The following is a 115,343-nucleotide window of genomic DNA, read 5'->3' as shown; positions in this document are numbered from 1 at the left end:
CATACGGTCGCCCTCGATGCTGTGGGTGCCGACCAGGATGGCGTCCTGGCGCTCGCCGGCGAGCGAACTCGCCGGATAGCGCCACAACTGGGTGACGGTGCCCAATGCCGCGTCTTCCCGCATCAGCCCTTCTTGTTCTGCCGGTTGGCGATGAGATCGTCGACCACGGCCGGATCGGCAAGCGTCGAGGTGTCGCCGAGTGCGGAAAAATCGTCCTCGGCGATCTTGCGCAGGATGCGGCGCATGATCTTGCCCGAACGCGTCTTGGGCAGGCCGGGCGCGAACTGGATCTTGTCGGGCGTCGCGATGGCGCCGATCTCCTTGCGGACATGGGCGACGAGTTCCTTGCGCAACTCTTCGCTCGGCTGCTCGCCGGCCATCAGCGTGACATAGCAATAGATGCCCTGGCCCTTGATGTCATGGGGATAGCCGACCACGGCGGCCTCGGAAACCTTGTCATGGCTGACCAGAGCCGATTCGACCTCGGCCGTGCCCATGCGGTGGCCGGAGACATTGATGACGTCGTCGACGCGGCCGGTGATCCAGTAGTAGCCGTCCGCATCGCGGCGGCAGCCGTCACCCGTGAAATATTTTCCCTTGTAGGCGGAAAAATAGGTCTGCACGAAACGGTCGTGATCGCCATAGACGGTGCGCATCTGGCCCGGCCAGGAATCGGTGATGCAGAGGTTGCCATCGGCCGCACCGTCCACCACCTTGCCCTCGCTGTCGACCAGTTGCGGCTGGACGCCGAAGAAGGGCCGTGTCGCCGAACCTGCCTTGAGGTCGGTAGCGCCCGGCAGCGGCGTAATCAGGATGCCGCCGGTCTCGGTCTGCCACCATGTGTCGACGATCGGCACCTTGCCGTCGCCGACGACGTTGAAATACCACTCCCAGGCTTCCGGGTTGATCGGCTCGCCGACCGAGCCCAGCACGCGCAGCGATTTTCGCGATGTCTTGGTGACATGCGCGTCGCCGGCGCCCATCAGCGCGCGCAGCGCTGTCGGGGCGGTGTAGAAGATGTTGACCTTGTGCTTGTCGATGACTTCCCAGAAGCGCGACTGCGAGGGGTAGTTCGGCACCCCCTCGAACATCAGCGTGGTGGCGCCGTTGGCGAGCGGTCCATAGACGATGTAGCTGTGGCCGGTCACCCAGCCGACATCGGCGGTGCACCAGTAGATGTCGCCGTCATGATAGTCGAAAACATATTGGTGCGTCATCGACACATAGACGAGATAGCCGGCGGTGGTGTGCAGCACGCCTTTGGGCTTGCCGGTCGAGCCCGACGTGTAGAGGATGAACAGCGGATCCTCGGCCTTCATCTTCTCCGGCTTGCACTCAGGCTTCACCGTCGCGACTTCGTCGTGATACCAGACATCGCGCCCCGGCGCCCAGCCGATCTTGCCGCCCGTGCGGCGCACGACCACGACGGTCTTGACCTTGACATGGTGCTTGGCGGCAACGTCGATCGCCTTGTCGGTGTTCTCCTTCAGAGGAATGGGTTTTCCTCCACGCAGACCCTCGTCGGCAGTGATGACGAAGGTCGATTCGCAGTCGACGATGCGGCCGGCCAAGGCATCCGGCGAAAAGCCGCCGAAGACGACCGAATGAATGGCGCCGATACGCGTGCAGGCCAGCATCGCGTAAGCCGCCTCCGGGATCATCGGCATATAGATGGTGACGCGGTCCCCTTTCTTGACGCCGTGCTTCTTCATCACATTGGCAAGCCGGCAGACATGCTCGTAGAGCTCGTTGTAGGTGACCTTCCTGTCGTCGTAGGGGTTGTCGCCTTCCCAGATGATGGCGGTCTGGTCGCCGCGCTTCTTCAGGTGGCGGTCGATGCAATTATACGAGACGTTGGTCTGGCCATCCTCGAACCACTTGATCGAGACCTTGCCGTCGAAGGAGGTGTTCTTGACCTTGGAGAAGGGCTTGAACCAGTCGATCCGCTTGCCGTGCTTGCCCCAGAACTTGTCCGGGTTCTTCACGCTGTCGGCATACCATTTGAGGTAAGTGTCATTGTCGATCAGCGCGTTCTTCTTCCACGCCGGCTGGACGCGATGGACATGAACCTCGGACATTTCTTGGCTTTCCTCCCGAACCAGTTCCGCGGGCTTGAAACGCCCGCGGGATCGCGGCCACGCAGCCGCGAATTCGGCGGCATTATTACCAGTTCCGCCGCGACGGCAACATTAGACGTTGGATTCGCGTGGCGGGATGCCGCAGGAGCGCTTTCCGAGGCTGTCAGCACTCGACGCGGTTCGCTGCTAACTGCATGTTTTTGTGGGAAAAGTTCGTTCTGCGATCAAGAAAAATCAATAGACAGTTAAGTAACGGCGCGCACAATTGGTGCTTGGGAGGACAGGAGAATCAACCTTGGGGACCGCAATGCGCGACCATCTGGAAATGGACCTGATGCTCAAAGGCTACGGCCTGACCACGGCCAAGATTCTCTATCATTTTCCCGACCACCCGCATCTCCTGCAGAGCTTCGTCTGGCAGGACTACGACATCGCTCCGACATTTCCGGTGCTGATCAGGTTCATCGAATTCTGGAAGGCCAAGCTCGACGGGCCCCTGCATTCGGTCAGCTACACGCACCAGAAGCTGATCGCGCCGAACGAATGGCGCAAGGTGGATGGCGAGTTCGTGCTGCACTGAGGGTCCGGCGCAGAAGCTTTGAGGCTCGCTTGCGTTGACGGGCCGATATGCATGGCGATTGACGGAACGCCTATCGCTTCGTCATCCTAGGGCGCAGCGAGGAGCGGAGCGACGAGAGCAGACCCTAGGATCCATGCCGCGACCTCTCGACGTTGCAGCGGTCCAGAATTCTGATCCGCCGCATTGCTCAACAGCCGTCACGGCATGGATCCTCGGGTCTCCGCGACGGAGCTTCGCTCCTGCTTCGCCCGTGGATGACGAAACTGAGAGGCGTCGGCCAATCCCGAACGTTGCCGCCCAAATGAACGATCGCGAGTTTAAACCGCCGGCGGGTTCAGCCGGGCAAAGCCTTCCTGACGCCGATAGGGGAAATAGGGGTAGGGCGCGGTGACCTCGCTTGCGGCGTCGAGCTTTTTCATGTGCTCCGGCGTCAGCGCCCAGCCGACGGCGCCGAGGTTCTGTCGCAGTTGCTCCTCGTTGCGGGCGCCGATAATGACGGAGGAAACGGTCGGGCGCCGCAGCAGCCAGTTGATCGCGATCTGCGGAACCGTCTTGCCGGTTTCCTCAGCCACGGCGTCGAGCGCATCCATGACCCGATAGAGATGCTCATCCTCGACCGGCGGGCCGAAGCTCGCGGTCTCGTGCAGCCGGCTCTTTTCCGGCAAGGGCTGGCCGCGGCGGATCTTGCCGGTCAGGCGGCCCCAGCCGAGCGGGCTCCACACCAGTGCGCCGAGGCCCTGGTCGAGGCCGAGCGGCATCAGCTCCCATTCATAGTCGCGGCCGAGCAGCGAATAGTAGACCTGATGCGCGACATAGCGTGGGTAGCCGTGCATCTCCGCGAGGCCGAGCGACTTCATCACTTGCCAGCCGGAGAAGTTGGAGACGCCGATATAGCGCAGCTTGCCGGAGCGAACGAGGCCGTCCAGCGTCGACAGAACTTCCTCGATCGGCGTGCCGGCATCGAAAGCGTGCAGCTGCAGCAGGTCGATGTAGTCGGTGCCGAGGCGCTTCAGCGCGGCGTCGACCGACTTGATCAGCCGCGAGCGCGATGAGCCAAAGTCGGCCGGCCCGTCGCCCATGGGCAGCGCGGTCTTGGTCGAGATCAGCACCGCGTCGCGCCGGCCCTTGATCGCTTCGCCGAGCACCTCCTCCGAGGCGCCGTTCGAATAGACGTCGGCGGTGTCGAACAAATTGACGCCGGCCTCGAGGCAGATGTCGATGAGGCGCCGCGCTTCGCTGGCGTCACTGTTGCCCCAGGCACCGAACAGCGGGCCGGAACCGCCAAAAGTTCCGGCGCCGAATGAGAGCGCCGGCACATTCAGGCCCGATGCGCCGAGACGTCGATAGTCCATTTTCTTGCTCCTGGTGGTTTGTGAAGAGGAGAGGCGATTCGGGTGTCGGCTGATGTCACGACCGGACGGTGGCAGGCGCGCCTGATGTGGTGCCACGATCGAGGCGAAGCGCCAGTCCGGCCACGGCGAGTGCCGCCAGCGGCAGCAGGGCGGCGACCCAGGTGAGCGAACCCAGCCCAAGGCCATGGGCGATGACCGTGCCGCCAAGCCAGGCGCCGGCCGCATTGCCGAGATTGAAGGCGGCGATGTTGAACGATGAGGCCAGGCTTTGGGCGGCGCCTTGCGCCTTCTCCAGCACCCACATCTGCAGCGGCGCCACGGTGGCGAAGGCGGCCGCGCCGAGCAGGCCGACATAGATCACGGCCATGACCTGGCTGTGGATGGCGAAGCTCATCGTGGCAAGCACCAGCGCCAGCACCACGAGGCTGCCGAGCACCGCCGGCACCAGCCAGCGATCGGCGACCTTGCCGCCGGCGAGATTGCCGGCGATGAGACCGCCGCCGAAGACGAGCAGGATCGGCGACACGGCCGCTTCCCTGAAGCCGCTGATCTCGGTGAGCAACGGGGCGATGTAGGTAAAGACGGCGAAGACGCCGGCATAGCCGAGCACCGTCGTGGCGAGGCCGAGCAGGACGGGCGTGCGGCGCAGCACGGCGAGATCGGTGCGCAAATCGCTCTTCTCGAGCGCTGCGTGGCCGCGCGGCACCAGGGCCAGGATGACGGCGAAGGCGGCGAGGCCGACGGCGGTCACCGCCCAAAAGGTCGCGCGCCAGCCAAAGGCCTGGCCGAGCCAGGTGCCGAAGGGTACGCCGAGGATGTTGGCGATGGTGAGCCCAGTGAACATCAGCGCGATCGCCGAAGCTTTCCTGTTGGGCGCGACCAGGCCAGTGGCGACCACCGAGCCGACGCCGAAGAAAGTGCCATGGGCAAAGGCGGTGATGATACGGGCACCCATCAGGGTCCAGTAATCTGGCGCCAGCGCACAGGCGAGGTTGCCAATCGTGAAGATTGCCATCAACGCCAGCAGCACGGTTTTGCGCGGCCAGTTGCCGGTGGCGATGGTCAACAGGGGCGCACCGATGACAACACCGAGCGCGTAACCCGAGATCAGTTGGCCAGCGGCCGAGATCGACACACCAAGATCCTTACTGACATCCATGAGCAGGCCCATGATGACGAATTCGGTGACACCGATGCCAAAGGCACCGGCAGCGAGGGCATAGAGAGCAAGAGGCATGGCGGTCCCATCTGTCAGCAAAGGACGCCCAGTCCGCGCCCCGGCCCGGAAGATCGTGATCCGCCATGTTGTGAACCAGACTTGCCCAAGGCATATTTCCTGTGAAATAGATTCACAGATGGCCAGGCCCGATATCAACCGCTCCGGCGAGATCGAAGTCTTCGTATGCGTCGTCGAAGCGGGGAGCTTCTCGGCCGCGGCGCGGCGGCTGCGCATGACACCGTCGGCGGTGAGCAAGCTGATCGCGCGGCTCGAAACACGGCTTGGCGCGCGGCTTGTCAGCCGCTCGACGCGCAAGCTCCAGCTCACGCCGGAAGGGACGTCCTTCTACGACAGCGGCGTGCGCGTCCTGGCTGACCTCGATGCCGCCGAGCGGGAAGCGGCGGCGGGTGCGGCGCCGCGCGGGCGGCTGAGGGTCAATGCCTATGTGCCGTTTGGCCAACACCGGCTAATGGCACTGCTGCCGCGCTTTCTGGCACGGTATCCGGAGATTTTCGTCGAGGCTGTGCTGACCGACAGCGTGATCGATCTGTTGGAAGAGCGCGCCGATGTCGCGATCCGCGCCGGGCCGCTTCGCGAGTCACGGCTGGTGGCGCGCAAGCTCGGCCAGAGCCGGATGGTGGTGGTTGCCGCGCCTGCCTATCTCGAAGCGCGCGGCACGCCGCTGACGCCCGGCGATCTCGGCCGTCACAACATGCTTGCCTTCGGTTTCGTCCGATACATCGACGGCTGGCCGTTCATCGACGCGGCCGGCGCACCGGTCATGGTCCCGATCGCAGGCTCTGCCACGGTGAGCGACGGCGAGGCGATGCGGCTGTCCGCCCTATCAGGGGCGGGCATTGCGCGGCTGGCGCGCTGGCATGTCGAGCCCGACATCGCCGCCGGCCGGCTGGTGCCGCTGCTGGAAGACTTCAACCCCGGCGACGAAGAGCCGACGCATGCCGTCTATGTCGGTCAGGGCAAACACCTGCCTGCACGTGTGCGGGCCTTTCTCGACTTTCTCGCAGAGACCGTCCGGCTGTAGTCGAAGCCGCGCGTCCATGGGACACGCGGCGTCGAAAAGACTGGCTTGCCAGCGGTAGGGCTATGCCTTCGGGACGAAAGGCGCCGGACGACGGCCGGCGCCCTGGCGTTCGACCATCCAGCCGGGATATTCGGCCGGCAAGGCGCTCACTTCGTCCAGCCTGGCGAGGTCGTCGGCATCGAGCTTGAGGCTGGTGGCGGCGAGGTTCTGCTCGAGTTGCTCCATGCGGCTGGCGCCGATGATCACACTCATGACGAAAGGCTTGGCCAGGACATAGCCGAGCGCCACGGTGGCGACGCTGACATCATGTTTCTTGGCGACCTCGCGCATGACGGCGACCGCTGCCCAGGCGCGGTCCTCGTTGACCGGCGGGAAGTTGAAGGACGCGCGGCGGCCCTCGCCGTTGCCCGGCGCGCCGGGGCCATATTTGCCGGACAGCAGCCCGCCGGCCATCGGCGACCATACCATCAGGCCGAGCTTCTCCTCGTTGATCAGCGGCACGATCTCGCGCTCGAGGTCGCGGCCGGCGATCGAATAATAGGACTGGATGGTCTCGAAACGGGCAAAACCCTTGCGGTCGGCGATGCCGAGCGCCTTGGCGATGCGCCAGGCCTGCCAGTTGGACACGCCGATATAGCGGACCTTGCCACTAGTGACGAGATCATCGAGTGCCCGCAGCGTCTCGTCGATCGGCGTCACCGCGTCGGTGCCGTGCAACTGATAGAGATCGATGTGGTCGAGCTGCAGCCGTTCGAGGCTGGCATCGACCGAATCCATGATGTGGCCGCGCGACGAGCCGCGCTGGTTCGGCCCGTCGCCCATGGCGGCATGGACCTTGGTGGCGATGACCACGTTCGACCTGGCAACACCGAGTTCCCTAAGCGACTGGCCGAGAAGGCGTTCGGACTCGCCGACGGAATAGACGTCGGCCGTGTCGAAGAAGTTGACGCCGGCGGCGATCGAGCGGCCGACGATTTCGTTGACGCCCTTCTGGTCGAGGCTGGCGATCAGGCCCCATTGGGCGTTCTGGCCGGCGGCGCCGAAGGTCATGGTGCCGAGGCAAAGTTCGGAGACGAAAAGCCCGGTATTTCCAAGCTGATTATAACGCATCGTGATGCTCCAGGAGGATGTGGTGACATCCGGATAAATAGGAACGGTACGTTTCGTTTCAAGGCGCTGGGGTAATGAACTAGCCGGGCTGGCCTAAGCGACTACCGGTTGCCGAAGATCGCCGAACCCACGCGGACGCTGGTAGCACCGAAGGCGATCGCGATCTCGTAATCGCCGGACATGCCCATCGACAGTTTGGCGACGCCGGCCTCTCTCGCCATTTTTTCCAGCAGTGCGAAATGCGGTCCGGGATTCTCGTCCGCCGGCGGAATACACATAAGGCCTTCGATGGCGAGGCCATGAACTTCCCGGCAGCGCTTGACGAAGGCGACCGCCTCGCGCGGTTCGATGCCGGCTTTCTGCGGTTCGGAACCGGTATTCACCTGGACATAGAGCTTTGGCGCACGGCCTTGCCTGGCAATTTCCTTGGCGAGCTCGGCGGCGATCTTGTCGCGGTCGATGATCTCGATGACGTCGAACAGCGCCACCGCCTCCCTCGCCTTGTTCGACTGCAGCGGGCCGATCAGGTGTAGTTCGATATCGGGAAAAGCCTTCTTCAGCGCTGGCCATTTGCCTTGTGCTTCCTGGATGCGGTTCTCGCCGAAGACGCGTTGGCCGGCCTCGATCACCGGCTGGATATCGAAGGCGTCGAAGGTCTTGGAGACCGCCACCAGCGTCACCGCGCCGGCTTCACGGCCGGCCTCCTGCTCGGCGGCGGCGATCTTCGCCTTGACCGCGAAAAACTGCTGAACGGTGTCGCCCATATGCAAATCCCGCTGTTTGACTCGCGTTTTTGTCAGCCGCGACGCCCATATGGTTGACGGGTTTGCCAAACCATGGTGAACACCCGGACCACATTTCGTGAACTGCCGGGCTCTTGCCCGCAGTTCGCATGCTTTTAAGTGAAAAACGTCCCATGGCAACCGAACGATACAATCCGCGCGCGTCAGAACCCAAATGGCAGAAGGTCTGGGCCGAAAAGAAGCTTTTCGAAGCGCACAATGACGATCCGCGCCCGAAATACTACGTGCTGGAGATGTTCCCCTATCCGTCGGGGCGCATCCATATCGGCCATACCCGCAATTATACGATGGGCGACGTGGTGGCGCGCTACAAGCGGGCCAAGGGCTTCAACGTGCTGCATCCGATGGGCTGGGACGCCTTCGGCATGCCGGCCGAGAACGCGGCCATGCAGAACAAGGTCCATCCCAAGGAGTGGACCTACCAGAACATCGCCACCATGCGCGAGCAGCTCAAGGTGATGGGCCTGTCGCTGGACTGGGCGCGCGAATTCGCCACCTGCGACGTCGATTATTACCACCGCCAGCAGATGCTGTTCCTCGACTTCGTCGCGAAGGGGCTGGTGACGCGCAAATCTTCCAAGGTCAACTGGGACCCGGAGGACATGACGGTGCTCGCCAACGAGCAGGTCATCGACGGGCGCGGCTGGCGCTCCGGCGCGCTGGTCGAACAGCGCGAGCTGACGCAATGGTTCTTCAAGATCACCGACTTCGCGCAGGACCTGCTGGATTCATTGGACGGCCTCGACGAATGGCCCGAAAAAGTGAAGCTGATGCAGCAGAACTGGATCGGCCGTTCGGAAGGCTTGCTGATCCGCTGGCCGCTGGCCTCGGAAATTGCCGGCGAGCATGAGTTGGAGGTCTACACGACGCGGCCCGACACCATTTTCGGCGCCTCGTTCATGGCGATCGCCGCTGATCACCCGCTGGCCAAGAAGGCCGCGGCGACCAATCCGGCGCTGGCGAAGTTCATCGATGAAGTGCGCCATATGGGCACTTCGGTGGCGGCTCTCGAGACGGCCGAGAAGAAGGGCTTCGACACCGGCATCCGCGTCGTCCATCCCTTCGACGATACCTGGACGCTGCCGGTCTATGTCGCCAATTTCGTGCTGATGGAATACGGCACCGGCGCCATCTTCGGCTGCCCGGCGCATGACCAGCGCGACCTCGACTTCGCCAACAAATACGGCCTGCCGGTGGTGCCGGTGGTGATGCCGGACGGCGAGAACCCGTCGGCTTTCCAGATCATCGACGAGGCCTATGTCGACGATGGCGCGATGATCAATTCGCGCTTCCTCGACGGCATGAAGCCGGACCGGGCTTTCGACAAGGTCGCGAACCTGCTGGAACAGAAGACGATCGGCAACCGGCCGATGGCCGAGCGCAAGGTGAATTTCCGCCTGCGCGACTGGGGCATTTCGCGCCAGCGCTACTGGGGCTGCCCGATCCCGATGATCCATTGCGAGGATTGCGGCGTGGTGCCGGTGCCGAAGGCCGACCTACCGGTCAAGCTGCCGGACGACGTCGATTTCGACCGGCCAGGCAATCCGCTCGACCGTCACCCGACATGGCGGCATGTGAAGTGCCCGCAATGCGGCAAGGACGCGCGGCGCGAAACCGACACGATGGACACGTTCGTCGATTCGTCCTGGTACTTCGCCCGCTTCACGGCGCCCTGGGCCCATGAGCCGACCGATCCCAGGGCAGCGAACGAGTGGCTGGCCGTCGATCAGTATATTGGCGGTATCGAGCATGCGATCCTGCATCTGCTCTATTCGCGCTTCTTCACCCGCGCCATGCGCGAGACCGGCCATGTCGACCTGGCCGAGCCGTTCAAGGGCCTGTTCACGCAAGGCATGGTGGTGCACGAAACCTACCGTGTCGGCTCGGCATCGAATGGCCGCTGGCTGGCGCCGACCGAAGTGCGTCTGGAGGAAGTCGACGGCAAGCGCCGCGCCATCGACATCGCCACGGGCGAGGCGGTCACCATCGGCCCGCTCGAGAAGATGTCGAAGTCGAAAAAGAACACGGTGAGCCCGGAAGACATCACCGATGGCTACGGCGCCGACACGGCGCGCTGGTTCATGCTGTCGGATTCACCGCCCGAACGCGATGTCGAGTGGACCGACGAAGGTGCCGCCGGCGCACATCGTTTCATGCAGCGCATCTGGCGGCTGGTGTCGACGGCGGCCGAGACGCTGGCAGGGGTCACACCCAAGGCGGTCAATGACGGCGAGGCCGGAGCGGTTTCCAAGGCCGCGCACAAGATCCTGAAGGCGGTCGGCGAAGACATCGAGAAGCTCGCCTTCAACCGTGCCATCGCCCGCATCTATGAACTGGCCAACGCGCTGACCACCCCGCTCAACGAGGTGGCGGAAGCCAAGGCCGATCCGGCGCTGAAAAACGCCTGCCGCGAGGCCGTCGAGATCATGGTGCACCTGATCGCGCCTGTCATGCCGCACCTTGCCGAAGAGTGCTGGGAGACGCTGGGCGGCAGCGATCTGGTGGCCGAACGGCCGTGGCCGGTCTTCGATCCGGCGCTGGTCGTCGACAATGAAGTCACCTATCCGGTACAGGTCAACGGTAAGAAGCGGGGGGATTTGACAATTGCCCGCGACGCGGACCAAGGTGCGGTCGAAAAAGCGGTCTTGGCTCTCGACTTCGTGCAGAAGGCACTTGAAGGCAAGGCTCCGCGCAAGGTGATCATCGTGCCGCAGAGGATCGTCAATGTCGTTGCCTGATCGGGAAAAGACAGAGTTGAGCCGTTTGCTGCGCCGCATCGCGCTTGCCGGTCTTGTCGGCTCGCTTGCGCTCGTCTCGGCCTGTCAGGTGCGGCCGCTCTATTCGAGCGCGCCGCTGTCGACCGGCTCCACAGCCAATGCCGAGCTGGCGTCGATCGCCGTCAAGCCGGTCCGGACGCGTTATGCCCAGCAGGTGCGCAACAATCTGATCTTTGGGTTCGGGCGCGGTGCCGGCGAACCGGCTTCGGCGCTTTATTCGCTCGATCTCGGCGTGACCGAAGCCGTTGAATCCTCGGCACTCGTCCAGGTTGGAACCGATCAAGACGAGCCGACCGCCGGTTCGGTGACGCTGACCGCCGGCTACACGCTGACCGATGCGAAAACCGGCGCGGTGATCGCGGTCGGCAGGCGGGCGATCACCTCGTCCTTCGACAGGCCGCGTCAGGAATTTGCCTCCTACCGGGCGCAGATCGACGCCGAGAACCGTGCCGCGCGCGAACTGGCCGAGGCCCTGCAACTGTCAATCGCGCAGGATCTGGCCCGACACGGCAAGGCAGCCAGCTAGCGCCACTCTTCGTTCACGAAAGACGTCCTCTCGATCCTGGTGCCCCCGGCTGTTTCCCGATGGCCAAGGGCCGGCGCTTGCACATGCTCGGCCCGCATATGTGGATGATCGTCGAATACGATCCAGCGCTCTAATCCGTATCGTTCGGCATCGCCGCGAAAGATATTTTTCGCTCGCTCCAACGGCACTGACGGAAGCAACTGTTAACCACTCGCTCCCTATTGCTCAGCAGACGTTCCACAGTGAGTCTTGAGCATGGAAGCCAGGCGTTTTTCTCGGGTCAATTCGTTGCACACAGCTTCGCCCGATGACCCCGAAAGGGAGCGCTCCGGCGGCCCGCGCGGCAAGGTGGATGCCCGCCAATCCGGTGCTTCCCATGCGGGCCAGTCCGGACGGGTAGCCGATCCCGGCGACGACCGCAGACCCTCCGTCGGGCCGAATGGGAAACCCGCGGCGGACAATGCTTTCCCGCAGGGCGACACCGAAAGCCCCGCCTGGCAAGAGTATTTTTTCCTTGCGCCCAATGTGCGTTTTACACGCACGCCGGACTATGAACCCAAGCATCGCCAACCGCATGACGAGGTTGCCGCGCAGGGCGATCCGCAGGCGCCCCCGACGCAGCAGGTCGGGCCTGGCGCCGTCATGCGTCGCGGACCGTCACCGGCCGCGTCCGCTCAGCCGGCGAGCGGCGGCGAGACGTCGCAAGGTGTTCAGCCGACGGCTCCGAAGATGCCCGCAACGGCACGAGCGGCCACGCGCCCGGCGCCCGTTGTCGTGAATGGCGCGCCGGTCAGAACAGCCACCGCTGAAAAAGCCCGGCGGCCCTATCTTTCGGATCACGCCTTCTTCGAGGGCTTGGCTCCGCTTCTGGTTGACGTGACGTCGCCGCCCCGCTCAGTCAGCCCGGTTTCGCGTGTACCGGTCGCGGCAGCGCCGGTCGCTGCGGCGCGGGCCGACATCTCCGCGTCCGCCGTGGCCGATGTCACCACCTTGTTCCGTGTCATCGAATGCCTTCCGGGCCAGGCCTCGTCCGCACTGCCGGACGTCTTTCCGGCCAACTCCAACAAGGCCTTGGTCGAGCCGCCCGTTCCGGCGGGCAGGGCTGTCCGGCAGGGCCGGACGACGGCAGTGGTGGCATCTGCCGCAAGCAGCGCCGCCCCACTTGTGCAGCGCGTGGAGGAAACCGTTGCCACCGTGCGCGGGCCGTCGCTGCCCATGGCTGGCAAGGTTGCGCGGCCGGTGACGGGCGAAAGCTACGAGCTTCCCTCGGAGGAACTGCTGCAGCAGCCGCCGGAAGGGCAGGGCTTCTACATGTCGCAGGAGCGGCTCGAGCAGAATGCCGATCTCCTGGAAAGCGTGCTGGAGGATTTCGGTGTTCGCGGCGAGATCATCCACGTTCGCCCTGGCCCGGTCGTTACCCTCTACGAGTTCGAGCCGGCGCCGGGTGTCAAGTCGTCGCGCGTCATTGGCCTCGCCGACGATATCGCCCGCTCCATGTCGGCGGTCTCGGCGCGCGTCGCCGTCGTGCCCGGCCGCAATGTCATCGGTATCGAGCTGCCGAACGAGACCCGCGAAACCGTCTATTTCCGCGAACTGATCGAATCGCAGGGCTTCCGCAAGACCAGCTGCAAGCTGGCGCTTTGCCTTGGCAAGACGATCGGCGGCGAACCTGTCATTGCCGAGCTGGCGAAAATGCCGCACCTGCTCGTCGCCGGCACCACCGGCTCCGGCAAGTCGGTCGCCATCAACACCATGATCCTGTCGCTGCTCTACCGGCTGAAGCCGGAAGAATGCCGGCTGATCATGGTCGACCCGAAAATGCTTGAGCTCTCCGTCTATGACGGTATCCCGCACCTTCTGACCCCCGTCGTCACGGATCCCAAGAAGGCCGTTACCGCGCTCAAATGGGCGGTGCGCGAGATGGAGGATCGCTATCGCAAGATGGCGCGGCTCGGCGTGCGCAACATCGACGGCTACAATGAGCGCGCCGCCCAAGTCCGCGACAAGGGCGAGACGGTCGTCATGACCGTGCAGGCCGGCTTCGAGAAGGGCACCGGCGAGCCGCTGTTCGAACAGCAGGAAATCGATCTCGCGCCGATGCCCTACATCGTCGTCATCGTCGACGAGATGGCCGACCTCATGATGGTTGCCGGCAAGGAGATCGAAGGCGCCATCCAGCGCCTGGCGCAGATGGCGCGCGCCGCCGGCATCCACCTGATCATGGCAACGCAGCGGCCTTCGGTCGATGTCATCACCGGCACGATCAAGGCCAATTTCCCGACCCGCATCTCCTTTCAGGTCACCTCCAAGATCGACAGCCGCACCATCCTGGGCGAGCAGGGCGCCGAGCAGCTGCTCGGCCAGGGCGACATGCTGCACATGATGGGCGGCGGGCGCATTGCCCGTGTGCACGGCCCCTTTGTTTCCGACGCCGAGGTCGAGCATGTCGTGGCGCATCTGAAGGCGCAGGGCCGTCCCGAATATCTGGAGACCGTGACGGCCGACGAGGATGAAGAGGAAGAGGAGGGCGACCAGGGTCCGGTCTTCGACAAGGGAGCCGTTGCCGCCGAGGATGGCGATCCCAGCTATGACGAGGCGGTCAAGGTGGTGTTGCGCGACAAGAAATGTTCGACGTCCTACATCCAGCGCCGCCTCGGCATCGGCTACAACCGCGCGGCTTCACTGGTCGAACGCATGGAGAAGGAGGGTCTGGTCGGCGCACCCAACCATGTCGGCAAGCGCGAGATCATGGCGGGCAAGCGCCCGTCGCCTATCGCGCCATCCGACGACGGCACGGACTGATCGGGCGGTCAGCTCTTGATCCGCAGCGTATGAAAAAGGCCGGTTGCCCGGCCTTTCTTCGTATCTGGTGTGGGACCGCTCAGCCGATCTTCTGGCCGGTCTTGGCCCAATCGGCGAGGAAGGCGGCCAGGCCCTTGTCGGTCAGCGGATGGTTGACCAGCGCCTTCAGCGTCGCCGGCGGCGCGGTGATGACGTCGGCGCCGATCAGAGCCGCCTGCTTGACGTGGTTCACCGTGCGCACGGAGGCGGTCAGGATCTCGGTCTGGAAATCGTAATTGTCGTAGATCTGACGGATCTCCTGGATCAGCTCCATGCCGTCCGAGCCGGTGTCGTCGATGCGGCCGACGAAGGGCGAGATGAAGGACGCGCCGGCCTTGGCCGCGAGCAGCGCCTGGGTGGCCGAGAAGCACAGCGTGACGTTGACCATGCGGTTCATCTCGGTGCGGATCGTCTTGCAGGCCTTCAGGCCGTCCAGCGTCAGCGGCACCTTGATGGCAATATTGGGCGCGATCTTGGCCAGCACCTCGGCCTCGGCCATCATCTGCTTGAACTCGGTCGCCACGACCTCGGCCGAGACCGGGCCTTCGACGATGTCGCAGATCTGCTTGGTGACCTCGATGATCTTGCCGCCCGATTTCAGGATCAGCGAGGGATTGGTGGTGACGCCATCGAGCAGTCCCAGATCGTTCAGTTCCTTGATCTCTTTGATATCGGCGGTGTCGGCAAAAAATTTCATGGCGGGTCTCCTGACGATTTCGTCGTGCTTGGGAAGGCACGTTCAGCGTTGCTCTTTGATCTAGACCAAAGTCAGGGCAAGGTCACGCCTCATGATCGAAGATTCGCCCTTTGTCGCGGCCGCGCCGGTGCTGGTGCCGATGCCGGCCGAACGCCCCTACACCTATGCCGTGCCGGCCGGCATGCGCGTGGTGCCGGGTTCGATCGTGCGCGTGCCGCTCGGGCCGCGCCAGGTCGCCGGCATTGTCTGGGACGGCGTTGTCGAGCAGGTCGATGCCAGGAAATTGCGCCTGATCGAGCAGGTTTTCGACTGTCCGCCAATCGACCGCGCCATGCGCCGCTTCGTTGACTGGGTGGCGCAGTACACGCTGTCGCCGCCGGGCATGGTGGCGCGCATGCTGCTCAGGGCGCCGGAGGCCTTTGATCCCGAACCCTGGATCGAAGGGCTTCAGCGCACCCTGCTCGTGCCCGACCGGATGACCGATGCCAGGGCCCGCGTGCTGGAGACGGCCGAAGGCGGGCTGGCCTGGACGCGCTCCGGGCTCGCGCACGCCGCGGGCGTATCGTCGACGGTGATCGAGGGGCTGAAAGCGCAAGGCGTGTTCGAGACGGTGATGATCCCGCCGCGCCCGGTGGTGGCCGCGCCTGATCCCAGCTATGCCGTTCCCGAACTGATGCCGGACCAGAACGAGGCCGCGTCGATGCTGCGCGCCAATGTCGCGGCCGGCGAGTTCAATGTCGCGTTGCTCGACGGCGTCACCGGTTCGGGCAAGACGGAGGTTTATTTCGAGGCGGTGGCGGCCGCGCTCGAGCATGGCAAGCAGGTGCTTATCCTGCTGCCGGAAATCGCCTTGACGCACACCTTTCTCGAACGCTTCCAGCAACGTTTCGGCGCCAAACCGGGCGAATGGCATTCGGATTTGCCACCGCGAATGCGTGAAAAAGTCTGGCGGCAAGTGGCGGAAGGCGGCGTGCGCGTCGTTGCCGGCGCGCGCTCGGCGCTGTTCCTGCCGTTCCGCGAGCTTGGCCTGATCGTCGTCGACGAGGAGCACGACCCCGCCTACAAGCAGGAAGACCGCGTCTTCTACAATGCGCGAGACATGGCTGTCGTGCGCGGCCATATAGGCGGCTTCCCCGTGGTCCTGGCATCGGCGACGCCGTCGGTCGAGAGCCGGGTCAATGCCAGCCAGGGCCGTTATGCCAGGGCTGTGCTTTCCGCCCGCTTCGCCGAGGCGGCACTTCCCGATCTCAAGTCGATCGACATGCGCCGCGCCCCGCCCGCCCGTGGCGGCTTCCTGTCGCCGGTGCTGATCGACCATATGCGCCGGACGCTGGAGAAGAAGGAGCAGTCGCTGCTGTTTCTCAATCGGCGTGGCTATGCGCCGCTGACGCTGTGCCGGGTCTGCGGCCATCGCTTCGGCTGTCCGGTGTGCTCGGCCTGGCTGGTCGAACACCGCTTTCGCGGCCAGTTGGTGTGTCATCACTGCGGTCACAATGAGCGCCGTCCCGAAGCCTGCCCGGAATGCGGCACGCTCGACCATCTGGTGGCTTGCGGGCCGGGGGTCGAACGCATCGCCGAGGAGGTCGTGACGCATTTCCCGGACGCGCGCACCATCGTGCTGTCCTCGGACATAATGGGCGGTGTACGACGATTGCGGCTGGAGCTGGAGGCAATCGCCAATGGCGAGGCCGATATCGTCATCGGCACGCAACTGGTCGCCAAGGGCCACAATTTCCCGAACATGACGCTGGTCGGTGTCGTCGACGCCGATCTCGGCCTTGCCAATGGCGATCCGCGGGCCGCCGAGCGCACGTTTCAGCTGCTCAGCCAGGTGACCGGCCGTGCCGGCCGCACCGGCAAGAAGAGCCTTGGCCTGCTGCAGACCTTCCAGCCCGACCATCCGGTGATGCGGGCGATCGTCTCAGGCGATGCCGAGTCTTTCTACCAGCGCGAGATTTCGGAGCGCGAACGCGCTGCCTTGCCGCCCTTCGGCCGGTTGGCCGGCGTCATCGTCAGCGCGGTGACGCGGGCGGAAGCGGAAGGCCATGCACGCGGCCTGCGCCGCGCGGCACCGGAAGCGTCGGACCTGTTCGTGCTCGGGCCGGCGGAAGCCCCGCTGTCGCTGCTCGGCGGCCGCCACCGCTTCCGCCTGCTGATCCAGGGCGAACGGCGCGCCGACATGCAAGGTTTTATCAGAGCCATGCTCGCCAACGGACCGAAGCAGCGCGGCTCGGTCCGGGTGCAGGTTGACATCGACCCCCAGAGTTTTTTGTAGGGCGCAATTTCAGCTACAGTTGTCTCGGCGAGAGAAACGGAAAGACCACATGAAAACCCTTGGCTTGCTCGGTGGCATGAGCTGGGAATCGACCGCGATCTACTACCGCCTGCTCAACGAGATCGTGCGCGAGCGCCTTGGCGGCTTGCATTCGGCGAAGCTGCTGCTCTGGTCGTTCGATTTTTCCGAGATTGCCGAGCGGCAGCATCATGGCGACTGGGACGGCGCCGGCGCGCTGCTGACCGATGCCGCGCGCAAGCTCGAGGCCGGCGGTGCGGAAGGTCTGCTCTTGTGCACCAACACCATGCATAAGCTGGCCGACCAGGTGCAGACGTCAGTGTCGATCCCGCTGATCCATATCGCTGATGCCACGGCGGCCGCGATCAGGCAGGCCGGTTTGCAGCGCCCGGCGCTGCTGGCGACGCGGTTCACCATGGAGCAGGACTTCTACAAGGGCCGGCTTGCCGACAAATACGGCCTCTCGCCAGTGGTGCCCGATGACGCCGGGCGCGACATGGTCCATCGCGTCATCTACGAGGAACTCTGCCAGGGTGTTGTCTCCGAAGCTTCGAAGGCCGCCTATGTCGCCGAGGCAAACCGCCTTCGCCGCGAAGAGGCCGCCGACAGCCTGATCATGGGGTGCACCGAGATCACCATGCTGATCGGCCAGGGCGATTTCGACATTCCGGTTTTCGACACGACGCGCATCCATGCCGAGGCGGCGGTGGAATTCGCGCTCGGTTGATGCGCGTCTCCTAAAGTGCCTGGAGCCATCTGGCGCGGCATTTTTCCTTCGCTAGAATGCCCGCGATTTCAAAGCAGACTTTTCGAGGGGACACGATGGACTTTGCGCTTCCATGGCCGACGAGCCAGGGCGAATGGCTGGCCTGGTCGAGCGCGGTCTTCACCGTGCTGCTCGGCCTTCTGTTCTTCCTGGCGCCGGGCCTGGCGTTCCGCATCCTGCGCCTGCAGGCCAAACCCGAGAAGGCGGCGGCGATCGCCGAAGGCCGAGGCCGCATGTCGGGCTTCTATCTAGGGGTCGGCTTGTGCTGCATCCTGCTCGCGCAGCCGCTGGTCTACATGGCGCTCGGCTTCTCCTGGCTGTTCACCGCCTTCGGCCGGCTGCTGTCGATGATGTCGGATGGCGCCAATACACCTTTCAATTGGGTTTCCATCGTGGTGGAACTGGCGCTCGCGGCCTTGCCGCTCGCCTTTGCCTTCGGCTTTGTGCCCTGAATCCAAGGGTATTCCGGCGCGCAGGACCCGAGTCTTTCGCCGGATGCGACAATAGTGCCTGAAAACCATGCGGAACGACGCATTGCGGTCTTAAAATGCCTGTGCTAGACGGCAATCGACTTTCGGCCGGGGATAGCGGAAGCCGCGCCTCCGTGCTTGGAAAAATGCAGTAAGGTCAAAGATTTAGCCAGAGTTTTTGCTCGCGCCAACAATCTGCGGCCTGTCAGACAAGAGAAAAGACGGTCCGTGGCCCAATCGTCATCGCCAATCTCAGGTGTCGCAGAGCGCTATGCCGGTTCGCTGTTCGAACTGGCATCGCAGTCAAATTCCGTGGCCAAGGTCGAGGCCGACCTGAACGGTTTCGAGGCCATGCTGGCGGGCAGCGCGGACCTCACCCGGCTGATCAACAGCCCGGTATTCTCCAGCGAGGACCAGGCCAAGGCCATCGCGGCGATCGCCGACAAGGCCGGCATCACCGGCCTGACTGGCAATTTCCTGCGCGTCGTCGCCAAGAACCGCCGCCTGTTCGCGGTGCCCGGCATGATCAAGGCATTCCGCCAGATCGCCGCTGAGCACCGTGGCGAGGCTGCTGCTGAAGTGACGTCGGCGCATGAGCTGACCGCAGCCCAGCAGACCGAACTCAAGGCGGCGCTGAAGAGCGTTGCCGGCAAGGACGTGGCCATTTCCGTCACCGTCGACCCGTCGCTGCTCGGCGGACTGGTGGTCAAGATGGGCTCGCGCCAGATCGATACGTCGCTCAAAACCAAACTCAATTCGCTCAAGCTTGCACTGAAAGAGGTCGGCTGATGGACATCCGCGCCGCGGAAATTTCCGCAATTCTGAAAGACCAGATTAAGAATTTCGGCAAGGAGGCCGAGGTCTCCGAAGTCGGACAGGTGCTGTCCGTCGGTGACGGTATCGCCCGCGTTTACGGTCTCGACAATGTCCAGGCCGGCGAAATGGTCGAATTCCCCGGCGGCATCCGCGGCATGGCGCTCAATCTCGAAGCCGACAATGTCGGCGTCGTCATCTTCGGCGCCGACCGCGACATCAAGGAAGGCGACACCGTCAAGCGCACCGGCGCCATCGTCGATGCGCCTGTCGGCCCCGGCCTGCTCGGCCGCGTCGTCGACGCGCTCGGCAACCCGATCGACGGCAAAGGCCCGATCAAGGCGATCGAGCGCAAGCGCGTCGACGTCAAGGCGCCCGGCATCATCCCGCGCAAGTCGGTGAACGAGCCGATGTCGACCGGCCTCAAGGCCATCGATGCGCTGATCCCGGTCGGCCGCGGTCAGCGCGAGCTGGTCATCGGCGATCGCCAGACCGGCAAGACCGCCATCATCCTCGACACGATGCTCAACCAGAAGTCGGTGCACGACAACGGTCCTGAGAAGGAAAAGCTCTACTGCGTCTACGTCGCCGTCGGCCAGAAGCGCTCGACCGTCGCGCAGTTCGTCAAGGTGCTGGAAGAGCGCGGCGCGCTCGAATATTCGATCATCGTCGCCGCCACCGCGTCCGATCCGGCGCCGATGCAGTTCCTGGCGCCGTTCACGGCCTGCACCATGGGCGAATATTTCCGCGACAACGGCATGCATGCGCTGATCAGCTATGACGATCTGTCGAAGCAGGCCGTGGCCTATCGCCAGATGTCGCTGTTGCTGCGCCGTCCGCCGGGCCGCGAAGCCTATCCGGGCGACGTCTTCTACCTGCACTCGCGCCTGCTCGAGCGCGCTGCCAAACTCAACGACGACCTGGGTGGCGGCTCGCTGACCGCGCTGCCGGTCATCGAAACGCAGGCCAACGACGTGTCGGCCTACATTCCGACCAACGTGATCTCGATCACCGACGGCCAGATCTTCCTCGAAACCAACCTGTTCTTCCAGGGCATCCGTCCGGCCGTCAACGTCGGCCTGTCGGTGTCGCGCGTCGGTTCCTCGGCGCAGATCAAGGCGATGAAGCAGGTTGCCGGCTCGATCAAGGGCGAGCTCGCGCAGTACCGCGAAATGGCGGCTTTCGCGCAGTTCGGCTCGGATCTCGATGCCGCCACGCAGCGCCTGCTCAACCGCGGCTCGCGCCTGACCGAACTGTTGAAGCAGCCGCAGTTCTCGCCGCTGAAGACGGAAGAGCAGGTCGCGGTGATCTTCGCCGGCGTCAACGGCTATCTCGACAAGCTGCCGGTCAACCAGGTCGGCAAGTTCGAGCACGGCCTGCTCAGCCACATGCGTTCGGCCGGCAAGGACGTCCTCGAGGCCATCCGCAAGGAAAAGGCGCTGTCGGACGATCTGCGCGCCAAGCTGAAGGCCGAGATCGACGCCTTCGCCAAGACCTTCGCCTGAGCGAAGTGCAAGTCGGGATCAGGTTTGAAGCATGCCTTCATTAAAAGACCTTCGTAACCGTATCGCCTCGGTCAAGGCGACGCAGAAGATCACCAAGGCGATGCAGATGGTCGCCGCGGCGAAGCTGCGCCGTGCGCAAGAGGCGGCGGAAGCGGCGCGTCCCTATTCGGAGCGCATGGGTTCCGTCCTGGCCAACATCACCCAGGCTGTCGGTGGCGGCGGCGATGCCCCGGCGCTGATGGCGGGAACCGGCAAGGATGATGTGCATCTGCTCGTCGTCTGCACAGCCGAGCGCGGCCTGTGCGGCGGCTTCAATTCGCAGATCGCCCGTCATGCCCGCGACCATATCCGCCGACTTCTGGCCGATGGCAAGCAGGTCAAGATCATCTGCGTCGGCAAGAAGGGTTTCGACATACTGCGCCGCGACTATGCCGCGATGATCATCGAGCGCGTCGATCTGCGCGAGGTAAAGACGCTCGGCTTCGTCAATGCCGATGCGATCGCCCGCAAGGTTATCCACCTGTTCAACGAGGGCGCCTTCGACGTCTGCACGCTGTTCTATTCGCAGTTCAAGTCGGTGATCAGCCAGGTTCCGACCGCGCAGCAGATCATTCCGGCAGCGTCCGCCTCTTCGGCTCGGCCCGAGTTGACGGATGGCGCCAGCGCCGTCTACGAGTATGAGCCGGAGCCGGGCGAAATCCTGTCCGACCTCATCCCGCGCAACATCGCGGTGCAGGTTTTCCGCGCGCTGCTCGAAAACGCGGCGGGCGAAATGGGCGCCAAGATGAGCGCCATGGACAATGCGACGCGCAACGCCGGTGAGATGATCAACAAACTGTCGATCACCTACAACCGCCAGCGGCAGGCACAGATCACCAAGGAACTGATCGAAATCATTTCGGGCGCCGAGGCGCTCTAGGCGCGGTCCGCGGGTCATGGCCCGCGAACCGGACCGCGTGAGAAACAAAGGACGAAAAGGGTAAAGACGATGGCGAAAGCAGCGACCCCGCAGAAGGCAATCCCGAAGGCAGCAGCCCCGGCGAAGGCGGCCAAGGCTCCGGCAGCGGCGGCAAAGGCGGCCCCGGCCAAGGCAGCAGCAGCGCCGGCCAAGGCCGCCGCTGCCAGGACCCAGGCCGTGGCCACCAGGGCCACCGGCGTTGTCGGCAAGGTCCGTCAGGTCATCGGCGCGGTCGTCGACGTGCAGTTCGGCGAGCATCTGCCGCCGATCCTGAACGCGCTCGAGACCGACAATGTCGGCAACCGCCTGGTGCTCGAAGTTGCCCAGCATCTCGGTGAAAACACCGTGCGCTGCATCGCCATGGACTCCACCGAAGGTCTGGTGCGCGGCCAGGAAGTGCGCGACACCGGCGGCCCGATCGCCGTGCCGGTCGGCCCGGGCATGCTCGGCCGCATCATCAACGTCATCGGCGAGCCGGTCGACGAAGCAGGCCCGGTCGACGCGGTCGAATTGCGCTCGATCCATCAGCCGGCTCCGGCCTATATCGAACAATCGACGGAAGCGCAGATCCTGATCACCGGCATCAAGGTGCTCGACCTGTTGGCTCCCTACGCCAAGGGCGGCAAGATCGGCCTGTTCGGCGGCGCCGGCGTCGGCAAGACCGTGCTGATCCAGGAATTGATCAACAACATTGCCAAGGCGCATGGTGGTTACTCGGTGTTCGCCGGCGTCGGCGAGCGCACCCGCGAAGGCAACGACCTCTATCACGAGTTCATCGAATCCGGCGTCAACAAGAAGGGCGGCGGCGAAGGCTCGAAGGCGGCGCTGGTGTACGGCCAGATGAACGAGCCGCCGGGCGCGCGCGCCCGCGTCGGCCTGACCGGCCTGACGGTTGCCGAATATTTCCGCGACCAGGGCCAGGACGTGCTGTTCTTCGTCGACAACATCTTCCGCTTCACGCAGGCGGGTTCTGAAGTGTCGGCGCTGCTCGGCCGTATCCCGTCGGCCGTGGGCTATCAGCCGACGCTCGCCACCGACATGGGCGCGCTGCAGGAACGCATCACCACCACCACCAAGGGCTCGATCACCTCGGTGCAGGCGATCTACGTGCCGGCCGATGACTTGACCGACCCGGCGCCGGCGACCTCATTCGCTCACCTTGACGCGACGACGACGCTGAACCGTTCGATAGCCGAAAAGGGCATTTATCCGGCCGTCGATCCGCTGGACTCGACCTCGCGCATGCTCGACCCGCTGGTCGTCGGCGACGAGCACTATGGCGTCGCCCGCCAGGTGCAGTCGATCCTCCAGCGCTACAAGTCGCTGCAGGACATCATCGCCATCCTGGGCATGGACGAACTCTCGGAAGAGGACAAGCAGACGGTGGCCCGCGCCCGCAAGATCGAGCGCTTCCTGTCGCAGCCCTTCTTCGTCGCCGAAGTGTTCACCGGCGCGCCGGGCAAGCTGGTCGACCTCGCCGACACCATCAAGGGCTTCAAGGGCCTCTGCAACGGCGATTATGACCACCTGCCGGAAGCCGCCTTCTACATGGTCGGCGGCATCGACGAAGCGGTCGAGAAGGCACAGCGCCTCGCGGCTGAAGCGGCGTAATTCAAGCGAATAGGGAGTAGTGAGTAGTGAGTAGAGAATAGCAGATGTGACCAAGGGGCCTTTGCACCCCTTCACTACTGACTACTCACTATTCCCTACCTGCTAAGTTGATATGGCTGAAGCTTTCAAGTTCGAACTGGTCTCTCCGGAGCGCCTGCTGGTTTCCGCCGAGGTCGAATCCGTCGTTATTCCAGGCGCCGAAGGCGAGATGACCGTCATGGCCCATCATGCGCCGGTCATGACCACGATCAAGCCGGGCGTCGTCACGGTGAAGAACGCCTCGGGCGGCGAAGAACGCTATGTCGTGTTCGGTGGCTTTGCCGACATCGTTCCGGCCGGCTGCACGCTGCTGGCGGAATCGGCCGTCGCGGTGAAGGATGTCGACCGCGCCGATCTCGCCCGCCGCATCCAGGAAGCCAGGGAAGACGCCGTGGACGCCAAGGACGACCAGGCGCGCAGCAAGGCGGAGCAGTTCCTTGGCCAGCTCACCACGCTGGAAGGCGCCATCCTGCCGGCCTGAACTTCAATTCAGAAGCGAAGTGAAAAGCGGGGCACTTGCCTCGCTTTTTTGTTTTGTTCGAGCGGCGAGAATTCAGCTATGGCGGCGATGCTGTAGCGCCGGCATCAAAGTCCTCTATCGCCTGCTGATCCGTGCCAGCTTCGCCTTACGGCCCTTCGCCCTCTATGCCGAGCGCAGCAAAGGCCAAAGTCGTGCCGTCCCGCCGCAGGTGGACGAGGTGGACGGCCACGAGTTCGATCAGCGTCTGGCGTTCGGCGTGATCCCGGGCGAAGCCGGTCAGATCGAACACCGCCGTCACGGTTTCGTTCGCCGGCAGCTGCTGGTCCAAAAGCGCCGTCAGCGGAGCATCGAGCGGATCGGTGAAATGGCCCTCCGGCAAGCTCTTTCCGCGCGCCGCGCAGGCCGCGATCCAGGCTGCCACCACCAGCGTGAGATGGACCAGCTCGGTGCCGGCTTCGAGGCACTCGATAGCTGAAGCGATGATGCGCTGCGGCAGTTTCTGGCTGCCGTCATTGGCGATCTGCGCCGTGCGGTGGGCAAGTGCCGTGTTCGAAAAACGCTCGGCGAGCTCGGTCGTATAGGCTGATGTGTCGAGGCCGGCGTCATCCGGCAATGTCGATACCGCCTCCTCCCACAGCGCATCGACGAACTGCCTTATCGCCGGATCGGCGAAGGCGCGATCGACCGTGGCGTGGCCGCTGAGCAGGCCGAGATAGGCGATGCCCGAATGCGCGCCGTTGAGCAGCCTCAGCTTCATGTCCTCGAAAGGGGCGACATCGCCGACCATGGTGACGCCGAATTTTTCCCAGGCCGGACGGCCGGCCGGGAAATCGTCCTTGATCACCCATTGGCTGAAGGGTTCCGTCATCACGGGCCAGGCGTCCTCGATACCAAGTTCGCCCGATATCCGCGACCTGTCGGCATCGGTCGTGGCCGGCACGATGCGGTCGACCATGCTCGAGGGAAATGCGACATGACCTGCGATGTGGCCGGCGACCCCAGCATCGCCCGCCGAACCAGGACTGGCATCGCGCAATTTGGCGAATTCGATCAGCAGCCTGTGCAAGGTGGCGCCGTTGGCCGGCAGGTTGTCGCAACAAAGCACGGTAAAAGGCGGGGTGCCGGCGGCCAGCCTGCGGGCCAGCGCTTCGGTCAGAAAACCATGCGCCGTCTTCGGCTTTTGCGGATTGGCCAAGTCGTGGACGATGTCGGGATGCGTCGCGTCCAGCCCACCGCCCGCCGCCCGCAGATAGGCTTTCTCGGTGATCGTCAGCGTCACGATGCGGGTGCGCGCATCGGTCAGCACCGCCAGCACCGCGCCCGGATCTTCCGGCGCCACCAGCATCGAACCGATCGAGCCGATGACATGCAGCTTCTCGCCGCCGCTGCCGCGGACCGCCAGTGTGTAAAGCCCATCCTGCGGCGCCAGCGCGTCGCGCGTGTCGGCGCTGCGCAATGACACGCCTGTTATGCCCCAGCCCGTCTCACCGGCCGCCAGGCATTCATCGATATAGGCGGCCTGGTGGGCGCGGTGAAAGGCGCCGACGCCCAGATGCACGATGCCCGGTGTAACCGCACCGCGATCATATCGAGGCGCGGCGACCTTGGCCGGTAATGCGGGCGCCGTGCGGTTGGAAAGGCGGCGGTCTGTCATCGGTTCGCGCACTCATCTCGTGAAACGGGGTCATGGAACGGCTGGTATCCGGAGGCGGATCGCAAGCCGCAGAACACTGGCGGCGTAACACCGGCGGCGTTCGCCGACAATGCTCAGCTTTGCTCAAAAGTCATCATACAACAATCCAATTTTTGTATGTTGACATTATTTCTGGTCAACCCTACCGATAGGGCTGGGAGGATGGCCGTGGCACTGATCAATGCGGATTTGCTGTTTCCAGCCGAGGCGCGTCCGCTCTCGATCGCCCGCGATCTCTATGCCGGCATCAAGGACCTGCCCATCATCAGCCCGCATGGGCATACCGATCCGCGCTGGTATGCGCTGAACGAGCCGTTCCCCGATCCCGCGCAGCTGCTCATCGTGCCGGACCACTATATTTTTCGCATGCTGTTCAGCCAGGGCGTGCGGCTGGAGGCTCTCGGCGTGCCGACCCTCGATGGTGCGCCCGTCGAGACCGACGGCCGGGCGATCTGGCGGCTGTTCGCGGAACATTATTACCTCTTCCGTGGCACGCCGACCCGGCTGTGGTTCGACCATGTGCTTGCGCATCTGTTCGCCATCGAAGAGCCGTTGAGCGCCGCAACCGCCGATCGCCATTACGACACGATCGCGACGGTACTGCAGTGGGAGAACTTCCGCCCTCGCGCCCTGTTCGAGCGCTTCAACATCGAGGTCATCGCGACGACCGAAGGCGCGCTCGACGACCTCAGATGGCACCAGATGATCCGCGACAGCGGCTGGGAGGGCCGCGTCGTCACCGCCTATCGGCCGGACGCCGTCGTCGATCCCGATTTCGAAGGCTTCTTGGCCAATCTCGACCGGCTCGGCGAGATCACTGGCTGCGACACCGGGACCTGGGCCGGCTATCTCGACGCGCACCGCCAGCGGCGCGCTTTCTTCAAGAGCTTCGGCGCGACTTCGTCGGACCACGGCCATCCGACGGCGGAAACCGCCAATCTTTCCGACGCGGCGGCGCAGGAGCTGTTCAACCGGGTCCGCGCCGGCTCGGAAGACGAGCGCGAACGGAAGCTGTTTCGCGCCCAGATGCTGACCGAGATGGCCAAGATGAGCCGGGATGACGGGCTGGTGCTGCAGATCCATCCGGGCTCCTGGCGCAACCATTCGCCTGGCATTTTCCAGAAATTCGGCAGGGACAAGGGCTTCGACATCCCGACGCGTACCGACTATGTGACTGCGCTGAAGCCGCTGCTCGACTGTGTCGGGCTGGAGCGTGATCTCACCGTCATCCTGTTCACGCTGGATGAGGCCGGCTATACGCGCGAACTGGCGCCGCTGGCCGGCGTCTATCCGGCGCTGAAGCTCGGGCCGGCCTGGTGGTTCCACGACAGCCCGGAAGGCATGCGCCGCTTCCGCGAGATGACCACCGAGACCGCCGGCTTCTACAACACGGTCGGCTTCAACGACGACACCCGCGCCTTTCCGTCGATCCCGGCCCGCCACGACGTGGCGCGCCGCGTCGACTGCGCGTTCCTGGCGCGCCTCGTCGCCGAGCACCGGCTGCGCGAGGACGAGGCGCATGAACTCGCGAAGGAGCTCGCCTACACGCTTGCCAAGACGGCGTACCGGCTTTGAGCCGGACGTTTCGATTTTCAAAGGGAGGAAGTCATGGTGCATTTTTCGAAATTGACGGCGGCGACATTCGCCATCGGTTCGCTGCTGATCGGCGCTGCCAACGCCGAAACCGTGCTGCGATCCTCGGATACCCATCCGGACGGTTACCCGACCGTCGAGGCGGTCAAGTACATGGGCGACCTGATCAAGCAGCGCACCGCCGGCCGCTATTCGATCGAGGTCTATCACTCGGCGCAGCTCGGCGAGGAAAAGGACACGATCGAGCAGACGCAGGCAGGCGTCATCGACCTCGATCGTGTCTCGATGGGACCGTTCAACGGTATCGTGCCGGAGACCGCGGTGCCGTCGCTGCCCTACATATTCCGCTCCGTCGAGCACATGCGCCACGTCATGGACGGCGCTGTCGGCGACCAAATCCTGAAGGCGTTCGAGGCGCATGACCTCGTCGGCCTCGCCTTCTACGATTCCGGTGCTCGGTCTTTCTACAACACCAAGAAGGACATTACCTCGATGGCGGACATGAAAGGCATGAAGTTCCGCGTCATCCAGTCCGATGTGTTCGTCGACATGGTCAACGCGCTTGGCGCCAACGCCACGCCGATGGCCTATGGGGAAGTCTATTCGGCGCTGCAGACCGGCGTCATCGACGGCGCTGAAAACAACTGGCCGAGCTTCGAATCCGCCAAGCACTACGAAGTGGCCAAGCATTACACGATGGACGAACACCAGATCGTGCCGGAAGTGCTGGTCATGTCGAAGGCAAGCTGGGACAAGCTCTCGCCGGAAGACCAGGCGATCGTGCGCCAGGCGGCCAAGGACAGCGTCGTCAAGATGCGCGAACTGTGGGACGCGCAGGAGAAGAAGTCGCGCGGCATCGTCGAGGCCGCGGGCGTCAAGGTCAGCGATATCGACAAGCAGCCGCTGATCGACGCGATGAAGCCCGTCTACGACAAGTACCTGTCGACGCCCGAACTGAAGGACCTGGCCGCCCGCATACAGGCCGAGAAATGAACGGCAGGCTCAATGGATCGAGCAGCGCGGAGACCTCCGCGCTGCGTTCGGACGCGTCGGCCATGCGAGGATTCTGGCTGGGTGCGGAGCGGGTCCTGTCAGGACTTGCCAGGCTGGCGCTTTGGATCAGCGGCGCCGGCCTGACGCTGATGACAATCATCATCTTCTGGCAGGTCTTCTCGCGCTACGTGCTGAACCGTTCGCCGAGCTGGACGGAATCCTTCTCGGTTCTGCTGATGGGCTGGTTCATTTTTCTTGGCGCCGCCGTCGGCGTGCGGGAACGCACGCATCTGGGCTTCGACGTGCTGCTCTATGTCTTGCCTGCCTCGGCCAAGGCGGTGCTGCGCAGCATTTCCGATCTTGTCGTGCTGGCCTTCGGCGCCGGCATGATCGTCTATGGCGTACAACTGGCGAGGCTGACCTGGAACACGGTGATGCCTTCGCTCGCTTTGCCGGGCGGCGTCAGCTTCCTGCCGGTCATCCTGGGTGGCGCGCTGGTCTGCCTGTTTTCCTTGGAACGGCTGGCCGGGCGTTTTGCCGGCCTGCCCGTCGACGCCGACATCCATGCAACCGGCGAGGAGCCCTGAACCATGGCACTTATGGTCCTCTTCGGCACCTTCGTGTTCCTGCTGGTCATCGGCACGCCGATCGCGTTCTGCCTCGGCGTCGCCAGCTTCGCGACGATCCTCACGCTCGGGCTGCCGCCGGTCGTGGTGTTCCAGCGGCTCAATTCCGGCGTCAGCGTCTTTTCGCTGATGGCCATCCCCTTCTTCATCTTCGCCGGCGACCTGATGGTGCGCGGCGGCATCGCCGCGCGGCTGGTCGCACTGGCAGGCTCCCTGGTCGGCCATTTGCGGGGCGGTCTGGGGCAGGTCAACATCGCTGCGTCGACCATGTTCGGCGGCATTTCCGGCTCGGCGGTGGCGGATGCGTCGGCGGTCGGCGGGCTGATGATCCCGCAGATGAAGGCGCGCGGCTATGGCATCGACTACGCCGTCAACATCACGTCGGTCGGCGCCATCATCGCGCTTCTCATTCCACCGTCCCACAACATGATCATCTATTCGATTTCGGCCGGCGGCCGTATCTCGATCGCCGACCTGTTCACGGCCGGCGTGCTGCCGGGTCTGCTGCTGGCGTTGTCGTTGATGATAACGGCCTATTGGGTTGCCAGCCGCCGCGGCTATCCGACGGAGCCCTTCGCCGGCTTCGGCCGGGCCATGCAGCTGCTTGTCGCCGCCATTCCCGGCCTCATCCTGATCGCCATCATCTTCGGCGGCGTCAGGTCCGGCATCTTCACCGCGACCGAGAGCTCCTGCATCGCCATCGTCTATGCCTTCCTGGTGACGCTGATCATCTACCGCTCGATGAGCTGGGGCGACTTCGTCGCGGCGACGACGGCGTCGGTGCGCACCACCGCCATGGTGCTGATGATCATAGGCTGCGCGGCGGCCTTCGGCTGGCTGCTCGCCTATCTCAGGGTGCCGGCGGCGCTGGTCGCCTTTCTGCAGTCGGTATCCGACAACAAGCTGGTCATCCTGCTGTTGATCAACATCGTGCTGCTCATCCTCGGCACCTTCATGGACATGTCGCCGCTGATCATCATCACGACGCCGATCTTCCTGCCGGTGGTCATGGCCTATGGCGTCGATCCCGTGCATTTCGGCGTGATCCTCATCCTCAATCTCGGCATCGGGCTTTGCACGCCACCGGTCGGCGCGGTCCTGTTTGTCAGCTGCGCCATCGGCCGCATTCCGATCTGGACCGCGATGCGCTCGATCTGGCCATTCTACGGCGCCGCCTTCGCCGTGCTGATGCTTGTCACCTACGTACCGGAAATCTCATTGTGGCTGCCGGGCCTGTTCCATTAGGAGATCGCCACGTGTCCGTCAGTCCCGATCTCAAGGTCGAACGAAAACCCAAGCTTTCTGAAAGCGTGATCACGGCGATCCGCAAGCAATTGCTGGCGGGCGAGATTCTGCCCGGCCAAAAATTGCCGACCGAGGGCCAGCTGACCGAAACCTTCGGGGTCAGCCGCACCGTCATCCGCGAGGCGCTGGCCAAGCTTGCCGCCGACGGCCTTGTCGAGCCGCGGCAGGGCGCCGGCGTCTTCGTCACCGAGCACATTTCGACCATGTTCGGCGCGCTTGCAGCCGACATGGGAGCCAAGGATTCCATCGCGCTCAACGTGCTCGAGGTGCGCCTGGCGATCGAAATCGAATCGGCCGGCCTCGCCGCCATCCGTCGCAACGCAGCGCAGGAAGCGGCGATCCAGGAAGCCTTCTTCGAGTTCGAGCGGATGCTGCTCGACAGCCAGCCGACCGGACCCGCCGACCTTGCCTTCCATCGCGCCATCGCCAGCGCCACCAACAATCCGTTCTATGTCGAAATGCTCGACGTGCTCGGCCGGCGCGCCATTCCGTGCGACGTGACCTCGCCCTGGTCGACCGAACTGGTGCAGTCCGACAGCTACCAGCGCGGGCTGCAGCGCGAGCATCTGATGATCCTGAACGCGATCACGGCGGGCCATGCCGAAGCCGCGCGCGAGGCGATGCGCACCCATCTCGGCGCCAGCCAGCAGCGCTACCGCGAGCGCCTGCAGGCGCGGCAGGCCTTTTACGCCAGTTCGGTCAAGGCGGCCGCCGGGGAATGATCCACCAGAAGTCAGGACAGAGATGAGCCAGAACCACACCGACTACACATCGCGCTTCGCCATCGACCCGGCTGCCGCCGCCGCCATGGGAACGGACGAACTGCGCCATAATTTCCACATCGAAGACCTCTTCGAGCCCGGCCGCGTCAGCCTGACCTATACCCACTACGACCGCATGATCGTCGGCGGCGCCATGCCGGTGGCGACGGCATTGCCGTTGGAAGCGATCAAGCCGACCGGCACCAAAGGTTTTCTCGACCGGCGCGAAATGATCGCCGTCAACATCGGCGGCGCCGGCTCGATCGAAGCCGGCGGCCAGTCCTTCGACCTGCGGGCGCGCGACATGCTCTATCTCGGCATGGGCTCCAGCGATGTGTCATTCGCTTCGTCCGACAAGGCCGCGCCGGCTAAATTCTACCTGCTCAGCGCGCCGGCGCATCAGGCTCATCCCAGCCGGCTGATCCGCCTCGGCGACGCCAAGCGCCTCGATCTCGGCAGCAAGGAGGCCTGCAACGAGCGCTCGATCTTCCAGTTCATCCATGACGGAGGGACAAAAACCTGCCAGCTCGTGGTCGGCATGACGCAGCTGGCGCCAGGCTCGATCTGGAACACCATGCCGTGCCATGTGCATGACCGGCGCATGGAGGCCTATCTCTATTTCGATTTGCCCGAGGCGGCGCGCGTCTTCCATTTCATGGGCGAGCCGGACGAGACACGCCACATCGTCATGCGCAACGAAGAGGCGGTGCTGTCGCCGGGCTGGTCGATCCACTCTGGCGCCGGTACGTCCAATTACGCCTTCATCTGGGCGATGGCCGGCGACAATGTCGACTACACCGATGTCGACGCGGTGGCGATGGACGTGCTGCGGTGAGCGATCTCACAGCCTTCAGCCTGGCCGGCAAGCGCATCCTGGTCACCGGCGCCAACACCGGCATCGGCCGGGGCATCGCGGTCTCGATCGCGCGCGCCGGCGGCGCGGTGATCGGCGTCGGCCGCTCGTCGATGGAGGAGACGGCGAGCAAGGTCGCGGCTCTGGGCAGCGAATTCGAGACGGTTGCCGCCGACCTTGCCGACACGGGCGCGGCTGGACCGATGCTCGATCGTGTCTGGGACGAAAGCGGGCCGCTCGACGGGTTGGTCAACAATGCCGGCATCATCCGCCGCGCAGATGCCGTCGACCTGACGGAGACCGATTGGGACGATGTCATCGACGTCAATTTGAAGACAGCCTTCCTGCTCTGCCAGGCCTTTGCGCGGCGCGTCCTTGCCGAGGGACGCCAGGGCAAGATCGTCAATATCGCCTCGGTGCTGAGTTTCCAGGGCGGCATCCGCGTTGCGTCCTACACGGCGTCAAAGCACGGCCTGCTCGGCATCACCCGTCTGCTCGCGTGCGAGTGGGCGGCGAAAGGCATCAGCGTCAACGGCATAGCGCCGGGCTATATCGAGACCAACAACACGCAGGCGCTGCGCGCCGATCGCGACCGCAGCGCGGCCATCCTGGGGCGCATTCCCGCCGGCCGCTGGGGCGAGCCCGGAGACATTGGCGATGCCGCCGTCTTCCTGCTGGCGCCGGCCTCGAACTACATGCATGGCGCCGTGGTGCCGGTGGACGGCGGCTGGCTGGCGCGGTGAGGAGATGACGATGACCGAGCTGAAAGTTTTCGCGCAAGCCGGCGAGGCTGCCTGGACTCCGACCCCGGACGGCAATCGCCGGCGCGTGCTCCTATCCACCGACGAGCTGATGATGGTCGAGTTCGGCTTCGACAAGGGCGGCGTCGGTGCGCTGCATTCGCACCCGCATGTCCAGGCAAGCTATGTCGCCGAAGGCCGTTTCGAGGTGACCATCGACGGACGGACCGAAATCCTGGAGACCGGCGGCAGCTTCATCGTTCCCTCCGGGCTGGTGCACGGCGTCAGGGCGCTTGAGGCCGGGCGTCTGGTCGACAGTTTTGCGCCGCACCGCGCCGATTTTCTCGCCTGACCGGGCCGCCAACGGTTCCTCGGCCAATGAAAAACCCGCGCCTCTAGGGAAGCGCGGGTTTGTTGCCTGGGCGCCAGAGCGTGTCACCGTTTCACAGAAACGGCGAAACGTTCTGCCTCTGTCTGAGGCAATTCCGGACGGAAAACCGTTTCACACTTTTCCTGGAATTGCTCCAATGCGCCGCGGTACTCAAAACATCACCGCAGGACCGGAAACCTGCCGGATCATGGTGAATATAAACTTAATGCGCGCGACCTTGGTCAGGTGATGCGCTTGAGCAGCCCGAAAAGCCGTTCGAACGTCTTGCCATAGGGCGGCCGCAGAAGGGCTCCCGCGCTCAAGCGCGACTGCAGGAAGACCGGCTTCTCCTTGCTGAAAGTGCGGAACCCCCATTCGCCGTGATAGGCACCGATGCCGCTCGCGCCGACGCCGCCGAAGGGCTGGTTCTCCTGCACCAGATGAAGCATGCAGTCGTTGATGGTGACGCCGCCGGCGACGGTCTCGCGCAGGATGCGTTGGCGGTTGGTGCTGTCGTTGCCGAACCAGTAGAGCGCCAGCGGCCGGTCGGCCCGGTTCACATAGTCGATCGCGTCGTCGACCGTGGCGTATTCGACGATCGGCAGCACCGGGCCGAAAATCTCCTCGCACATCAGCCGCAGGTCGGGGCCGGCGTTGCTGACCAGGGTCGGCAAAAGCTTCCGGCCCGCGGTGCCGAGGTCTTCGCCGGCCGGGTTGATCTCGGCGACATCTGCGCCGGCCTCGCGGGCTTCCGCGATTATGGCGCGCAGGCGCTGGTAATGCCGGTCGCTGACGATGGCGGTGTAGTCTGGGTTGTCGCGCAGAGTGGGGTAGAGTCGCGCCACGGCGACTGCGAGCTTCGCGGCGACCGTGCCTGCCTGTCCCTTGGGCACCAGCAGGTAGTCCGGCGCGATGCAGGTCTGCCCGGCATTCAACAGCTTGCCATAGGCGACGCTGGCTGTTGCCGTGTCGAGATCGCAGGAGGCGTCGAGGATCGCCGGCGACTTGCCGCCGAGTTCGAGCGTGACCGGGGTCAGGTTGGCGGCGGCGGCGATCGCGACCTGGCGACCGACCGCGGTCGAACCGGTGAACAGAAGGTGGTCGAACGGCATCGAGACGAAGGCCTTGCCCATCTCGGCATCGCCGGTGATGACGCTGAGTTCGTCCGGGGCGAAGTGGTCGCCGGCCAGTCTGGCCAGCAGTTCCGAGAAGGCAGGCGTCAGTTCGGAGGGCTTTACCAGGACGCGGTTGCCGGCGGCGAGCGCTGCCGTGACCGGCGCGACGGCAAGCTGAAAGGGGTAGTTCCAGGGCGATACGATGCCGACCACTCCGAGCGGCTGCGGCAGGAGGCGGTTTTTGCCCGGCAGGAAGGGCAAGGTGGTGGCGACACGACGCTCCCGCATCCAGCCGCCAACATGCGCAAGGGCATGGCGAATGCCGGCGCGCACGACAAACAGTTCCGCAAGCCGCGTCTCGTGCGCCGAGCGACCGCCGAAGTGGCGCCGATCGCGGCGCAGATTTCAGTCTCGTGCCGCTCGGTCAGCGCCAGCAGGCGCTTGAGGCGGTCTTTACGAAGGCCAAGGTCGGCAAAGGGCTGCTTCTCGAAGGCGGCACGCTGCAACCGGAACCGTTCGCCGAGGACATCCTGTCTGGTCTGCAGCATCGCACCCTCCTTGGCATGTCGGGTCGAGCTTACATCGTGGCGCCGAGGAATCCAGCAGGGCGCAGATACCGCAGGGGCAGAGAACGAGCCGGCCCTGTTGCGGCCCGGTGACGGCTGCGCTACTCCAGGGGATCACGCGGAGAGTCTCTTGATCGGTTTCCACATCCTCTCCAATCCCCGAAAAATCGCTCCCAGCCAGGCGGCAGCCTGATGCAGGCACAGACGGCGAGTGTTCGGGCCGAGGATCCCAAGCGGCGCGTCCTGAAGGACGTGTTCGGCTTCGATGATTTTCGCCTCGGCCAGGCCGACGTCATGGACGCACTGCTCGGCGGGCGCCATGTGCTGGCCGTCATGCCGACGGGGGCCGGAAAATCGCTCTGCTACCAGGTTCCTGCGCTGGTCCTGGGCGGGCTCACTCTCGTCGTCTCGCCGTTGGTGGCGCTGATGCAGGACCAGGTCGCGGCGCTGCGGCTTGCCGGCGTCGCCGCCGATACGATCAATTCCTCGCTCGACCGCGAGGCCAATGTCGCGGCGTGGCGCCGCGTGGCATCGGGCCAGACGCGGCTGCTCTATCTGGCGCCGGAGCGGCTGATGACCGAGCGCATGCTCGAGGCGCTTTCCAGGCTCGACATCAGCCTGATCGCCATCGACGAGGCGCATTGCATCTCGCAATGGGGCCCGGCATTCCGGCCCGAATATGAAGACCTGTCGCGGTTGCGCGGCATCTTCGCCAACGTGCCGATCATCGCGGTGACGGCGACGGCCGACGAGAGCACGCGCAGCGACATCGCCGCCCGGCTGTTCGCCGAGCGGGTCGAAACGCTGGTGCTGGGTTTCGACCGGCCCAACATCAAGCTGGCCATCGCGCCCAAGCAGGACAGCAAGCGCCAGCTGCTCGGCTTCATAGAGCGCCATGCGGGCAAGAGCGGCATCATCTATTGCCTGTCGCGCAAGAAGACCGAGGAGATGGCAGCCTTCCTCGAGAAGAACGGCGTCAGAGCGCTTGCCTATCACGCCGGCATGAGCAAGGAGGCGCGTGAGGCCAATCAAAACGCCTTCATGACCTTGTCCGGCGTCGTCATGGTGGCGACCATCGCCTTCGGCATGGGCATCGACAAACCCGACGTCGCCTATGTCTTCCACACCGATATGCCGGGCAGCCTAGAGGCTTATTACCAGGAAATCGGGCGCGCCGGCCGCGACGGACGCGAGGCCGAGGCGCATATGCTTTACGGTCTTGGCGACATCCGCATGCGACGGCTGTTCATCGACGACGAGGACGCCTCACCCGAGCACAAGAGACGGTCGCACCGCCGGCTCGACACGCTGATCGGCTATTGCGAAACGGCGCAGTGCCGGCGCCAGGTGCTGCTCGGCTATTTCGGCGAAGAGGCTCAAGCCTGCGGCAATTGCGACAACTGCCTCGATCAGGCGCCGCGCGCCGATGGCAGTGCCGAGGCGCGGAAAATCCTTGCGGCGGTCGCGCAGAGTGGCGAGCGCTTCGGCGCGGCCCATGTCATCGACATCCTGCTTGGCCACGAGACCGAGAAGGTGCTGGCGAGAGGCCATCAGACGCTAAGCAGCTTTGGCACCGGCGCCGCGCACAGGAAGACAGTGTGGCTGTCGCTGATCCGGCAACTGGTTGCGGGCGGGTTCCTGATGCCGGATCCCGAGGGTCATGGCGGTCTCGCCATCTCCGAAAGCGGCCGCGCGCTCGGCCGCGGCGAGATTGCATTCCAGTATCGCGTCGAGACGCAGGATCCTCTCGCGCGCGGCAGGAAGCGTTCCGGGGAAGGCTCCGCCGCCGGCGCCGAGGGCGTGGACGCCTCGCTGCTGGCAGCGCTCAAGGCGTTGCGGCTGCGGCTGGCCAAGGAGCGCCAGGTGCCGGCCTATGTGGTGTTTTCCGACCGCACGCTGATCGACATGGCCGACCGCCGCCCGCGCGACCTCGACGCCTTCGCCGAGGTGAACGGCGTGGGAGGGGCGAAGCTCAAGGAGTTCGGCGAGATTTTTCTCGCCGAGATTGCGGGGCATCAGGCTGGCTGAAGACCGCGAGGGCCCGACTCCAGACTGTAGTGCTGATCCGGCTGCTCCCAATGAGCAATGACAGCCGCGGCCTCAAAGTTGGGAGCGCAGCCTGCTGGCCAGCCATCCGAAGTTGTTTCGCGCAGGGACGCGCTCCCATTCGGCCCGGCCGATCTGCCGGGATCGCCCAAGATCCTGGTTGAACAAGTCAATCTGCGTTCTTGCGAAATCCCCGCCGTGCGCTGTCAGTCGCCCTGCTGCTTGCGATTGCAATGTTTTTCACGCCGCTCAAGCCCGCCGCTCCTCGGCGATGGCCCTTGCCCGCAGCTCAGATGCCTGCAAATCTCAGCCGAAGACCTTCGCCGAAATATTGTGTGTGAGATGTCCGGGTTAGTCCTTTAGGGGATTTGTGCCGACAGTTTTGAGAAGATTCGGAAGTCCCCTACCCTGATTCGGTAACTGACGACCCCGACCTGCCTTTGGTAGGTTGATGATCTGCCTAAGGTTTGCCTGGCGTGTTAGCGCGGGGCGCTCGGGTTTCGCCGACTGACGCCACAGCGTTTCACCAGCGCGGTCGACGCCATGGAGGATCCGCAATGAATTACGAGCGGAGATCCAACTCGGCTTCCGCGCCCCTCGGCGACTGTCCTGACCGGGTATACACGATCGCTGCCTTGTTTCATGACGGCCTTAAACAGTATGACGACCGCAAACAATCGAGAGCCGCCCCGCTGCGCCTCATTCCGTTTTGTCTCATGATGTTGCTTGGATTTGCAGCAGTCGGGCTCGCTCCGCCAGTAACGAAACCTCCTGTCGCTCCCACCCAAATCGTGCCGCCGGATGGCGGATCGTCGGAATCTGCTGCGGCGGAACAGAGGCAAGCCCTGGGGTGGGAGCGGTCTTGGGTCGACGCGTTGAGGCGTGGTCTGACCGCCGCTCGGAGGGAAAGCGAGGCAACTCGCGCCGAAGCGCTTGCCTCGCAAGTCCGGGTTAAGGGGGAGCATGACCAGGCTGAACGCGAACGCGCAGCCAGTGAACAGAGCTTCCTCACGCTGCACAAGGATATCGATGATATCGATGCACTCAAGACCGGCAGTGCGCATGGGGAAAATCTGCCCCGCGAACCGGCGGCGGCTCGCCAAGAACTGGCTGCCACGCGGCGCGTCATAGAAAACGCAAGCGCGCCGTCGCGCGCGGTCGCCGACCCGATGAACCAGCCGCAACCTGCCCTTGAAGCGCAGCGGCAAAAAGCCGACGGGCTTCCGCGCGACCTGGCGCAGCCGCGCCTGAGTGCCGAGGCCGTTGCACGCGATACCGCGGAAAGGTCTCTGGCCGAGGCCAGGCAGACGCTTGAAGAGGAGCGGCGGAAAGTCGGGCTCCTGGAGCGTGATATCGCCGGGGCCCGTCAGTCCATCGAAGCGCTGGAGGCGAGCGCGAAGCTGGCAGCAACAACGCGGGCCGGCGCCATCCAGGGCAGGCAGCTTGCTGAAGTTGCTGCAAGGCAGGCTGGCGACGCGCTCGCACAGGAACGCGAGAGAGCAAACGCGCCGGCGAGTGATCTTGAAACTGCTCGGCGGGAAGGCGACGCCGCAACGGAGGAATTGACCCGGATATCGACGGCGTTCAACAAGGCGGCGGAGCAGGAGCGCAAAAAAGCCATTGACCTGGCACGCGACCTCGCGTCGGCCCGCAAGGACATCGAGGCTCTCAAGCGCTCGGCTGAGCGCTGCACCTCGCATATCGAAAACGCGGCAAAGGCACTCCCCACCGATCGCGCAAGCGCACATGCGCCCCGGCGCAGATCGCTCAACCGAGGGCAGCACGAGGTCGGCAACGCGGGAGTGCCCAAGTCGCGGGTCGTTCGCCTGACGACGATCACGCTGCCAGACGCGCTGCTTCCCACGCGACCCCCGGCTGAGGGGTTCAGTCAATGACAGCCGGGGATGGAGGATTGCGATGAGCAGATACGTCGCGGCCGTTTTCTCGATTGTAATCGCGACTCAACCTGCCATGGCTATTGAGGCAGGAGTTGGTGCCAAGGCCGGCAATGTCGGGGTTGGCACCAGTGTGGGCGTCGGCCAGAACGGGGCGTCAATCGGTATTGGCGCGAGCGTCGGTAGCGTAGGAGCCGACGCCGGAGTTTCGGTCGGGACAGGCGACGGCTCAGTAGGCGCAAGTGTCGGAGCCAGCGGCCAACTCAGTGGGCAAGGCGCCTCGTCCGAAAGTACCCCAGCAGGCGCTCCGCCAGGCAATACCCCTGGTCATCCCGCCGCCACGACCGCCCCGGACGCAGGCGTGCCACACATCTCCCTGCCACGCATCCTGCGGCCTTACGGAGAGGGTGATCGCTCATCGGCCGTGACGGCAATCGAAGCAATACCGGGCACGCCGGGTGCAACTGTTCGCGCCTGCCGTGACGCGATTGCGTCGGCCGCCTCCCCGTTTGGCGTCGTGAGTATACATGCGACGAGCGCAGGTTCCTTACGCCGTCTAAGCCGAGGCGCGGTCTCGGCCCCGATAGCAGTTCGCATCCATTATAAAAGGCAAGGTGGCGCCGAGATCCGGCAGGCGCGGATCAGATGCGACCTCGACGCGACGGGCAAAGTGATCAGGCTGACATAGGTGCACCCTAGGTGTTTGATCCCAGGCTTTGATGGGGCACTCTTGTCTCCCGAATCAAAGGAGGCACTATGGGCCAGGTTCTCCATGGGAGCGCCACGACGACAGAGGCGGTCCGTCGAGCGATACAACATAGTCAAGAGAGCTTGAGGGCGCTGGCCAAGCGCTAGGGATCAACCAGAAGACCGTCGCCAAGGGGGGAGCGGACCTCAACAACCGACCTTCCGACCAGGCCGAAAGAGCTGCGGTCGACGGTGCTCTCGCTCGGCGAGGAGGCCGTCATCGTCGCCTTCCGGCACTACACGCTGCTGCCGCTCGGCCATGTCGATCAGCGTGCGGTCGGAGAACACCACATAGGCCGGCCCTGGCGTTCCTTGGCGAGCCGCAGCGCAGCGTCTTGAGCGTGGCCAGCAAGGAAGCGTCCACGCCCTCGCCGCCCGCGGCGGAGCCCTGCGGCACGCGCGGTAAGTTGCAGCGAGCTAGCCCGGATATCTCACACGTATTTATATGGCGGAGAGGGAGGGACTCTAACCCGCAATCGGGCAAAACATCAATTTCCCGCCTGTCTCCCGACGGCCCTTCCTTCCAGCGATACAACCAACGCTACATAGCACGATACATTACCCTGAGAGCCCCTCGCCGCGGACATTCTCACAGGCACAGCGGAGACCTGTCGACCCATGCTGGCACAGCTGCCGCGAACTCCCGCGAGTGCATGAGCAATGACGGGGAAACGGCAACAGTCTGATTGTAGGAAAAGTTTTCCCGGCCTTCGCGTTGCAGGCATCAACGAACCTGCAGCGCCTCGCCCCTGACGTCGCTTGAGACTTATCGCCTGCCCGGGTCATTGGCATCGGAGCGACGACAACTCCGACCAAGGCGAGGCGCCGTCTCAAGTATTAGCTATCAAGCCGACGTAACAAGAGCCCCGATCTGACGTCGGAAGATTGCCATGAAAATATGATGGTCCTCAAAGGGCCATCTCGATCGCATCCCCAGCACTGGGACGAACTGCCTCCCAAAGAGTGCGCGTTCGCCATGTAGCCGGAGACCGGGGGCACATCTCATCGCGGATTCAGCCCGCATCAAATTCTCTACTTGAGATTCAGGGGCAGTGCACGTCAGCTGGCTACGGAACCTGGACCCCCAGCCAGCACAAATTCACGCTTTCACAAGCCGTAGAAGCCGTGCTGGATTTCAGGCCTCGCCCGCGTCTGGGCATCATCACTGGTGCCCGGATCTGGGGTCCGGCGTCAACCACATTTGCGTCGGTACTTTACTCTGTTGGGGCGGGGGGTATTGGCGGGCAATGTTTGCCAGGTCGTAAGATTGCCGAGGCCGGCCCCTGTCAGAGGATCGATTGCGGATGTTTGGTTCGGAGTTAGGCGAACGTCGAACCCTTGATCCACAACCGGTTCGCCGGGGTTCGAGTCCCTCCGGGTTCACAGTTGAATGTTATATCAATGAGTTACGTTTAATTAGTCGAAATTGAATTGAGCGTTATCCAATGAGTCACCGAGGTTTGAAGGAAATGATCGCGGGCCTGTTCGCCAATTTTCTCCTTCTCGGTGATAACACCTGCCACACGTAACTCAGGCTGCCGGTCTCGAAAGACCTTGCAACGATGCGTGCGGTAATCGGCGGCAACGACGTGCGAAAGGGATGGTTTTTCGGCTAGTCAGGCGCGTTCAAGCCCCGATCCAACATCTAAAAAGGCTCGCGATTCGGCATTCAGTCAGCCGACCATCCGACCTTCTGTCCTTGTGAGAACAGACGGAACGTGCGTCCCGAGATCAGCGCTCGGCTAACCTGCCAAGGTTGCGCCAAGCCGCTTGGAAATTGAAACAATCCAGGTTCGCAGCTCTGGCGCAAAAGGTTTTTCCAGCATCGCCCGGTCCCAGGCCAGGAAATAGGGCTCTGGCAGCCTGACGCGCTTGTCGAACGGCGCCACCAGCCTGCCCGAGGCAATGTCGTCGGCGGCCATCGACAGTTGTGCCAGCACGAAGCCCCTGCCGTTGGCTGCAGCATCGATCGCGGCGCTCGACAGCGAAAAGGCGACTTCACCCGATGTCTTGCGGTGCACCGCGCCGATGCTTGCCGCCCATTCCGCCCATGTGGGCGGCGAACGATGGTCGCGTGCCCATTCGATACTGAGAAGCGGCAGATCGAGGATATCGGCGGGCTTGCGGACCGGATGTTTCGCCAGCAGCGCGGGCGAGCAGGCCGGCACCACCCAGTCGGTGAACAACTCGGTGTAGTGCTCGAAATCACGGTATTTGGTGCCGTAGGAAATGCGGAAGTCGACCTGTTCAGCGCTCAGCCTTGGCTCTATCTCGGCGCCGACCAGTCGCACGGTGGCGCCGGGATGGCCGATCTGCCAATCCAGAAGCTGCGGACCGATCCATTTGCTGGCGAGCGACGGCAGGCAGGAGATGGTCAAAGTGTCGGCGAAACGGGCCCGTTCGATGACATCCTGGGCCTCGCGTATCTTTTCGAAGCCGATGGAAACCGCCGCGTGGTAGACGCGGCCCAGTGCTGTAAGGGCGATGCTCCTGCCGCGACGTTCCAGAAGCCGTGCGTCCAATGCATCCTCGGCCTTGCGTATCTGCTGGCTGACAGCGCCGACGGATACACCGAGCTCGTTTGCCGCGGCCGTCACGCTGCCACGCCTGCCAAACGCCTCAAAGGCCTGTATCGCACGCAGAGGGGGCGTCTTGTTCACCTGGGCAACGATCCTGGGGTCAGCTTGATCTAGTTTTTCTAAAATAGAACGCAGATGCAAGTCCTATGTCGTCCCGAACTCGCAAGATATTCATTTGGGCTCACAAGCTGGGGAGGACGCCATGTTTCTTCGAAACTGCTGGTACGTTGCCGCATGGGATCATGAGATTGCCGGCCAGCTGGTGCCGATCCGGATCCTTGGCGAGGACATTGTTCTTTACCGCCGTACCGACGGCGTGGTGGCGGCGCTCGAAGACGCCTGTCCGCATCGCAAGCTGCCGCTGTCCATGGGCCGCATCAAGGGCGATACGGTCGAATGCGGTTACCACGGCCTGACCTTCGACAGCACGGGAACCTGCACGCGGGTACCGGGCGCGGAAAAGATACCGCATGTCGCGTGCGTCCGCTCCTATCCGATCGCCGAACGCTACGGACTGCTCTGGATATGGATGGGTGAGGCGGCAAAGGCCGATCCCGACCTGATTTTCGCGGTCGATCACTGGGGCGATCCGGCGTGGGGTGTCAATCGCGGCGAGTCGATGGCGCTGGATTGCAACTACCTCTACATGACCGATAACCTGCTCGACCCCTCGCATGTGTCTTGGGTCCACCAGTCCTCCTTTGGCGGTGTTCAGGCCATGGAGGATGCGCCGCTCGAAACCACCGTCGGCGAGGACGGCGTGACGGTGTGGCGCTGGGTGATCGATGCCGCGCCAGCGCCGTTCTATGCGCCCTTCCTCAAATTCTCCGGCAATTGCGACCGCAAGCAGCACTACGAAGTGCGTTACCCCTCCAACGCGATCGTCAAGGCGATTTTCGTGCCGGCCCGCACCGGGGGCGAGGGGAAGCCGCTGCACGAGGACGTGTTCCTTATGGACAGCTACAATTTCATGACGCCGGTCGACGAGAACCAGACCAAATACTACTGGTTCCAGATGCGCAATTTCGCCCCGGACGACCTGGAGGTTTCGCGCCAGTTCGCCACCTCCGTACGCGGCGCCTTCGATGAGGACCGCACAGTGCTCAATGCGGTGCACAAGGGCATGGCCAACAAGCGCACACCTAATCTCGATCTCAAGATCGATGTCGGGCCGCTGCGTTTTCGCCGCAACCTGGCCAAGCTGATCGCCAGCGAAAGCCAGCAATTGGTGGCCGCCGAATGAACGCATTCACCGCTCGCGACACCATCGCAAGAAGCGGATTTCGCGACCTGAGGGTGGTTGCGAAGGTGCGCGAAAGCGCCATCATCACGTCGTTCCACATGAAGCCGGTCAATCCAGGGGATTGGCGCGATTTCGAACCGGGCCAGTTCCTAGTATTCAAGATACCCGTGCCGCAGGCGGCCGGCGAAAAGGGATATGTGCTGCGCAACTACAGCGTCTCCTGTTCCCCGGCCGCCAAGGGTCGCTACCGGATCAGCGTAAAGCGTGAAGCAGCACCCGCGCCCGGTCTGCCTGACGGGATAAGCTCATGCTTCCTGCATGACCGGATCGAAGTCGGCGACATACTTCAGGCCGAAGGGCCGCGCGGCGATTTCGTGCTCGACAATTCGAGCAGCCGTCCAGTCGTGCTGCTCAGCGGCGGCGTCGGGCTGACGCCGATGGTGTCGATGCTGCATGCGCTGGCTTCGACGCCGTGCCGCCGTGCCGTGTTCATTCACGCCTGCGAGAACGGCGACGTGCATGCCTTGCGCGACGAGGTGACCGGCCTTGTGGCGACACGGCCAGGCCTGACCGCGCACTACTGCTACCGATCCCCGTCCGAACGCGACAATGCCGAGCAACACTTCCACAGCGAAGGCATGATTTCGCGGTCCGTGCTACAGCGCCTGTTACCATTAGACGATTACGATTTCTACCTCTGTGGTCCGCCGCCGTTCATGAAAGCGATCTACGCCATGTTGCGCGAGCTTGGCGTGCCGAAGCACCGCATCGCCTACGAATTCTTCGGCCCGGCGACGGTGCTTGAGCCTGATGCCGTACGAACCCCAGCGGTTGTTGCGCAGACGGCAAGAATCGCGCCGGCAGCCGAGGAGACAATCGTCGAGTTCCGAAAATCTGGCCTCAAAGCTGTCTGGGACGGGTCCGCCGCATCGCTGCTCGACTTTGCCGAGGATCAGGGTCTGGAACCGGAGTTCAGCTGCCGGTCCGGCATCTGTGGCACATGCAAGTCGCGGCTGGTCTCGGGCGACGTCGTCTATTTCGAAGAACCGCTGGACGAGCTTGGGGCAGGCGAAGTGCTGCTGTGCTGCTCAAAGCCGAGCGGATCAATCGTCCTGGATATTTGACAAGATCGCGATGCCGCGTATGCGCGCGGGGAAACGGAAGTCGGAATTTGGAACAGTCGGTCAAACCAGTGTCGAGCCTGCCGCTCAATCCGCATATCGCGGCGTTGCCGCCCTACAATGCCGGCATGAACATTGCGATGGCGCGGGCGCTGAGTGGCCGCCACGACATTGCCCGGCTGGCCAGCAATGAGAACCCCCACGGCTGTTCACCCGCCGTCATGGCCGCATTGGCCTCCTCATCGTTCGAACCTTGGCGCTATGCCGATCCGGCCTGCATGGCGCTGCGGGCAGCGCTTGGCGAGTGGCTGGCGATCGATCTCGGCCTGATCGTTGCCGGCAACGGCTCCGAGGAGATGATCGCCGCCATCTCGCGCGCCGTTCTGGTGCCGGGCGCCTCTGTCGTTACCACAGTGCCGAGCTTCGGCCTGCATGAGATAGAGCCGCTGGCGGCGGGTGCCGCTGTCATCAAGATCGCGATGACACCCGAAATGGGGTTCGATCTTGCTGCGCTCGAAACGGCAATCGCTGCCGGGCCGCGGATCGTTTTCATATCCTCGCCATGGAACCCGGTCGGGCCGGGCCTCGACCATTCCAGCCTGCAACGGCTGATCGGCGCCGTGCAGCCAGGCACGCTTCTTGTCCTCGACGAAGCCTATTTCGAATTTGCCGATCCCGGCGCACCCGACGGCATCAAGGTCCTGCGCGACAGCGGCATCGACCATGTGGTGCTGCGGACATTTTCGAAGGCCTATGGCCTGGCGGGGTTGCGCGTGGGCTATGCCGTCTGTTCGAGCCTCGAACTGGCGCGAGTGATCGCCGCTGCCAAGACGCCGTTCAACGTCAATGCGGCGGCGCAGACCGCAGCCATCGCCGCACTCGTCGACGAAAGCTGGATGAAGGCGTCGGCAGGCCGCGTCAGGGCCGAGCGCGCGCGCACCGCCGCCGCGCTTGCCGGCCTTGGTTTCCGGGTTGCACCGTCGCAGACTAACTTCCTGTTCTTTGACTGCAAGGGCGACAGTTCGAACCTCGCCGCCGGTCTCCTGAAGCAAGGGATCATTGTCAAGGCGTGGCGCGAAGCCGGCTACGAGCACTATCTGCGCGCCACTATCGGGCTGCCGGCTGACAACGACCGGCTGATTGCGGCCGTCCAGGAATTGGTAACGCGATGACCGGCCTCGCGTCTCCAAGGCAAATGAACTCGACCGACCAGGCGGTGCCGCCGTCGGTTATCAACGCGATCCGCGATGTCGTCGGTGCGGCGAATGTGCGTACCGGAGAGGATGCCGGGGCGATCGACCTTGGCTCGAATGGCGCGGATTGTAGCGCCGGCATCGTCGTTGCGCCTTTATCGACCGCCGAAGTCGCGGCGGTGGTGCGCATCTGCCGCCAGAACGAGATCCCGATCGTGCCGCAAGGTGGGCGGACCGGCCTGGTCGGCGGCAGCGTTTCGCGGCCAGGCGAGATCGTCCTTTCGATGATGCGCATGAACCGCATCGAGCGGCTTGATCCGCTTGAACGCGTGGCGGTGGTCGGGGCCGGGGTCACCCTCGAAGCCTTGCAGACGGCCGCGCTCGAACACCGGCTAGAGCCGGGCATCGACCTTGCCGCGCGCGGCTCGGCGACGATCGGCGGCATGGTGTCGACCAACGCCGGTGGGGTGATGGCCTTTCGCAACGGCGTCATGCGGCACCGCGTGCTTGGCCTCGAGGCCGTGCTGGCCGACGGATCGGTCTATTCCGACCTGACCCGAGTGGTGAAGAATTCAGCCGGCTATGATCTAAAGCATCTGTTTATCGGCGCCGAGGGCACGCTCGGCATCGTCACCCGAGTGGCCGTCAAGCTCGATCCTTCACCGCGCGCCACAGCGACCGCGCTGTTCGGGCTGCCGTCGGTCGAGGCGGCCCTGCGGACAATTCGGCTGGCGCTTGAATCCGACGCCGGGCATCTGCGCGCGGCCGAGGCAATGTGGACCTCGTATTTCGGCCTGGCCGCCGCCGCGCATGAATGGTCTGAACCCAGCGTGCCGCTCGATCAGCCGCTGTTCCTGCTGCTGTCGCTTGGCGGCGCGCACGAAAATGCACTGCGCGAGGACTTCGAGCGTATCTATTTGGAGACGGTGCAGCAGTATCCCGAAGCGACCGGCATCATCGCCGACTCGCGGCGGCAGGAAGACGAGCTGTGGCGGCTGCGCGAGGACACCAGCGTGCTCTACCGCGCTCATCCCCAGGCGCCTTCGTTCGACGTGTCTGTGCCATTGTCGGAAATTCCGGCCTATCTCGATAGAATCCTGCCTAGGCTCGCCGCCGTCGAACCGGGTCTTGCACCCTATGTCTTCGGACATCTCGCCGATGGGAACCTGCACATCATCCTCAACCGGAAGGGCCCGCTGGCGCCTGACGTCGCGGAGGCTGTCGAGCGGGTCCTTTATCAACAGCTCCGGGAGATTGGCGGTTCCTTTTCAGCCGAGCACGGTGTTGGGTCAAAACGCATCCATTCCTTGCTGACGACAGCTGACCCGACAAAGCTCGACGCGATGGAGCGGGTGAAACGAGCGCTGGACGAGCAGTCGATCATGAACCCCGACAAGGTGCTTCCCCGCGATGCCTGGTTTGTCCGGTCCTCCAGGCCGCCCCTTTCGGGCAATGGGCACCGATTGTCCCTCAACAACGCGAGCGACCTCAACGATGAGTAGCCCCATGCCGCAACCGCAGGGAATGAACGGATTGACCGCAACCACCCGACGTCCCGTGGGATCAACGACGCGCCATGATGAGCCGGCACTAGCCTATCCCGGCGACTTTGCCGCCTTGCGCCAGGGCTTTCGCGAGGCGGCGGAGCGGGCGGGCGCGGAACTGTCTGAGTATGTCCATCCGCTGAACGGACCGGATGGCGAGGCGCTGGCGACAGATGTGGCGCTGCTGGGTCGACGCGATGCGCGCAAGCTGATCGTGATCATCTCGGGCACGCATGGTGTCGAGGGGCCGTTCGGCTCGACCTGCCAAACCGCATGGCTCGGCCAGAAGAACCTGCGGCGCTTGCCTGACGACACGGCAATCCTAGCCATTCACCTCATCAATCCGTGGGGCACGGCGTGGTCGCGGCGCGTCAACGAAGACAATGTCGACCTCAACCGCAACTTCATCGACTGGTCGGCGAGTGCTCCGGTCAACAACGGCTATGCCGGTCTCCACGACGCTGTGGCATACCGCGAATGGGAAGGGCCGGATCGAATAGCGGCTGACGAGAAGCTCGCCGCGGCACGCAGGAGGCTTGGGCATGCCGGGCTGGCGGCGATTGTCGAGGCCGGCCAGTATGAGTTCGCCGACGGGATGTTCTATGGTGGCGGCGGCCCGGTCTGGTCGAACAGGACGCTGAACGAAATCCTGAAGACCTTTGCCCGCGAGGCGCGTCAAGTCATTGTCTTTGATCTGCATACGGGGGCAGGGCCGTACGGCTATCCGGCGCTGCTTTCGGTGGCGAGTTCCGAGCATGCTGGCCTTGCTTGGGGCAAATCCATTTTCGGGCCGGCGCTGTCGACCGTGCTGACCGGCCCGGGCGCCAAGACAGGCACCGGCATCGCTGCGACGGCGACCGGCTATGTCTCCGACGCCGTCCGCAAGGCAATGCCGAACGCGCGCGTGCTGCCGCTTGTGGTCGAATGCGGCACGCTGAACGGCCCGGCCGTCATGGAAGCGGTGCAGGCCGACAACTGGCTGCATCTGTTCGGCAAGCCCGACTCGCCGCTGGGCAAACGGATCCGGGACACGCTGCGCTCTGCCTTCATTCCGGACGATCCGGATTGGCAGCGCGCCTGCCTGTCCAGCAGCCTGCGCCATTTCGACCGCGCGCTGGCGGACCTGAAGGCTGTCGAGCTGGATCAGGACGAAGCCATCAAAGGCGAACCGCCGCCGCCCACCATTCGCGCTGGGGTTGCCGATCCGGTGCCCGCCGACGAGGCGAAGACCACGACGCCGGCCGTGCAGATCGACGAGCTTCACAAGAGCTTCGGCTCGCTTCTGGTGCTGAAGGGCGTCAATCTCACCGCTCACGCCGGCGAAGTCATTTCCATGATCGGCTCGTCAGGCTCGGGCAAGAGCACGTTCTTGCGCTGCATCAACCTTCTGGAACAGCCGGACGGCGGCAAGGTCGCCATCGACGGCGAACTCATCAAGATGAAGCCGCTGTCCAACGGCCGTCTTGGGCCGCTCGACATGGCGCAGGTCGAGCGGATCCGCGCCCGCGTCGGCATGGTGTTCCAGAACTTCAATCTGTGGCCGCACATGACGGTGGTGGAGAACATCGTCGAAGCGCCCCGGCATGTGCTGAAGGAGCCGCGCGATAAAGCCATCGAACACGCGCACGCGCTGCTGAAGAAGGTAGGGCTCGCCGACAAGCACGCCCATTATCCCGGCCAGTTGTCCGGCGGCCAGCAGCAACGGGCGGCGATCGCGCGCACACTGGCGATGCGGCCCAAGGTCATCCTCTTCGATGAGCCGACATCGGCGCTCGATCCCGAGCTGGTCGGCGAGGTGCTGCGGGTGATCCGTCAACTGGCGGAGGAAGGCAACACCATGATCCTCGTGACGCATGAGATGCAGTTCGCGCGCGAGGTCTCCCACAAGGTTCTGTTTCTCCACCAGGGAAAGGTGGAGGAAGAGGGTGCACCAGCGGAGCTGTTCGGCAGCCCGCGCTCGGAGCGTCTGCGCCAATTCCTGGCACGGACACTGTGAGGCAAGCCCGCATCCTCGAAGCGTCCGGTTCGCACCGGACAACGGCAATGAAGATCAACAACAAGGGGAACTGATATGAAACTGAAAGTCTTCACGCTGCTCGCATGTCTGGCGGGAAGTATGGGCAGCGCATTGGCGGCCGAGGGCGAGCTGTCGATTGGTACGGAAGGCGCCTACCCGCCATGGAGCATGTCCGACGCCAATGGCAACGTGACCGGTTTCGACGCCGATGTCGGCGCATTGCTGTGCACCAAACTCGCGGTGACCTGCCATTTCGTCGTACAGGCGTTCGACGGTTTGATCCCGGCGCTGAAGGCCAAGCGCTTCGATGTCATTATCTCGGGCATGTCGATCACCGCCGACCGCAAGAAGGAGATCAATTTCAGCGTCGGCTATGCCGAACTGGCCAACATGTTCGTCGCGGCCAAGGGTTCTGACCTGGCCGCCATCACCGATGTCGACACCCTGCTGAAATCGCTCGATGGCAAGAAGGTCGGCGTGCAGGCCGGCACCACGCACGCGCACTTTCTTGAGAAGCGTGCGCCGAATGCCGACCTGAAAACCTACGACACACTCGACCAGATGCAGATCGACCTTGCGAGCGGCCGGATCGATACGGCTTTCGCCGATCAATCCGCCTTGCAGGATTTTCTGGACAAGCCGGATGGCAAGAACTTCCAACTCATAGGTGTTGAGATCAAGAGCACGTTCGACCCGACGCTTGGCGAAGGCATCGGCGTCGGCATCGCGCAGGATAACACCGAACTCAAGGCCAAGATCGACAAGGCGCTTTGCGAGTTAATCGCGGACGGCTCGGTCGGCAAGGCCAGCCAGAAATGGTTCAAGACGGACATTTCCCGGCCCTGCAAATAACGCCTTGGAATTCTGGCATGCGCCCGGACAGCCGGGCGCATGCGTCTCATTGGCACGACAGACTTAGGGCAACTCAGATGGAATTCGGTCTTTGGCAGGTTTGGGAAGCGGGTTGGGTGACCGCCATCCTGCGTGGCGCGTCGATCACAATCCTTGTGGGTTTCGTCAGTATGGCGGCCGGTCTGGTGATCGGCATCGTCTGCGGGCTGATCAAATGGGCCCGAATATTTCCGCTTTCGCTGCTCGTTGATGCCTATACCTCGCTGGTGCGCGGGGTGCCCGAACTTCTCATCATCTACCTCCTGTTTTTCAGCTCGGTTGAATTCGTAACCAAGGTCATGACCGCGTTCGGCTATGCCGGTGTCGCGGAGAGCGGCTATGCGTTCGTCATCGCGGTCATCGCCATCGGCGCGATCTCCGGCGCCTATTCGACCGAGGTCGTGCGCGGGGCTCTGGGCGCGATCCCCGATGGGCATATCGAGGCCGCTCGCGCCCTAGGACTGTCGGGCGCTCGGATCTTTCGCCGCATCATCGCCCCGCAGATGCTGCGCATCGCGGTTCCCGGCATCAACAATGTCTGGCAGACGACGATCAAGGACACCGCCTTGGTTTCTGTGGTCGGCCTTCAGGAGTTGATGCGCATTTCCTTCATCGGCGCGAACTCCACCCGCCACCCGTTCATCTTCTACCTGATTGCGGCGGTGGTTTATCTCGCCATCACGCTTGTAAGCCAGGCCGCCTTCGACGGGATCGAACGCCTGCTCAGGCTGCGGACGAGAAAAGCAGTATGATAGACCTCATTCAACTTGCGGTTCCCGTTCTGCTGAAGGGCCTGTGGGTCACGGCGGCGCTGACCCTCGTTTCGGTGGCGATCGGCTTCAATCTGGGCCTCGGTCTGGCGCTGATGCGGCTGTCGTCGAACCGGATGTTGTCAGGTTTCGCCAAATACTACAGCAATGTCTTTCGCGGGACTCCGCTGCTGGTGCAGATCTTCCTGTTCTACTACGGGCTTGGCCAGCTTTCGCTGATCAAGGACAATGCGGCTTTGTGGTGGCTGATCAGCGACGGCGCACGCTGTGCCGTGCTGGCGCTTGCATTGAATACGGCCGCCTACACGTCAGAAATCCTGCGCGGCGGATTGATGTCGGTTCCGGTCGGTCTTGTCGAAGCGGCCCAGGCGTGCGGCATGTCGCGCATGCTGCGGTTCCGCCGCATTGAGTTCCCGCTCGCCATCCGCCAGGCACTGCCGGCCTATGGCAACGAGCTGATCCTTGTCGTCAAAGGCACCAGCCTCGCCTCGACGATCACGGTGCTCGAAATCACCGGCTACGCCAAGCGGCTCATGAGCCAGACTTTCGCGATCTTCGAGATATTCGCCATTGCCGGGGTGCTCTACCTGGTGATCAACCTGCTGCTGATCGCGATTATCCGTTCCATAGAGCGCCTTCTAATGAGGCATGAGTCCTCCTCTAGCCAGAAATCGACCGCACTCAAATCGATCTGACGTGGTTTCATGACGCGTCTGGTGCTCGTTCTTCGCGATCAGGCCGCCTTCGTCAACCTTGGCGGGCAAGCATGGCGGATCGGCCACCATAGCTGTGGCGCTGACAGCTATATTAGGCGCTTCTTCTTTCGCACTGCCGACCATTGGGCGAGCGTGGCGAGTCAAAGACCCACGCAAGAACTATGAGAGCCTCAGCAGATTCCACCGACCCTCGGATCGGTATGCGCAATGGTTTCGTGCGCATCTCATCAGGGGCGAACCAGTGCCGATGATATCGATGGCGCCGAACACAGCTGTTTCAATAGGTTAGTGGTTTGGGGTACCGGGAGAGCGCTACCGCCTTCCCCACACTCGAGCCGTCCATTCCGGCTTCGCTGCTACCGCTGAGCACCTAGCCTGGCCACTTCGATGGTTGAAGGTCCCTGGCTGGCGCGTGCGGCAAAGGTCGGCAACGAGTGCAAAGACAGATTTTGAACCCGACATCCCTGGCTCATCTCGTCGGGCGGAAGGGCTTTGCCAGCGAGGCCGGGAAATGCAGGGCCAGCATCTGACGGTTCCTGGAGATCAGCACAAGGACCATGATGGTCGCCAGATAAGGCAGGGCCGACAACAGTTCGGACGGTACCTCCAGCCCCAGCGCCTGTCCTTGCAGCTGAAGGATCGTCATGCCGCCGAACAGCCAGGCGCCAAGCAGGATGCGCAGCGGCCGCCAGGTGGCGAAGACCACCAGCGCCAGCGCGATCCAGCCCTTGCCGGCGGTCATGTTCTCGACCCATAGCGGCGTATAGGCAACCGACAAATAGGCGCCTGCCAGACCCGCCATCAGCCCGCCGAACAGCACGGCCATGTAGCGGATCCTGATCACGGGGTAGCCGATCGCATGCGATGTCTGCGGCGACTCGCCAATCGTGCGCAGAACCAGGCCGGCTTTGGTCCGGTAGAGGAACCAGCTTATAGCGCCGAACATCAGCAGGGCCAGATAGACCATCGGATCAAAGCGGAACAGCAGCGGGCCGATCAGCGGCAAATCGGACAGCATAGGGATGTCGACGCGGTGCAGCGCCTCGATCGGTTCGCTGCCGAAGCCGCGCCCAAGGAAGGCCGAGACGCCCGAGCCGAAGATCGCCAGCGCCAGGCCGGCGGCATATTGATTGGTCAGGAAAGTCAGCGCCAGGACGCCGAACAGCAGCGAGGCGGCAGCACCGGCCAGCGCGCCGGCCAGGATCGCGGCAGGCATGGAATAGCCCGCGGTGACCGCCCAGAAAGCAAGGGCAGCGCCCATCAGCATCATGCCTTCGATACCGAGATTGAGAACGCCGGATTTCTCGACCACGAGTTCGCCGAGCGCGGCGAAGATCAGCGGTGTGGCGGCGATGACGGTGCCGGTGAAAATGGCAATGAACAGATCCATCAGGCTGTCTCCCCTGTCCGAAAGCTGCTCATCGTGCCGTCTCTAGCGCATGCGTGTCCCGGACGGGTCTTACCAGGCGAACGCGATAGAAGATGAAGAGGTCTGCGGCGAGCAGGAAGAACAGCAGGATGCCCTGGAAGATGCGTGTCAGCGCTGACGGCAGGCCGAGCGTCATCTGCACACCTTCGCCGCCCAGGAAAAGCAGCGACATCAACAGCCCGCCAAGCACGATGCCGAAGGCGTTCAGCCGTCCGATGAAGGCAACGATGATGGCCGCGAAACCGTAGCCTGGCGAAATCTGCGGCGAAAGCTGCCCAAGCGGCCCTGCGGCCTCCGCCATGCCGGCGATGCCGGCCGCCGCACCCCCCGCCAGCATTCCGATCCACACCGCCGCCGATTCGCCGAAGCCGGCATAGCGGGCGGCCAGCGGTGCGGCCCCGCTTACCGACATCTTGTAGCCGAGAAAGCTGCGGTCGGTGAACAGCCACATCAGAATACGGCGACGACGGTGATGAAGATCGAGGAATTAAGCCGGTAGGCCGGGTCGAAGGACCCAAACAGCGCCGCCGTCGGGAGAAGCGCGGTCTGCGGGTAGTTGAAGCCGGCCGGATCGCGCCAGGGTCCATGCACGAGATAGGACAGGAACAGCGTGGCGATATAGGTCATCATCAGCGTGACGAGGATTTCGTTGGTGTTCATGCGGGCGCGCAGGAAAGCGGGGATCGCCGCCCAAGCCATGCCGGCGCCCATGCCGGCGAGAAACATCAGCGGCAACAGAAGCACGCTTTCGGGGTCCGGCCAGAAAAGCCCGCGGGGCGCCGTGCGGTTGTGTTTGCCGATTAAGAAGCGATGGTGGTATCGACCATCAAGTTGGGCACACCGGCAAATGCCGCATCTTGCAACATTGCCGGGGCTTGGCCAAGGTGGAGCATGTCTGAATCGCAACCTGCTGTCAGCCGAGTCTTTGCGCCCCGTCGCCATGCTGAGATCCTGAAACGCGTTCGCGCCCAGGGATCAGTCAGCATTGCTGAACTCGCCGGCTTCTTCGATGTCTCGCGCGAAACCATCCGTCGTGATCTGAAGCTGCTGTCGGATCAGGGACAACTCGACATTGTGCACGGTGGTGCTGCCCGCTTTGAACCGAGCGAACCGGCGATGAGCTTGCGCAGCCAGGAAAACGCTCATGGCAAGGCGGCGATCGGCAAGGCGGCCGTCGGATTGATCAGGAATGGCATGGTGGTCTTTCTCGATTCCGGCACCACCACCTTGGCCGTCGCGCAGGCCATGATCAAGTTGCGCGATCTTACCATCTGCACGGCAAGCCTGAAGATAGCGCTGCATCTGTGCCATGTCCCGGGCATGCGCGTGCATATGCTGGGCGGCGAAATCGATCCGGGCGAGGAGGCGGCTTCCGGCATCGACACACTCGATGCAATGGGCCGCTTTCGCGTCGACATCGCCTTTCTCGGTGGCGGCGCCCTGTCGCCGGAAGGCGACGTGACGGACTTCACCCGTGCCGGCGCCGAGCAGCGCGGCCGTATGATCGCGCTCGCCGGCAAGGCTTATTTCGTGCTCGATAGCAGCAAGTTCGGCAAGCTGACACCGCTCAGGATTCCGAATTTCGAACGGGCTGCCGGCGTTATCGTCGACGCCAATCCCGGACCAACGCTTGCGGAGGCGCTTTCGCGAAAGGGGCCAGAGCTCCTCGTTGCTTGATGTGATATTTTGTGACTTTTTGAGTTGATATTTGGTTTCTCTGTGTTAGTGTCCCGACCATCCCTCCAATGGCGGAACGCTCATGGCAAATGAATTTCCCACCCACGCTCGCGTTGTCATCGTCGGTGGCGGCATCATTGGCTGCTCGGTCGCCTATCATCTGACAAAATTCGGCTGGACCGATGTTGTCCTGCTTGAGCAGGGACAACTCAGCGGCGGCACCACCTGGCATGCCGCCGGTCTTGTCGGTCAGTTGCGCAGCCATTCGAACATGACCAGCCTGATCAGATACTCCACCCAGCTTTACAGCGAGTTGGAGGCCGAAACCGGCCTTGCCACCGGCTGGAAGAATTGCGGCTCGCTGTCTGTTGCGCGCACCGCTGATCGCATGACGGTGCTGAAGCGCACGGCCGCGTCGGCGCGTGCTCAGGGCGTGGAGATCGACGTCATCTCGCCCCGGGAGGCTGCAGATCTCTGGCCGGTGATGGCGACGGACGATCTCGTCGGCGCCGTCTGGCTGCCGGGAGACGGCAAGGCCAATCCCACAGACTTGACGCAATCTCTGGCCAAGGGCGCGCGCAACCGCGGCGCTAGGATATTCGAGCGGGTGAAGGTCACCGGCATCACGGTGAAAAACGGCGTCGCCTGCGGCGTCGAAACGGAGCGCGGCGACATCGCCACCGAGATCGTCGTCAACTGCGCCGGCCAATGGGGGCGCAACGTGGGTTTGATGTGCGGCGTCTCGGTGCCGCTGCATTCGGCCGAGCATATGTACATCGTCACCGGCAGGATCGAGGGCGTGCACCCGGACCTGCCTGTGATGCGCGACCCTGACGGCTTCATCTACTTCAAGGAAGAGGTCGGCGGCCTGGTGATGGGCGGCTTCGAGCCGCATGCCAAGCCGTGGGGCATGAATGGAATCCCTGAAAATTTCGAGTTCGCGCTGTTGCCCGACGATTGGGACCAGTTCGAAATCCTAATGGAAAACGCGCTGGTCCGCGTGCCGCAGCTGGCGCATGCCGAGGTCAAGAAATTCTACAACGGTCCCGAAAGCTTCACGCCGGACAACAATTTCATCCTCGGCGAAGCACCGGAACTGAAGAATTTCTATGTCGGCGCTGGCTTCAATTCGATGGGCATCGCCAGTGCCGGCGGCGCGGGCAGGGCACTGGCCGAATGGATCGTCAACAGCGCACCGACCATGGATCTGTGGCCGGTCGACATCAGGCGCTTCGCCTCGTTCAACAACAACCCGCGCTGGCTGCATGACCGGGTCAAGGAGACGCTCGGCCTGCACTACGCCATGCCATGGCCGAACCGGGAACTCGACACCGCGCGGCCGTTCCGCCGCTCGCCGCTCTATGACCGGCTGGCCGCCAGGGGCGCCTGCTTCGGCTCCAAGATGGGCTGGGAGCGCGCCAACTGGTTCGCCGCACCGGGAGAGAAGCCCGAGAATGACTATGCCTTCGGCCACCAGAATTGGCACGAGGCGGTCCGCCGCGAGATGAAGGCGACGCGCGAGGCTGTCGCCATCTTCGACCAGACGTCTTTCGCAAAACTGCTTGTCCAGGGCCGCGACGCTTGCGCCGTGCTGGACCGGATCTGCGCCGGCAATGTCGATGTACCTATAGGCACGTCGGTCTACACGGGTGTGCTCAACGCGCGTGGCGGCTATGAAAGCGATCTCACCGTGATGCGGCTGGGCGCGGAAAAATTCCTCATCGTCACAGGGTCCGCGCAAGCGGTCCACGACGCCGACTGGATCATCAAGAACATTCCGGCCGATGCGCATGCGATCCTGACTGACGTCACCTCCGCCTACGCCGTGCTGGCCGTGATGGGGCCACGCTCGCGCGATCTCCTCGCCAGACTGTCGTCGGCCGATCTCTCCAACGCGGGCTTTCCCTTCGCCACCATCCGCGAGATCGATATCGGCCATGCCACCGCCTATGCCAACCGCATGACCTATGTCGGAGAGCTCGGCTGGGAGCTGATCGTGCCGACCGAATTTGCCGTCGGCGTCTACGAGGCGCTGCATGATGCCGGCCGCGAATTCGGAGTGCTGGACGCCGGCTACTATGCGCTCGACGCCTTGCGCATCGAAAAGGGTTTTCGCGCCTGGGGTCGTGAATTGACCCCTGACATCAACCCTTGGCAGGCCGGGCTCGGCTTTGCCGTAGCCATGGACAAACCGGGCGGCTTCATCGGCCACGAGGCGTTGGTCAAGGCAAAGTCATCGGCGGCACCAGTAAAGCGCGTCGTGCTGTTCACTCTCGACGATGCCGAACCGATGCTGTGGGGCGGTGAACTGATCCTGCGCGACGGCAAACCGGTGGGCGAAGTCCGCTCGGCTGCCTACGGCCACACGCTTGGCCGCTCGGTAGCGCTCGGACTGATCGAGAATGAAGCTGGCGTCGATGCCGCGTTCGTCACCGGCGGACGTTTCGAGATCGACCTTGCCGGCGTGCGCCATACTGCCACGGCGCAACTGCGCAGTCCCTACGATCCAAAGTCGGAGCGGGTGAAGGCGGATGTGGTGGAGGTGAAAGCTGCAGCTTAATCCACCGACATGGAACGCGCCATGTCGAGAAAAGCGCGCACGAGCTTGCCGCCGCTGCGTTCGCGCAGGCAGATCAGCGCTTCGTCCATCAAAGTCTCGGGGGCGTCGATGGTAATCGCCACCAGCCGCGAATCCTGGCCGAACTCGGCCGCCGAGACAAAGCCGATGCCGGCGCCCGAGGCGACGATTTCGCGGACCGCCTCGCGGCCTTCGGCCTCGATCACGGGTCTCAATTCGATCTTCGACACCGCGGCGAGTTCTTCGAGCTTCTGACGCGTCTTCGAGCCGCGCTCGCGCATCACCAGCGATTCCAGCGCGAGTTGCTTGAGGGTCAGCGATTTCCTACCCGCCAGCGGATGATCGATGGAGGCGAAAGCGATGATCGGCGTGGAGTTGAGCTTCAGCACTTCGAAGTCGCGCCCCGTAGGCACTTCGCCCAGCACGCCGATGTCGGCATCGTAGCTGTAGAGGCTGCTGATCACCGTCTCGGTGTTGCCGGCGCGCACCGAAACCTGGACACCGGGATAGCGCGCCCGGAAGCTGCCGAGGATATGAAGAAGATGATGCGCTGCATCGGCCACGATGCGCAGCGTGCCGGCGCGCAGGGCGCGCGATTCCGTCAACAGTTCGAGTGCCTGTTGCTCGGTGTCGAACATGCGGTGGGTTATTTCGAGCAGCTTCTGGCCCGAATGGGTCAGCGTGACCTGCTTCTTGTTCCGGTTGAAGAGCAGGACGTCATACTCTTCCTCGAGCTTGCGCACCTGGTCCGAGATGGCCGGCTGGGTCAGGAACAGCGCTTCCGCAGCGCGTGAAAAACCGCCTGAAATCGCCACCTGATGAAAGGCCCGCAACTGGACGTAGCGCATCTTTTCCGCCCTTCGAGATCCCGGAAGCCTATCATAAGCCACATTAATTGAAAAATAGAAATGAACGATTTGACTTATGTTCAGCCAAATCTAGCCTGAGTGAGGGTCGACGTCTTTGCCGGCCACGGACACCCGGAGGCGTAACCATGCAATTTTCCATCATCCTGCTGCATTTGGCGGGTGCTGTCATGCTGCTGCTTTGGGCCGTGCGCATGGTGCGCACGGGCGTCGAGCGGGCCTGCGGGCCTGCATTGCGCGATGCCCTGCGACAGGCTCGCGATGCGCGGGTCAGGTCGGCGGGGATTGGCATCGTGCTTGCCGTCCTGCTGCAGAGTTCCACCGCCGTCGCCGTGCTGGCGGCAGGGTTTGTCGCCAGCGGCATGGTGTCGGTGACCGCCGGGCTGGCGATCCTGCTTGGCGCCGACCTTGGTTCGGCGTTGGTCGTGCAGGTGCTGTCGTTCGACCTCAGCTGGTTGATACCGGCGCTAATCCTGGTCGGCGGCGCGATGTTCCTGAAGTTCGAGGCACGCAGCATCAAGCAAGGCGGACGCATCATGATGGGCATCGCCTTCGTGCTGTTGTCGCTGCACATGATCGGCGAGGCGACCGTGCCGATGCGGCAGAGCACATTGCTGCCCCTGGTGATCTCTTATCTGCGCGCCGACTATTTCACCGCCTTTGCCGCTGCCGCGCTGTTCACGTGGTTGATCCACTCCAGCGTGGCGGCAATCCTGCTGTTCGTCACGCTCGCCGCGCAGGGAGTCTTGCCAGTCGAGGTCGGTCTTTTCTTCATCCTCGGCGCCAATTGCGGCGGCGCGCTGATCGCCGTGTGGCTCACGCGAGGCGAGGCCGTCGAGGCGCGCCGCGTCCCGCTCGGCAATCTGATCTTCCGTGGCGCGGCAGCACTTGCCGCCCTGTTTGCGCTTCAGGCGGTGGTGTTTCCGACCCATCTGTTTGGTTCGACCGAAGGCCGGCAACTGGTCAATTTGCATCTCGCTTTCAATCTGGCACTCGTCGCCTGCTGCCTGCCTTTCACCGGCATGATGGAAAGGCTGGTGACCTTGCTGATCGCCGACAGACCGCCGGCAAAGGCACGCGCGGACCTCATGTCGCGCCGCAGCAGCGCGCTTGATCGTACCGTCATGCGCACGCCAGGTCTCGCGCTGGCCAGTGCCACCCGCGAGTTGCTGCGCATGGGCGAGGTCGTCGAGGTGATGCTGCGTCCGGTGATGGATTTCTTCGACGCCGGCACCGCCGATCAGATCCGCCAAGCGCAGAAGCTCGATGACGAGGTCAACCGCGCCCATACCGAGATCAAGCTCTACATCGCCGAGGTCAATCGCGGCAGCATGACCGCGACCGAAGCCCAGCGCGGTATCGAACTCACCGATTTCGCCATCAATCTCGAACGCGCCGGCGACATCGTCGCCAAGAACCTGCTCGTGCTCGCCCGGGAATTGCGCGACAAGAACCTGCGCTTTTCACGCGATGGCTGGAGCGAACTGTCCGGGCTTCATAACCGTGTCATGGCTAACATGCAGCTTGCGCTCAACGTGCTGGTGTCGAGCGATCTCGACTCGGCGCGGCAACTCGTCGTCGAGAAGGAGCGGATGCGCAAGCTGGAACGCATGAGCCATGATCGTCACCTGAAGCGCCTGCAATCGGGAATGCCGCAGAGCATCGACACCAGCGACATCCATCTCGAGGCGGTCGGGGCATTGAAGGAAATCAACTCGCTGATGGCGTCGGTCGCCTATCCCCTGCTGACGCAAAGCGGCGATCTGCTCGAAAGCCGGCTGGCGAAGGGCGGCGGGGTTGCGGATGAGATAGCTTCCGCGGTGACATGACAAGGCGGAACTGCTCGATGAAGCCGGCAAACTTATCCATCGTCCAAATCGATACATCGATACAAAATAACGATTTTACAAATATGTCATTCAGGCCGAAACTTAGGCCATATCAAAAAGCAGCGATCTGTCGGAGGACACCATGCTCGCCGAGACCAAATTTGCCGCCGAGCCGCTGGCCAGTCCGGCACTGGGCGAGCCCTATCTTCTGACCCCAGGCCCCCTGACCACGGCCTATTCGGTCAAGCAGGCCATGCTGCGCGACTGGGGATCATGGGACGGCGATTTTCGCGGCATGACCGCCGATATGCGCCGCCGCCTGCTGGCGCTGACCGGCGACACGACTGGCGATTTCGATTGCGTGCCGATGCAAGGCAGCGGCTCCTTTTGCGTCGAGGCGATGCTGGGTTCGTTCGTGCCCAGGGATGGCAAGGTGCTGGTCCTGGCCAACGGTGCCTACGGCCTGCGTGCCGCGCAGACCATGCAGTATCTTGGTCGCGCCTATATGCTGATCGACAAGGGCGACTATCTGCCGCCGCGCGGTGACGAGGTGGCGGCGGCTCTCGAGGCCGACCCGGCGATCACGCATGTCATCGCCATCCATTGCGAGACCAGTTCGGGCATCCTCAATCCGGTCGCCGAGATCGCCGAAGCCGTCCACGCCAAGGGCCGCAAGCTGCTCGTCGATTCCATGAGCGCCTTCGGCGCCGTCGCGCTTGATGTCAACGATATCCGCTACGAGGCGATGGTCTCCTCCGCCAACAAATGCATCGAGGGCGTGCCGGGCTTTGGCTTCATCATCGCCCGCAAGAGCGAATTGGAGGCCGCCAGGGGCCGCAGCCACTCGCTGTCGCTCGATGTCCATGCCCAGTGGGCGCACATGAACAAGACCGGCCAGTGGCGTTACACGCCGCCGACACATGTCGTTGCTGCCTTCCTCGAAGCGCTGCGCCAGCACGAGGCCGAGGGCGGCGTCGCCGGCCGAGGTGCTCGCTACACCAGGAACCGCGACGTGATGGTGGCCGGCATGCGCGATCTTGGCTTCGAGACCTTGTTGAAAGACCGCTGGCTGTCGCCGATCATCGTCACCTTCTTCAACCCGGCCCATGCCAATTTCGCCTTCGACCGCTTCTACGAGCTGATGAAGGACAAGGGCTTCATCATCTATCCGGGCAAGCTGACCGCCGTGGACTCCTTCCGCGTCGGCTGCATCGGCCAGATGGACGAACATGTCATGCGCCGCGTCGTCGGGGCGGCGGCGCAGTCACTGAAGGAAATGGGCGTAGACACGGCTGCCCCACCCGCCGCTGCAATCGCCGAGCGCGCCAAACTCGCCGCCTGAAGCGGCACTATTCAAGGGATTTTCGATGAACCAGATGTCTCCGATCAATGTCGCGGTCAACGGCCGCACCTACGCCTGGCCGCGTGTGCCGGCCATCGCCATCTGCCTTGACGGCTGCGAGCCGGCCTATCTCGACGAAGCTATTCATGCCGGGCTGATGCCGGCTCTGGTCAGGATCAAGGAAAAGGGCACGGTGCGCTTCGCCCACTCGGTCATTCCGAGCTTCACCAACCCCAACAATCTGTCGATCGCCACCGGTCGGCCGCCTTCAGTGCACGGCATCTGCGGCAACTATCTTTACGAGCGCGAGACCGGCAAGGAAGTGATGATGAACGACCCGCGCTTCCTGCGCGCGCCGACGATCTTCCAGGCTTTCTATGATGCCGGCGCCAAGGTCGCGGTGGTCACCGCCAAGGACAAGCTGCGCGCCTTGCTCGGCAAGGGATTGGCCTTCGACGAAGGCCGCGCGCTGTGTTTCTCGGCGGAAAAGTCGGACACCACGACTGTCGCAGAACACGGCATCGACAATGCCTCGAAGCACTTTGGCCTGCCGGTGCCCGAGGTCTATTCGGCCGAGCTGTCGGAATTCGTATTCGCCGCTGGCGTCCAGTTGCTGAAGGAGTTCCGCCCCGACATCATGTACCTGACGACGACAGACTATGTGCAGCACAAATACGCGCCTGGCGTGCCGCAGGCCAACGCCTTCTATGAAATGTTCGACAAGTACCTGACCGAACTCGATGCGCTGGGCGCGGCGATCGTCGTCACCGCCGACCATGGCATGAAGCCCAAGCACAAGGCCGACGGTTCGCCCGACGTCGTCTATGTCCAGGACCTTTTGGACGAGTGGTTGGGCAAGGACGCCGCCAGAGTCATCCTGCCGATCACCGACCCCTATGTTGTGCACCACGGCGCCCTCGGCTCGTTTGCCACCGCCTATCTTCCTGATGGCGCCGACCGGGCCGGCATCATGGCGCGGCTGGCCAAGATCGATGGCATTATGCTGGTCGTCGACAGCCCGACGGCTTGCGAGCGTTTCGAGCTACCGGCCGACCGCATCGGTGACATCGTGCTGATCTCGACGGAGAACAAGACCATTGGCACCAGCGAACACCGACATGATCTGGCGGCGCTCAACGAACCGCTGCGCTCGCATGGCGGGCTGACCGAGCAGGAGGTGCCGTTCATCGTCAACCGCGTGCTGCTGGATTTGCCGAACGAGCCGACGCTGCGCAATTTCGACGCGTTCCTCTACGCAACGATGGCAGCGGCGCAGGCTTGATGTCGAGCGCGATTGTCGACCCCCACTCCGCCGAGCTTCGCTCGGCACCTCTCCCCCGATCGACGGGGGAGAGGAAGGGCGCGCGGGTTGCCGATCTTGGCTTCCTTCCTCTCCCTCCGGAGAGGGAAGAGGTGGCGCCGCGCAGCGGCGACGGAGTGGGGGAAGCATCGCCAAGACGCGATGGTCGCGCCGACAAAAGTTCGATGTGGCTCACTAAGCACCGGGAAGACTCACATGACCAAGCTTGACCCTGCCATCAAAGTTCGTCATGAGCCGATGCGTATCGCCGGCAAGAAGGTCGATGCCGACGGCGTCGTCGAGGTGCGCTACCCCTGGAACGATACCGTTATCGGCACCGTGCCGGCGGGCCGCGCCGAGCATGCCCGCAAGGCGTTCGACATCGCCGCCGGCTATAAGTCGAAGCTGACGCGTTATGAGCGCCAGCAGATCCTGTTTCGCACTGCGCAAGCGCTGGCGTCGCGCCGGGAAGAGATCTCCGATCTGATCACGCTCGAACTCGGCATCTCCAAGACGGATTCGCTCTATGAAGTCGGCCGGGCCTATGACGTGTTCACGCTGTCGGCGCAGATGTGCATCCAGGATGATGGCCAGATTTTCTCCTGCGATCTCACACCGCATGGCAAGGCGCGCAAGATCTTCACCACCCGCGAGCCGCTGAGGGCGATCTCCGCGATCACGCCGTTCAACCATCCGCTCAACATGGTTTCGCACAAGGTGGCGCCGGCGATCGCCACCAACAATTGCGTGGTGGTGAAGCCGACCGAACTGACGCCGATGACTGCGCTGCTGCTGGCCGACATTCTTTATGAAGCCGGCCTGCCGCCGGAAATGCTTTCGGTGGTGACCGGCTGGCCGGTCGACATCGGCAACGAGATGATCACCAACGAGAATATCGACTTGATCACCTTCACCGGCGGCGTGCCGGTCGGCAAGATGATCGCCCGCACCGCCGGCTACAGGCGCCAGGTGCTGGAACTCGGCGGCAACGATCCGCTGATCATCCTCAACGATCTCTCCGATGACGATCTAGCCAAGGCCGCCGATCTCGCCGTCGCCGGTGCGACGAAGAATTCCGGCCAGCGCTGCACGGCGGTCAAGCGCATTCTCGTTCAGCAAAGCGTCGCCGACCGTTTCGTGCCGCTGGTGCTGGAGCGGGCGAAGAAGATCCGCTTCGGCGATCCGATGGACCGTTCGACCGATCTTGGCACCGTAGTCCACGAGAAGGCGGCGGCGTTGTTCGAAGCCCGCGTCCACATGGCCGCCGAGCAAGGTGCCGAGATCCTCTACAATCCCGGTCGCCAGGGTGCGCTGCTGCCGCCGATCGTCGTCGATCGCGTACCGCATAAGTCGGAACTGGTGATGGAAGAAACGTTTGGGCCGATCATCCCGATCGTGCGCGCGCCTGACAATGACGAGGCACTCATTGCGCTCTCCAACTCGACCGCCTTCGGCCTGTCATCGGGTGTCTGCACCAACTCGTTTCCACGCATGCAGAAATACATCGCCGGTCTGCAGGTCGGCACGGTCAATATCTGGGAAGTGCCGGGCTACCGCATCGAGATGTCGCCCTTTGGCGGCATCAAGGATTCAGGCAATGGCTACAAGGAAGGCGTCATCGAGGCGATGAAGAGCTATACCAATGTGAAGACGTTTTCGCTGCCCTGGTCCTGACCGGATCACACTGACTGGCAGGACAAAACGAGGGGGCGTTCCACGCTCCCTCATTCGCGTTTCGGAGAGCGTTATGGCCGCAATATCTGAGCTTGTGCATACCGAGGGTGATTCCAACACCACGGCGGCGCGCGGCCGCTGGGACGCCGGCCAGGATGATCTGCGTATCCGCGGCCTGCTCGACCGCGACGCTGCCGCCTTCATGCACCAGAGCCTGTCCAGTCCCTGCCTGTCGACGATCGCCAAAGCGGAAGGCATCTGGATCGAGGATACGGCCGGCCGGCGCTTCATGGATTTCCATGGCAACAGCGTGCATCATCTCGGCTACGGCCATCCGAGGCTGGTGGCCGCTATCAAGAAGCAGCTTGATGATCTCTGCTTCGCACCGCGCCGCTTCACCTGCGAGCCCGCTGTCGAGCTGGCCGAAAAGCTCGCGGAACTTGCTCCCGGCGATCTCGGCAAGGTGCTGTTCACGACAGGCGGCTCGGATGCCATCGAAGTGGCGCTGAAGATCGCGCGTGCCGCGACAGGCCGCTTCAAGACGGTGTCGTTCTGGGATGCGTTTCACGGCGCCGGTTTCGGCGCGGCAAGTGTCGGCGGCGAAGCGACTTTCCGTTCGCACATCGCCGGCCCGATGATGACCGGCACCGAGCATGTCGCGCCCTGGGACGGCTATCGCTGTCCCTACGGCCACGATTCGCTGGAAGCGTCGGGGACCGCCTGCGCCAACATGATTGCCTATGTGCTCGGCCGCGAGCAGGATGTGGCGGCGGTCGTCGCCGAGCCGATGCGGGCGACGCCCAATCCGCCGCCGCCCGGCTTCTGGAAGCGGGTGCGCGAAGCCTGCGACCGGCGCGGCACGCTGCTGATCTTCGACGAGATCCCGACCGGCCTCGGCAAGACCGGCAAATTCTTCGCGCACGAGCATGATGGCGTGACGCCCGACATCGTCGTGCTCGGCAAATCGCTGGGCGGCGGCATCCTGCCGATCGCCGCCGTCATTGCGCGGCGCGACCTCGACGTCACCGGCGGCTTCGCCATCGGTCACTACACCCACGAAAAGAACCCGGTGACGACGCGCGCCGCGCTGACCACGATCGACATCATCCTTGAGGAAGGGCTGGTCGAGCGCGCGGCCGAGCTTGGCCAACATATGTTGGGACGCATGCAAGACCTGATGGCTCGCTCGGCCCATGTCGGCGATGTCAGGGGCAGGGGGCTGATGGTCGGCGTCGAACTGGTCGAGGATCGGGCCACGCGGCAGCCGGCGCGCGCGCTTGCCGAACGGGTCTTCTATGCCTGCCTGGAGCAGGGCCTGAGCTTCAAGATCAGCCAGGGTAACGTGCTGACGCTGTCGCCGCCGCTGGTCATTTCGAAGAGTGATCTCGACCGGGCGCTCGACATTGTCGAGCGCGCCGTGCTGGCGGCCTGATCATGAAGGCCGTGCGCACCGATCGGGAACTCGAATGCCCCGGGATTGACGCCGGTTTGCGGGCGCGCGGCGTGGAACTCGCGACACTGCCTGACGGCATTCCCGAAGACGATCTCATCGAGGCCGTCGCTGACACCGATCTTCTGCTCATGTGCTACACGCCGATTACGGCGCGGGTGATCGACGCCGCACCGAAATTGAAGGGCATCGTCAAATATGGCGTCGGCGTCGATGCCATCGACATCCCCGCCGCGATCCGGCGCGGCATTCCCGTCGTCAATGTGCCCGAATATGCCGAGGAGACCGTCGCCGAAGGCGCCTTCGCCCTGATGATCGCGCTTGCCAAGCGGCTGCCGGCCATCACGGCGGCAGTGTCGCGCGACGGCTGGGTCTGGCCCACGCAACACTGGCTCGGGCGTGACATTTCCGGCGCCACGCTGGGGCTCGTCGGCTGCGGCAAGATCGGCCGCAGCATGGCACGCATGGCAGGCCAAGGGTTTCGCGCCCGTGTGCTCGGCTTCGATCCCGGTGTCGATGCCGCAAGCATGCATGCCGCCGGCATCGAGAAGGTCGACGACCTCAAGACGATGCTTCGCGTCTGCGATTTTGTCTCGATCCATTGCGTGTTGAACGACAAGACGCGCGGCCTGATCGGCAAGGCGGAACTCGCCTGCCTGAAGCCTTCCGCCATCATCGTCAATGTCTCGCGCGGTGCACTCATCGATGAGGCGGCGCTTGTCGAGGCTGTCGTCGCCGGGCGCATCGGCGGCGCCGGGCTCGACGTCTATTCGGTGGAGCCGCTCTCCAGGTCGGCCCATCCGATGCGTGCGCTGTTCGATCGCGACAACGTGATCCTGTTTCCGCATCTCACTTTCTTCACGCACGAAGCAATGCGCCGGCTTGAGGAGGACACGCTCGCGCGTTGTTTCGAGATCATCGAGGGCCGGCCAGTGACCATCCGCTCCCATGACCCGCGTTTGCGGGCGCAGACGGCTGGCGTTCTGTTCAGCGGATAAAACATATATTTCAATAGGATAGATGCCCTGTGCGTGGGCGCGATCGCGCCCGCGACAGGGATGCGACAGTTCCATGACAACTATCAGTAGAAGCTCGTCTGTCATAAAATAAATAGATTTTACTTATCGATTGCCGATCCCCAAAGTTGTCACAACGACGACATCCAATCGGCTCAACGTCCGCCAGAGATATGAAGCCGATCGGTCCTAGTGCATCGCAGAATGTGCCATCAATCAAAGGGGAACTGATCCATGAAATCGCGAAACGCAACCATCGCAATGACCTTCGCCGCGTCGCTTCTGGCGTCGTCGGCTCTCGTCGCACCGGCGTTCGCCGACGGCGTCGTCACTATCTATTCCGCCGACGGCCTGCATGATGGCAATGACAGCTGGTATGAGACCGAATTCGCTGCCTTTACCAAGGCCACCGGCATCACCGTGCAGTATATCGAGGCCGGTTCGGGCGGCGTCGTCGAGCGCGTCGCCAAGGAAAAGTCGAACCCGCAGGCCGATGTGCTGGTGACCTTGCCGCCCTTCGTCCAGCGCGCTGCCGCCGACGGCCTGCTGCAGGATTACAAGCCGCAAGGCGCCGACCAGATCGACGGCGGCACCGACAAGTACCGGCCGCTGGTCAACAACTACATGAACTTCATCTACAACAGCGCCGTGCTGTCGGAAGCGCCGAAGAGCTACAACGACCTGCTCGATCCGAAATTCAAGGGCAAAATCCAGTATTCGACGCCCGGCCAGGCCGGCGACGGCACCGCCGTGATGCTGCAGATCATTCACGCCTTCGGCGGTGAGGATGCGGGCTTCGCGTTCATGAAGAAGCTTCAGGAAAACAATGTCGGCCCGTCCGCCTCGACCGGCAAGCTGACCGCGCTCGTCAACAAGGGCGAATTGCACGTCGCCAATGGCGACCTGCAGATGAACATGTCGCAGATGGCAGACAATCCGAACATCAAGGTGTTCTGGCCCGCAGGGCCGGACGGCACCCGTTCGACCTTCGCGCTGCCCTATGAGATCGGCCTGGTGACCGGCGCTCCCAACGGCGACAACGGCAAGAAGCTGATCGACTTCCTGCTCTCCAAGGATGCGCAGTCGACGGTGAGCTCCATTGCTATCGGCCTGCCGGCCCGCAAGGACGTGACGCCGAACGACGCCAACTTCGCGAAATTGCAGGACGCGATGAAGGGCCTGACCATCTGGTCGCCGAACTGGGATGACGCGCTGGCCAAGCTTCCCGACTACGTCAAGAAGTGGAACGAAGCGACCGGAAGTTGATCCCCAAGGGAACCAGTCGGGAGAACAACGCCATGTCGGCCGTCGCCTTCACGGGTACCAGTGTTATGGATATCGACGCCGCGAAGGTTCGCGGCGCCGGTTCCAACGTCCACTTCGACAAAGTCAGCGTCGCCTATGGCGCGCTTGTCGTGCTGCATCCGCTGACCCTGGACATCGCACCGGGCGAGATCCTGGCGATGATCGGCCCTTCCGGCTCCGGCAAGACCACTGCCTTGCGGGCCGTGGCGGGTTTCGTGCGGCCTGCAAGCGGCCGCATCCGCATCGGTGCCACCGACGTCACCGACCTGCCGCCTTACGAGCGTGGTCTCGGCATGGTGGTGCAGAACTATGCGCTGTTTCCGCATATGCGGGTCGAGGACAACGTTGCCTTCGGCCTCAGGGCACAAGGCGCCGACAAGGCGCTGATCGCCGAGCGGGTCAAGGATGCACTCGCCACCGTCGGCATGTCTGCCTTTGCCAGGCGCTATCCGCGCGAGCTTTCGGGCGGCCAGCAGCAGCGTGTGGCGATTGCACGGGCACTGGCGGTGCGGCCGCGCGTGCTCCTGCTCGACGAACCGCTCTCGGCGCTCGACGCGCAGATCCGCCGCAACATGGTCGAGGAAATCGCCCGCCTGCACCGCAGCCTGCCGGGCCTGACGATCCTCTACGTCACCCACGACCAGACCGAGGCGCTGACCCTTGCCGACAAGATCGCCATCATGCGCGACGGCAGGGTCTGTTCGCACGGACCGACGACGGAACTCTACCGCCGTCCGCCGAACCGCTTCACCGCCGAGTTCCTCGGTCGTGCCAACCTCCTGCCGGTGACGGTTGCCGAAGCCGTTGGCTCGAAGGGCTTTGCGACCGCCAGGTATGGTGACGCAGTGCTCACCGGCGCTGGCCGGGACGAGAAGGCCGGCGACAAGAGCCTGCTTTGCATCCGGCCCCAGCATCTGAGCCTGACGGCCGACGCCGAACACACCAACCGCATCGTCGGTACGCTGCGGGAAGTGCACTGGCAGGGCGAACTCACCCATCTCGTGCTCGACGTCGACGGCACGCCGGTGCGCGTCTCGGCAACCAAACTGCCGATCGCCTTGCCCGAACCCGGCGCCAAGGTGCCGCTGTTCTTCGCGCCCGCCGACACGTCGCTGCTTCCGGAAGATTCCGGTGTCTGACGCCGTCGCAATTGGCGTGCCGGCGATCAGGAGAGAGCCCGGCAGATTCTGGATCGTGCCGCCGGCGGCCCTGCTGGCCCTGCTGTTCTTCTATCCGCTGGCGCTGATTGCCCGGCAGGCCTTTCTGGATGACGGCGGTGTCGCCAATGCCACCGAGATTTTTCGCGTGCTGCATTCGCGCTTCTTCCTCAACGCGCTGATCAACACGGTGACGATCTCGGTCACGGCCACGGCCGGATGCCTGGTGGTCGGCCTCGTGCTGGCACTGATCCTGGCCTTCGTGCCGTTCCCCGGCAGCGGCTTCATCGCGCGGCTGATCGACACCTTCATCGCGCTGCCAACCTTCCTGGTGACGCTTGCCTTCACCTTCCTCTACGGCTCCGCCGGGATGCTCAATACGGGACTGATGGAGGCCTTCTCGCTGCCGCTGCCGCCGGTCGATTTCCTCTATTCGACCTGGGGCGTGGTGCTGGCCGAAGTCACCGTCTATACGCCCTTCATCCTGCGGCCGCTGCTTGCCGCCTTCTCGCTGGTCGACCGCGGCCAGATCGAAGCGGCGAGCGTGCTTGGCGCACGCCCGTTCCGCATCGTGCGTCAGGTCATCCTGCCGGCGGCAATTCCGGCACTCATTGCCGGCGGCAGTCTCTGCCTGCTGTTGACCGTCAATGAATTCGGCATCGTGCTGTTCATCGGCGCCAAGGGCGTCATCACGCTGCCGCTGCTGATCTACGGCAAGGCGATCCAGGAATCGGCCTATCAGGTCGCCTGCATCATCGCCGTGGTCAACATCGCGCTGTCGCTCGGCCTGTTCGGCCTATACCGCTTCGCCGCCGGCCGGCTGGGGGTCTAGTCATGCTGGTCTGGTCGCGCCTTGGTCGGATCGTGCTGTGGATGCTCTTCGCGCTGATCTTCGGCGTGCTGTTCCTGGCGCCGCTGGCGGTCATTCTTTTGTCCAGTCTCGCCGACCAATGGAACGGTGTGCTGCCCAATGGCTTGACGACGGAGCACTACGCCGACGTCGTCAAGGGCGCGGCCTGGAATTCGGTCAAGGCCAGCCTCATCACCGGCTTCCTGGCCAGCGCCCTGGCGCTGGTCAGCGGCACCTGGGCGGCCCTTTCGCTTCGCCTTCATGCGCGTGCCTTAAAGCGGCTGCTTGGCCTGTTGTTCTTTGTCCCCAGCGCGGTGCCTTCGGTATCCGTCGGGCTTGGCCTGCTGGTTGCGTTCAGCCATCCGCCGCTTCTGTTCAACGGCACGGTAGCGATCGTCATGATCGCGCATTTCGTGCTGATTTCGGCTTTCACTTTCGGCAATGTCTCGGCCGGGCTGGCACGGCTTTCGCCCGATTTCGAACAGGTGGCGTCGAGCCTTGGCGCCAGGCCGGCCTACCGGCTCTGGCATGTCACGCTGCCGCTGCTCGCTCCCTATCTGGTCGCTGCCTTCGGCTTAAGCTTCGCACTCTCCATGGGTGAGCTTGGCGCGACCGTGATGGTCTATCCGCCAGGCTGGGTGACGCTGCCGGTGGCGATCTTCAGTCTGACCGACCGCGGTGACATCTTCAACGGAGCGGCGCTCACCATGATCCTGGTCGCCGCAACGCTGATACTACTGCTTGGTCTCGAACGAGTTACCACGAAGGCGGTTGGCAGGTAGGTCGCGTGGAATGCTCGAGCTTGCGGAATATCCTTAGAGCGAGCGGAGGATTTGCTCGAAGGCTTGGCCGAAGCACTGGCCACTGCGTAGAGTGCCTTCGGCCAAGTGGCCAGCCGACCTCGCCCGCCTCAGGCCGCAATCACCTCAACATCCAATTCGTCGGCAATCGCGTTGACGATCCGACGCAGTTCGCGGCCAAAGCTTCCGTAGCCGGTGAGGCGATCTCGGAAGCGCGGAAAGGCAGCCCAACCTGGCGCCGGGCCAGCGGATCCTTGAGCGCGACGAAATGTAGGTCGCGCTACGAGGCTGGCAGTGAAAGCCGCGGCAGCACCGGTGGGTACATTCGCAGGTACGGTCTTGTTCGCTGGTTGAACTGGTGGCCAACAGCAACTGGCAACGCGGAATAACGCTGTGCCATCAGCGAATTCTGCGGCCAGGATGTGCTTGCCAGCTTCGCCGCGCCGAGACGGAGCGTCTCCAAGGTTCGGCGCTGATGGTATTTACGCAAAACAACCACGATACGCCGTGCAGCCGGGCCCATCCAATACCTCACAGGCCTTCCTCCCGTGCGTAGGCGGCGAGGAGATCGGGAAAATCATTTCCTGGATTGGCCTTCAGCAGCGCGCGCGTGGTGATTGCATCGATATGATGCTCCATGAGGGCAATCGCCTTGTTCCGATCAGCCTGCGCGAGCGCGGCGATGATCTCACGATGTTCCGAGACGGCGCAATCGGCCGAATGCGGCCGTCCGTAAAGCGACAGAATGAGCGACGAGCGTGATACGAGTTCCGTGACATAGCGCACCAACAGATCGTTTTCCGTCAGCATGGCGAGGAGCACGTGAAATTCTCCGGCCAGTCGAACCGATGCCGCGGTGCTGTTGGCTTTTGCTGCATCTTCCGCGGCGACATGGGCTTCGAGTTGCCGGATCGTCTGCGGTGTAAGCTTGCCGATCAGCGTATCGATCGCCAGAGCCTCCAATGCGCGCCGCACCGCAAAGATGTTGCGGCCGTCGTCAAGGCTTGGCTCCGCCACGCAGGCTCCCTTGTGCGGACGCAATTCAACCAGGCCCTCGCCGTTCAGCCTTGCCAATGCCTGCCTGACGATGGTGCGGCTGACACCCAACCGTTCGCCAATCGAATCCTCGGGAAGTTTGGTTCCCGCCGTCAGCGCCTGATCGAGTATTGCGCGTTTCAAGGTGCGATAGACCGCATCGGATTTGGACCCGGCAGATTTCTGGTTACGTATCGTCAGTGTCATGGCCGATCCTGAGTTCATGTCCAAGCGCGCACGAAGAAAAGCATTCGCAAAGCAAGAGTTTAGAAAAGTTGCCAGCCCGCCGTCGAGGTCATAAGGCCGCCGGCCTGCATGCCGGCAAATCATTTCCAATTGCCGGCAGGTGTTTGTGTAAGACTCTCATGCCACGAATGTCCGATAGCTGGGTGGAAAAATCTCCGCAATGCCGGGATGTTGCCAGGTGCGTTGCGGATAGCGATGTAGAAGGCGCTCGAATTGGGCCTGCGCACGGCCGTGGGCCGTTTCGAAATCGAAGCCGGCGATCGTTCCGGCGCTCATCACCGTGCGGCCGTCGATGATGACAGTGTGCACGTCGCGCCCGCTCGCGGATGTCATGAGGCAGGCAATCGGATCGACCACTTGGCCCAGGTGATTGCCGGACAGGTCGAACACGACGATATCGGCGGCTGCCCCCTCCTGCAGGCGCCCGAGATCGGGCCTCCCAAGCGCATCGGCGCCGCCGGTTGTCGCGGCGTCATAGAGGTCGGCTGATTTCGGCGTTTCGAGATCGCCGGCCATGATCCGGCCGAGCATCAGGCCAAGCTGCATGTTCAAGACCATGTCTGGCGGCCAGGTATCCGTGCCCATGCCGATGCGCAAACCCTGGCTGCGGAGCCGCGCGAAATTGTCGAGCGCCGCGCCGTGCCGCGCCATCACCAGCGGGCAATGGACCAATGTCGCGCCTGAGTTGGCGATGATACAGAGATCGTCGCCGGTGGCATGGGTTCCATGCGGCAGCAACGCCCTGTCGCCGAGAAAGCCGATGTCCTGAAGCCAGCGGGCCGATGTCGTGCCGAACCGGCCACGCATCGTCTCGACCTCGAACGAAGACTGGCAGCAGTGGAGGCGGACAGGCACGTCGAGATCGCGCGCTGCATCGGCGGTCCGGCGCAACAGGCCGGGGGTCCAGAATTCCACCCGGTCCGGCGCGAGCATCGTGCGCACCAGCCCGCAAAACCGGCTCTCATGCTCCTCGCAGAAGGCAATGGCCTGCTTCAGGCCTGCCAAGCCGCGCGCTTCATTTACCTCGACGACGATGCTGCCATCCGCTTCGACGACGGAATGGCCGGCGCGAAAGGCTGGCCCGAGATAGACGCGAAGCCCCAATTCCGCGGCGCTTTGCGCGGCGGAGACGAATTCGTCCGGTGTTTCGTTCCAGGCGCGATAGAACAGCGATGCGATCGGCAAAGCGGTGGTGATGCCGTTGCGGATCAATTGCGCGAAGGCATAGCGTCTCTGAAAGGCCAGTTCGTCGGGGTCCAGCATTTCGACCGGCCCGGCTTCCACATAGTCGCGCGGCCAGACGCGGCCCTTCTTCCAACCGGGTTGATGGTCGAGGCCGAGCACGCCGGTATCCAGGTCTGAAAGCGCGTCGAGGTCGATGAACCCCGGACCGATCAGAGCCATGCCATGATCGATCCGCCGCTCTACCGGCCCGGCATAATGATGGCCGACGAAGAGGATCGTGCCGTGCTCATGGACGATCTCGCCGTTTTCATAGAGGACATGGCGTCCGTCACGGTGGCCGACAACCCAGCGCGCGGTGAGCAGGGTAGGACCATCGTCGCGCCGGTTCGTCTGATGGCTATGCGGCATCAGGCAGGTCTCCGGCCAGGACACCGTCGCGCACAAGCACGCGCCCGCCATGGATAACCGTGCGCTTTTGCGGGGTGAGGGCGACGGCTTCGGCAAGGGTCCGCGCGCCAACCAGCACGACATCGCCATGGCACCCGGGCGAAAGCCCATAGTCGGTCAGGCCGATGCCCTCGGCGCCGCCGAAGGTGCAGATGCGCGCCATCTCCTCCAGGTCGGCATCGTTGGTCATGCCGTTGCGCTGCGCCAGATATTTGGCCCGCTCCAGCATGTCGCCATTGCCCCATGGCTCCCAGGTGCCCTGTATCCCGTCGGAGCCGGACGCGACGACGAGACCGGATTGGCGCAACATGCGCAGCGGCACCGCCGGCGCGGACGGGCTGCCGACGGTCATGACGGCGATGTCTTGAGCGACGAGCGCGTCGACCTGCGCGTGCCGCCTCTGTGTATCCAGCATGCCGAGGCAATAGGCATGGCTCACCATGACGCGGCCCTGGAGGGACAGCGCCCGGGTGCGTTCGACGATCAGTTCGAGGCAGAAGGCGCCCAACTCTCCCGGCTCGTGCAAATGAATGTCGATCGGCTTGCCGTACCGATCGGCGAGCGCGAAAATCGCGTCGAGATGGCGCACTGGGTCCCGCTCGATCGTCGCCGGGTCGATGCCGCCGACGATGTCGGCACCCGCCTTCAGCGCACTCTCCATCAGCGCCAGCGTGCCTTCGCGTCCGAGCATGCCGCTTTGCGGGAAGGCGACGATCTGCACGTCGACCAGCCCTTTGAAGGCTTCCCGCGTTGCCACGACGCCCTCGATGTTGGCGATGCCGATTTCCGTGTCGACGTCGACATGGCTGCGGATATGCGTGACGCCGAAAGCCAGCGTCTGCAGGATCTGGCGCGCTGACTGCCTGCGCCCGTCGATGCCGAGTTCCCGCTTGGCCGTCCGGTCGGCGAGGATCCTGTCGTTGCGGGTGGGGCCGACACGATTGTGAAACCAGTCCATGCCGACAAGCGTCTTGTCGAGATGCGTATGCGCCTCGACCAAGCCGGGCAGGGCGATGTGCCCGCGCCCATCGATCTCGTGTGCCGCTTTCCCGCCGGTTGCTTGCGCGAACCGGCCGTCGCGAATGTAGAGATCGGTCACGGCGCCGCCCAGTGGCCTGACATTGCGAATGAGAAGGTCTTCAGTCATCTGGGTCTCCCCCTGTTTCCGGTCCCGGCTTGCCACGGGCCTATGCCAGCCCGGCGCGGTTCATCATCAGATGGAAAGCCCTTTCGGCGCGATCCAGAATGGCATCCTCATCACGGTCGACGAGCTTGCGTGCGCGCATCAGGATGCGGCCGTCGACAATCGTCGTATCCACGTCCGCACCGTTGGCGAAGCGTGCCAGCCTTTGCACGGGATGCGCCGGTGGCCACAGATGCGGCTGGCGCATATTGACCAGGATGATGTCAGCGCGCTTGCCCAGCTCCAGCGAGCCGATCTCGCTTTCCATCGACAAAGCGCGCGCGCCTTCGATGGTCGCCATCTCCAGCAGCTGCATCGGCGGCAAGACTGCGTCGTCCCTGAAATGCCGGGCATGGTAGCGGTGCGCCTGGAACATGTTGCGGAACATGTCGAAGGAGCGGTCGGGTGCCGACGCGTCCGTGCCGAGCGATACGGTGACGCCGTCCTCCATCAGTTCTATCGCCGGGCAGCGGCCGGAGACCGACATCAGCGCACTTGGATTGTGCGCCACCTTGGCGCCGGTGTCTTTCAGCGCGGCAATGTCGGCTTCGGTCAGTTCGACGCAATGCGCCAGCAGCGAATGTCCATCGAACAGCCCGAGCCGCTCCGCATTAGCGGCGATAGACCCTCCGCGATGCCCGTCCTGTATGAGCAGCATACCCTTTTCCCGAGAAAAGTCGCGCACTTTGCGCGATAGATTGTATACTGCCGGATCTTCGAGCTCGCGTGCGGTGAAAACCGGAAGGGTAATCGCGAGCCGCAAACGACCGTTGCGGTCCTGCCAGTCGTCGACAAGTCTGGCGCACACGGCCAACTGGGCCTCCGGCGAAACGGAGATGTCCGCACGGGGGCTTCGTGAGTAGTCGCGATAGACGTGGGCCGCGCCCGGCCGGTTCGGACCGACGCCGAGTATCTCGCGCACGCCCATCTCGGCGACGGCGGCGAGATGCGCCTGTGCGGCCTCGGGTGCCTCGGTGCGCATAATATCCGGCCCGCCGCCGAACAGGAGCGCGGCGGTCGTCGTGCCGCATTTTATGCGCTCAAGCGCAGATAATGCGCCTTCCGCAGCCCAGAACTCGCTGTCGGTTGCGTCGGCATAGATACGCCCGGCCATATTCATCCACGCTTCCGAATCGTCTCCCAGGCCCTTGGTCAGCATGTGGCCCGCATGGGCGTGCGTGTCGACGAGACCCGGCATCACCACCATTCCGGAGGCGTCGATGCGGGTTGAATTCGGGCTTGGCGCGGGCGGCGCGGCGTCGCCGATGGCAGCGATCCGGTCGTCCTCCACCAGGACATGACCCTTTGAGAAAATCCTGCGCCCTGCGTCCATAGTGACGATCACGCCGTTTTCTATGAGCAGAGACTTGACCATCGGTATTCCCCATTCCGGAACGGTGTTTCAGTGCTTTTGCACATGCGAAAGCGAAATCGAAGATGGCAGGCTTGATATTGTGCACAAGATATGTACGGTAGCAACGGGAATAATCGTATCCAATTAAAATGTAAATTGGTATACAAGAAATGGGAGAAACGTGTGAGGAAGTGTGTCAAGGCCCTCCTGGCGGGGCTCGCGATGGTCATGTCGGTAACGGCGCCGTCGCTTGCGCAGACATTGCGCTGGTCGTCGGCGGGCGACGTCATCTCGTATGATCCGAACGCCCAGGTCGACAGCTTTACCCAAAGCGTGCAGAACATGGTGTTCGACGCGCTGGTGCGGCGCAACAAGGATATGGCCATCGAACCGGCGCTCGCGACCTCCTGGGAGGTCGTCTCGCCGACCCGCTGGCGCTTCCATCTGCGGCAGGGCGTCAAGTTCCACGAAGGCCAGCCCTTCAATGCCGACGACGTGGTCGCAACCATCCAGCGCCAGATCGATCCGGGGGCGCGCAACAAGGAAAACCTCTCCGCCGTCACCGGCGTCGAGAAGATCGATGACTACACGGTCGACATGACCTTGCGCGGACCCTATCCGCTGCTGCTGAACGATCTGGTTGCCATATACATGATGAGCAAGCCGTGGATGGAGGAGCACAACGCCCTCAAGCCCGGCAATGCTTCGACCGGCGTCGTTACCTATGCCAGCAATCATGCCAACGGAACGGGTGCCTTCAAGCTGGTCAGCTACGAGCCGGATTCGCGCTCCGTCTTCGCCGTGAACAAGGATTGGTGGGACAAGCCCCAGCACAATCTGACGGGCGTTGAATTCCGTCCGATCGCGTCGGCCGCCACGCGCGTCGCCGCGCTGCTTTCGGGAGAGTTGGACATGATCGCCCCGATTCCGCTGCAGGATATCGACCGCGTCAGCAACACCCCCGGCCTGAAGGTGGTCGAGAACCCGTCCCTGCGCGAAATCTTTCTCGGCTTCAGCTTCCGGCCCGAACTTCATGCCGAGCCCGGGAAGCCCAATCCGCTGCTGAACCTGAAGGTGCGCCAGGCGCTTTGGCATGCGGTCGACCTGAGCACGATCCAGAAGCGTCTGATGCGCGGAAAGTCCCGGACGTCAGGCATGCTGGTCGCGCCGGAGGTCACCGGTTACGACAAGTCGATCGACGTGCCCCTGGACTATGATGTCGCCAAGGCGAAATCGCTGCTGGCGGAGGCCGGCTATCCCGATGGCTTCAAGGTCGGGCTGGCCTGTTCCAACGACCGCTACATCGCCGACGAACAGATATGTCTGGCGATCGCTTCGATGTGGGCCAAGATCGGCGTGCAGGCCGACGTTCATGTCGAAAGCAAGACAACCTATTTTCCACGCATGGATAAGGGCGATCTCGACATCTACATGCTGGGCTGGGCTTCCCTGCCGCCGATGGACGGCTACAGCGTGCTGCAGGCCTTGCTGGCGACCAATGACGGCAATTTCGGCGGCAGTAATCCTAATGGCCTTTCCAATGCCAAGATCGACGAACTGGCCCGTTCGGCTTCGACCGAACTCGATGAGGCCAAGCGCGTCGAGATGCTGAAGGAAGCCTTCAAGATCACGCATGACGAAGCCCTCTATCTGCCGCTGCATCAGCAGCCGGTGGCCTGGGCGATGAGCGACAAGGTCGACATGCCGCAATTCCCCGACGAATACGTGCGTCCCTGGTTCGCGCATATGAAATAGCTGCTGAAACCACGCCGCCGGTGTGTGCCCACGAAAGCGAAGCCGCTTTTGCGCACGCCCACCGGCGGCCGGTGCAAATCCCATCCGGCTCGATCCGCGCTTCCTACAAGGTATTCCTGATGATCCGGGTTCTATCGGTAAGATTGCTTCAGGCCATCCTCGTGATGGCTGCCGTAACTGCCATCGCCTTCATCATGTTCCGCTTTGTCGGCGACCCTGTCGCCACAATGGTGCGTGAAGGAGCCAGCCAGGCCGAGAAGGACGCATTGCGCGCCACGCTCGGCCTCGACAGGCCGCTTCTGGTCCAGTTCCTCGGCTTCGTGGGGCGTGCGCTCCACGGCGATCTGGGAACGAGCTTTCGCTATCAGGAATCGGTCGTCAATCTTCTGTTGACCAGGCTTCCCGCAACGCTGGAACTGGTGGTGGTCGCGACCGTCATGTCGCTGGCCATCGGCATTCCGTTAGGGATCGTGTGCGCCTTGAGGCCGAACGGCTTCCTGTCGCGGCTGATCCAGTCGCTGTCGCTGGTCGGCATTTCGATGCCGACATTCGTTACCGGCCTGCTGCTGATCCTGATCTTCGCCGTCAACCTTCGCTGGCTCCCCTCATCCGGACGAGGAGACCTCGTCGATCTCGGCTTCTGGAAGACCGGCTTCCTGACGGCTTCCGGCCTGAAATCGCTGATCCTGCCGTCGATCACACTGGCCTTGTTCCAACTGACGCTGATCATGCGCCTGGTGCGCTCCGAGATGATCGACGTGCTGTCTTCGGACTATATCCGTTTCGCCTTCGCGCGCGGTCTGCCTCGCACCTACATTTATGGACGTCTGGCGCTGCGCAACGCATTGATGCCGGTCGTAACCGTCACGGGCCTGCAGATCGGCCAGCTCATCGCCTTCGCCATCGTCACCGAAACCGTCTTTCAATGGCCGGGCATGGGACTGCTCTTCACCAACGCCGTCAGTTATCCGGACATCCCGGTTCTTGCTGCGTATCTCCTCTTCGTCGGCTTCCTGTTCGTGCTGATTAACATGCTCGTCGACATGCTCTATGCCTTCATCGACCCCCGGCTGAGGACAAGATAATGGCGACGAATGCCACCCTGCTGCGCAGGCTTCCGCCCGTCTCGGTGATGATTGCCGGCCTGGTCCTGGCGACCATGCTGGTGCTGGTGATCTTCGCCCCGCTGATCGCGCCGATCGATCCGCGTGACGTCTCCTCCTATTCGCTGATCGACATGGAAATTCCACCTGTGTTCATGGACGGTGGCGATCCGCGCTTCCTGCTCGGCACCGACAACCAGGGGCGCGACCTGGTGTCGGTCATCTTGTTCGGGTTGCGCATATCTGTCCTGATCGGCGCCGGGGCGGTGCTGCTGGCCGCCGCGATAGGTGTGGCGCTCGGATCGATAGCCGGCTTTTTCGGCGGCATCATCGACAGCATCGTGATGCGGATCGCCGATGTCCTGGTCAGCTTCCCGACGATCCTCGTCGCGCTTCTGATCAGCGGCATCGCCCGCGCGCAACTAAGCGCCGAAACCGTGACGAGCTGGGCTCCGCTTATCCTGATCTTTGCGATCGCGATCAATGAATGGGTGCAATATGCGCGCACCGTGCGGGCATCCAGCATGGTGGAGATTTCCCGCGACTATGTGCGGGCCGCCAAGGTCATCGGCCTTCCGTCTGGCCGGATCATGATGCGCCACATCCTTCCCAATGTGATGAGCTCGGTGATGGTGATCGCCACCATCAACCTCGCCGGCGCTATCCTGACCGAAGCCACGCTGTCATTCCTGGGCGCGGGCATGCCGGCCACCTATCCCTCGCTCGGCACGCTGATCCGCATCGGCAACGAGTTCCTGTTCTCGGGTCTGTGGTGGATCGCCGTGATGCCCGCCATCGTGCTGGTGATTCTGGTTCTGGCCGTCAACGTGATCGGCGACTATCTGCGTGATCGCTTCAACCCCAAACTGATGACGAACTGATGGAAAACGCAATTTCGCCCGTCCTCGACATCCGGAACCTGCGGGTCGAATATCCGCTTGCCAACGGCAGCGTTCTCGCCGCGGTCGACGACATCGACCTGACGATCCAACCCGGCGAGATTCACGCACTGGTCGGAGAATCCGGGGCGGGAAAAACGACCGTCGGCAACGCGTTGATGGGTTTGCTGCAGGCACCGGGCAGGATTGCCTCGGGCGCCATCACCATAGCGGGCAAGCCAATCGACATCCGCACCGGCCGCACCAAGGGCATCATTCCAGGCCGTGACGTCGGCGCGATCTTCCAGGATCCGATGACCAGCCTGAACCCGCTTTTCACGGTTGAAAGCCAGCTGTGCGAGGGCATGCTGGCGCATCTGAAGATCGGCCGCGGCGAAGCCCGCGGCCGCGCACTCGACCTGATGAAGGCAGTCGGCATTCCCGAGCCGGAGCGCCGGCTTGGCAGCTATCCGCATCAATTGTCGGGGGGGCAGCGCCAGCGCGTTGTCATCGCCACCGCGCTCGCCTGCGGTCCCAGGTTGATTGTCGCGGACGAGCCGACGACGGCGCTCGACGTGTCGGTGCAGGCGCAGATCCTCAAGCTGATCCGCGATCTCGCCGATGACCGCCGCGTCGGTGTCCTGCTGGTGACCCACAATATGGGCGTGGTGGCGGAAATCGCCGACCGCGTGACGATCATGCAGAACGGTTGCGTGGTGGAAAGCGGGCCCGCGCGTGATGTGCTGGCCAAGCCGAAAGCACCTTACGCGCGCACGCTGATCGGAGCCGTTCCGCCGATCGACATCCGGCTCGAGCGCCTGCCGGTGCCGAGCGAGGAGACGAAAGCAACGCTGGAGGCGCGCCAGGCCGTGCGCAGCAAGAATACCGGCGGCGCCACAAGCGGCGGTGGTGAGGCCAAGCTGACGGTGCGAAACCTGTGCGTGGAGTACGGCCAGCGGTCCTTCATCCCGGGCCGCAGGGCATCGGTGTTCAAGGCTGTGAAGGACGTGTCCTTCGATGTGCGCCGTGGCGAAATATTCGGACTTGTGGGCGAGTCCGGCTGCGGCAAGACCACCGTCGCCAACACCATCGCCGGTCTTGTAACGCAGAGTTCGGGAACGATCGATTTTCAGGGCACGGCGCTTGGCGCGCGCCGCGACAAATCCGTTCGCCAATCTCTGCAGATGGTGTTTCAGGATCCTTATTCGGCCCTCAATCCGAGGCTGCGGATCAACGCGGCCATCGCGGAACCGATCCTGTTCTACAAGCTCGCCTCGAACGCGGCGGAGGCGCGGCTGGATGCCGAGACGCTGCTGGAGGCGGTCGGGCTTCCGGGCGATGCGGGCACGCGGTTCGCCCACGCTTTTTCCGGCGGCCAGCGCCAGCGTATCGCGATCGCAAGGGCGCTCGGCCCACGGCCATCCCTGCTGATCTGCGACGAGCCGACCTCGGCGCTCGACGTATCGGTGCAGGCGCAGATCCTGAATCTGTTGAAGGACCTACGCGATCTCGCGGGCCTGTCGATGCTGTTCATCAGCCACGACCTCGCGGTGATACGTCAGATGTGCGACCGCGTCGCGGTGATGAGACAGGGCGAGATCGTCGAACTTGCGGACGCCGAAACGCTGTTTACCGCTCCCGCCCATGAATATACGCGGGAATTGCTGCGCCTCGCGCCCTCGCTCGACCGCGTCCTGTCCAGAGAAAATGCTCAAGCGAGCCTGTGAGAGATAGCAGCATGACAGATGTTCTGATCAGGGGCGGCACCGTCATTGCAATCGATCCCGAACGGCGGATCATCGCCAATGGCGCCGTCGCCATAAAAGGCGATCGCATTGTTGCTGTCGGCCGCGCGGAGGATGTGGCGACAGCCCATCCAGCGTGCAAAACGATCGATGCCACTGGGATGGCCATCATGCCCGGCTTCGTCGACAGCCATGCTCATGCCGGGCATGGGCTGATCAAGACGTTGGGCGGCGGACGCAGTGATCTCTGGTACCGGGCATGCCAAGGGGCCTACACGGTGGGCTCGACGCCGGAGTTCTGGCACGCGGAGGCGCAGCTTGCCGCGCTGGAGCGCCTGCGGTTCGGCGTGACGACCGGTGTGTCCCTGCTGGGTGGCGGCGATTCCGTCATGCGCACCGACGACCCGGCCTATGGCAATGCGCATATGGAGGGCGTGCTCGGCATCGGCACGCGTTCCGTCGTGGCCGTCGGCACGACGCGCCCGCCGCATCCCCTGACCTATGCGCGCTGGGAAGGCTCCAGCCGCACGGACTATCCGGTATCGTTCGACCAGCAGCTTGCCACTTCCCAACAGCTGGCCGACCGCTGGCATGGCACTCACGAGGATCGCCTGCATGTCGCCCTGCTGACGCCGATCGTGCATCAAGAGCATCTCGATGGTCCCGGCGCCGGGGATGCCATGGCGCAATCGCGAAAGGTCAAGGGGATCGCCGAGGAGCGCGGCCTGGTCTTCACCCAGGATGGTCATACCAAGGGCAGCGTGAAGATCGCCCGAGAGATCGGCGTTCTCGGACCGCGCACGCTGCTCTCGCATGCAACCGCTCTTACTCAAGAGGAAATCGCCATCTGCGCCGAGACCGGCACCAGCATCGTGCACAATCCCAGCGCGGTAGCCGCCATTCTGGCACGTTGCCCGGTGACCGAACTCCTGGACGCCGGCGTCACGGTCGCCATCGGCTCCGATGCGACCGCACCAGATCGCTCGGCGGATATGTTCCGCCACATGCAGCAATGCATGCACTACCACCGCACCTACTTCCACGACCCAAGCTGGCTTCCGCCGGGCAAGGCGTTGGAGATGTGCACCATCGACGGCGCGCGCGTGCTTGGGCTCGATCATGAGGTCGGATCGCTGGAGCCCGGCAAGAAGGCCGATGTGATCCTGGTCGACCTCCGACGTCCGCATCTCTACCCCGCGAACATGCCGGAATTCCGCGTCACCTATTTCGCCAATGGAAACGATGTCCACACCGTGCTGGTCGGCGGACGCGTGCTCTTGCGGGACCGCAAGCCCGTTCATGTCGATCAGGATGCCGTGCTCGATGCCGCGCAACGCGAGACGGAACTGATGATCGAGCGGCTGGGCCTGCGCGAGCTGCTCAGGACCCCCGCCAGGTTCTGGCGGCACAGCCGCGACACGGATCTGATCGAATAGGTCGATCTGGAGACGAAACAGGTCACCGGCGATCGCCGGCGGTTGCAACGCTCGTTCCATCGGTCAGCCCTCAGGAACTATCGCATGACACGCATCGGCATCATCAATCCCAATTCGACAGCGTCGATGACGACGTCCATCGGTGCCGCGGCATCTCGGGCAGCGCAGGCAGGCACGGAAATCATCGTCATGCAGAACGAGAACGGACCTGCTTCGATCGAGGGCGCGATCGATGGCGCAATGGCGGTTCCGGGTCTTCTCGAGCGCATCGAACGCGCCGAGCAGGACGATGCCGTCGATGCCTATATCATCGCCTGCTTCGACGACACCGGGCTCGACGCCGCGCGTATGCTGACGCGCAAGCCCGTCATCGGCATAGGCGAGGCCGCGGCGCGTGTCGCGAGCATCATGGCGAGGCGCTTCACGGTCATTACAACCTTACCGGTTTCCATTTCCATTATCGAGGACAATCTGGTCCGCTACGGCCTTTCGTCCTTCGCCACGGTACGGGCAAGCGGCATTCCGGTGCTGGCGCTGGAAGCGGACGGCGAGGCGGCATTGTCGATCATCGGCGCCGAGATTCGGGAGGCGCTCCGGGTGGATCGCGCCGACGCCATCGTCCTTGGTTGCGCCGGGATGGCCGGCATGGCGAAGCGGCTGTCAGGCCTTCATTGCATCCCGGTGGTCGAAGGGGTTTCGGCGGCTGTCAGGCTTGCCGAGTTGCTTGTCGGTCTGGAATTGCACCCCAGGCCGCATGATTTCACCGCCTCCCGGCAGGGCAAGGCAGCGTCGTTCGCCGCGGCAAGGCATCCGGGTTCCGCAGCCAGCCTATCGAGGAGCTTGGCCGGATCATGAAGCGCAGAATTCTGCTGTGCGGGATCGCCGCCTGCATTCCATTGATCGCGTTGGGACAGACCATGAATGAGAAGACACTTTATTCGGCGGCGGAACAGGACGACGTCGCCACGGTCAAGACGCTCGTTTCCAAGGGAGCCAGCATCGACGCGCGCGACGCAAACGGCCGCACGGCTCTTCTCGTCGCGATCCAGCGCAACAGGGTGGACGCCGCCAGGGCCCTGATCGAGGCCGGCGCTGACGTCAACGCCAAGGACAATATCAGCGACAGCCCATACCTTTACGCGGGCGCCCGCGGGCATATCGAAATCCTGAAGATGACGCTTGAGCACGGAGCCGACCTCAAGAGCACCAACCGTTACGGCGGCACCGCTCTTATTCCGGCATCCGAACGCGGGCATGTCGAGGCCGTCAGCATGCTGATTGAGGCCGGCGTCTATGTCGACCACGTCAACAAGCTCGGCTGGACCGCCTTGCTGGAGGCCATCATTCTGGCCGATGGCGGACCGCGTCATGTTGAGATCGTAAGCCGGCTGATCAACGCCGGCGCCGACGTCAATCTCGCCGACAAGGATGGCGTGACGCCGCTGCGGCACGCGCGCAAGAACGGCTACGTGCAAATGGTGAGCCTGCTGGAAAAGGCGGGCGCCAGATGAGCGGCATCGGCAAAGCCCGCACTGTACCAGAAGGTTAGGAAGACCATGTCGGGGACCACACAGCCTGCGGCCGGCAGGCAATGGAGTTTGCTTGTCCTGGTCGTATTGGTCGGAATCAACCTGCGTCCCTTCCTGACGGCGCCGGGGCCGATATTGGCCAATATCGTGGCCGACACCGGCATGGGCTACAGCAGCTTGGCCATGCTGACACTGCTGCCGATGCTGTTGATGGGTGTCGGTGCTTTTGTTGCACCAGGCATCCAGGCGGCTGTCGGGACACGCCGGGGCCTACTCCTGGCTCTTGCGGTGCTGACCTCGGGCTCGTTGATCAGGCTTGTCGCGACCGGCGGCCTGTCACTGATCCTGACAGCCGCACTTTGCGGGGCAGGGGTGGCCTTCATCCAGGCGGCCTTTCCGGGGATCATCAAGGCAAGATTTCCGGCAAGCACGCCTGCGGTGACCGGCCTCTATTCCTGCATGATCATGGGCGGCGGCGCACTCGGCGCGCGCCTGACGCCCCAGCTTGTCAACAGTGGCTACAGCTGGCGTGCGGCACTGGCCTGGCTCGCCGTTCCCGCCGGCATCGCACTATGCGCGGCATTCCGCGTCCTGTCCGACACCAAGGAGGCAAGGCCCGATCGCGCCTTGACCGGCCTGCTGCTGCGCCGCCCGCGGACATGGGCGCTGATGGCGGCATTCGGACTGGTCAATTCCGGCTATTCATCCATGGTTGCGTGGCTTGCACCCTATTACCAGGCGCAAGGGTGGAGCAGTGTTGCAAGCGGCAACCTCGTCGCCGTGATGGCCGTTTGCCAAGCGGTCTCGGCTCTTGCCCTGCCGATATTGGCACGCAGGAGCATCGACCGCCGTCCCTGGCTCTGGCTCACGTTGCTGCTGCAGGCGGTTGGATTTGCCGGCTTGGCATTCTTTCCGGCGCTGTCGCCCATTTTCTGGGTGGGGATATGCGGAGCCGGGCTTGGCGGAAGTTTCTCGCTTGCGATCGTCACCGCGCTCGATCATCTGCCGCGGCCAGAACAGGCCGGCGCCCTGGCTGCCTTGATGCAGGGCGGCGGTTTCCTTATTGCGGCACTTGGCCCCTTTGCCACCGCTCTCTTGCATGACTGGAGCGGGAGCTTCGCCTCCGGATGGACCATGCATCTTGTCTGCGTGACGACCACAACATTCCTTTATCTGCGCTTCAATCCCAAAGGTTACGCCGAGATCATGAGGCCTGCGGGGAATTCGCCGGCTCCGTCCGCTGCGAGCCGCTGAACTCATCGGCGAAGTCTTGCGAGCGGCCGCATGAGGCGCTCGACATGAAGGCGCCAGCGGACCTGTACGCACCCTCTTCAAGAGCCTATGCCGGCTTGCAGGACTTGCACTACCCTTTCCACGACCGCGACATTCTCGTCACCAACTGCGGCCGCATCTGCATGCATAGGAAAAAAATCAACATCTCGCATGTGCTCGCCGGTCAACGGCTCGGCATCAAGGAAGTCGACGACGCCATTTGGCTCGTCTCCTTCATGAGCTATGATCTCGGGTACATCGACCTGGAGCAGAGAACCTTGCAGACCATCGACAATCCGTTCGGCACGAGATTGTCACCCATGTCTTAGGTACGAACTGTTACCCATCTCTCCGGGCCGTACACGAAGGCCCTGGCGGAGAGGGAGGGATTCGAACCCCCGATGGGCTTGCACCCATGCCGCATTTCGAGTGCGGTGCATTCGACCACTCTGCCACCTCTCCGCGGTCATGGTCGGCCGTTGCCGGCGCGGCGCACTAGATAACGGCTGAACGGGCAGGTTACAAGGCCAAATCCAGCGATATTTGGCTTGCCGGACAAGCAGTGTGCTCAGGCAGCGGGTTCAAGGCGGCATCCGCCGCTCATCGGGTGGTCCGCCATTGGCGGCCTCGGCCGTCGTCGCTGTCGTCACCGGTTCTCCCGGGGCGTAAGCCTTGCCGTCGTTGTCGCCGCAGAAGCTTGCCGCCGCCGCATCGCCGAGCGGCCAATAACAGCCTCGGCAATGGCTGTTTGCCTTGACTCCCACTCAACCTTCGGTTAGGGACAGCGCGCAATCGGCGTGGAGGGTTCTTCCGCGCCGCTTGTTTTTTGAACCCGCAGACTGACAAAAAGACGGCCGAACCGCCAGAGGCGGATCATCAAGGCCGACCGAACAGCGAAAGGCAAAAAATGTTCGCAGTCATTAAAACGGGCGGTAAGCAGTATCGCGTTGCCGCCAACGATCTCCTGAAGATCGAAAAAGTCGAAGCCAATGTCGGCGACATCGTCGAGATCGGCCACGTGCTCGCGCATGGCGAGGGCGAGAATGTCACGTTCGGCGCGCCGTTCGTCGATGGCGCTCTGGTCACCGCCGAAGTCGTCGAGCAGGGCAAGAACCGCACGGTCATCGCTTTCAAGAAGCGCCGCCGCCAGAATTCGCGCCGCAAGATCGGCCATCGCCAGCTTTTGACCACCGTGCGGATCTCCGAGATCCTGCTGGGTGGCGCCAAGCCGACGAAGACTGCAGCGGTCAAGGCGCCGAAGAAGGAAGCCAAGGCAGAGGCAGCCACCGAAGCGAAGGCGGAAGCCGCGCCGAAGAAGGAGCCCAAGGCCAAGGCAGCCGAGACCGCGGCCGCGCCGCTGTTCAAGGCGCCGAAGGGCGAGCCGGACGACCTGACCGTGATCAAGGGCATCGGCCCGGTCGCCGCCAAGGATCTCGCCGAGCAGGGCATCATCACCTTCGCGCAGCTCGCCAAGCTGTCCGACAAGGATGTCGCCAAGATCGACGAGCACATGCCGTTCAGCGCCGACCAGATCAAGGACTGGCGCGAACAGGCCAAGGAACTGGCGAAGAAGTAATTTTCCGGCGAAACATCAGCCGGATCGGACTTGAAACGGAACGCGAACGCGTTCATAACGCCTTTTAGGCGCCTCGCGGCGCAACGGAGTTAGTTAGATGGCACACAAGAAAGCTGGCGGCTCGTCGCGCAACGGTCGCGACTCGCATTCCAAGCGTCTGGGCGTGAAGAAGTTCGGCGGCGAAGCCGTCATCCCGGGCAACATCATCATTCGTCAACGCGGCACCACCTGGCATCCCGGCGTCAATGTCGGCATGGGCACGGACCACACCCTTTTCGCGCTCGAAACAGGCGCCGTGACGTTCAACAAAAAAGCCAACGGCCGAACCTACGTATCGGTCAATCCGATTACCAAAGCCGCGGAGTAGCCGGTTCCGCACTAGAACACCGGCGCCCATCTCGGGACCGGTGTCTGGCAAAGCCAGGAAAAGGATCAGGGGAGATGGGTTTCCATCTCCCTTTTCTTTTGCCTGGAGGACTTTGAAATGGTTGCCGAAGCGGAAGACTCAGAAGACGAAAGTTACGCGATAGATTGCCCGGTGCTGGTCACCGAGCGGCTGGTGATGCGGGCTCCAGACGAGCGGGATATCGCGCAACTGGTCGAGCTTGCCGACAACCGTCACGTCGCCGAGATGCTGGCACGCATGCCGCACCCCTATGGCGAAGCCGAGGCTCGCGCTTTCCTCGCCATGACCAAGTCACGCCGCGCCGGCATTGCCTATGCGCTGACGCTGGCCGGCACCGACACTTTCGTCGGCTGCGCCGGGCTGAACACCACCGATCGCGGGCTGGAGCTCGGCTACTGGATCGGCGAGCCCCACTGGAAGCGCGGCTATGCGACCGAAGCAGCCCACGCGCTGGTCGATCTCGCCTTCCAGAGCACCTCGATCCAGGTGCTGCATGCCTCGACCCGGGTCATCAATCCGGCCTCGCGCCGGGTGATCCACAAGTGCGGCTTCCAGTATGCCGGCCAGGGCATGCTGAACTCGATCGTGGCCGGCCAGGTGCCGGTCGAGCGTTACCGGCTCGACAGGAAGACCTGGACCAGCCTGCGCAACTGGGTGCACTTCTGATGTGTGCTGATATTCAGGTGAGGCCGGCCTGCAAACGTTGATTTTCTGCGCTTCCGATGCTCGCGTACGATAAGTACGCTCCGCTCCGGTTCTCGAAAACCAATGTTTTCGGCTCGGCCTGACCTGAATCTCAACACACATCGGGGTCCAGGTCGATACCAAGGGTGCCGGGCTGGACTGGGCTCAGCCCAGTTCGACCCAGACCGGCAGGTGGTCCGAACCGCTCGCCCTCCGGTCGACCCACAGGCGCTTCAGCGAGCGGGCCAGCGACGCGCTGGTGAAGATGTAGTCGATGCGCTTGTGGCGGCTGGCGTTGGCGGGGTCCTTGGGATCGACCCAGGAGACGAGATCGTCGCCGGCGACATCGAGGCGCATGGCGGCATCGACGGCGAAGTCTGCAGTCAGCGGCATGCCGAATTCATGGTCCGGCCGGCCGGCGAGTTCGACATATTCGGGCGACCCGGCCAGCATGTTGAAATCGCCCATGCCGACAAAGGCTTCCGGATGCGGCAATTCCGGCAGGCCGATCTCGGCGACGCCGGACAGCGCGCCGCCTTCGAGCGCATAGTTCAACAGGCGCCGGCGCAGGAACTGGATCTGGCTGGCGCGTTCGACCGGGCTGCGGTGATCGAGATGGATGGAATAGAAGCGGATGAAACCAAGCGGCGTCTCGATCAGCGCCTCCAGCGCGCCGCGCTGGAAGTTCATCATCTCGAAGCTGCGGCTGCGCGGCAAAAGCAGGTTGCGCGACAGATGAATTGGCGTTTTCGACAACACCATATTGCCGAGCTGGAAGGTGGTGGTGATGGCGCGGCCATCCTCGATGCGCGAGCCGATATTGGCCTCGAAATTGCTGCCGTAGACGGCGAAATATTCGGGCAGCGCCTCGCCGATCTCGGCGACCATGTCGCGGCTGCCGTTCCTGGGGTTGTTGCGGGTGACCTCCTGCAGGGCGATCACGTCGGCGCCGCGTACGGCATCGGCAATACGCCCGACATCGTAGCGTCCATCGAGACCGATGCCGTATTGGATGTTGTAGGTTACAAGCTTCATGCCGCAATCTCTCCGGCCAACCCCGCGTGGCCATCGTCATAAAACGGCCTCGCCCTTCGCCGCGCCTTGGTTTAGAGCAAGGCCCAAGGTTTAGAGCAATGCCGCAAGGCCAATAAAAGAAACTGCGATCCCATGAAATTTCTCGATCAAGCCAAGGTCTATGTCCGCTCCGGCGACGGGGGCGCCGGTTCGGTGTCGTTCCGGCGCGAGAAGTTCATCGAGTTCGGTGGGCCGGATGGCGGCGATGGCGGCCGCGGCGGCGATGTCTGGCTGGAAGCGGTTGACGGGCTGAACACGCTGATCGACTATCGCTACCAGCAGCACTTCAAGGCCAAGACCGGCGTCCACGGCATGGGCCGCAACATGACCGGCGCCAAGGGCGCCGATGTCACGCTGAAGGTGCCGGCCGGAACACAGGTCTTCGAAGAGGACAATGAGACGCTGATCTGCGACCTCACCGTTGTCGGGCAGCGGTTTCTCCTGGCCAAGGGCGGCAATGGCGGCTTCGGCAACCAGCATTTCAAGACCTCAACCAACCAGGCGCCGCGCCGCGCCAATCCCGGCCTGCCGGGCGAGGAACTCAACATCTGGTTGCGGCTGAAGCTGATCGCCGATGCCGGACTGGTCGGGCTGCCGAATGCCGGCAAGTCGACATTCCTTGCCGCCGTCACCGCGGCAAAGCCGAAGATCGCCGACTATCCGTTCACGACGCTGCATCCGGGTCTCGGCGTCGCCCGCATCGATGCGCGCGAATTCGTCATCGCCGACATTCCAGGTCTGATCGAAGGCGCGCATGAAGGCGTCGGCATCGGCGACCGCTTCCTCGGCCATGTCGAGCGCACGCGCGTGCTGCTCCACCTGGTTTCCGCGCAGGAGGAGAACCCGGGCAAGGCCTACAAGACCGTGCGGACCGAGCTCGAGGCCTATGGCCACGGCCTGACCGACAAGGCCGAGATCCTGGCGCTGAGCCAGGTCGACACGCTCGACGCGGACGCGCGCAAGAAGAAGGTCGCCTCGCTGAAGCGCGCCGCCGGCCGCGCGCCGATGCTGCTATCGGCGGTCACCGGCGAAGGCGTCGAGGCGGTGCAGCGGGCGCTGATGGCGGTGATCGCCGAAGCCCGCGCGCAAATTGCCGCCCCGGTCGAGACGCGCTGGGAAAAGTAGGACCATGCAGTCGCTCAGGAAATACCGGCGCATCACCGTCAAGATCGGCTCCGCACTGCTCGTCGACCGAGCGAGCGGCCTGAAGCGCGACTGGCTCGACTCGCTCGCCGACGACATCGCCGCGCTTGCCAATGGCGGTGCCGAGATCCTGGTCGTGTCGTCGGGCGCCATCGCGCTTGGCCGCACCATACTTGGCCTCGGCAAGCGTGCCTTGAAGCTCGAGGAAAGCCAGGCGGCGGCCGCCGTCGGCCAGATCGCGCTGGCCGGCGCCTGGTCGGACGCACTCGGCAAGGGTAGCCTGAAGTCGGGCCAGATCCTTTTGACGCTCGGCGACACCGAGGAGCGCCGCCGCTACCTTAACGCACGCGCGACGATCTCGACGCTGCTCAAGATGAAGGCGGTGCCGGTCATCAACGAGAACGACACGGTGGCGACCTCCGAAATCCGCTATGGCGACAATGACCGGCTGGCCGCGCGCGTGGCGACGATGATGGGCGCGGACCTCCTGGTGCTGCTGTCCGACATTGACGGGCTCTACACCGCGCCGCCGGCCCGCGACCCGCAAGCCAAGTTCATCCCGGTGGTCGACCGCATCACGCCTGATATCGAGGCGATGGCGGGAGCCGCCGCGTCCGAGCTGTCGCGCGGCGGCATGCGCACGAAACTCGATGCCGGCAAGATCGCCACCGCCGCCGGCACCGCGATGATCATCACCTCGGGCACTAGGCTGTCGCCGCTGATGGCGATCGAACGCGGCGAGCGCGCCACCTTCTTCAAGCCGAGCACCAATCCTGTCAAAGGCTACAAGACCTGGATCGCCGGCCAGCTCGAGCCGGCCGGGCGGCTGACGGTCGATGCCGGCGCCATCGGCGCGCTCATTTCGGGAAAATCGCTGCTGCCGGCCGGGGTCAAACTGGTCAGCGGCAATTTCTCGCGCGGCGACACGGTGGCGATCCTGTCGCCCGAGGGCCGCGAGATCGCGCGCGGGCTGGTTGCCTATGATGCCGCCGATGCCGTAAGGATCGCAGGCCTGAAGACGGTCGAGATCGAGACGGTGCTCGGTTACGAGGCGCGTTCGGCGATGATCCACCGCGACGATCTTGTGGTGAGTCATTCCAGTGACCAAGTGCGGGCTGAAGGCGACATAAGCGGAGGATGAGCCATGCTGAAGCTGCATGAAAAATCCGGGGACGACACCGTGGCGCTGATGGCCGACATCGGCCGCCGCGCCCGCGCTGCCGCCCGACCGCTGGCCATCGCCACCACCGCCGCCAAGAACGCCGCGCTTGCCGCCATGGCCGAGGCAATCGTCGCCCGGGAACGGGACATTCTCGATGCCAATGCCAACGACGTCCTGAACGGCGAGCAATCGGGATTGTCCGCATCCTTCATGGACCGGCTGAAGCTCGATCCGGCGCGCATCCGCGCCATGGCGGACGGCATTCGCGAAATTGCCGGGCTCAAGGATCCCATTGGCGATATCATCGCCGCGTGGGAGCGGCCGAACGGCTTGCATATCGAGCGCGTGCGTACGCCGCTTGGTGTCGTCGGCGTCATCTATGAAAGCCGGCCGAACGTGACTGCCGATGCCGGTGCGCTTTGCCTCAAGGCCAGCAATCCGGTGATTTTGCGCGGCGGTTCGGATTCGCTCAATTCCTCCTCGGCGATCCATGCCTGCATGGTCGAGGGACTGAAGGCGGCCGGGCTGCCCGAGGATGCCATCCAGCTGGTGCCGACCACTGACCGCGCCGCGGTCGGCGAAATGCTGAAGGGGCTTGGCGGCGATCTCGACGTCATCATTCCGCGCGGCGGCAAAAGCCTTGTCGGGCGGGTGCAGAGCGAGGCGCGGGTGCCGGTCTTTGCCCATCTCGAAGGCATCTGCCATCTCTATATCGACCGCTCCGCCGAGCTCGACATGGCGGTGCGGATCGCGGTCAACGCCAAGATGCGGCGCACCGGTGTCTGCGGTGCCGCCGAAACGCTGCTGGTCGACCGCGCCATCGCCACCACCCATCTGGTGCCGATCCTCGACGCGCTGCGCGCCGCCGGCTGTGAAATTCATGCCGATGCCGAGGTGTTGAAAGTCTTCTCCGACGCCAGGCCGGCGACCGATTCCGACTGGGTGACGGAATATCTCGACGCCATTATCGCGGTGAAGCTGGTCGATGACATCGGCGGTGCGATCGATCATATCGAGACATTCTCCTCGCACCACACCGAGGCGATCGTCGCCGAGGACGCCAAGGCGGTCGAACGGTTCTTCAACGAGATCGATTCGGCGATCCTGCTGCACAACGCCTCGACGCAGTTCGCCGATGGCGGCGAGTTCGGCATGGGCGCCGAGATCGGCATCGCCACCGGCAAGATGCATGCGCGCGGACCGGTCGGCGTGGAGCAGCTGACCTCGTTCAAATACCGCGTTCGCGGATCAGGACAGGTGAGGCCTTGATGTCTTTCGCCCACCAGGCCTGAAACTTTGCGCCCAGGCAACCCCCTCCGTCCTGCCGGATCCGGCCCTTCGCTGTCGCTCCGGGCGTTCGTTATTCGGAAAGCCAAGCAATTGGCTTTCCGTCCGCTTCGCGGACCACTCCTCACCCCCCTCAGGGGGGGAGATCGGCTGACATTTCCGGTGTCGCTGATTGTGGGCGTTGCAAGATCTGCGCCTGCGCTGAAACTGCTGATCTCCCCCCTTGCGGGGGAGATGCCCGGCAGGGCAGAGGGGGGCGCCTAGCACCATGCTTTCGTCCCCTCAGCCCACGGTCTCTTCCCACTACCTCAAGATGCCGCACGCCGAAAAAGGCCTCGCCGTCGGCCTGTTCGGCGGCTCGTTCAACCCGCCGCATGCCGGCCATGCGCTGGTTGCCGAAATCGCTTTGCGGCGCCTGGCGCTCGACCAGCTGTGGTGGATGGTAACCCCGGGCAATCCGTTGAAGAGCGCACGCGAGCTGGCACCGCTGGCCGAGCGGCTGCAACTGTCGGAGAAGATCGCCAGGAACCCGAAGATCAAGGTCACGGCCTTCGAGGCGGCACACAATGTGCGCTACACCGCCGACACGCTGGCTCTGGTCAAGGCGCGCAATCCCGGCGTCGACTTCGTCTGGATCATGGGCGCGGATAGTTTGCGCGATTTCCATCATTGGCAGCGATGGCGCGAGATTGTGCTCACCTTTCCGATCGCAGTCATCGATCGTCCGGGCGCCACGCTGTCGTTCCTGTCGTCGGTGGTTGCCAAGACCTTCGATTACGCCCGCATCGACGAGGGCGACGCGCCGCTGCTCGCCCGCATGAAGGCGCCGGCCTGGACCTTCATCCACGGTCCGCGTTCCTCGTTGTCGTCGACCGCGATCCGGAAAATGACGAAGGGTTGAGCATCTCGTCCATCCGGCCATGTCGTTTTTACAGCGGCGTTCGCCTGACCGATGGGCGATGCTGATCAGCCATGGCGGTCCAAAAGAAAACCCACCCCCAAATCGATCCGACACAGGGCAGTGCACCGACGCCGCTGACCGCGATTGCCAGCGTCATCGTGTCGATGGCGCTGATTGCCATCGGCAACGGGCTGATGTTCGCCTATATCCCCGTCCGGCTCGGCGTGGAGGGGTTCGACCCGGTCTGGGCAGGGCTGATCGTCACCGGCCTGTCGGCCGGCGGCCTTGCCGGCTGTATCCTGACCGGCCCGCTGGTGCGCAGGGTCGGCCACGCACGCGCCTTCATGGTGCTGTCGGCATTGATCGCGCTGTCCAATGTCGCCATCGGCGCCGGACCGCATCCGCTGCTGTGGATCGTGGCGCGTGCGCTCTACGGCTTTGCCATATGCGGGCTGTTCATCGTCGCCCAGAGCTGGCTCAACGACGCGCTGCCGAACGCCATACGCGGCCGGGTGATGGCGGTGTTCTACGTCGCCTACGTTGCCGGCCTTGGCGTCGGCTATGCGACGCTTGCCGTCATCGACATCCACACGGCCGCGGCGTCGTTGATCGGCATCACCTTCACCGCTCTGTCGATCCTGCCTGTCGGCATGACGCGCCTTGCCCAGCCGCCGGCGCCGCAGGCTGCTTCGGTGGCGCTGCGCCAGGCCTGGCGGATTTCGCCGGTCGGGGTCGCTGGCATGCTGGCGGTCGGCGGCCTGTCGATGATCATTTCCGGCTTCGCCCCCATCCATGCCACGGCCAAGGGTTATAGCCAGGCCGACGTGGCGCTGCTGTTGTCGGCAATGCCGGTCGGCACGCTGATCCTGCAGATACCGCTTGGCTGGCTTTCCGACCGCACCGATCGGCGTTACGTGCTTGCCGGCGCCGCGGCGCTCGCGGTCTTCGCCAGCGTGCTGGCCGTAGCCTTCGACGGCGGTGCGCTGGTGGCCCTTTTGGTGATCTACCTGATCTGGGACGGGGCGGCGGAATCGATCTACGCGCTCTCCAGCGCGCATGCCGCCGACCGCGCCAGGAAGGATGAACTGCTTGCCCTGTCGAGCTCGATGCTGTTTGCCTGGTCGCTCGCCGGCTTCATCGTGCCAGGCATCGTCACGGCGCTTTCCGCCGTCTTCGGCACGGCAACCTTCATCTATGTCGGCATCGTCATCGCCTCGGCATTCTGCCTGTTCGTGCTGTGGCGGGTGATCGCGGTGCGGCCTGTTCCGGCGGCCGCCACGGGCAGTTTCGCGCCGATGTCGGCGCAAGCACCGTTGCCGGTGGAACTCGCCTTCGCGCCGGACGAAGAGGCCCGCCGCAGAGGCGGTTGATTACTGCTTGCGGGTCTCGGGCGACGGTGCTTCCGGGGGTGGCAGCGGGATGGAGATGCCTTCACTGTCGAAGGCCTGCTTGGCGCGTTTGGTCATATCGATCTGGGTGGCGAAATAGTCCGCCGCCGCGGTCCAGTAGCGCAAGGTGAGCGAAACGGTCGTATCGCCGAGTGCGCCCACGAAGGCGATCGGCGCCGGTTCGCGGCGGATGCGCTTCTCGGCGCCGGCAATGCCAAGCAATGTCTTCTGCGCGCCGTCTATGTCGTTCCAGGAGCCGATGCTGAGCGTGATGTCGGTGCGACGCACGCCATTACGGGTGAAATTGCGTACCGGTTGGTTCCACAGCGTCGAATTGGGGGCCAGTATATAGACGCCGTCGGCGGTCCTGAGCTTGGTGGCGAAGAGGCCGATTTCCTCGACCGAACCGGCAATGGCGCCGACCTCGACCGATTCGCCGATTCGGAACGGCCGCAGCGCCAGAAGCATGATGCCGGCGGCGATGTTCTGCAGCGTGCCTTGCAGCGCGAGACCGATGGCCAGGCCGATCGCGCCGATCGCGGCGATGATCGATGCGGTCTGCACGCCGAACTGGCCGAGCACCATGATGACGACGAGGATCAGGATGGCGTAGCGGACGATCTTGGAAAAGAAATGCCGCAGCGTCGCGTCGAAACCGTGGATATGGCCGAGGCCAGCCGAGATCGAGCGCTCGGCAAGGTTGGCAACGATGTAGCCGACCACCAGGAGGATGACGGCGCCAATGGCGGAGAAGGAATAGGAAACGATCAGCGTACTCAGCTGCGCGAGGCCGGCCTGGACGGTGAGAAGGGTGTTTTGCGGGTCGATCGGCATGATGGGATTCCGGTTGGTCGGTCAGCCGATAACCGCTGCGGAACGCCTGGGTTCCGATGTTTCTGCGTCTCGCGTGGAACAATATACCAGTCGGCGAGTTCGCGTGAGTTGGGGCTCCGTCTTGAAACTGCAACGGAACTCTGCCTATCTAAGAGGTGTCACCTGCTTCAAGGGGTGATTTGGTTGTTCTTGCTGCGAAAGGAAATACACTGAGAACAGCACTGCGGAAGAAGGCCGATATCATGCCTTCGCCGGCCAGGATCAGCGTAGACGACGCCGTGTCCCGTGCCATCAAGACAGTCCTTGCCAGTCTGGAAGACTCCAAGGCCGAAAATATTGTCTCAATCGACATTCAGGGAAAATCGAGCCTCGGCGACTACATGGTCGTCGCGTCGGGTCGATCGCACCGTCATGTCGCGGCTGTCGCCGATCATCTCCTCAAGGCGCTCAAGGATGCCGGCCTCGGCACTGCGCGCGTCGAGGGATTGTCCGGCGCCGACTGGGTCCTGATCGATTCTGGCGATATCATCGTCCATGTCTTCCGCCCCGAAGTCCGCGAATTCTACAATCTCGAAAAGATGTGGCAGGCGCCGGACCTCGAGGAAGAGACCCTCCACTAGGCCGCCTTTGTTGATGCATGCCATGCCGAAAAACCGGCTCCTACCCTTGGGTGACATGCACTAGCGGCTTATAGAGGCGAGGATGAAGATTTCAGTTCATGCCGTGGGCCGAATGAAAGCCGGCCCCGAGCGGGAGTTGGCCGACCGCTATTTCGAGCGCTTCGCCAAGAGCGGACCCGCCGTGGGGCTCGAATTCGCCGGCATCACCGAGATCGCCGAGGGCCGCGCGCAGAGCGCCAGCGAGCGGCAGCGCGACGAAGGCTCGCGCCTGCAGGCACAGCTGCAGCCAGGCACGGCATTGATCCTGCTCGATGAAAGAGGCAAGAGCCTGTCCTCGCAGGATTTCGCTGGCCGTATCGGACAGTTGCGCGATGGCGGACGCAAGGCGCTGGTGCTCGCCATTGGCGGCGCCGACGGCCACGATCCGCCGCTGCGTGTTCAAGCCGATCTGGTGCTGTCGTTCGGGGCGCTCACCTGGCCGCATCAGCTGGTGCGCGTGATGCTGGGCGAACAACTCTACAGGGTGGCGACGATCCTGTCGGGCCATCCCTATCACAGATCCTGAAAGCCGCCGGGTCGCACCGAATTTAGCCCCAATGCCGCGTAAAATTCATTCTGGGGCTGCCTCTGCCTTGCGGGGCGTTATTGCGGCCCCTTGGGCGACAGGCGCTAACATGGTTGATGATTCGTTAACGAAGCCGCGGATAGAATCGATCGCGAATGTCTGAAGGCTGGAAATCGACGACGGGCTCATCGACCGGGAGTTCCTGGCGCGCGTGCTGCGGCATCGCGGCGGCGGCGGTGCTTCTGTCGCTCTATGCGGCGCGGGCCGAAAACACGCTCGACATGGCGCCCGATCCGGACCAGAGCCGCGCGGAATACGAGCAGGTTTCCAAGGAAATAACGCTGTCGTCGGAACGGCTGGCGAAGCTCGCCGCCGATATCGCCACGGTCAAGAAGGACCACGCCTCGATCACCGCCGCGCTGATCCAGTCGGCGATGACCGAACAGAAGCTTGGCCAGGACATCGAGGACATCGGCGCCAAGCTGGAAGGACTGAAGGGCCAGCAACAGAAGATCCGCGCTTCACTGGCGGCGCGGCGCGACGTGCTGGCCGAAGTGCTGGGCGCCCTGCAGCGCATGGGGCTCAATCCGCCGCCGGCGATCCTGGTCAAGCCGGAGGACGCGCTGTCGTCGGTGCGCAGCGCCATCCTGCTCGGCGCCGTGGTGCCGGAATTGCGCCAGGAGACCGACAGTCTGCTGGCCGACCTCAAGGAGCAGACCCGGGTGACGGCCTCGATCGAGGCCGAGCGGACGCGGCTGACGGCAGCGGTCGGCGACCAGGCGGCGGAGAAGAAGCGGCTCGGCATGCTGCTGGAGGCCAAGCAGAAGCTCGAGGCCGACACGAAGGCGCAGATGGCGGCCGAACAGCAGCGTTCCGAGCAATTGGCCGCCAAAGCCAGCAGCCTGAAGGATCTGATCGCTTCGCTCGAAGCGCAGGCCGACAAGAACCGCAAGGCCGCGGATGCCGCGAAGGCAGCCGATGCGGCAAAGGCCGAGCCCGGTGGCGACCAGACAGCATCGCTGCCGGTTCCCGAAGGCAACAGGTTGACCGCGGCGACGCCTTTCTCGGCACTGCAGGGACAGATCGCCTTGCCGGTCACCGGCCGCATCAAACGCCGGTTCGGCGCCGACGACGGTAACGGCGCCTTGATGCTTGGGGACATGGTTGCGACACAATCGGGAGCCATCGTTACGGCGCCGGCGGATGGGAATGTGCTTTATGCGGGGCCGTTTCGCTCCTATGGTCAGCTCTTGATCCTCAATGCCGGCGACGGTTATCATGTCGTTCTGGCTGGGATGAGCAGAATCAGCGTCGCGACCGGCCAGTCAGTGCTCGCAGGAGAGCCGGTCGGTGCGATGGGAGAAGCCCGGGTGGCAAGCACCTCGGTTTCGAAGAATGGAAATGCCACGCCGGAACTCTATGTCGAGTTCCGCAAGGATGGAAAACCCGTCGATCCGGCCCCATGGTGGGCGGACCGTTTTTCTGGAAGGACGTGAAATGATGCGGAAACTGTCGCTTCTGATTGCCGGTGCGCTGATGGGCGCCTCCGCCATGAGCCTTGTCTATGGCGCACCCGGCTCGGCGGCGAACGCTGCAGGGTCGGAGACCTACAAGCAACTGGCGATCTTCGGCGACATCTTCGAGCGGGTGCGGGCCCAGTATGTGACCCCGCCCGACGACAAGTCGCTGGTCGAGAACGCCATCAACGGCATGCTTTCCTCGCTAGACCCGCATTCCTCCTACATGAACGCCGAGCAGGCGCAGGACATGCGCGTGCAGACCAAGGGCGAGTTCGGCGGCCTCGGCATCGAGGTCACCATGGAGAACGACTTGGTCAAGGTGATCACGCCGATCGACGACACGCCGGCTGCCAAGGCGGGCGTGCTGGCCGGCGACTATATCGCCAAGATCGACGGCGAGGAGGTTCGCGGCCTGACGCTCAACGACGCGGTCGACAAGATGCGCGGCCTGGTCAACACGCCGATCAAGCTCACCATCCTGCGCCAGGGCGCCGACAAGCCGATCGAACTGACGGTGGTGCGCGACATCATCAAGGTCAAGGCGGTCAAGTTCCGGGTCGAGAACGACATCGGTTACATGAAGATCACCTCCTTCACCGAAAAGACCTATGACGACCTCGAGAACGCCATCGACACCATCAAGAAGCAGGTGCCGGACGACAAGCTCAAGGGCTATGTGCTCGACCTGCGCCTCAATCCGGGAGGCCTGCTCGACCAGGCGGTGAGCGTGTCGGATGCCTTCCTGAAGCGCGGCGAGATCGTCTCGACGCGCGGCCGCGATCCGAAGGACGTCACCCGCTTCGACGCCAAGCCGAAGCAGACCGACGACATCAACGGCAAGCCGATGATCGTGCTCGTCAATGGCGGCTCGGCCAGCGCTTCGGAGATCGTCGCCGGCGCGCTGCAGGACTTGCGCCGCGTCACGGTGGTCGGCACGCAGTCCTTCGGCAAGGGCTCGGTGCAGACCATCATCCCGCTCGGCGAGAATGGCGCGCTCAGGCTGACGACGGCGCTCTATTACACGCCGTCGGGCAAATCGATCCAGGGCAAGGGCATCACGCCCGACATCAAGGTAGACCAGCCGCTGCCGCCGGAACTGCAGGGCAGGGACCTGACGCGCGGCGAATCCGATCTCAAGGGCCATATCAAGGGTGCCGACGAGAGCAAGACCGGCTCCGGTTCCGCAGCCTATGTGCCGCCGGATCCGAAGAACGACCTGCAGCTCATCTATGCCGAGCAGCTGCTGCGCGGCCAGAAGACCGATCCGTCCTTCCCGCCCAATCCGGAAAAGGCCGTGCTCAACCAGTAACGTCGGCAACCGGTCTGGCCGGGTGAACGAAGCAATGCGATGCTGCCGGGACCGAAAGGTTCCGGCAGTTTGATTCGGGGGCAGGACCAGGCCTCCAGATACGGCGCCGGGCGGGCGCCAGGATTGATGAATGCGTGCATCTGTTGCCGAAGGAGGTCGTCTTCGGAACCGTGCACCGGGGACAGGGCTTGGCTGATATCGGCAAGGACATCGAACGCCCGCTTGGACAGACTGTCCGGGTGCCGCGTGCCGCCGGCAAGATCAGCGTAGGCGTGATCGCGGCGAGCGCGGTCGTGCTGGCCGTGGTCGGCGTCTCGGCCGCGATCGCGCTCAGGGAAAAGCCGTTTCGAAAACCGCAGGAAGTCGCCGTTTCGACGCCGAAAGTGACTGCCGCGGCCGAGCCGACCGCGTCGTCTCCCGCATTGGCCCCAGCGGCGACGCCAAAAGTGGAGACGCCGGCGAAGACGGGCGGTCCGCAGATCATCCATGTGCAGACGGAAGAAGGCGATGGCCCGCCCAAGGCCGCAATCGTCATTCGCGATCCGTCGACCGTCGGCCAGAACCTCAAGATCGCGCATATTCCCGACAGGGCGCTGATAGAAACCAGTGAAACCGGACCCTTGCCGATGCGCTCCGCCGATGGCCGGCGGCCGTTCGACGTTTATGCGCGGCCATGGTCCGGCACACGCGGCGCACGTGTGGCAATCGTCATCGGCGGCCTCGCGGTTTCACAGACCGGCACCCAGGCGGCCATTGCCAAGCTGCCGGCGGAAGTGACGCTGGCCTTCGCGCCACAGGGCAACAGCATCGGCCGCTGGATGCAGGCAGCGAGGCAGAGCGGCCATGAGATTGTCATGCAGGTGCCGCTCGAACCGTTCGATTATCCCAACGTCAACCCCGGCCGCAACACGCTGACGGTGGCGGCGACCCCCGACGAGAATCTGAAAAACCTGCACTGGGCGCTGTCGCGGACGACGAACTATACCGGCGTCATGAACTATATGGGCGCGCGGTTTTCCTCCGACGCGGCGGCGATGCAGCCGTTCATGGCCGAGCTCGGCAAAAGGGGCCTCGCCTATATCGACGATGGCTCGTCGGCGCGCAGCCTGGCGCCAGACGTGGCGCTGAAGGATGGCGTGCCTTTCGTCGCCGGCGACACGGTGATCGACGCGGTGCAGGATCGCGGCGCCATCCTGAAGAAGCTCGACAGTCTCGAAGCGACCGCGCGTGCCAAGGGCACGGCCGTCGGCATCGGCTCGGCTTTCGACCTGACGGTCGACACGGTGTCGTCATGGGTGGCCGAGGCCAAGAAGCGCGGCATCGAGATCGTGCCGATTTCAGCGGTGGCCGTCGATCCACAAAAAGGCTAACAGCCGTCTTGATAATTCCACTCCGGCGGGCATCTGGCGGCGCTTTCTGCGCTTCCGGTGCTCGCGTACTTTAAGTACGCTCCGCTCCGGTTCTCGAAATCACTCGCCACCTGCCTCACCAGAGCGAATTCTCAAAACGGCTGGAACCTCACCTATGGCCAAAAAAGTCGACCGCGAAACGCTGCCCTATCGCCCCTGTGTCGGGTTGATGATCCTCAATGGCGAGGGGCTGGTCTGGGTCGGGCATCGCATTGCCGAACCCGACAGCGAATTCGCCGGTACGACGCAGCTCTGGCAGATGCCGCAAGGCGGCATCGACATGGGCGAGGAGCCGCTGCAGGCGGCGGAACGGGAGCTCTATGAGGAGACCGGCATGCGCAGCGTCTCGATGCTGGCCGAAGCGCCGGACTGGATCAACTACGATCTGCCGGACCACCTCGTCGGCATCGCCTTCAAGGGCAGGTATCGCGGCCAGACGCAAAAATGGTTCGCCTTCCGCTTCCATGGCGATACCAGCGAGATCCAGATCAACCCGCCGCCGGGCGGCCACACCGCTGAATTCGACAAGTGGTCGTGGCGGCCGATGCAGGACCTTCCCGACCTTATCGTGCCGTTCAAGCGTCAGGTCTATGAAGATGTGGTGGCGGCGTTCCGGCATCTGGTTCCCTAGTATGTCGCGCGTCGGTCGTGGTTCGAGGGCCGCTGTTGCCGTGTCGGCCCAGCGGTCCTATTGATATCTTATCCGCTACAAGGAGGGTCGCCATGAACGACGCCCCCACAAGATTGCTGCCCGATGATGGCCCTGCCGTAAGCGAGGCGGCGGCCGGGGCCATTCTCACCATCGATCTCAGTGCGATCCGCGAAAACCACCGGCGGCTGAAGGCAAGGCTGGGCGGCGTGCGCTGCGCCGGCGTGGTCAAGGCCGACGGCTACGGTCTCGGCGCGAGCCAAGTGGCATCGGTGCTGGCGGAAGAAGGCTGCGACGTCTTCTTCGTCGCGCTGCTGGCCGAAGGCATCGCGCTCCGGAAGGCAATCGGGGCCGGACCTGAGATCTACGTGCTGAACGGACTGCCGCCGGGCTCCGAGCCGGAAGCGGTCGCGTCCGATCTCTGCGCGGTCGTCAACAGTGGCGCGCAGTTGAAAGCCTGGCGCGCGGCGGCACATCGCGTTGGCCGAAAACTTCCGGTCGCCGTCCAGGTCGACAGCGGCATGTCGCGGCTTGGCATGGCACCAGCCGAAGTCGAGGCGATGGCCGGTGATGCCACCGCGTTTGACGGCATCGACGTCAGATATGTGATGAGCCACCTGGCCTGCGCCGACGAGCCTGACCATCCCGCCAATGAACAGCAGCGGTTAGCCTTTGAGCGGCTGCGCGCCATGCTGCCCGAGGCGCCCGCCTCGCTCGCCAATTCCTCCGGCATCTTTCTTGGGCCGTCCTACCATTATGATCTCGCCCGCCCTGGCGCCGCGCTCTACGGCATCAATCCGACGCCTGCCGAACCCAACCCGATGCTGCCCGTGGTGCGGCTGCAGGCCAAGGTGGCGCAGACGCGCAGCGTCGAACAGGGCACCGGCATCGGCTATGGCCACACCTATCACGCGGAAGGGCCGATCAGCCTGGCGACGATCTCGTTCGGCTATGCTGATGGCTGGTTGCGGCGATCAGCGTCCGCCGCCTGGTTCGAGGGAGCGCGCCTGCCCTTCCTCGGGCGCGTGTCGATGGATTCGATCATTCTCGACATTTCCGCCCTGCCGCCCGGCAAGCTTCGCGAAGGAGATCTCGTCGAACTGCTCGGCCCTTCGCAAAGCGTCGACGACGCCGCCGGCCATGCCGGCACCATCGGCTATGAAATCCTGGCCAGTCTCGGCACGCGCTTCCACCGGCGCTATGTTGGCGGTTGAGCGGTTTGGCCGCGCTTGACAAGCGGACGCCTGTCGGCAAGGTTCGGCGCATGAGCAACCTCGCTTATATCAGAACCTTGTTCAGGGTCTGCCCGATCGCGGGATCGTAGCCCCGGCGCGGCCGCCTTCCGGCGTTCGTCCGTCCCGGGGCATCCATACATCCACCCATCGCCATCAAGCCGCACCGCTTTCCGCGGCTGCCGGCTTTCATCAGGCCGCCGTCAGCGCGGCGGCAAGCGCGCATCTGTTCGATGCGCCGATCCATGAGGTTTGTCATGCAACATGCAACGGGACTGCGTCCATCCGCACAGATTCTGATCAGCGACACCGACCATGACAGGTTGACCGGTCTGGCGAGCACCGTGCTCGACCGCGCCCCCGAGACGGCTGAAGAGTTGCTCGCGGAGCTGGACCGGGCGGTGATCACGGAAGCGGAGGCAATGCCGGCCGACGTAGTACGAATGGGATCGACGGTCACGGTTCGCGGCGAAAGCGGTGATATCAAGCACATCACGCTGGTCTATCCAGGCGACGCCGATATTGCCGAAAACCGGATTTCGGTGCTGACGCCGATGGGAACGGCGCTGGTCGGCGCCAGCATCGGGCAGGTGGTGTGCTGGAGCGGTCGAGGCGGCCGCAAACTGTCGGCGACCGTGGAGGCCGTCGATACGCCCTTCTGCGGCGGCGAGCACTGATCGTGGAGGCGGTGATGAAAAACGGAAGCTGCCGCCTGACGACGAAGGATTACGCCGTCCTGGAAGTGATGCTTGAGCGCCGACGGGCCTTCGCGGATCCGATGGTCCGGATGATCGAAGAAAAGCTTTCCAATGCCGGCGTCGTGCCCATCGAGTCGATCGAAGCCGATATCGTGACGCTGAACAGCCGGGTGGTGTTTTGCGTCGATGCCGGTGTGGCCGAGACGCGCACCCTGGTGCAGAGCGAAATACGTGGACCAGTCGGCTCCAGCCTGTCGGTGGCAACCAGGCGCGGGCTGTGCATGCTTGGCATGGCGCAAGGCCAGACGGCTTCGCTCGAGCACCCCGACGGCAGGCGCGAATCGATCCGGATCAAGGCGGTGCTCTATCAGCCGGAAGCCGCGCGGCGGGCAGCCCGGGAAAGAGCCGCCGCTGGCGGACCGCGGCCGCACGGACTGACCCTCGTCTACAGCGCCGACATTTCTATCCGGCCTCTTGGCGGGACGGCAGGAATGCGGCAGACAGAGAGAGATGACGATCCCGGGCCGTCGGCGGCGTGAAAGCCAGGCGCAAGGTCGGGAAGATCGGCATCGATTTTCGCCGGCGATCGTGTGCGAATCGCAGGTGCGGCCGTGTTCATCGGCATGAAGGACATGGCGTGAGGAGTGAATGAATGAAGATCATGGTGCTGGGCAGTGGCGTCATCGGGGTGACCACGGCCTATTATCTCGCCGAGGCCGGCCACGAGGTGACGGTCATCGACCGCCAGAAAGGCCCGGCGCTGGAGACCAGCTTTGCCAATGCCGGCGAGATTTCTCCCGGCTATGCTTCGCCCTGGGCCGGCCCCGGCATTCCGCTCAAGGCGATCAAGTGGCTCTTGATGAAGCATGGCCCGCTGGTGGTGCGGCCGGCCTTCGACCCGCATATGTGGACATGGCTGGTCAAGATGCTGCGCAACTGCACCGCCGAGCGCTACGCCATCAACAAATCGCGCATGGTGCCGCTGGCGGAATACAGTCGCGACACGCTGAAGGCGCTACGCGAAGCAACGGGCATTGCCTATGACGAGCGGACCCAGGGCACGCTGCAGCTGTTTCGCACGCAAAAGCAGCTCGACGGCACGTCAGGCGATGTCGAGGTGCTGAAGAAATATGGCGTGCCCTATGAGATCCTCGATCCGAACGGCTGTATCGCGGCCGAGCCGGCGCTGGCCGGGGTGCGCGATAAGTTCATTGGCGGGTTGAGGCTGCCGCATGACGAGACCGGCGACTGCAAGATGTTCACCGACAGGCTGACCGAGCTCTGCGTGGCGCGCGGCGTCAAGTTCGAATACGACGTGACGATCTGGCGTGTCATCCGCAGCCGCAATCGCGTCGCCAATCTCAGCACGAGCAAGGGTTTCAAGACCGCCGATGCCTATGTGATGGCGCTGGGCAGCTACTCGGCGGACTTCATGCGCCGGATGAAGCGGCCGATCCCGGTCTATCCGGTCAAGGGCTATTCAATCACCGTGCCGATCAAGGACGCCGCCGCCGCACCGGTGTCGACGGTGATGGACGAAACCTACAAGGTCGCGATCACCCGGCTCGGCGACCGCATCCGCGTCGGCGGCACGGCCGAGATTTCCGGCTTCGATCTCAGGCTGCACGAATCGCGGCGCCGCACCCTCGAGCACTCGGTCGGCGATCTCTTTCCCGGCGCCGGCGCCATGCGCGAAGCGACGTTCTGGTGCGGGCTGCGGCCGATGACGCCGGACGGACCGCCGCTGATCGGCCGCACCGAACTGTCGAACCTCTTTCTCAACACCGGCCATGGCACGCTCGGCTGGACCATGGCCTGCGGCTCGGCCAAGGTGCTGGCCGACATCATGTCGAACCGGGTACCCGACATCGACGTGCGTGCCCTGGCGCAGGAGCGCTATCTGAAATAGCGGCCCGCGCGTCTGCCGACGCGCTTTGTTCTTTGCTTTGATGCATGTCGTTGCCCCAAAACCGGAGCCGCTTTTGGGCGACATGCATCAGAACGCCTGCCTGACCCACGCCTCGTCGAACAGCAGCCGGTAGGCCCACGGGATCGTCACCTTGGTGGAAACCGGGTTCGAGTGCGCGAGGTAGTCGTCGTAGACCGGCTTCATCCTGGCGTAGAAGGCGGGGTCGAGCACCATCATGCCGTTCTCCGAATCGTGGAAGAAGCTGCGGTTGTTGAGGTTGACCGAGGAAATGGCGACCAGCCTTTCGTCGATCATCATGATCTTGGAATGCAGCACCACGTCAGGCGCCTTGAACTCGCGGATGTCGATGCGGTCGCCATATTTCTCGACGAACAGCTTGTTCAGCGCGGTGAGGAATTTGCCGCCGATGTCGCCCTTGAGGTCGATGCGGCCGACAATGTCTATCCTGACGCCGCGGGCGAGTGCCCGGTCAAAGGCCTCGCCGAGACTGGGGGTCAGATTAAGGTAAGGGTTGACGATCTGGATACGGTGCTGAGCGGCATCGACAAGCTCGACGAAATAGGCCTCCAGCGCATGATCATCCTCATAGGGCACCGAGATGAAATGCCGGGCATTGCCCTGGGGGCGGCCATCTCCGTGGACCGGGACGGAGAAGGGGCGCGCCAGGTTGGTGTCGGCGTCGCGCAGCCATATCGTCGACAGATGGGCGGCCAGCGTCTCGACCGTCGCCCGGTCGGCGAACTCGATGTCGAAGTCGCTCCAGTTCGAATAGTAGTTCAGCGAAAATCCGTCGGTCTTGCCATATTGCTCGAGGTCCGGATAGCGCAACAGGTCGATGGGCTGGTGGAACAGGAAGCCGTCATGGATGTTGCGGCCGCCGATGATGACGCGCGAACGCGCGGGGTCCTGCGCCAGCGTCGCCAGCATTTTGATATGATGGACCTTGTGCAATTGTGAAATCTGCTCGTCGATCGGCGCGCCATGGTCCGCCTGCCAGCGATATTCCTGCAATTCGACATTGGGGAATTCGGCCGCCAGGCGGTGCAGCATGGCGTCGTCCTTGTCGCGTTCCAGCACGTCGGTGATCATGATGCGCACCTTGGTGCCAAGCGCTGCATGATGGCGGATCAATCGTTCGACGATACGGCCGGAAAAGTCCGCCTTGAACTCGAGCGAGGACAGATAGATCAGCTTCAGCGTTGGCGCCTTCGAGAAATCGAGCGGCAGTTCGGGGTCACCCTTGTCTATTGCCGCATCGGACAGCGGCGCGCCCATCAGCGCCTCGACCTTGGCGTTGAAGCCGTCGCGCGACTTGCGCAGCAGTCTGGGCTCGCCGATCGGCATGGCGCAGGTCTGCGAGAGCCAGCGGCTGGCATAGAAAGCGCGCTCGAGGGCGTCGACGCCGGCGCCGCTGGGGGCCGGGCAGCGCTGGTAGCGGCTGTCCAAGCTGGCGAGCGCCGGATCGGCGATCTCTTCGCGCCGGATGGTGAGGGGCGCGCCGGTGGGCGCAAGGCTGGAGCGGATCCTTGCCGTGCACCGGTTCAGGCTGTCACCCGGAAACAGGCTTACCGTGTCGTCCTCGCCGGACAGGCGAAAGCCGAATGCCGCGCCGGCGGCGATGATGCGTGAGGCTCCGGCGGCGCGGATCGCCAATCCACCGTCGCAAGTGCCCTCGATGTCGGCCGGCTGCTTGCCTGCCTGCCGCACGACGATCTCGGTGCTGCGCGCCTGCAGGCCGGAGAAATCGAAGGTCTTGGGCGCCGAAGGACGCGCCGCCGCATCGATGTAGAGCGTCTGCCGCGACACCCGCCAGCGGCCGTCGAAACGGCCGTCGCCGCTGCCTATGCCGGCTGGGGGCAGATGTATGTTGGCGACCGGTCCGGCCAGTCGCCGTAGCGTCGAATATGTCGCCTGGAAATCGCGGTTCTGGACATCGCGGCGGTTGCGCCCGAAGGGGCCGGTGCCGTTGGCACGGTCCATGGCACCGAGCTGGTTGTTGGCAAGTAGCGCCAGGAACCGTCGTTCGTAGTCGCTGTCGCCGGTACCTCCGAAAAACTGCGCCGCCGCGACCTGCGCGCCGGGCGTGCTGGCCGATAGCGAGGGCCGCGCGCAAGCCTCCTGTCCCGCCAGGAGGTCGCAGGCATTGCCGCCTGCGCCGGCACAGCCGGCAAGGGCGGCCAGTCCGAACAGGACGAGGATGACGGCCCTGCGGACGCTCACCCGGCGGCTCCGGCCTTCATGGCGCTCAACTGCGCGGGGTCGCGCGGCGGCATGAAACCTTGCGGAAAAATCTTGCAGACAGGGATGGTGAAGGTGGCGATCAGCAGTTCCGCCTCGCTGCGCATCTTGCGGGGCGCCGTCTTGTCGTCGCGGATTGCGCTCGCCGAGGCAACAAGGGCGCCATCGCAGTCGCAATGGTTGCGGCGAGCGATGTAGCAGGCGTCATGGGTTCGGCAAACGGCGTCGAGGCGGTCGACCGGCCGGGCCGACAGATCGCCGGTGCGGGTGCCGGGACCGCAGTAATTGCCGATGACGAAAGGCGAGGGGCGCGCCATGACGTAGCGGATCGGTTTGGGCAATTCGGCTTCCGGCACTTTTGTCCATGGGTTGGCACATGCGGAGACGAACAGCAGCGGCAGGATGGCAAGAACGGCTCGCATGTCTACCCGCGCCAGCTTTCTGAAAGATTTCCCCACCCGACACCCACCCCATGGCCGGCGACCGGTGATGCCACACTGTGCGGTTTTGTGGCAAGGAAAAGGCGGCGTGTGGAAACCTGGCTGTTTTGCCGTGACGGCGCTTCTACAGGAAGAGGCCCCGCTCGCGCTCGACCGCCTTGGTGATGAAGCTGGCGACGATCTGGACGCGGCGCAGCGGCCTGACCGATTCGTGATAGACCAGCCAGTAGGCGCGGCGGATAGGCGCGACCACATCGACGGCCACCAACTCCGGCATCGAGCGGGCGACGAAGGTGTGCAGGATGCCGATGCCGGCGCCCGAGCGCACGGCTTCGGCCTGGCCGAGTGCCGAGGAGATGGCGAAGCTGGTGCGCCAGTCCGCGCTGAATTCTGCGGCATAGTCGAGCGAAGGGCTGACGATGAGATCAGGTACATAGCCGATCAGTGTATGCTGGCCGAGCTCGGCGGCGGTTTTGGGCAGGCCATGCACGTCGACATAGCCGCGGGAGGCGAACAGGCCGAGCGAATAGTCGACCAACTTTCCCGCCACCAGCCGGCCTTCGGTCGGCCGTTCGACGGTGATCGCGATATCGGCTTCGCGCCGCGACAGCGAGAAGGAGCGCGGCACCGGCACGAGCTGGATGGTGAGTTCGCGGTGAAGGGCGGTGAGTTCGCCCAGGCGCTTGGCCAGGAAGGCGACGCCGAAGCCGTCGGGTGCGCCGATGCGCACGGTTCCAGACACGTCATCTCCTTCGCCTGATATGGTCGAGCGCGCGGCGATCATGTCGCCCTCCATGCGCTCGGCGATATCGAGGAAGCGCTCGCCGGCCGGCGTCAACTCGCTGCCGGTGGTAAGCCGGCGAAAGAGTTTCGTCCTCAATGCTTCCTCAAGGGCCGCGATGCGGCGCGAGACGGTGGCATGGTTGAGCTCCAGCCGGCGCGCGGCGCCAAGAATCTGGCCGGCACGCGCCACGGCGAGGAAGATGCGGACGTCATCCCAATTCATGGGGATGTTCCGAATGGCAATCGTCAACGCCGCGTTCCACAGAATTCAACATAGCCATGCCAGTGATGTCGAGCACATCTTATCATTTGCGGCAATTGATGCACAGGCCTCGTTTGTTATCTATTTACTGCACAACGGTTGCGTTCTCCCTCGCGTTGCCTTCGCCGCCGCAAAGGCGGACAATACGGCATCACAAACAAAGGGAGAGAAATCATGATCGACTACGGTCATTTCATCGGCGGCAAGCGTGTCGCCGGCACCAGCGGCCGCAAGCAGGACGTCATGCAGCCGATGGACGGTACGGTGCGCGGCACGGTGGCGCTGGCCTCGCAGGCGGAACTGCGCATGGCGGTCGAGAATGCCAAGGTGGCGCAGCCCAGATGGGCGGCGACCAATCCGCAGCGCCGCGTGCGCGTGCTGATGAAATTCCTCGAACTGGTCGCCCGCGACTATGACGAACTGGCCGAAATCCTGGCGCGCGAACACGGCAAGACCATCGCCGACGCCAAGGGCGACATCCAGCGCGGCCTCGAAGTGGTCGAGGTCTGCATCGGCGCGCCGCATATGATGAAGGGCGAGTTCACCGACGGCGCCGGCCCCGGCATCGATGTCTATTCAATGCGTCAGCCGCTCGGCGTCGTCGCCGGCATCACGCCGTTCAATTTTCCGGCGATGATCCCGCTTTGGAAGATCGCACCGGCGATCGCCTGCGGCAACGCCTTCATCCTGAAGCCTTCGGAGCGTGATCCGGGCGTGCCGATGCGCATTGCCGAGCTGTTCATCGAGGCCGGCCTGCCGGCCGGTATCCTCAACGTCGTCAACGGCGACAAGGATGTCGTCGACGCTATCCTCGACGATCCCGACATCAAGGCCATCGGCTTTGTCGGCTCGACGCCGATCGCCCACTACATCTATTCGCGCGGCACGGCGGCCGGCAAGCGCGTGCAGTGCTTCGGCGGCGCCAAGAACCACATGATCATCATGCCCGACGCGGACATGGACCAGACCGTCGACGCGCTGATCGGCGCCGGTTACGGCTCGGCCGGCGAGCGCTGCATGGCGATCTCGGTGGCCGTGCCGGTCGGCAACGACACCGCCAACCGGTTGATGGAAAAGCTGATCCCGCGCGTCGAGAGCCTGAAGGTCGGCCCGTCGACGGACTCGGCCGCCGATTTCGGCCCGCTGGTCACCGCCCAGGCGCTGGAGCGCGTCAAGGGTTACGTCGATACCGGTGTCAAGGAAGGCGCCAAGCTCGTCGTCGACGGCCGCGGCTTCAAGATGCAGGGCTATGAGGACGGCTACTATATGGGCGGTTGCCTGTTCGACAACGTGACGGCGGACATGCGCATCTACAAGGAAGAGATCTTTGGACCGGTGCTCTCGGTGGTGCGCGCACCGACCTATGAGAACGCCATCAAGCTCGCCAACGACCACGAGATGGGCAATGGCGTCGCCATCTTCACCCGCGACGGCGACGCGGCGCGCGACTTCGCTAGCCGTGTCCAGGTTGGCATGGTCGGCGTCAACGTGCCGATCCCGGTGCCGATCGCCTACTACACTTTCGGCGGCTGGAAGGCGTCTTCCTTCGGCGACCTGAACCAGCACGGCCCGGACGCGTTCCGCTTCTATACCAAGACCAAGACGGTGACCTCGCGCTGGCCGTCCGGCATCAAGGATGGCGCCGAATTCGTCATCCCGACGATGAACTGACCGGACGTTTTCTTCGTCTGCGCGTCCTCGCTCCGGGCGCGCGGGCATGCATCACGGATGGCGCCGAGTTCGCCATCCGGACGATGAACTGACCGGACGAGAAGACGCGATTTTTACTCAAGGCCTAAGTCCCCGGACTTAGGCCTTTTGTTTTTGCAAACGCTAATGTGATGGAACCGGCGGGGGCTCGCGGGACTTAGGGCTGCAATCCTGCCGTGGAGGAGGCGCGGCAGACAACCAGGGCGCCGCACGGCGGGCCGGTGGCATTGCATCGTCCGGCGCAAGGAGGTGTCAGATGACACGACGACTTACAGTGACACTGTTCGTTGCGGCGATGGCGATGTGCACCGGCGCTGCTCAGGCAAATGCGGCCGGGCAATGCGCGGCACGCGCCGATATCGTGAAAGCGCTCGGTGAGAACTTCCACGAAAGCGAAGCCGGGCGCGGCCTGATCAATCCCAATGTGGTCCTCGAAGTGTTCGTTTCCGATCAAGGCAGCTGGACGGTTCTGGCTTCCGACACGAAGGGCCAGAGTTGCATCCTGTCGGTCGGCGAGGGCTGGGACAGCCCAACCATCAAGGCGGCGTTGCCGGGCGCTTGAACTATTTCTGCAGTTAGAGCGGTTCAGTGTTTGTTGGAATCGCCGAACCGCTCTAACTCTTTGTTTTCACGCAATTCCGGATGGAAAACCGCTACGCACTTTTCCTGGAATTGCTCTAGCGCGTCGCGGCCACCTCGGCATGGCCGCGCAGCAGAGCCATCAGTTTCTTGGCGTCCTTGGCGGCGCCTTCCTCGTCGCCGTCCAGGATCGAGCGGATCAACGCGACATGGTGCTCGGCGGATTCCGCCAGCCCGGTGTCCGCCTTGTAGCGGAACCAGAAGCGGCGGCTGTGGGTCTGCAGGGGGGCGGCCAGCCGGGCGGCGAACGGGTTGTCGGCGGCCAGCGCCAGCGCCTCGTCGAGCGCCTTGTCGGCCTGGATGAAGGCGAGCACATTGCCTGATATCACTGCTTTTTGCATGGCGAGCGCCGCCTCGTGGAACAGGTCGGCGGCCTCGCGGGTGACGAAACGGGCGGCTGATCGTGCGAGCACCACCTCGACGCCGCGCCGGGCATCGAGCACACGCAGCCAGTCGCCGGGATGCAGCGGCGCGATCGCGATGCCGGCGCGGGGCCTGACGTCAAGCAGCCCTTCCCAGGCCAGCCGCTGGATCGCCTCGCGCACCGGCGTGCGGCCGAGCGCCAGCCGCTCGATCAAGGAACCCTCGGTGACAAAACTCGCCGGGGCCAGTTCGAGCGTGACGACCATGTGCTCAAGGACACGGTAAGCCTTGGTCGCCGCGGGCTCGGACAGGGTGGTTGCTTCCATGGATATCAAAGCCGGTCTCCTGATATATCTAAAATATATCATAACGAATTCTGCATTGACAGCGGCTTTCCTAACAGATATACGGCTGATATATCAGATGGAGAAATAGCAATGTGGACCGGAGTTTTCCCCGCCGTCACGACCAAATTCACCGCCGACGACCGGCTCGACCACGCCGAAATGGAGCGTTGCTTCAGCTTGCAGATGGAGGCCGGCTGCGACGGCATCATCGTCTGCGGCTCGCTCGGCGAAGGGCCGATGCTGTCGCCTGACGAGAAGATCGAGGTGCTGAAGACCGCGCAGAAGATCGCAGGCAAGAAGCCGGTGCTGCTGACCGTCAACGAGGCCGGCACCCGCGAGGCGATCAGCATCGCCAGGCGCGCCGCCAAGGAAGGCGCCAACGGACTGATGGTGGTGCCGAGTCCGATTTACCACACCAACGCGGAAGAGACGGTGGCGGCCCTGCGCGCCGTGGCCGAGGCCGGCGACCTGCCGGTCATGATCTATTCCAACCGGCTTGCCTACCGCGTCGACGTCACCGTCGACCAGATGGAGGAGCTGGCATCGGACAAGCGCTTCGTTGCCATCAAGGAATCTTCCGACGACATCCGCCGCTCGACCGAGATCATCAACCGCCTGGGCAGCCGCTACGACCTGTTCACCGGTGTCGACAACCTCGCCTTCGAGGCACTGTCCGTCGGTGCCATCGGCTGGGTGGCCGGCCTGGTCACCGCTTTCCCGCGCGAGACCGTCGCCATCTACCAGCTGATGAAGCACGGCCGCCGCGAAGAGGCGCTCGCCATCTACCGCTGGTTCCGGCCGCTGCTCGACCTCGATGTCTCGACCTATCTGGTGCAGAACATCAAGCTTGCCGAAGTGTTCGCCATCAACACCAACGATCGCGTCCGCATGCCCCGCATGCCGCTGTCGGGCGAACGCCGCAAGACCGTCGAGAAGATCGTCAAGGATGCGCTGGCGGTACGGCCGACACTGCCACAGTTCTAAGGAGAAGGTGCCGGCAGCCAGGTGAAGGGCAGCGCCCACGTGACAGGAAGTACCAAATCGACAGAAGCGGGGCCCCGCCCCGCCCTTCGGGCGCCTTCTAACCGTGAACGGGGAGAAGGGAAAGACATTGCCATCGTCGGTGGCGGCATCATCGGCATTTGCGCGGCTGCCTTCCTCGCCGAGGCCGGGCTGGATGTCACGGTCTTCGATCGCACCGGCATCTGCGAGGAGACGAGCTCAGGCAATGCCGCCGCCTTTGCTTTTTCCGACGTGCTGCCGCTGGCGCACAAGGGCATGATCAGGCAGCTGCCGAAATGGCTGGCCGATCCACTCGGCCCGCTCAGCATCCCGCCCGCCTATCTGCCCAAGCTGCTGCCCTGGCTGATCCGGTTCTGGCGCGCCAGCGCGCCGGGGAAATACGAGGCGAGCCTGATGGCCCAGGCCGGCATGATGAAGCTTGCCGAGGCCGAATGGATGGATCTGCTCGATCGGTCCGGCACGCGGCCGATGCTGCGCGAGGGCGGTTCGCTCGAGCTCTACGAAAGCGAAGCCGAGTTCCGCGCCTCACTGTCGGGCTGGGCGGCGCGCGAGCGCTTCGGCATCGGCTTCCGCCATGTCGAGGGCGAGAACCTCGCGGGCTTGCAGCCTGGGTTGTCACCGCGCTTCGTCAAGGGCACCTTCGTGCCGGGATGGAAGACGATCGCCGATCCAAAACTGCTCGGCAAGGCGGTGTGGGCTTACGCGCAATCCAAAGGCGCCCGCTTCGAGATGGCCCGCATCGACCGCGTCGCCGCGAATCAGGATGGTGCGACACTGACGCTGGCCGATGGCTCGACAAGACAAGCCAGGCGCATCGTCATTGCCGCGGGCGCCTGGTCGCACCTGCTGGCGCGGCAACTCGGCGATCGCATTCCGCTGGAGACCGAGCGCGGCTACAACACGACGCTGCCGACGAGCGCTTTCGACGTGACGCGGCAGCTGATCTTTTCCGGTCATGGCTTCGTCATCACCCCGCTCGAAACGGGCCTGCGCGTCGGGGGTGCCGTGGAACTCGGCGGCATCGAGCGGCCACCCAATTTCAACAGGTCGAAAGCGCTCCTGCAGAAGGCGCAGAAATTCCTTCCGGGGCTCGATCCCTCGGGCGGACGCGAATGGATGGGGTTCCGGCCATCGCTGCCGGATTCGGTGCCCGTCGTCGGCAGGGCGACGCGAAGCCGGTCGGTGATCTACGCCTTCGGTCACGGCCATCTCGGCCTGACCCAGGCCGCGGCAACCGGGCGGTTGATCAGGGAATTCGTTCTGGGGCAGACTTCGTCCGTTGATCTGGCCCCCTTCAGCCCACAACGGTTTTGATCTTGAGGAGCGACATGGCCAAGAAATCCTTCTTCTGCATCGACGGCCACACCTGCGG

Annotated in this window: 97 protein-coding genes, 1 tRNA gene and 3 pseudogenes (2 of these 101 only partly in view); 77 read left to right on the top strand and 24 right to left on the bottom strand. The window is 63.8% G+C overall.

Annotated elements, in window-relative coordinates; all coding sequences use genetic code 11:
• Both FJ492_RS08645 and acs read right to left on the bottom strand, forming a co-directional pair.
• A protein-coding gene (locus tag FJ492_RS08645) for an MOSC domain-containing protein (protein ID WP_140716671.1) crosses the window boundary here: on the bottom strand, positions 1–123 show its beginning. Its footprint begins 624 nt before the window's first position; only the first 123 of its 747 coding nucleotides appear in the window; the start codon lies at positions 121–123; the stop codon falls past the left edge of the window.
• Positions 123–2,078 (bottom strand): acetate--CoA ligase, encoded by a 1,956-nt coding sequence (acs, locus tag FJ492_RS08640; RefSeq protein ID WP_140503895.1) that lies wholly within the window; start codon positions 2,076–2,078, stop codon positions 123–125. The genes FJ492_RS08645 and acs overlap by 1 nt, the downstream gene beginning before the upstream one ends.
• Positions 2,079–2,385: 307 nt before the next feature.
• On the opposite strand from acs, the gene FJ492_RS08635 reads away from it, so the two are divergent.
• Positions 2,386–2,658, top strand: coding sequence for an usg protein (locus FJ492_RS08635; RefSeq protein ID WP_140503972.1), 273 nt, complete (start codon positions 2,386–2,388; stop codon positions 2,656–2,658).
• A gap of 317 nt (positions 2,659–2,975) precedes the next feature.
• On the opposite strand, the gene FJ492_RS08630 is transcribed toward FJ492_RS08635, so the two are convergent.
• Together FJ492_RS08630 and FJ492_RS08625 are read right to left on the bottom strand one after the other, a co-directional pair.
• Positions 2,976–4,010 carry an aldo/keto reductase gene (locus tag FJ492_RS08630; RefSeq protein WP_140769506.1) on the bottom strand — a complete coding sequence of 345 codons (1,035 nt, stop codon included), beginning with the start codon at positions 4,008–4,010 and terminating at the stop codon, positions 2,976–2,978.
• Positions 4,011–4,065: 55 nt separating this feature from the next.
• On the bottom strand, positions 4,066–5,247 hold the full coding sequence (locus tag FJ492_RS08625; RefSeq protein WP_140769504.1) for an MFS transporter: 1,182 nt from the start codon (positions 5,245–5,247) through the stop codon (positions 4,066–4,068).
• 118 nt (positions 5,248–5,365) lie between these two features.
• Here FJ492_RS08625 and FJ492_RS08620 point away from each other — a divergent pair, with 118 nt between their 5' ends.
• The gene (locus FJ492_RS08620; RefSeq protein WP_140716663.1) at positions 5,366–6,271 is read left to right on the top strand and encodes a LysR family transcriptional regulator; all 906 of its coding nucleotides are present in this window, start codon (positions 5,366–5,368) and stop codon (positions 6,269–6,271) included.
• Between the two features lie 60 nt (positions 6,272–6,331).
• On the opposite strand, the gene FJ492_RS08615 is transcribed toward FJ492_RS08620, so the two are convergent.
• Positions 6,332–7,381, bottom strand: coding sequence for an aldo/keto reductase (locus tag FJ492_RS08615; protein WP_140769502.1), 1,050 nt, complete (start codon positions 7,379–7,381; stop codon positions 6,332–6,334).
• A 101-nt stretch (positions 7,382–7,482) separates the two neighbouring features.
• Positions 7,483–8,145, bottom strand: a complete 663-nt coding sequence (locus tag FJ492_RS08610; protein WP_140769500.1) for a YggS family pyridoxal phosphate-dependent enzyme — start codon at positions 8,143–8,145, stop codon at positions 7,483–7,485.
• Between the two features lie 152 nt (positions 8,146–8,297).
• Between FJ492_RS08610 and leuS the strand changes: the two genes are divergently transcribed.
• The 3 genes from leuS to FJ492_RS08595 all read left to right on the top strand — a co-directional run bounded on the left by leuS (position 8,298) and on the right by FJ492_RS08595 (position 14,289).
• On the top strand, positions 8,298–10,922 hold the full coding sequence (gene leuS, locus FJ492_RS08605; protein WP_140769498.1) for a leucine--tRNA ligase: 2,625 nt from the start codon (positions 8,298–8,300) through the stop codon (positions 10,920–10,922).
• Complete coding sequence (gene lptE, locus FJ492_RS08600; protein WP_140503883.1) at positions 10,909–11,487, top strand: LPS assembly lipoprotein LptE; 579 nt, start codon at positions 10,909–10,911, stop codon at positions 11,485–11,487. Before leuS ends, lptE begins: the two co-directional genes overlap by 14 nt.
• 255 nt (positions 11,488–11,742) lie before the next feature.
• Positions 11,743–14,289 (top strand): DNA translocase FtsK, encoded by a 2,547-nt coding sequence (locus FJ492_RS08595; RefSeq protein WP_140769496.1) that lies wholly within the window; start codon positions 11,743–11,745, stop codon positions 14,287–14,289.
• A gap of 79 nt (positions 14,290–14,368) precedes the next feature.
• On the opposite strand, the gene fsa is transcribed toward FJ492_RS08595, so the two are convergent.
• Positions 14,369–15,025, bottom strand: a complete 657-nt coding sequence (gene fsa / locus FJ492_RS08590; protein WP_027145130.1) for a fructose-6-phosphate aldolase — start codon at positions 15,023–15,025, stop codon at positions 14,369–14,371.
• A 91-nt stretch (positions 15,026–15,116) separates the two neighbouring features.
• Here fsa and FJ492_RS08585 point away from each other — a divergent pair, with 91 nt between their 5' ends.
• The 8 genes from FJ492_RS08585 (at position 15,117) to FJ492_RS08550 (ending at position 23,961) form a co-directional block, all read left to right on the top strand.
• On the top strand, positions 15,117–17,300 hold the full coding sequence (locus FJ492_RS08585) for a primosomal protein N' (protein WP_140769494.1): 2,184 nt from the start codon (positions 15,117–15,119) through the stop codon (positions 17,298–17,300).
• Positions 17,301–17,349: 49 nt separating this feature from the next.
• Positions 17,350–18,045 (top strand): aspartate/glutamate racemase family protein, encoded by a 696-nt coding sequence (locus tag FJ492_RS08580; RefSeq protein WP_140716651.1) that lies wholly within the window; start codon positions 17,350–17,352, stop codon positions 18,043–18,045.
• A gap of 95 nt (positions 18,046–18,140) precedes the next feature.
• Positions 18,141–18,536 (top strand): DUF4345 family protein, encoded by a 396-nt coding sequence (locus tag FJ492_RS08575; protein WP_127275645.1) that lies wholly within the window; start codon positions 18,141–18,143, stop codon positions 18,534–18,536.
• A 246-nt stretch (positions 18,537–18,782) separates the two neighbouring features.
• A complete protein-coding gene (locus FJ492_RS08570; RefSeq protein WP_140769492.1) occupies positions 18,783–19,343 on the top strand; it encodes a F0F1 ATP synthase subunit delta in 561 nt (186 codons plus the stop codon).
• Positions 19,343–20,872 (top strand): F0F1 ATP synthase subunit alpha, encoded by a 1,530-nt coding sequence (gene atpA, locus FJ492_RS08565; protein ID WP_140503877.1) that lies wholly within the window; start codon positions 19,343–19,345, stop codon positions 20,870–20,872. Before FJ492_RS08570 ends, atpA begins: the two co-directional genes overlap by 1 nt.
• Before the next feature lie 31 nt (positions 20,873–20,903).
• On the top strand, positions 20,904–21,791 hold the full coding sequence (locus FJ492_RS08560) for a F0F1 ATP synthase subunit gamma (RefSeq protein ID WP_140769490.1): 888 nt from the start codon (positions 20,904–20,906) through the stop codon (positions 21,789–21,791).
• 69 nt (positions 21,792–21,860) lie between these two features.
• Entirely contained in the window at positions 21,861–23,441 is a 1,581-nt protein-coding gene (atpD, locus tag FJ492_RS08555; RefSeq protein WP_181166609.1) for a F0F1 ATP synthase subunit beta, read from the top strand.
• Positions 23,442–23,553: 112 nt separating this feature from the next.
• Complete coding sequence (locus FJ492_RS08550; protein WP_140503873.1) at positions 23,554–23,961, top strand: F0F1 ATP synthase subunit epsilon; 408 nt, start codon at positions 23,554–23,556, stop codon at positions 23,959–23,961.
• Positions 23,962–24,106: 145 nt separating this feature from the next.
• Here FJ492_RS08550 and FJ492_RS08545 read toward each other — a convergent pair whose 3' ends face one another.
• Complete coding sequence (locus FJ492_RS08545) at positions 24,107–25,615, bottom strand: mannitol dehydrogenase family protein (RefSeq protein WP_140769488.1); 1,509 nt, start codon at positions 25,613–25,615, stop codon at positions 24,107–24,109.
• A 201-nt stretch (positions 25,616–25,816) separates the two neighbouring features.
• On the opposite strand from FJ492_RS08545, the gene uxaC reads away from it, so the two are divergent.
• From uxaC to FJ492_RS08505, 8 genes are all read left to right on the top strand, one after another.
• Complete coding sequence (gene uxaC / locus FJ492_RS08540; RefSeq protein WP_181166608.1) at positions 25,817–27,229, top strand: glucuronate isomerase; 1,413 nt, start codon at positions 25,817–25,819, stop codon at positions 27,227–27,229.
• 33 nt (positions 27,230–27,262) lie between these two features.
• Positions 27,263–28,240 carry a TRAP transporter substrate-binding protein gene (locus FJ492_RS08535; protein WP_140716643.1) on the top strand — a complete coding sequence of 326 codons (978 nt, stop codon included), beginning with the start codon at positions 27,263–27,265 and terminating at the stop codon, positions 28,238–28,240.
• 62 nt (positions 28,241–28,302) lie between these two features.
• A complete protein-coding gene (locus FJ492_RS08530) occupies positions 28,303–28,827 on the top strand; it encodes a TRAP transporter small permease (RefSeq protein ID WP_032935732.1) in 525 nt (174 codons plus the stop codon).
• Between the two features lie 3 nt (positions 28,828–28,830).
• On the top strand, positions 28,831–30,111 hold the full coding sequence (locus FJ492_RS08525; RefSeq protein WP_027145118.1) for a TRAP transporter large permease: 1,281 nt from the start codon (positions 28,831–28,833) through the stop codon (positions 30,109–30,111).
• 11 nt (positions 30,112–30,122) lie between these two features.
• Entirely contained in the window at positions 30,123–30,893 is a 771-nt protein-coding gene (locus FJ492_RS08520) for a FadR/GntR family transcriptional regulator (RefSeq protein WP_140769484.1), read from the top strand.
• A gap of 22 nt (positions 30,894–30,915) precedes the next feature.
• Positions 30,916–31,767: a 5-dehydro-4-deoxy-D-glucuronate isomerase gene (gene kduI, locus FJ492_RS08515; RefSeq protein WP_140503864.1), complete on the top strand. Its 852-nt coding sequence runs from the start codon at positions 30,916–30,918 to the stop codon at positions 31,765–31,767.
• A complete protein-coding gene (gene kduD, locus FJ492_RS08510; RefSeq protein WP_140769482.1) occupies positions 31,764–32,528 on the top strand; it encodes a 2-dehydro-3-deoxy-D-gluconate 5-dehydrogenase KduD in 765 nt (254 codons plus the stop codon). The genes kduI and kduD overlap by 4 nt, the downstream gene beginning before the upstream one ends.
• A gap of 10 nt (positions 32,529–32,538) precedes the next feature.
• Entirely contained in the window at positions 32,539–32,877 is a 339-nt protein-coding gene (locus tag FJ492_RS08505; RefSeq protein ID WP_140503861.1) for a cupin domain-containing protein, read from the top strand.
• 260 nt (positions 32,878–33,137) lie between these two features.
• Here the strand turns inward: FJ492_RS08505 and FJ492_RS08500 are convergent, their stop codons facing one another.
• Entirely contained in the window at positions 33,138–34,343 is a 1,206-nt protein-coding gene (locus FJ492_RS08500; protein ID WP_246675945.1) for a coniferyl aldehyde dehydrogenase, read from the bottom strand.
• A gap of 425 nt (positions 34,344–34,768) precedes the next feature.
• Between FJ492_RS08500 and recQ the strand changes: the two genes are divergently transcribed.
• From recQ to FJ492_RS08480, 3 genes and pseudogenes are all read left to right on the top strand, one after another.
• Positions 34,769–36,604 carry a DNA helicase RecQ gene (gene recQ / locus FJ492_RS08495; RefSeq protein WP_140769480.1) on the top strand — a complete coding sequence of 612 codons (1,836 nt, stop codon included), beginning with the start codon at positions 34,769–34,771 and terminating at the stop codon, positions 36,602–36,604.
• A gap of 575 nt (positions 36,605–37,179) precedes the next feature.
• Positions 37,180–38,517 (top strand): hypothetical protein, encoded by a 1,338-nt coding sequence (locus FJ492_RS08490; RefSeq protein WP_140769478.1) that lies wholly within the window; start codon positions 37,180–37,182, stop codon positions 38,515–38,517.
• A gap of 756 nt (positions 38,518–39,273) precedes the next feature.
• Positions 39,274–39,519 (top strand): annotated as a pseudogene (locus FJ492_RS08480) (IS481 family transposase); the annotation flags it as partial.
• A gap of 1,487 nt (positions 39,520–41,006) precedes the next feature.
• On the opposite strand, the gene FJ492_RS08475 reads toward FJ492_RS08480, so the two are convergent.
• On the bottom strand, positions 41,007–41,924 hold the full coding sequence (locus FJ492_RS08475; RefSeq protein WP_140769474.1) for a LysR substrate-binding domain-containing protein: 918 nt from the start codon (positions 41,922–41,924) through the stop codon (positions 41,007–41,009).
• A 121-nt stretch (positions 41,925–42,045) separates the two neighbouring features.
• Between FJ492_RS08475 and FJ492_RS08470 the strand changes: the two genes are divergently transcribed.
• The 8 genes from FJ492_RS08470 to FJ492_RS08435 all read left to right on the top strand — a co-directional run bounded on the left by FJ492_RS08470 (position 42,046) and on the right by FJ492_RS08435 (position 51,317).
• Positions 42,046–43,086, top strand: a complete 1,041-nt coding sequence (locus tag FJ492_RS08470; protein WP_140769472.1) for an aromatic ring-hydroxylating dioxygenase subunit alpha — start codon at positions 42,046–42,048, stop codon at positions 43,084–43,086.
• The gene (locus FJ492_RS08465; protein ID WP_140769470.1) at positions 43,083–44,210 is read left to right on the top strand and encodes a 2Fe-2S iron-sulfur cluster-binding protein; all 1,128 of its coding nucleotides are present in this window, start codon (positions 43,083–43,085) and stop codon (positions 44,208–44,210) included. Before FJ492_RS08470 ends, FJ492_RS08465 begins: the two co-directional genes overlap by 4 nt.
• Positions 44,211–44,257: 47 nt before the next feature.
• The gene (gene hisC / locus FJ492_RS08460; RefSeq protein WP_140769468.1) at positions 44,258–45,379 is read left to right on the top strand and encodes a histidinol-phosphate transaminase; all 1,122 of its coding nucleotides are present in this window, start codon (positions 44,258–44,260) and stop codon (positions 45,377–45,379) included.
• The gene (locus FJ492_RS08455) at positions 45,376–46,902 is read left to right on the top strand and encodes an FAD-binding oxidoreductase (RefSeq protein WP_140769466.1); all 1,527 of its coding nucleotides are present in this window, start codon (positions 45,376–45,378) and stop codon (positions 46,900–46,902) included. Before hisC ends, FJ492_RS08455 begins: the two co-directional genes overlap by 4 nt.
• A gap of 22 nt (positions 46,903–46,924) precedes the next feature.
• Positions 46,925–48,940 carry a DUF2817 domain-containing protein gene (locus FJ492_RS29450; RefSeq protein WP_140769464.1) on the top strand — a complete coding sequence of 672 codons (2,016 nt, stop codon included), beginning with the start codon at positions 46,925–46,927 and terminating at the stop codon, positions 48,938–48,940.
• 75 nt (positions 48,941–49,015) lie between these two features.
• A complete protein-coding gene (locus tag FJ492_RS08445) occupies positions 49,016–49,813 on the top strand; it encodes a transporter substrate-binding domain-containing protein (protein WP_140716619.1) in 798 nt (265 codons plus the stop codon).
• A gap of 77 nt (positions 49,814–49,890) precedes the next feature.
• Complete coding sequence (locus tag FJ492_RS08440; protein ID WP_181166607.1) at positions 49,891–50,604, top strand: ABC transporter permease subunit; 714 nt, start codon at positions 49,891–49,893, stop codon at positions 50,602–50,604.
• On the top strand, positions 50,601–51,317 hold the full coding sequence (locus FJ492_RS08435) for an ABC transporter permease (RefSeq protein ID WP_140750493.1): 717 nt from the start codon (positions 50,601–50,603) through the stop codon (positions 51,315–51,317). Before FJ492_RS08440 ends, FJ492_RS08435 begins: the two co-directional genes overlap by 4 nt.
• A 490-nt stretch (positions 51,318–51,807) precedes the next feature.
• Here FJ492_RS08435 and FJ492_RS08430 read toward each other — a convergent pair whose 3' ends face one another.
• Positions 51,808–52,728, bottom strand: a complete 921-nt coding sequence (locus FJ492_RS08430) for an ABC transporter permease (protein ID WP_140503840.1) — start codon at positions 52,726–52,728, stop codon at positions 51,808–51,810.
• Positions 52,729–52,756: 28 nt separating this feature from the next.
• Positions 52,757–53,538 (bottom strand): annotated as a pseudogene (locus tag FJ492_RS08425) (ABC transporter permease); the annotation flags it as partial.
• A gap of 120 nt (positions 53,539–53,658) precedes the next feature.
• On the opposite strand from FJ492_RS08425, the gene FJ492_RS08420 reads away from it, so the two are divergent.
• Together FJ492_RS08420 and FJ492_RS08415 are read left to right on the top strand one after the other, a co-directional pair.
• Positions 53,659–54,444 (top strand): DeoR/GlpR family DNA-binding transcription regulator, encoded by a 786-nt coding sequence (locus FJ492_RS08420; RefSeq protein WP_140769460.1) that lies wholly within the window; start codon positions 53,659–53,661, stop codon positions 54,442–54,444.
• Between the two features lie 82 nt (positions 54,445–54,526).
• Complete coding sequence (locus FJ492_RS08415; protein WP_140769458.1) at positions 54,527–57,004, top strand: FAD-dependent oxidoreductase; 2,478 nt, start codon at positions 54,527–54,529, stop codon at positions 57,002–57,004.
• On the opposite strand, the gene FJ492_RS08410 is transcribed toward FJ492_RS08415, so the two are convergent.
• Positions 57,001–57,870, bottom strand: coding sequence for a LysR substrate-binding domain-containing protein (locus tag FJ492_RS08410; RefSeq protein WP_140769456.1), 870 nt, complete (start codon positions 57,868–57,870; stop codon positions 57,001–57,003). The two genes, FJ492_RS08415 and FJ492_RS08410, sit on opposite strands and share 4 nt — an antisense overlap.
• A gap of 146 nt (positions 57,871–58,016) precedes the next feature.
• Here FJ492_RS08410 and FJ492_RS08405 point away from each other — a divergent pair, with 146 nt between their 5' ends.
• From FJ492_RS08405 to FJ492_RS08360, 10 genes are all read left to right on the top strand, one after another.
• Entirely contained in the window at positions 58,017–59,717 is a 1,701-nt protein-coding gene (locus FJ492_RS08405; protein WP_140769454.1) for a Na/Pi cotransporter family protein, read from the top strand.
• A 142-nt stretch (positions 59,718–59,859) separates the two neighbouring features.
• The gene (locus tag FJ492_RS08400; RefSeq protein ID WP_140713226.1) at positions 59,860–61,059 is read left to right on the top strand and encodes a 2-aminoethylphosphonate--pyruvate transaminase; all 1,200 of its coding nucleotides are present in this window, start codon (positions 59,860–59,862) and stop codon (positions 61,057–61,059) included.
• Positions 61,060–61,084: 25 nt separating this feature from the next.
• Positions 61,085–62,341 (top strand): phosphonoacetate hydrolase, encoded by a 1,257-nt coding sequence (phnA, locus tag FJ492_RS08395; RefSeq protein WP_140713224.1) that lies wholly within the window; start codon positions 61,085–61,087, stop codon positions 62,339–62,341.
• Positions 62,342–62,575: 234 nt separating this feature from the next.
• Positions 62,576–64,033, top strand: a complete 1,458-nt coding sequence (gene phnY, locus FJ492_RS08390) for a phosphonoacetaldehyde dehydrogenase (protein ID WP_140503809.1) — start codon at positions 62,576–62,578, stop codon at positions 64,031–64,033.
• Between the two features lie 73 nt (positions 64,034–64,106).
• Positions 64,107–65,465, top strand: coding sequence for an aspartate aminotransferase family protein (locus FJ492_RS08385; RefSeq protein ID WP_140769452.1), 1,359 nt, complete (start codon positions 64,107–64,109; stop codon positions 65,463–65,465).
• A gap of 2 nt (positions 65,466–65,467) precedes the next feature.
• Positions 65,468–66,481: an NAD(P)-dependent oxidoreductase gene (locus FJ492_RS08380; protein WP_140713219.1), complete on the top strand. Its 1,014-nt coding sequence runs from the start codon at positions 65,468–65,470 to the stop codon at positions 66,479–66,481.
• A gap of 252 nt (positions 66,482–66,733) precedes the next feature.
• Positions 66,734–67,765, top strand: a complete 1,032-nt coding sequence (locus tag FJ492_RS08375; protein ID WP_140769450.1) for a 2-aminoethylphosphonate ABC transporter substrate-binding protein — start codon at positions 66,734–66,736, stop codon at positions 67,763–67,765.
• Between the two features lie 32 nt (positions 67,766–67,797).
• Positions 67,798–68,943, top strand: coding sequence for an ATP-binding cassette domain-containing protein (locus FJ492_RS08370; RefSeq protein ID WP_140769448.1), 1,146 nt, complete (start codon positions 67,798–67,800; stop codon positions 68,941–68,943).
• A complete protein-coding gene (locus tag FJ492_RS08365; RefSeq protein WP_140713213.1) occupies positions 68,936–69,793 on the top strand; it encodes a 2-aminoethylphosphonate ABC transporter permease subunit in 858 nt (285 codons plus the stop codon). Before FJ492_RS08370 ends, FJ492_RS08365 begins: the two co-directional genes overlap by 8 nt.
• A 2-nt stretch (positions 69,794–69,795) precedes the next feature.
• Positions 69,796–70,593 (top strand): ABC transporter permease subunit, encoded by a 798-nt coding sequence (locus FJ492_RS08360; protein ID WP_140769446.1) that lies wholly within the window; start codon positions 69,796–69,798, stop codon positions 70,591–70,593.
• 549 nt (positions 70,594–71,142) lie between these two features.
• Here FJ492_RS08360 and FJ492_RS08355 read toward each other — a convergent pair.
• The 4 genes from FJ492_RS08355 to FJ492_RS08340 all read right to left on the bottom strand — a co-directional run bounded on the left by FJ492_RS08355 (position 71,143) and on the right by FJ492_RS08340 (position 76,082).
• Complete coding sequence (locus tag FJ492_RS08355) at positions 71,143–71,853, bottom strand: GntR family transcriptional regulator (protein ID WP_140750586.1); 711 nt, start codon at positions 71,851–71,853, stop codon at positions 71,143–71,145.
• Between the two features lie 156 nt (positions 71,854–72,009).
• Complete coding sequence (locus tag FJ492_RS08350; protein ID WP_140769444.1) at positions 72,010–73,485, bottom strand: amidohydrolase family protein; 1,476 nt, start codon at positions 73,483–73,485, stop codon at positions 72,010–72,012.
• Positions 73,475–74,671 (bottom strand): amidohydrolase, encoded by a 1,197-nt coding sequence (locus FJ492_RS08345; protein ID WP_140769442.1) that lies wholly within the window; start codon positions 74,669–74,671, stop codon positions 73,475–73,477. Before FJ492_RS08345 ends, FJ492_RS08350 begins: the two co-directional genes overlap by 11 nt.
• A gap of 40 nt (positions 74,672–74,711) precedes the next feature.
• Entirely contained in the window at positions 74,712–76,082 is a 1,371-nt protein-coding gene (locus FJ492_RS08340; RefSeq protein ID WP_140769440.1) for an amidohydrolase family protein, read from the bottom strand.
• Positions 76,083–76,244: 162 nt separating this feature from the next.
• Here FJ492_RS08340 and FJ492_RS08335 point away from each other — a divergent pair, with 162 nt between their 5' ends.
• The 9 genes and pseudogenes from FJ492_RS08335 to FJ492_RS08295 form a co-directional block, all read left to right on the top strand.
• Entirely contained in the window at positions 76,245–77,816 is a 1,572-nt protein-coding gene (locus FJ492_RS08335) for an ABC transporter substrate-binding protein (protein ID WP_140769438.1), read from the top strand.
• Positions 77,817–77,935: 119 nt separating this feature from the next.
• Positions 77,936–78,901, top strand: coding sequence for an ABC transporter permease (locus tag FJ492_RS08330; protein WP_140503964.1), 966 nt, complete (start codon positions 77,936–77,938; stop codon positions 78,899–78,901).
• Entirely contained in the window at positions 78,901–79,800 is a 900-nt protein-coding gene (locus FJ492_RS08325; protein WP_140503790.1) for an ABC transporter permease, read from the top strand. Before FJ492_RS08330 ends, FJ492_RS08325 begins: the two co-directional genes overlap by 1 nt.
• Positions 79,800–81,524, top strand: coding sequence for an ABC transporter ATP-binding protein (locus FJ492_RS08320; RefSeq protein WP_140503789.1), 1,725 nt, complete (start codon positions 79,800–79,802; stop codon positions 81,522–81,524). Before FJ492_RS08325 ends, FJ492_RS08320 begins: the two co-directional genes overlap by 1 nt.
• 11 nt (positions 81,525–81,535) lie before the next feature.
• The gene (locus tag FJ492_RS08315; RefSeq protein ID WP_140769436.1) at positions 81,536–82,978 is read left to right on the top strand and encodes an amidohydrolase family protein; all 1,443 of its coding nucleotides are present in this window, start codon (positions 81,536–81,538) and stop codon (positions 82,976–82,978) included.
• Positions 82,979–83,062: 84 nt separating this feature from the next.
• Positions 83,063–83,833 carry an aspartate/glutamate racemase family protein gene (locus FJ492_RS08310; RefSeq protein ID WP_140769433.1) on the top strand — a complete coding sequence of 257 codons (771 nt, stop codon included), beginning with the start codon at positions 83,063–83,065 and terminating at the stop codon, positions 83,831–83,833.
• 62 nt (positions 83,834–83,895) lie between these two features.
• A complete protein-coding gene (locus FJ492_RS08305; protein ID WP_246675946.1) occupies positions 83,896–84,489 on the top strand; it encodes an ankyrin repeat domain-containing protein in 594 nt (197 codons plus the stop codon).
• Between the two features lie 45 nt (positions 84,490–84,534).
• Positions 84,535–85,761 carry a cyanate transporter gene (locus tag FJ492_RS08300; RefSeq protein WP_140769428.1) on the top strand — a complete coding sequence of 409 codons (1,227 nt, stop codon included), beginning with the start codon at positions 84,535–84,537 and terminating at the stop codon, positions 85,759–85,761.
• 14 nt (positions 85,762–85,775) lie between these two features.
• Positions 85,776–86,108: pseudogene (locus FJ492_RS08295) on the top strand (IS481 family transposase); the annotation flags it as partial.
• A 43-nt stretch (positions 86,109–86,151) separates the two neighbouring features.
• Here FJ492_RS08295 and FJ492_RS08290 read toward each other — a convergent pair.
• Positions 86,152–86,241, bottom strand: a tRNA-Ser gene (locus FJ492_RS08290).
• A 445-nt stretch (positions 86,242–86,686) separates the two neighbouring features.
• Between FJ492_RS08290 and FJ492_RS08285 the strand changes: the two genes are divergently transcribed.
• The 3 genes from FJ492_RS08285 (at position 86,687) to FJ492_RS08275 (ending at position 88,427) form a co-directional block, all read left to right on the top strand.
• Positions 86,687–87,355: a 50S ribosomal protein L21 gene (locus FJ492_RS08285; RefSeq protein ID WP_140509965.1), complete on the top strand. Its 669-nt coding sequence runs from the start codon at positions 86,687–86,689 to the stop codon at positions 87,353–87,355.
• 97 nt (positions 87,356–87,452) lie between these two features.
• Positions 87,453–87,722 carry a 50S ribosomal protein L27 gene (gene rpmA, locus FJ492_RS08280; RefSeq protein WP_015315190.1) on the top strand — a complete coding sequence of 90 codons (270 nt, stop codon included), beginning with the start codon at positions 87,453–87,455 and terminating at the stop codon, positions 87,720–87,722.
• A 117-nt stretch (positions 87,723–87,839) separates the two neighbouring features.
• Positions 87,840–88,427, top strand: a complete 588-nt coding sequence (locus tag FJ492_RS08275; RefSeq protein ID WP_140509963.1) for a GNAT family protein — start codon at positions 87,840–87,842, stop codon at positions 88,425–88,427.
• Positions 88,428–88,610: 183 nt separating this feature from the next.
• Here FJ492_RS08275 and FJ492_RS08270 read toward each other — a convergent pair whose 3' ends face one another.
• A complete protein-coding gene (locus tag FJ492_RS08270; RefSeq protein ID WP_140769426.1) occupies positions 88,611–89,480 on the bottom strand; it encodes an endonuclease/exonuclease/phosphatase family protein in 870 nt (289 codons plus the stop codon).
• Between the two features lie 132 nt (positions 89,481–89,612).
• Here FJ492_RS08270 and obgE point away from each other — a divergent pair, with 132 nt between their 5' ends.
• The 5 genes from obgE (at position 89,613) to FJ492_RS08245 (ending at position 95,382) form a co-directional block, all read left to right on the top strand.
• Positions 89,613–90,644 carry a GTPase ObgE gene (gene obgE / locus FJ492_RS08265; protein WP_140769424.1) on the top strand — a complete coding sequence of 344 codons (1,032 nt, stop codon included), beginning with the start codon at positions 89,613–89,615 and terminating at the stop codon, positions 90,642–90,644.
• Between the two features lie 4 nt (positions 90,645–90,648).
• Positions 90,649–91,803, top strand: a complete 1,155-nt coding sequence (proB, locus tag FJ492_RS08260; protein ID WP_140769422.1) for a glutamate 5-kinase — start codon at positions 90,649–90,651, stop codon at positions 91,801–91,803.
• Positions 91,804–91,806: 3 nt separating this feature from the next.
• A complete protein-coding gene (locus FJ492_RS08255; RefSeq protein ID WP_140769420.1) occupies positions 91,807–93,093 on the top strand; it encodes a glutamate-5-semialdehyde dehydrogenase in 1,287 nt (428 codons plus the stop codon).
• Positions 93,094–93,424: 331 nt separating this feature from the next.
• Complete coding sequence (locus FJ492_RS08250) at positions 93,425–94,012, top strand: nicotinate-nucleotide adenylyltransferase (protein ID WP_140510005.1); 588 nt, start codon at positions 93,425–93,427, stop codon at positions 94,010–94,012.
• 71 nt (positions 94,013–94,083) lie between these two features.
• Positions 94,084–95,382: an MFS transporter gene (locus FJ492_RS08245; RefSeq protein WP_140769418.1), complete on the top strand. Its 1,299-nt coding sequence runs from the start codon at positions 94,084–94,086 to the stop codon at positions 95,380–95,382.
• Here the strand turns inward: FJ492_RS08245 and FJ492_RS08240 are convergent, their stop codons facing one another.
• Complete coding sequence (locus FJ492_RS08240; RefSeq protein WP_027141726.1) at positions 95,383–96,234, bottom strand: mechanosensitive ion channel domain-containing protein; 852 nt, start codon at positions 96,232–96,234, stop codon at positions 95,383–95,385.
• A 242-nt stretch (positions 96,235–96,476) separates the two neighbouring features.
• Between FJ492_RS08240 and rsfS the strand changes: the two genes are divergently transcribed.
• The 10 genes from rsfS (at position 96,477) to FJ492_RS08190 (ending at position 106,145) form a co-directional block, all read left to right on the top strand.
• The gene (gene rsfS, locus FJ492_RS08235; RefSeq protein ID WP_015315198.1) at positions 96,477–96,854 is read left to right on the top strand and encodes a ribosome silencing factor; all 378 of its coding nucleotides are present in this window, start codon (positions 96,477–96,479) and stop codon (positions 96,852–96,854) included.
• 82 nt (positions 96,855–96,936) lie between these two features.
• Complete coding sequence (gene rlmH, locus FJ492_RS08230; RefSeq protein ID WP_140769416.1) at positions 96,937–97,419, top strand: 23S rRNA (pseudouridine(1915)-N(3))-methyltransferase RlmH; 483 nt, start codon at positions 96,937–96,939, stop codon at positions 97,417–97,419.
• 155 nt (positions 97,420–97,574) lie between these two features.
• A complete protein-coding gene (locus FJ492_RS08225) occupies positions 97,575–98,915 on the top strand; it encodes a murein hydrolase activator EnvC (RefSeq protein ID WP_140769414.1) in 1,341 nt (446 codons plus the stop codon).
• Position 98,916: 1 nt separating this feature from the next.
• On the top strand, positions 98,917–100,248 hold the full coding sequence (locus tag FJ492_RS08220; protein WP_027141729.1) for a S41 family peptidase: 1,332 nt from the start codon (positions 98,917–98,919) through the stop codon (positions 100,246–100,248).
• A gap of 188 nt (positions 100,249–100,436) precedes the next feature.
• Complete coding sequence (locus FJ492_RS08215; RefSeq protein WP_140510003.1) at positions 100,437–101,618, top strand: divergent polysaccharide deacetylase family protein; 1,182 nt, start codon at positions 100,437–100,439, stop codon at positions 101,616–101,618.
• Positions 101,619–101,772: 154 nt separating this feature from the next.
• Entirely contained in the window at positions 101,773–102,288 is a 516-nt protein-coding gene (locus FJ492_RS08210; RefSeq protein ID WP_140509947.1) for an RNA pyrophosphohydrolase, read from the top strand.
• Positions 102,289–102,380: 92 nt separating this feature from the next.
• Positions 102,381–103,520, top strand: a complete 1,140-nt coding sequence (alr, locus tag FJ492_RS08205) for an alanine racemase (protein WP_140769412.1) — start codon at positions 102,381–102,383, stop codon at positions 103,518–103,520.
• A gap of 275 nt (positions 103,521–103,795) precedes the next feature.
• On the top strand, positions 103,796–104,215 hold the full coding sequence (gene rnk / locus FJ492_RS08200; protein WP_140769410.1) for a nucleoside diphosphate kinase regulator: 420 nt from the start codon (positions 103,796–103,798) through the stop codon (positions 104,213–104,215).
• A gap of 14 nt (positions 104,216–104,229) precedes the next feature.
• On the top strand, positions 104,230–104,775 hold the full coding sequence (locus tag FJ492_RS08195; protein WP_140713130.1) for a GreA/GreB family elongation factor: 546 nt from the start codon (positions 104,230–104,232) through the stop codon (positions 104,773–104,775).
• Positions 104,776–104,888: 113 nt separating this feature from the next.
• Entirely contained in the window at positions 104,889–106,145 is a 1,257-nt protein-coding gene (locus tag FJ492_RS08190) for a D-amino acid dehydrogenase (RefSeq protein ID WP_140509939.1), read from the top strand.
• Positions 106,146–106,232: 87 nt separating this feature from the next.
• Here the strand turns inward: FJ492_RS08190 and FJ492_RS08180 are convergent, their stop codons facing one another.
• The 3 genes from FJ492_RS08180 to FJ492_RS08170 all read right to left on the bottom strand — a co-directional run bounded on the left by FJ492_RS08180 (position 106,233) and on the right by FJ492_RS08170 (position 109,850).
• Positions 106,233–108,386 carry a phosphatidylserine/phosphatidylglycerophosphate/cardiolipin synthase family protein gene (locus FJ492_RS08180; RefSeq protein WP_140769408.1) on the bottom strand — a complete coding sequence of 718 codons (2,154 nt, stop codon included), beginning with the start codon at positions 108,384–108,386 and terminating at the stop codon, positions 106,233–106,235.
• On the bottom strand, positions 108,383–108,826 hold the full coding sequence (locus FJ492_RS08175; RefSeq protein WP_140509934.1) for a hypothetical protein: 444 nt from the start codon (positions 108,824–108,826) through the stop codon (positions 108,383–108,385). The genes FJ492_RS08180 and FJ492_RS08175 overlap by 4 nt, the downstream gene beginning before the upstream one ends.
• A 142-nt stretch (positions 108,827–108,968) precedes the next feature.
• Positions 108,969–109,850: a LysR family transcriptional regulator gene (locus FJ492_RS08170; RefSeq protein WP_140713122.1), complete on the bottom strand. Its 882-nt coding sequence runs from the start codon at positions 109,848–109,850 to the stop codon at positions 108,969–108,971.
• Between the two features lie 13 nt (positions 109,851–109,863).
• Between FJ492_RS08170 and FJ492_RS08165 the strand changes: the two genes are divergently transcribed.
• The 3 genes from FJ492_RS08165 to FJ492_RS08155 all read left to right on the top strand — a co-directional run bounded on the left by FJ492_RS08165 (position 109,864) and on the right by FJ492_RS08155 (position 112,161).
• Entirely contained in the window at positions 109,864–110,067 is a 204-nt protein-coding gene (locus tag FJ492_RS08165) for a hypothetical protein (RefSeq protein ID WP_140769406.1), read from the top strand.
• On the top strand, positions 110,064–111,560 hold the full coding sequence (locus FJ492_RS08160; protein ID WP_140769404.1) for a CoA-acylating methylmalonate-semialdehyde dehydrogenase: 1,497 nt from the start codon (positions 110,064–110,066) through the stop codon (positions 111,558–111,560). The genes FJ492_RS08165 and FJ492_RS08160 overlap by 4 nt, the downstream gene beginning before the upstream one ends.
• 295 nt (positions 111,561–111,855) lie before the next feature.
• Complete coding sequence (locus FJ492_RS08155; RefSeq protein WP_140769402.1) at positions 111,856–112,161, top strand: hypothetical protein; 306 nt, start codon at positions 111,856–111,858, stop codon at positions 112,159–112,161.
• Positions 112,162–112,276: 115 nt separating this feature from the next.
• Here FJ492_RS08155 and FJ492_RS08150 read toward each other — a convergent pair whose 3' ends face one another.
• On the bottom strand, positions 112,277–112,927 hold the full coding sequence (locus FJ492_RS08150; protein WP_246672656.1) for a GntR family transcriptional regulator: 651 nt from the start codon (positions 112,925–112,927) through the stop codon (positions 112,277–112,279).
• 111 nt (positions 112,928–113,038) lie between these two features.
• Between FJ492_RS08150 and FJ492_RS08145 the strand changes: the two genes are divergently transcribed.
• The 3 genes in view from FJ492_RS08145 to FJ492_RS08135 are tightly spaced (at most 39 nt apart) and all read left to right on the top strand, a layout consistent with a single transcriptional unit that may run on beyond the window.
• Complete coding sequence (locus FJ492_RS08145; protein ID WP_140769400.1) at positions 113,039–113,932, top strand: dihydrodipicolinate synthase family protein; 894 nt, start codon at positions 113,039–113,041, stop codon at positions 113,930–113,932.
• A 39-nt stretch (positions 113,933–113,971) separates the two neighbouring features.
• Positions 113,972–115,285 (top strand): FAD-binding oxidoreductase, encoded by a 1,314-nt coding sequence (locus FJ492_RS08140; RefSeq protein WP_181166605.1) that lies wholly within the window; start codon positions 113,972–113,974, stop codon positions 115,283–115,285.
• Between the two features lie 14 nt (positions 115,286–115,299).
• Positions 115,300–115,343, top strand: the 5' portion of a protein-coding gene (locus FJ492_RS08135) for a 4-hydroxyproline epimerase (RefSeq protein WP_140769397.1). It continues 958 nt past the right edge of the window; the window shows 44 of its 1,002 coding nt (coding positions 1–44); the start codon lies at positions 115,300–115,302; its stop codon lies beyond the right edge, outside the window.

It is taken from the genome of Mesorhizobium sp. B2-5-4, assembly GCF_006441095.1.
In the GTDB taxonomy this organism is placed as follows: domain Bacteria; phylum Pseudomonadota; class Alphaproteobacteria; order Rhizobiales; family Rhizobiaceae; genus Mesorhizobium; species Mesorhizobium salmacidum.
This window is presented reverse-complemented; position numbering and strand designations above follow the sequence as displayed.

What these genes read in the sequence shown, in the direction of transcription:
- acs (WP_140503895.1), bottom strand. Translation starts at nt 2,078, where the DNA reads ATGTCCGAGGTTCATGTCCATCGCGTCCAGCCGGCGTGGAAGAAGAAC.
- FJ492_RS08635 (WP_140503972.1), top strand. Translation starts at nt 2,386, where the DNA reads ATGCGCGACCATCTGGAAATGGACCTGATGCTCAAAGGCTACGGCCTG.
- FJ492_RS08630 (WP_140769506.1), bottom strand. Translation starts at nt 4,010, where the DNA reads ATGGACTATCGACGTCTCGGCGCATCGGGCCTGAATGTGCCGGCGCTC.
- FJ492_RS08625 (WP_140769504.1), bottom strand. Translation starts at nt 5,247, where the DNA reads ATGCCTCTTGCTCTCTATGCCCTCGCTGCCGGTGCCTTTGGCATCGGT.
- FJ492_RS08620 (WP_140716663.1), top strand. Translation starts at nt 5,366, where the DNA reads ATGGCCAGGCCCGATATCAACCGCTCCGGCGAGATCGAAGTCTTCGTA.
- FJ492_RS08615 (WP_140769502.1), bottom strand. Translation starts at nt 7,381, where the DNA reads ATGCGTTATAATCAGCTTGGAAATACCGGGCTTTTCGTCTCCGAACTT.
- FJ492_RS08610 (WP_140769500.1), bottom strand. Translation starts at nt 8,145, where the DNA reads ATGGGCGACACCGTTCAGCAGTTTTTCGCGGTCAAGGCGAAGATCGCC.
- leuS (WP_140769498.1), top strand. Translation starts at nt 8,298, where the DNA reads ATGGCAACCGAACGATACAATCCGCGCGCGTCAGAACCCAAATGGCAG.
- lptE (WP_140503883.1), top strand. Translation starts at nt 10,909, where the DNA reads ATGTCGTTGCCTGATCGGGAAAAGACAGAGTTGAGCCGTTTGCTGCGC.
- FJ492_RS08595 (WP_140769496.1), top strand. Translation starts at nt 11,743, where the DNA reads ATGGAAGCCAGGCGTTTTTCTCGGGTCAATTCGTTGCACACAGCTTCG.
- fsa (WP_027145130.1), bottom strand. Translation starts at nt 15,025, where the DNA reads ATGAAATTTTTTGCCGACACCGCCGATATCAAAGAGATCAAGGAACTG.
- FJ492_RS08585 (WP_140769494.1), top strand. Translation starts at nt 15,117, where the DNA reads ATGATCGAAGATTCGCCCTTTGTCGCGGCCGCGCCGGTGCTGGTGCCG.
- FJ492_RS08580 (WP_140716651.1), top strand. Translation starts at nt 17,350, where the DNA reads ATGAAAACCCTTGGCTTGCTCGGTGGCATGAGCTGGGAATCGACCGCG.
- FJ492_RS08575 (WP_127275645.1), top strand. Translation starts at nt 18,141, where the DNA reads ATGGACTTTGCGCTTCCATGGCCGACGAGCCAGGGCGAATGGCTGGCC.
- atpA (WP_140503877.1), top strand. Translation starts at nt 19,343, where the DNA reads ATGGACATCCGCGCCGCGGAAATTTCCGCAATTCTGAAAGACCAGATT.
- FJ492_RS08560 (WP_140769490.1), top strand. Translation starts at nt 20,904, where the DNA reads ATGCCTTCATTAAAAGACCTTCGTAACCGTATCGCCTCGGTCAAGGCG.
- atpD (WP_181166609.1), top strand. Translation starts at nt 21,861, where the DNA reads ATGGCGAAAGCAGCGACCCCGCAGAAGGCAATCCCGAAGGCAGCAGCC.
- FJ492_RS08550 (WP_140503873.1), top strand. Translation starts at nt 23,554, where the DNA reads ATGGCTGAAGCTTTCAAGTTCGAACTGGTCTCTCCGGAGCGCCTGCTG.
- FJ492_RS08545 (WP_140769488.1), bottom strand. Translation starts at nt 25,615, where the DNA reads ATGACAGACCGCCGCCTTTCCAACCGCACGGCGCCCGCATTACCGGCC.
- uxaC (WP_181166608.1), top strand. Translation starts at nt 25,817, where the DNA reads ATGGCCGTGGCACTGATCAATGCGGATTTGCTGTTTCCAGCCGAGGCG.
- FJ492_RS08535 (WP_140716643.1), top strand. Translation starts at nt 27,263, where the DNA reads ATGGTGCATTTTTCGAAATTGACGGCGGCGACATTCGCCATCGGTTCG.
- FJ492_RS08530 (WP_032935732.1), top strand. Translation starts at nt 28,303, where the DNA reads ATGCGAGGATTCTGGCTGGGTGCGGAGCGGGTCCTGTCAGGACTTGCC.
- FJ492_RS08525 (WP_027145118.1), top strand. Translation starts at nt 28,831, where the DNA reads ATGGCACTTATGGTCCTCTTCGGCACCTTCGTGTTCCTGCTGGTCATC.
- kduI (WP_140503864.1), top strand. Translation starts at nt 30,916, where the DNA reads ATGAGCCAGAACCACACCGACTACACATCGCGCTTCGCCATCGACCCG.
- FJ492_RS08505 (WP_140503861.1), top strand. Translation starts at nt 32,539, where the DNA reads ATGACCGAGCTGAAAGTTTTCGCGCAAGCCGGCGAGGCTGCCTGGACT.
- recQ (WP_140769480.1), top strand. Translation starts at nt 34,769, where the DNA reads ATGCAGGCACAGACGGCGAGTGTTCGGGCCGAGGATCCCAAGCGGCGC.
- FJ492_RS08490 (WP_140769478.1), top strand. Translation starts at nt 37,180, where the DNA reads ATGAATTACGAGCGGAGATCCAACTCGGCTTCCGCGCCCCTCGGCGAC.
- FJ492_RS08470 (WP_140769472.1), top strand. Translation starts at nt 42,046, where the DNA reads ATGTTTCTTCGAAACTGCTGGTACGTTGCCGCATGGGATCATGAGATT.
- FJ492_RS08465 (WP_140769470.1), top strand. Translation starts at nt 43,083, where the DNA reads ATGAACGCATTCACCGCTCGCGACACCATCGCAAGAAGCGGATTTCGC.
- FJ492_RS08455 (WP_140769466.1), top strand. Translation starts at nt 45,376, where the DNA reads ATGACCGGCCTCGCGTCTCCAAGGCAAATGAACTCGACCGACCAGGCG.
- FJ492_RS29450 (WP_140769464.1), top strand. Translation starts at nt 46,925, where the DNA reads ATGAACGGATTGACCGCAACCACCCGACGTCCCGTGGGATCAACGACG.
- FJ492_RS08445 (WP_140716619.1), top strand. Translation starts at nt 49,016, where the DNA reads ATGAAACTGAAAGTCTTCACGCTGCTCGCATGTCTGGCGGGAAGTATG.
- FJ492_RS08440 (WP_181166607.1), top strand. Translation starts at nt 49,891, where the DNA reads ATGGAATTCGGTCTTTGGCAGGTTTGGGAAGCGGGTTGGGTGACCGCC.
- FJ492_RS08435 (WP_140750493.1), top strand. Translation starts at nt 50,601, where the DNA reads ATGATAGACCTCATTCAACTTGCGGTTCCCGTTCTGCTGAAGGGCCTG.
- FJ492_RS08430 (WP_140503840.1), bottom strand. Translation starts at nt 52,728, where the DNA reads ATGGATCTGTTCATTGCCATTTTCACCGGCACCGTCATCGCCGCCACA.
- FJ492_RS08420 (WP_140769460.1), top strand. Translation starts at nt 53,659, where the DNA reads ATGTCTGAATCGCAACCTGCTGTCAGCCGAGTCTTTGCGCCCCGTCGC.
- FJ492_RS08415 (WP_140769458.1), top strand. Translation starts at nt 54,527, where the DNA reads ATGGCAAATGAATTTCCCACCCACGCTCGCGTTGTCATCGTCGGTGGC.
- FJ492_RS08410 (WP_140769456.1), bottom strand. Translation starts at nt 57,870, where the DNA reads ATGCGCTACGTCCAGTTGCGGGCCTTTCATCAGGTGGCGATTTCAGGC.
- FJ492_RS08405 (WP_140769454.1), top strand. Translation starts at nt 58,017, where the DNA reads ATGCAATTTTCCATCATCCTGCTGCATTTGGCGGGTGCTGTCATGCTG.
- FJ492_RS08400 (WP_140713226.1), top strand. Translation starts at nt 59,860, where the DNA reads ATGCTCGCCGAGACCAAATTTGCCGCCGAGCCGCTGGCCAGTCCGGCA.
- phnA (WP_140713224.1), top strand. Translation starts at nt 61,085, where the DNA reads ATGAACCAGATGTCTCCGATCAATGTCGCGGTCAACGGCCGCACCTAC.
- phnY (WP_140503809.1), top strand. Translation starts at nt 62,576, where the DNA reads ATGACCAAGCTTGACCCTGCCATCAAAGTTCGTCATGAGCCGATGCGT.
- FJ492_RS08385 (WP_140769452.1), top strand. Translation starts at nt 64,107, where the DNA reads ATGGCCGCAATATCTGAGCTTGTGCATACCGAGGGTGATTCCAACACC.
- FJ492_RS08380 (WP_140713219.1), top strand. Translation starts at nt 65,468, where the DNA reads ATGAAGGCCGTGCGCACCGATCGGGAACTCGAATGCCCCGGGATTGAC.
- FJ492_RS08375 (WP_140769450.1), top strand. Translation starts at nt 66,734, where the DNA reads ATGAAATCGCGAAACGCAACCATCGCAATGACCTTCGCCGCGTCGCTT.
- FJ492_RS08370 (WP_140769448.1), top strand. Translation starts at nt 67,798, where the DNA reads ATGTCGGCCGTCGCCTTCACGGGTACCAGTGTTATGGATATCGACGCC.
- FJ492_RS08360 (WP_140769446.1), top strand. Translation starts at nt 69,796, where the DNA reads ATGCTGGTCTGGTCGCGCCTTGGTCGGATCGTGCTGTGGATGCTCTTC.
- FJ492_RS08355 (WP_140750586.1), bottom strand. Translation starts at nt 71,853, where the DNA reads ATGACACTGACGATACGTAACCAGAAATCTGCCGGGTCCAAATCCGAT.
- FJ492_RS08350 (WP_140769444.1), bottom strand. Translation starts at nt 73,485, where the DNA reads ATGCCGCATAGCCATCAGACGAACCGGCGCGACGATGGTCCTACCCTG.
- FJ492_RS08345 (WP_140769442.1), bottom strand. Translation starts at nt 74,671, where the DNA reads ATGACTGAAGACCTTCTCATTCGCAATGTCAGGCCACTGGGCGGCGCC.
- FJ492_RS08340 (WP_140769440.1), bottom strand. Translation starts at nt 76,082, where the DNA reads ATGGTCAAGTCTCTGCTCATAGAAAACGGCGTGATCGTCACTATGGAC.
- FJ492_RS08330 (WP_140503964.1), top strand. Translation starts at nt 77,936, where the DNA reads ATGATCCGGGTTCTATCGGTAAGATTGCTTCAGGCCATCCTCGTGATG.
- FJ492_RS08325 (WP_140503790.1), top strand. Translation starts at nt 78,901, where the DNA reads ATGGCGACGAATGCCACCCTGCTGCGCAGGCTTCCGCCCGTCTCGGTG.
- FJ492_RS08320 (WP_140503789.1), top strand. Translation starts at nt 79,800, where the DNA reads ATGGAAAACGCAATTTCGCCCGTCCTCGACATCCGGAACCTGCGGGTC.
- FJ492_RS08315 (WP_140769436.1), top strand. Translation starts at nt 81,536, where the DNA reads ATGACAGATGTTCTGATCAGGGGCGGCACCGTCATTGCAATCGATCCC.
- FJ492_RS08310 (WP_140769433.1), top strand. Translation starts at nt 83,063, where the DNA reads ATGACACGCATCGGCATCATCAATCCCAATTCGACAGCGTCGATGACG.
- FJ492_RS08305 (WP_246675946.1), top strand. Translation starts at nt 83,896, where the DNA reads ATGAATGAGAAGACACTTTATTCGGCGGCGGAACAGGACGACGTCGCC.
- FJ492_RS08300 (WP_140769428.1), top strand. Translation starts at nt 84,535, where the DNA reads ATGTCGGGGACCACACAGCCTGCGGCCGGCAGGCAATGGAGTTTGCTT.
- FJ492_RS08285 (WP_140509965.1), top strand. Translation starts at nt 86,687, where the DNA reads ATGTTCGCAGTCATTAAAACGGGCGGTAAGCAGTATCGCGTTGCCGCC.
- rpmA (WP_015315190.1), top strand. Translation starts at nt 87,453, where the DNA reads ATGGCACACAAGAAAGCTGGCGGCTCGTCGCGCAACGGTCGCGACTCG.
- FJ492_RS08275 (WP_140509963.1), top strand. Translation starts at nt 87,840, where the DNA reads ATGGTTGCCGAAGCGGAAGACTCAGAAGACGAAAGTTACGCGATAGAT.
- FJ492_RS08270 (WP_140769426.1), bottom strand. Translation starts at nt 89,480, where the DNA reads ATGAAGCTTGTAACCTACAACATCCAATACGGCATCGGTCTCGATGGA.
- obgE (WP_140769424.1), top strand. Translation starts at nt 89,613, where the DNA reads ATGAAATTTCTCGATCAAGCCAAGGTCTATGTCCGCTCCGGCGACGGG.
- proB (WP_140769422.1), top strand. Translation starts at nt 90,649, where the DNA reads ATGCAGTCGCTCAGGAAATACCGGCGCATCACCGTCAAGATCGGCTCC.
- FJ492_RS08255 (WP_140769420.1), top strand. Translation starts at nt 91,807, where the DNA reads ATGCTGAAGCTGCATGAAAAATCCGGGGACGACACCGTGGCGCTGATG.
- FJ492_RS08250 (WP_140510005.1), top strand. Translation starts at nt 93,425, where the DNA reads ATGCCGCACGCCGAAAAAGGCCTCGCCGTCGGCCTGTTCGGCGGCTCG.
- FJ492_RS08245 (WP_140769418.1), top strand. Translation starts at nt 94,084, where the DNA reads ATGGCGGTCCAAAAGAAAACCCACCCCCAAATCGATCCGACACAGGGC.
- FJ492_RS08240 (WP_027141726.1), bottom strand. Translation starts at nt 96,234, where the DNA reads ATGCCGATCGACCCGCAAAACACCCTTCTCACCGTCCAGGCCGGCCTC.
- rsfS (WP_015315198.1), top strand. Translation starts at nt 96,477, where the DNA reads ATGCCTTCGCCGGCCAGGATCAGCGTAGACGACGCCGTGTCCCGTGCC.
- rlmH (WP_140769416.1), top strand. Translation starts at nt 96,937, where the DNA reads ATGAAGATTTCAGTTCATGCCGTGGGCCGAATGAAAGCCGGCCCCGAG.
- FJ492_RS08225 (WP_140769414.1), top strand. Translation starts at nt 97,575, where the DNA reads ATGTCTGAAGGCTGGAAATCGACGACGGGCTCATCGACCGGGAGTTCC.
- FJ492_RS08220 (WP_027141729.1), top strand. Translation starts at nt 98,917, where the DNA reads ATGATGCGGAAACTGTCGCTTCTGATTGCCGGTGCGCTGATGGGCGCC.
- FJ492_RS08210 (WP_140509947.1), top strand. Translation starts at nt 101,773, where the DNA reads ATGGCCAAAAAAGTCGACCGCGAAACGCTGCCCTATCGCCCCTGTGTC.
- alr (WP_140769412.1), top strand. Translation starts at nt 102,381, where the DNA reads ATGAACGACGCCCCCACAAGATTGCTGCCCGATGATGGCCCTGCCGTA.
- rnk (WP_140769410.1), top strand. Translation starts at nt 103,796, where the DNA reads ATGCAACATGCAACGGGACTGCGTCCATCCGCACAGATTCTGATCAGC.
- FJ492_RS08195 (WP_140713130.1), top strand. Translation starts at nt 104,230, where the DNA reads ATGAAAAACGGAAGCTGCCGCCTGACGACGAAGGATTACGCCGTCCTG.
- FJ492_RS08190 (WP_140509939.1), top strand. Translation starts at nt 104,889, where the DNA reads ATGAAGATCATGGTGCTGGGCAGTGGCGTCATCGGGGTGACCACGGCC.
- FJ492_RS08175 (WP_140509934.1), bottom strand. Translation starts at nt 108,826, where the DNA reads ATGCGAGCCGTTCTTGCCATCCTGCCGCTGCTGTTCGTCTCCGCATGT.
- FJ492_RS08170 (WP_140713122.1), bottom strand. Translation starts at nt 109,850, where the DNA reads ATGAATTGGGATGACGTCCGCATCTTCCTCGCCGTGGCGCGTGCCGGC.
- FJ492_RS08165 (WP_140769406.1), top strand. Translation starts at nt 109,864, where the DNA reads ATGGCAATCGTCAACGCCGCGTTCCACAGAATTCAACATAGCCATGCC.
- FJ492_RS08160 (WP_140769404.1), top strand. Translation starts at nt 110,064, where the DNA reads ATGATCGACTACGGTCATTTCATCGGCGGCAAGCGTGTCGCCGGCACC.
- FJ492_RS08155 (WP_140769402.1), top strand. Translation starts at nt 111,856, where the DNA reads ATGACACGACGACTTACAGTGACACTGTTCGTTGCGGCGATGGCGATG.
- FJ492_RS08150 (WP_246672656.1), bottom strand. Translation starts at nt 112,927, where the DNA reads ATGGAAGCAACCACCCTGTCCGAGCCCGCGGCGACCAAGGCTTACCGT.
- FJ492_RS08145 (WP_140769400.1), top strand. Translation starts at nt 113,039, where the DNA reads ATGTGGACCGGAGTTTTCCCCGCCGTCACGACCAAATTCACCGCCGAC.